This window comes from Klebsiella sp. V115_8, from assembly GCF_029967715.1.
Lineage (GTDB): Bacteria > Pseudomonadota > Gammaproteobacteria > Enterobacterales > Enterobacteriaceae > Klebsiella > Klebsiella quasipneumoniae.
In genome coordinates this window covers 1-115,343 of the sequence record NZ_JASCAR010000023.1, presented here as the reverse complement: position 1 = coordinate 115,343, position 115,343 = coordinate 1, and the positions used below count along the sequence as shown (strand labels likewise).

Here is a 115,343-nt window from a genome sequence, read left to right as displayed (position 1 = left end):
GGTTTGCGGCTATGGCGGCCTTATTAATGGTGGTTAGCCTGAGTGGGTGTTTTGATAAAGAGGGCGATCAGCGCAAAGCGTTTATCGACTTCCTGCAGAATACGGCGATGCGTAGCGGTGAACGACTGCCGACGCTGACCGCCGATCAGAAAAAACAGTTTGGGCCATTTGTCTCTGACTACGCGGTGATCTACGGCTACTCGCAGCAGGTGAGCCAGGCGATGGACGCTGGTCTGCGCCCGGTGGTGGATAGCGTCAATGCGATCCGCGTTCCGCAGGACTATATGACCCAGCGCGAGCCGCTGCGTCAGGCGAACGGCGCGCTGGGCGTGCTCAGCCAGCAGCTGCAGAATGCCAAAATGCAGGCTGATGCCGCGCATGGCGCTCTGAAGCAGGCTGACGATCTCAAGCCGGTCTTCGATCAGGTATACGCCAAGGTCGTCACCGCGCCAGCCGACGCGCTGCAGCCGCTGATCCCGGCCGCGCAGATCTTTACCCAGCAGCTGGTTCAGGTGGGGGATTTTGTCGCTCAGCAGGGGACCCAGGTGAGCTTTGTGGCCAACGGCATTCAGTTCCCGACCTCGCAGCAGGCCAGCCAGTATAATGCGCTGATTGGGCCGCTGGCGGCGCAGCATCAGGCGTTTAATCAGGCATGGACGGCGGCGGTGAACGCCACCCGCTAATGCCCCGTCTGGCTGACGTGAGCTGCGGCGAACGGGCTGGATGACGGACAGAATGCAAAAAGAACCCGGGGAGGGCGATGGCCGCCGCTACCCGGGTTTTTTTATGGCTTATTTTACCTGCGGATTGACGCAGTTTTTCTCGACCTTGCCGTTCAGGGCATCGATCAGGTTATCCACCGCGCAGGCCGCCATGTTGTAGCGCGTCTCATGGGTGGCGGAGCCGATATGCGGCAGCGCGACGACGTTCGGCAGGCTCAGCAGCGGCGAATCTTTAGCCAGCGGCTCGTGCTCGAAGACATCAAGGCCGGCAGCGTGAATCTCCCCCGCCTGCAGGGCGGCGATCAGCGCCTGCTCATCGACCACCGGGCCGCGCCCGGCGTTAATAAAGATGGCGGAAGATTTCATTTTGGCGAACTGCGCCTGACCGAACAGATGGTGGGTCTCTTCGCTCAGGGGCAGGATCAGGCAGACAAAATCGGCTTCCTGCAGCAGGGTATCGAGATCGCAATAGCGGGCGTTGAAGCGCTCTTCTGCCTGCGGATGCTGGCGGCGCGCGTTGTACAGGATCGGCATGCCGAACCCGAAGTGGGCGCGCTGCGCCAGCGCCATGCCGATGCGGCCCATGCCGACGATACCTAAGGTTTTATGGTGTACGTCGGTGCCGAACCAGTCTGGCCCAATGCTCTTCGTCCACTCGCCCGCTTTGACGCGCTCCGCCACTTCCACCACCCGGCGGGCGGTGCTCAGCACCAGCGCCATGATCGTGTCGGCGACGGTCTCGGTCAGCACGGTCGGGGTATGCATCAGCAGCACCCGGCGGGCGTTCAGCGCCTCGACGTCGAAGTTGTCATAGCCAACGGACACGGTGGAGGTCGCACGCAGCTTCGGCATCTTCTCCAGCAGCGCGGCGTCAACCTTTTCGCTGGAGCCCAGCAGGCCCTCAGCCTGGGCGAAGGCCTCAGCGTGCTGCGAAACGGTCTCCGGCCGCAGGTTTTTCACCTGAGTGACGGAAAAGTGCTCCTCCAGACGCTGTAGCAGGTCGTCGGGAAGCGTTTTATAGAGAATGACAGACGGCTTCATGCGAATCTCCGTAGTGTGAGTCGTTCAGGCGTGATGAGCGCCAAGTGGAAGGTTTTGATTATTAGCAGGCTTAACAATCAAAGTCAGCCATACTGAGGCGAAAAGCGCCACCCCCATAAAAATATAGGAAGCTGCGGGGCTGCCGGTGGCGCCGTTCAGGTAGCCGACAAACCACGAGCCGCAGAAGGAGCCCAGGGCGCCCATGCTGTTGATCAGCGCCATCGCGCCGCCGGCGACGTTGCGTGGCAGCATTTCCGGAATAATGGCGAAGAAGGGGCCGTAAGGCGCATACATTGCCGCACCAGCCACCACCAGCAGGGTGTAAGAGACCCAGAAGTGGTTGGCGCCGACCGCCCAGGAGCCGATGAAGGCCAGTCCGCCAATCAGCAGCAGCGGCCAGACGAACAGTTTACGGTTCTGCATTTTATCGGAGGCCCAGGAGACCACGATCATGGCGATAGTCGCCGCCAGGTACGGAACCGAAGAGAGCCAGCCCACTTCCACCATCCCCATATTTTCGCCGCCGCTGCGGATAATCGACGGCAGCCACAGTACAAAACCGTACACGCCGATGCTCCAGGCAAAGTACTGAGCGCAGAGCAGGATCACGTTGCGGGAGCGGAAGGCCTCGCCATAGTTACGCACCGCTTTGATGCCCTGCTGTTCACGATCCAGTTGTTCCTGCAGCGCGGCTTTTTCACTCTCCGCCAGCCAGGATACCTGCGACGGTTTATCTTTCACCAGCACCCACCAGCAGAAGGCCCAGATCACCGCCGGCACCCCTTCGATGATGAACATTTCCCGCCAGCCGAAGGCCTGAATCAGGTAGCCGGAGACCACCGACATCCACAGGACCGTCACCGGGTTGCCGAGGATCAGGAAGGTGTTGGCCCGCGAGCGCTCGGATTTGGTGAACCAGTTGCTGATATAGATCAGCATCGCCGGCATCACCGCCGCTTCGACGACGCCGAGGATAAAGCGAATGGCCGCCAGCGCCGGGATATTATGCACAATCCCGGTCAGGGAGGCGCAGCCGCCCCACAGGATCAGGCAGATAAAGATCAGTTTGCGAACGCTGCGGCGCTCCGCATAGATAGCGCCGGGGATCTGGAAGAAGAAGTAGCCGAGGAAGAACAGGGCCCCCAGCAGGGAGGAGATCCCTTTGGTGATGCCCAGGTCTTCGGTAATGCCTGCCGCGGAGGCGAAGCTGAAGTTGGCGCGGTCGAGGTACGCCAGGCTATACGTGATAAACACGATAGGCATGATGTACCACCAGCGTTTCGTTGCATTTGTTGAGCTATTCATAGGCTTGCCTCTGTCAATGAGGTGACATACGTCCGTCGAAACGGACGCTGCTGTGCCGCGCTGCAGGTAGGGTACAGGACGGCTGTTATGGTTGCGTATAAATGTTATTCGCCCAGCGCGTCGCGGGTGGGCAGCCCCTCGCTGTCGCCCTGGACCTGAATGGCCAGCGAACCGATTTTATTGCCGCGGTTCACCGCCTGAAGCAGGGTTTTGCCTTCCAGCAGGGCGCTAATCACCCCGACGGCAAAGCCGTCGCCGGCGCCGACGGTATCGACGACGTTTTCGACTTTGATGGCATCAACCGTTCCCTGTTCGCCGCTGGCGCTCTTGAACCAGGCGCCGTCGCAGCCGGTTTTAATGACCACCGCCTTGACGCCGCGCGAGAGATAGAAATCGGCGATCCCCTCCGGGGTCTGCTGGCCGGTGAGGATGACGCCCTCTTTTAAGCCTGGCAAAACCCAGTCAGCCTGGAAGGCGAGACGGTTGAGTTTCTCCACCATCTCGGCTTCGCTTTTCCACAGCACCGGCCGCAGATTGGGGTCGAAAGAGAGGGTTTTGCCCTCGGCTTTCATGACCTTCGCCGCATGCTCCAGCAGCGCATATGAACTTTCAGAGAGCGCGGCGGCCACGCCGCTCAGGTGCAGATGACGGGCGCTGGTGAAGTAGTCGGCGCGAAAATCGTCCGGCGACAGATGGCTGGCGGCAGAACCTTTGCGGAAATATTCCACAATGGGATCGGTTCCATTTTCGACTTTCGATTTCATCTGGAAACCGGTAGCGAAGCGGTTGTCGATGGCGACAGCGTGGCTATCGATCCCCTCTTTCGCCAGCGATTGCAGTACGAAGCGGCCAAAGCTGTCGTTGCCGACGCGGCTGACCCAGCCGACCTTCAGACCCAGGCGCGCCAGGCCGGTGGCGACGTTCAGCTCAGCGCCGGCGACACGTTTCATAAAATGCTCCACCTCGGCCAGATCGCCGGTTTCGGTGGCGACAAACATGGCCATAGCTTCGCCGATGGTGATGACATCTAAATTTTCCACGGCTTATTCCTCGCGTAACAGGTTGACGTAGCGGCGGGTCACGGCCGTCAGGTCATGGCCAGTCAGCGGAAACTCGATTCCACGCGGCGCGTCGGCGGGAAGATTATCGAGCAGGGCCAGCCAGCGGTCGGCGGCCTGATCCGGCGGCACAGCGCGGAATTTCTCCTGATGAGGCTCCGCCGCTTTTACATGAATATAGCTGACCGCCGGCGCAAGATGGCGGGCGGCCTCTTCCGGCGAATCGCCGACCCACAGCCAGTTGCCCATATCAAACGTTAAGGTGATCGGCAGCTGATGGACCCGACAGGCGGCTTTGAAGCGCTGCATCGGCGCCAGCTGGCCGCAGTCGGTCTGGTCATTCTCCACCACCAGCGCCATGCCGCTGTCGCTGAGGATATGGCGCAGTTCGTCGAGCTGCTGGTTGTGGCGGAAATGGCCAAGGGAGAGCTTCAGCCACAGGGCGTTAAGAGTCTGCGCTTCCGCGAGCAGCGTCGGGAGATGCGGGTTAAGCTCGCCGTTGTCGGCGAACAGCGCCTGGGGCGCGGAGTAGCAGGCCAGCAGGCCGTGGCGCTCAATGGTGGCCGCCACCGTCGGCAGGGCGTTGAGCTCTTCGGTGCTGAACAGCTCGCGGCGGATTTCGACGCCGTCCGCGCCGGCGTCGGCGATAAACGGCAGGACGGCGGCCTGGCCGCCTAAGGATTTAACATGGTCATTACCATACGCAGCGGTAACGACAATAATTTTTCTGGCCATCGCGCTCTTACTCCCGGCGTTTGTTGCTTAATCTCCTTATTACGCTAGATGGTATCGGTTCCATAAGAAAGGGCGAGATGTTTAATTTATGATCGGCATCACGAAGGATCGTTAACGGGAAGTTGATCCGCGGACGATAAGCTCGCCGGAGAAGACCCGCTCGCAGATGGGGTCGTTACTGCCAGCAATGCGCCGAATCACCTGTTCCACCGCCGCGTAGCCGATCTGCCACGTCGGCTGTTTGAGGGTGGTGATGCCGACGCCAGCCAGCTCCGCCCACTCCAGTTCGTCGAAGCCCAGCAGGCCGATATCGCTGCCCCAGATCAGGCCGACGCGCTTCAGGGCGCGGGCCACCTGCAGCGTCAGCGCGCCGTTGGCGGAGATCACCGCTTTGCGCATCCCGCGGTGGCGGGCGTGGAACTGGCGCAGGACGTTGTCCATCATCGCGCCGTCGTTGAGCTGCACTTCGGCGTTTTCGGCCACCACGCCGTGGTGGCGGGTGAGCGTGGCGCGGAAGGCGCTCAGGCGCTCGCGGCGGGTATTGACCGACCCCAGCGGTTCGCTAAGAAACAGGATGGCCTCAAAGCCTTTCTCCACCAGGTGTTCGGTGGCGGTGGTGGCGGCCTGGGCGTTATCAAGCCCGACCACATCGCAGGCGAAATCGGGGATTTTACGGTCAATCAGCACCATCGGCAGGGCCGACTGCTGCAGACGGTTCAGGCCATCCTCCCGCATGCCGACCGCGTTGACGACGATGCCTTCCACCTGGTAGCTGCGCAGCAGGTCGAGGTAGTGTAGCTCCTGATCCAGCTCGTTATTGGTGTTACACACCAGCAGAGTGAAGCCCTTTTCCCGGCAGGCTGCTTCAATGCCGCTCATGACGTTGACCGAATAGGGATTGGTGATATCGGCGATGATCAGGCCGATGAGGCGGGTTCGGCCGTGCTTGAGGCCGCGGGCCATCAGGCTGGGGCGGTAGTCGAGTTCGGCAATGGCTTGTTCAATACGTGATAACAGATCGTCGGAAAGCAGATGCTTCTCGCCGTTAAGATACCGTGAAATGCTGGTTTTGCCGGTCTTTGCGGCTTTCGCCACATCGCTAATGGTTGCACGCGCCGCTTTCGCCATGGTGGCTTCCTTTGCTGAAAATCTGCCAACACCTTAGCGCGAAAAATAGCGATATCAAGCATTTTGCCCGGCAGAGGCGCGGCCGGGCAACATGAGGATGCGCTTATTGCAGCGGGCTGAGAGTGATTTCCACGCGACGGTTCTGCGCCTTGCCTTCCGCCGTGCTGTTGCTGGCGATGGGGTTCGCCGGGCCCATGCCGGTGGTGCGAATGCGGTTGGCCGCCACGCCCTGGGTGATTAGCGCGCTGGCGACGCTGTCAGCACGCTGCTGCGACAGACGCATATTCAGGTCCTTACTGCCGGTGCTGTCGGTGTAGCCGACGACGTTAACGGCGGTTTTCTCATACTCTTTCAGCACCATGGCCACGCCGGTCAGGGTGTTGGCGCCGGCCGGTTTCAGGTTGGCGCTGTTGCTGTCGAAAGTGACGTTATTCGGCATGTTCAGCACGATGTTGTCACCATTTCGCGTCACGCTGACCCCGGTTCCCTGCATTTTGTCGCGCAGCTTCGCTTCCTGCACGTCCATGTAGTAGCCAATGCCGCCGCCCAGCGCCGCGCCTGCCGCTGCGCCAATCAGCGCGCCTTTGCCGCGGTCGTGTTTGGAGGAGGAAAGCGCGCCGACGCCAGCGCCCACTAAGGAGCCAATACCTGCGCCAATACCGGATTTGCCTGCTTCACGCTCACCGGTATAGGGGTTGGTGGTGCAGCCGGAAACGGCCAGGGTGCCGCTGACCAGAGCCGCAATCATAAGTACGCGTTTTTTCATTTAATGTCCTTAATCCTTTTTATTCTTTGCCACAGCGAACGTGACGGTTGATTATGACGCGCGAATACGTAGAAAATTCCCCGCATACCATCTCATTTTGTAAATAACATTGAACGGCGCCGATTCGCGCCGTCACCACACCTGCCTTCGCTGACCAGGAGCCGCCTTTGCCAACCTCATCTGCAACCAAAACCATTTTAACCGCCGCCCACTGGGGACCGATGCTGGTGGAAACGGACGGGGAAAACGTCCTCTCCTCCCGCGGCGCGCTGGCGACGCCGTTTGCCAATTCGCTGCAAACGGCGGTGCGCGACCAGGTGCACAGCAAAACCCGCGTGCGCTACCCGATGGTGCGCAAAGGCTTTCTCGCCTCTCCGGACAAGCCCCAGGGGATCCGCGGTCAGGATGAATTTGTGCGGGTGAGCTGGGAGCAGGCGCTGGATCTGATCGATGCCCAGCATCGTCGGATCCGCGAAAGCTATGGACCGGCCTCCATTTTTGCCGGCTCCTACGGCTGGCGTTCTAACGGCGTCCTGCATAAGGCGGCCACCCTGCTGCAGCGCTATATGAGCCTGGCGGGCGGCTACACCGGCCATCTCGGGGATTACTCCACCGGCGCGGCGCAGGCGATCATGCCTTACGTCGTGGGCGGCAATGAGGTGTATCAGCAGCAGACCAGCTGGCCGCTGGTGCTGGAGCACAGCGAGGTAGTGGTGCTGTGGAGCGCCAACCCGCTGAACACGCTGAAAATTGCCTGGAACGCCTCCGACGAGCAGGGTATCCCGTGGTTCGACCGGCTGCGCCAGAGCGGCAAGCGCTTGATCTGCATCGATCCGATGCGATCGGAAACGGTCGATTTCTTTGGCGATTCGATGGAGTGGATCGCGCCGCATATGGGCACCGACGTCGCGTTGATGCTGGGTATCGCCCATACGCTGGTGGAGAATGGCTGGCAGGACGACGAGTTTCTTGCCCGCTGCGCCAGCGGCTACGAGATTTTTGCCCGCTATCTGACCGGCGACAGCGACGGCGTGGCGAAAACCGCCGACTGGGCGGCGGCTATTTGCGGCGTCTCAGCTGATAAGATCCGCGAACTGGCGAAACTTTTCCACGAAAACACCACCATGCTGATGTCTGGCTGGGGCATGCAGCGCCAGCAGTATGGCGAGCAGAAACACTGGATGTTGGTCACCCTGGCCGCGATGCTGGGGCAGATTGGCACCCCGGGGGGCGGGTTTGGGCTTTCCTACCATTTCGCCAACGGCGGCAACCCGACCCGCCGCGCGGCGGTGCTGGGCTCGATGCAGGGGAGCGTGGCCGGAGGCGTGGACGCCGTGGAGAAGATCCCGGTCGCGCGGATTGTCGAGGCGCTGGAGCATCCGGGTGCGGAGTATCAGCACAACGGCATGGCGCGGCGCTTCCCCGATATTCGCTTTATCTGGTGGGCCGGCGGCGCCAACTTTACCCATCACCAGGATACCAATCGCCTGATTCAGGCCTGGCAGAAACCAGAGCTTATCGTCATCTCCGAATGCTTCTGGACCACCGCCGCGCGTCATGCCGATATCGTTCTGCCGGCGACCACCTCGTTTGAGCGCAACGATCTGACGATGACCGGGGACTACAGCAATCAGCATCTGGTGCCGATGAAGCAGGTGGTCGCCCCGCGGGGTGAAGCGCGCGATGATTTCGCGGTCTTTGCCGACCTCAGCGAACGTTGGGAGGCGGGCGGCCGCGAGCGCTTTACCGAAGGGAAGAGCGATCTGCAGTGGCTGGAGACCTTCTATCAGATGGCCGCCCGGCGCGGCGCCCAGCAGCAGGTGACGCTGCCGCCGTTTGCCGAATTCTGGCAGGCTAACCAGCTGATTGAGATGCCGGAGGCGCCGGAGAATGCCCGTTTCATCCGCTTCGCCGCCTTCCGCGACGATCCCCTGGCCAACCCGCTGAAAACGGCGAGCGGTAAAATTGAGATCCACTCGCCGACCATCGCCGCCTTTGGCTACGCCGACTGCCCGCCGCACCCGATGTGGCTGGAGCCCGACGAGTGGCATGGCAACGCCGAGGCGGGGCAGCTGCAGCTGCTGTCGGCCCATCCGGCACACCGTCTGCACAGTCAACTGAACTACTCCGCGCTGCGCGAACGCTATGCCGTCGCCGGACGCGAACCGTTGACTATTCATCCGCAGGATGCCCGGGCGCGGGGGATTGCCGATGGCGATCTGGTGCGGGTGTGGAACGCCCGCGGTCAGGTGCTGGCCGGCGCGGTGGTGACGGAGGGGATCCGCCCGGGGGTGATATGCCTGCATGAAGGGGCGTGGCCCGACCTGGATCCGGTGGCGGGCATCTGCAAAAACGGGGCGGTGAACGTCTTAACCAAAGATATCCCGACATCCCGGCTGGGCAACGGCTGTGCCGGGAACACCGCCCTGGCGTGGCTGGAGAAATATACCGGCCCGGCGCTGCCGCTTACAGCATTTGATCCGCCGGCCAGCGCATAATCCAGGTGGGGTGCTGAGTATCGTCCTGCCATGCGCAATCTTCAATGCGGAAGCCTTGCGCATGGTAGAAACTGACCGCTGATTCGTTTTTCTGATAAACCTCAAGGCTAAGCCAGGCGTAGTGCTGCTTGACTTCATCCAGCAGCGCCCGGCCAATGCCCTGGCGGATGGCGTCCGGCGCGACGAACAGCGCGCCGACGAAGCGGGACTCCAGCACGCTGACAAAGCCTTTTAGCTCTCCGTCGCGCTCCCAGACCCAGGTGCTGGCGGCGGGAAGATAGACGTCCCGTACCACCGCGACGCTGTCGCGCCAGTAGCTTTCGCTGATAAAGGGATGGGCATGGATCGTACTATCCAGCCACAGGGCCAGCAGCGGTGTATTATCTTTAGCGACCCACTTGCGGATCATCCTGACCTCCCGGGTGACAGAAGCAGCCGGTGACATGGTCGTTGACCAGCCCGCAGGCCTGCATAAAAGAGTAACAGATCGTCGAACCGACAAACTTAAAGCCGCGTTTTTTCAACGCTTTAGACAGCGCATCAGAGGCCGGCGTCGTGGTCGGGATCTCCGCCAGCGTCGCCGCGCGGGTGACCTGCGGCGCATTGTCGACGAAAGACCAGACAAAATCAGTGAACGACTCGCCATTTTCCTCCATCGCCAGATACGCCCGGGCGTTGCCGATAATGGCCTGGATTTTTCCCCGATGGCGGATAATCCCGGCATCCTGCAGCAGCCGCTCGACATCATCGTCCCCCATCGCCGCCACGCGCACCGGATCGAACTGGTGAAAAGCCTGGCGATAGTTCTGCCGTTTTTTTAACACCGTGATCCACGACAACCCGGCCTGCTGGCCTTCAAGGCAGATCATTTCAAACAGCCGCTGGGACGCTTTTTGCGCGACACCCCATTCGGTATCGTGATACTCGATATATAACGGATCCTGACTCACCCATCCGCAACGCTGCATAGCTATTTCTCCCTCTGCGCTAAAAAAGTGGACGCCCCGGCTTGACGACTGAAAGATAAAGATAATAGTTAATACAGGGAAATCGTATCCCCAAAAAAACACAGCAATAATGCCGATTCGGCTCTTTTCTGGAGTCGCATTAATGATAATAAAGAAATGCAATGGCCTCCGGGGGTTCTTGTTCCCGGTGTGCGTATCCGTCTGGGTATTGTGTGTCTCTGGAGCGAATGCCTGGCAACAGGAATATATCGCTATCGATACAAAAAGTAATACGTCGGAACGTTATACATGGGATAGCGATCACCAACCACGCTATGAAGATATCCTCGCCGAGCGGATGAAGTCGTCTGAAACGCCGGGCGGACTGACTTTAAACCAGGGGCTGGCGCCGCCGGACAGCAGCCGTGGGATGAGCGTCGGCTGGAATTATCTGCTGGCAAACGGCATGACCTCCGGGCCGGTGGCCAGCCTGCGCAGCGACTACAGCGCGCCGGCGACGAAAAGCGTTGGCGAGACGGGATATGTCAACACGCTCGGCTGGCGTATGGATTATCAGTCGCTGTGGGGTGTGCACCCCTGGGCTCAGGTGAGCTATAACCAGTCGCTCGCCAGCGATGCCTGGTCGCCGACCACTCGCGCCAGAGAGGGCGGCTGGAGTGATGTCACCCTGGGCGCCGATATGCCGCTGGGATCGCATGTGGCGGCATGGGCCACCCTGTCGCAGGCGGATAATGTCCCGTCGGGGGAAAATACGCTCTATCTGATGGGGGTCAGCGCCAACTTTTGAGCGGGGATTGTTACGCGTTTGAAACGATGCGGTTATTGTTAAATCTCAGTAATGGCGCATTTCTGTGAGATAGCGCACACTAACTTTTTTGCTGATATTCGCGGAATGAATGTCATGCAATGCCATTCATTCCGCCATTAATGCATTTCATTCCCTGCTGATGGCAGTTCATGCCTTTTTCCCCCACTGGATGAGGGGCCTTCGCTATTGTGGCGGCAGTTAATTTATCAGGACAACTGCTATGAACGCTGCAAACCGTCAATCGACCCGCTGGCTTACGCTTATCGGCACCATCATCACCCAATTCGCTCTCGGTTCGGTTTATACCTGGAGCCTGTTTAACAGTTCACTGTCTGACAAACTGGGCGAACCGGTCAGCCAGGTCGCCTTCTCCTTTGGCCTGCTGAGCCTCGGGCTGGCGCTCTCCTCGTCGGTCGCCGGCAAGCTGCAGGAGCGTTTCGGCGTGAAGCGCGTCACCATGGCCTCCGGGATCCTGCTCGGACTGGGCTTCTTCCTGACCGCGCACTCCAACAGCCTGATGATGCTGTGGCTGAGCGCGGGCGTGCTGGTGGGGCTGGCGGACGGCGCCGGTTATCTGCTGACCCTGTCGAACTGCGTGAAGTGGTTCCCGGAACGCAAAGGGCTGATTTCCGCCTTCTCCATCGGTTCCTATGGCCTCGGCAGCCTGGGGTTCAAATTCATTGATACTCATCTGCTGGCCACCGTCGGTCTGGAAAAAACCTTCGTCATCTGGGGCGCTATCGTGCTGGTGATGATCGTCTTTGGCGCGACCCTGATGAAAGATGCGCCAAATCATACGGCGACCACCGCGGCCAACGGCGTCGTGGAAAACGACTTTACTCTCGCCGAATCGATGCGTAAACCGCAGTACTGGATGCTGGCGGTGATGTTCCTGACGGCCTGCATGAGCGGTCTGTATGTGATTGGCGTGGCGAAAGATATCGCGCAGGGGATGGTCCATCTGGATGTCGCCACGGCGGCTAATGCGGTAACGGTTATCTCAATCGCTAACCTTAGCGGTCGCCTGGTGTTAGGTATCCTGTCCGATAAAATCTCCCGCATTCGCGTGATCACCCTCGGTCAGGTGGTGTCGCTGGTGGGGATGGCCGCGCTGCTGTTCGCTCCGCTGAATGCCATGACCTTTTTCGCCGCGATTGCCTGCGTCGCCTTTAACTTCGGCGGAACCATCACCGTCTTCCCGTCGCTGGTCAGTGAATTCTTCGGTCTGAACAACCTGGCGAAAAACTATGGCGTCATTTATCTGGGCTTTGGTATCGGCAGCATCTGCGGTTCCCTCATCGCTTCGCTGTTCGGGGGCTTCTACGTCACCTTCTGCGTGATCTTCGCTCTGCTGATTATTTCGCTGGCGCTTTCCACCACCATTCGTCAGCCGAAAGGCAGTGTCTATAGCGAGGCGCACGCCTGAAACCTGCAGCGTGAAACGTGCCCCTGATTAATACCCTAAGCAAATAGTGCCAATCCAGCCAAATGTTTTGTAAATGTTTGGCTGGATCACATTCCCTCCTGATACTTTTCCCGTTCCCTGTGGTCTACTTATCGCGCTTTGTAGAGGTTTCTGATAACCAACCCTAACGCACCCTATTAGCCTACTGACTCATGCCACAGCGTCAGGCGGTGTTTTATTCTTCTTTTTCCAGGTTTGCTTGCATGAAATATATTAGAACGATGACGCAGCAGAAGCTTAGTTTTTGGCTGGCGCTGTACATCGGCTGGTTTATGAACGTCGCCGTTTTTTTTCGGCGTTTCGATGGTTATGCTCAAGAGTTCACTTTCTGGAAAGGGCTTTCCGGTGTCGTTGAACTGGTGGCCACGGTCTTTGTCACCTTCTTCCTGCTACGTCTTCTGTCGCTGTTCGGCCGCCGTATCTGGCGCATTCTGGCGACGCTGATTGTTCTGTTTTCCGCCGCCGCCAGTTATTACATGACGTTCCTCAACGTGGTGATTGGCTACGGGATTATCGCCTCGGTGATGACCACCGATATCGACCTGTCGAAAGAGGTCATCGGCTGGCATCTGATCCTCTGGCTGGCGGCGGTGAGCGCGCCGCCGCTGCTGTTTATCTGGAGCAACCGTTGCCGTCATACGCTGCTGCGCCAACTGCGTACCCCGGGCCAGCGGGTTAAAAACGTGCTGATCGTGGTGCTGGCCGGCCTCATCGTCTGGGGCCCCATCCGCCTGCTTGAGCTGCGCCAACACGATGTAGAGCGCCATTCTGAAGTGGATATGCCGAGCTACGGCGGGGTGATCGCCAACTCCTACCTACCATCGAACTGGCTGTCGGCGCTGGGGCTGTACGCCTGGGCGCAGGTGGATGAATCCTCAGACAACAAATCGCTGATTAACCCGGCGAAGAAATTTACCTACGTCGCCCCGGAAGGGCTCGATGACACCTACGTGGTGTTTATCATTGGCGAAACCACCCGCTGGGATCATATGGGCATCCTCGGCTATAGCCGCAACACCACGCCAGAGCTGGCGAAAGAGAAGAATCTGGTCGCCTTCCGCGGCTACTCGTGCGATACCGCCACCAAGCTGTCGTTACGCTGCATGTTTGTGCGTCAGGGCGGGGCAGAGGATAATCCGCAGCGGACCCTCAAAGAGCAGAACGTCTTTGCGGTGCTGCATCAACTGGGCTTCAGCGGCAATCTGTACGCCATGCAGAGTGAGATGTGGTTCTACAGCAACACGATGGCCAACAATATCGCCTATCGCGAGCAGATTGGCGCCGAACCGCGTAACCGCGGCAAGAGCGTTGACGATATGCTGCTGGTGGATGAGATGAAGCGCGGTATGGCGCAGGGCAACGCCTCCGGTAAGCACCTGATCATCCTGCATACTAAAGGCTCGCACTTTAACTATACCCAACGCTATCCGCGCAGCTTCGCCCAGTGGAAGCCGGAGTGTGTCGGCGTCGACAACAAATGTTCTAAAGCGGAGCTGATTAACTCCTACGACAACAGCGTGACCTATGTCGATCACTTTATCGTCAGCGTCCTCGACCAGCTGCGGGATAAGAAAGCGATTGTGTTCTATGCCGCCGACCATGGCGAGTCGATTAACGAGCGCGAACATCTGCACGGTACGCCGCGCAAAATGGCGCCGCCGGAACAGTTCCGTGTGCCGATGATGGTCTGGATGTCGGATAAATATCTGGAGAATCCCGATCATGCCGCCGCGTTCGCCCATCTGCAGCAGCAGGCCGCGATGAAGGTGCCGCGACGCCACGTCGAGCTGTACGACACCATTATGGGCTGCCTCGGCTATACCTCGCCGGATGGCGGGATCAACGAGAACAACAACTGGTGCCGCGTGCCGGCTTCGAAGAAAGCGGCGAAGGAATAGCAATAGTGGCGAGATTCTCGCCGCTTGATTGATTTTTTGCTAATAAGGCATTGACGGGGGTGCATCCCAGCAGTAAGATGCGCCCCGCATTCGGTGATTGGCGCAGCCTGGTAGCGCACTTCGTTCGGGACGAAGGGGTCGGAGGTTCGAATCCTCTATCACCGACCAAATTCAAAAAGCCTGCTCAATGAGCAGGCTTTTTTGCATCTGTAGCCAGTGAGGATGAGAACCTCCGGGGGCAGGAGGTTCGACTCGAGCGGAGCGAGAGAACGTTGCGTCAGCAACGGCCCGCAGGGCGAGCCACAAAGTGGCGAGTCATCCTCTATCACCGACCAAATTCGAAAAGCCTGCTCAATGAGCAGGCTTTTTTGCATCTGCGGCCAGTGAGGATGAGAACCTCCGGGGGCAGGAGGTTCGACTTGTGTTCCGTAGGCCCGCGCAAGCGCAGCGCCGCCGGGCATCATCAGCGCGCTACTGGCCAAAACCCCATCAAAATCACAAAAAACGTCTTTATCCCCATTTCCAGCCAGCTGTTCGCTATTTTGTGACATCTTCCATTGCATTTTTTTATCGATGAACAGATCTTTTTTCGCGAAGCTTATGGCTAAATGCAGCATTTTCCGCTGTGCGTTTTAACGTTCACGCTATTAATCGCTCACATATTGGTCACATAGTAAGAAATTTTTCTCATTTGCTGGCATTGTTTCCCACTGGGTGTCGCACCTTAATAAGGTCTTTATTCTGCATATTCGCCTGTAGCATAAATTTCTCTGCTGAAAATAGCGTCTTGAAGTTTTTTTAATCTTTGCCTGCCGTTTCTCACGCTGGATGTAAAACCCGGCTGGCTGTATTGACGTTTCCCCATTCTGTTGACAGATTGTAGGGCATGAGGGGCATTTCATGGAGAATCCGTACTGCAACTCAGTCGTTTTTGCGAAAGGAATCCCCATCTCTCTCTACGCCTTCGGGCACCACCGACCGGACCGGGTATATTCTAAATAGTTCGCGCTGCGGGAAGGCGGCAAGTTTGCGAATCCCCAGGAACATAGATAACGATGTGACTGGGATAATCGAGCGCAGCCAACGCATCCGTGGTTCGAAATATGACGAATAAAAATAAATAAAGGTCTGGCGGATATATGCAAACAACATCACAGTTTTGGAGCAGAATAATGAGTATTTCCTTGAAGAAATCAGGGATGCTGAAGCTTGGTCTGAGCCTGGTCGCCATGACCGTCGCCGCCAGCGTGCAAGCGAAAACCCTGGTTTATTGTTCAGAAGGCTCGCCGGAAGGCTTTAACCCACAGCTCTTCACCTCTGGCACCACCTATGACGCCAGTTCCGTACCCATCTACAACCGCCTGGTCGAATTCAAAACCGGTACGACGGAAGTTATTCCGGGGCTGGCTGAGAAATGGGAAGTTAGTGCGGACGGTAAAACCTATACTTTCCACCTGCGTCAGGGCGTGAAGTGGCAGGATAATAAAGACTTTAAGCCAACCCGTGACCTGAACGCCGATGACGTGGTGTTCTCCTTCGATCGTCAGAAGAATACCAATAACCCGTACCATAAAGTTTCTGGCGGCAGCTATGAATACTTTGAAGGGATGGGGTTACCAGACCTGATTAGCGAAGTGAAGAAAGTGGACGATAAAACCGTCCAGTTCGTCCTGACCCGCCCGGAAGCGCCGTTCCTCGCTGACCTGGCCATGGACTTCGCTTCCATTCTCTCTAAAGAGTATGCCGACAACATGCTGAAAGCCGGCACGCCGGAAAAAGTAGACCTCAATCCTATCGGTACCGGTCCATTCCAGCTGCTGCAGTACCAGAAAGATTCCCGCATTCTGTATAAAGCCTTCCCGGGCTACTGGGGCACCAAGCCGAAGATCGATCGTCTGGTCTTCTCCATCACCCCGGATGCCTCCGTGCGCTACGCCAAGCTGCAGAAAAATGAGTGCCAGGTGATGCCGTATCCTAACCCGGCGGACATCGCGCGCATGAAGGAAGATAAAAACATTACCCTGCTGGAACAGCCGGGTCTGAACGTCGGTTATCTCTCCTTCAACACCGAGAAGAAACCGCTGGACGATGTGAAAGTTCGTCAGGCGCTGACCTACGCGGTTAACAAAGAAGCGATCATCAAAGCGGTTTACCAGGGCGCAGGCCAGGCGGCGAAGAACCTGATCCCGCCGACCATGTGGGGCTATAACGACGACGTCAAAGACTACACCTACGATCCGGAGAAGGCGAAGCAGCTGCTGAAAGAAGCGGGCCTGGAAAAAGGCTTCACTATCGACCTGTGGGCGATGCCGGTACAGCGTCCGTATAACCCGAACGCCCGCCGTATGGCGGAGATGATCCAGGCCGACTGGGCCAAGATTGGCGTCCAGGCCAAGATCGTCACCTACGAGTGGGGCGAGTATCTGAAACGCGCGAAAGCGGGCGAGCACCAGACCGTCATGATGGGCTGGACCGGCGACAACGGGGATCCGGATAACTTCTTCGCGACCCTGTTCAGCTGCGCCGCGGCGAAAGACGGCTCCAACTACTCGCGCTGGTGCTATAAGCCGTTTGAAGATCTGATTCAGCCGGCCCGCGCCACCGACGACCACAACAAGCGTATTGAACTGTACAAACAGGCTCAGGTAGTGATGCATGACCAGGCTCCGGCGCTGATCATCGCTCACTCCACCGTTTACGAGCCAGTGCGTAAAGAAGTCAAAGGCTATGTGGTGGATCCGCTGGGTAAACACCACTTCGATAACGTCTCTGTCGAATAATAAGCACGATGCCTGACCCCCTCTCCCCGTGTGGGAGAGGTGGGGGGCGTATTCCCGCTATTCCGGGGAATGCTTTTGTGAGCAATACAGACGCCCTGTCGCCAGGCGGGGCGTCACTAGAGAGAATCCGGGTTATGTTGCAGTTTATTCTCCGACGTCTGGGACTTGTCATCCCGACATTTATCGGTATCACCCTTCTCACCTTTGCCTTCGTCCATATGATCCCCGGCGATCCGGTGATGATTATGGCGGGCGAACGTGGTATTTCCCCCGAACGTCACGCGCAGCTGCTGGCCGAAATGGGCCTTGATAAGCCGCTGTGGCAGCAATATGCCCACTATATCTGGGGCGTGCTGCACGGTGATTTAGGCATCTCGCTGAAAAGCCGCATTCCCGTGTGGCAGGAGTTTGTCCCACGCTTTAAAGCCACCCTTGAGCTGGGCGTCTGCGCGATGATCTTCGCCGTCGCCGTCGGCATTCCGGTGGGCGTGCTGGCTGCGGTAAAACGCGGCTCCATCTTTGACCACACTGCGGTGGGCCTGGCGCTGACCGGCTACTCGATGCCTATCTTCTGGTGGGGCATGATGTTGATTATGCTGGTTTCGGTACAGCTGAACCTGACGCCGGTCTCCGGGCGCATCAGCGATACGGTGTTCCTTGACGATACCCTGCCGCTGACCGGCTTTATGCTGATCGACACCGCCATCTGGGGCGAGCAGGGCGACTTTATTGACGCCTTAATGCATATGATCCTGCCCGCCATCGTGCTGGGCACCATTCCGCTGGCGGTGATCGTGCGTATGACCCGGTCGTCGATGCTGGAAGTGCTCGGCGAAGACTACATCCGTACCGCGCGCGCCAAAGGCCTGACCCGGATGCGGGTGATTGTGATCCACGCGCTGCGTAACGCGATGCTGCCGGTGGTCACGGTGATTGGCCTGCAGGTGGGCACGCTGCTGGCGGGCGCCATCCTGACGGAAACCATTTTCTCATGGCCTGGTTTAGGCCGCTGGCTGATCGACGCGCTGCAGCGTCGCGATTATCCGGTGGTGCAGGGCGGGGTGCTGCTGGTGGCGACGATGATTATCCTCGTCAACCTGCTGGTCGACCTGCTGTACGGCGTGGTGAACCCGCGTATCCGGCATAAGAAGTAAGGGGCCATCATGTCACAAGTTACTGAAAATAAAGTTATCGCTGCGCCGGTGCCCATGACCCCGCTGCAGGAGTTCTGGCACTATTTCAAGCGCAATAAAGGGGCGGTGGTTGGTCTGGTGTACGTGGCGGTGATGATCATTATCGCCGTGTTCGCCAACTTCCTCGCCCCGTATAACCCGGCGGATCAGTTCCGTGATTCGCTGCTGGCGCCCCCGTTCTGGCAGGAGGGCGGCAGCCTGGCGCATCTGCTCGGCACTGACGACGTGGGCCGCGATATTCTGTCTCGCCTGATGTATGGCGCGCGCCTGTCGCTGCTGGTGGGCTGCCTGGTGGTGGTCCTGTCGCTGATCCTCGGCGTGGTGCTCGGCCTGGTGGCGGGCTATTTCGGCGGGGTGGTGGACTCGATCATCATGCGCGTCGTCGATATTATGCTGGCGCTGCCGAGTCTGCTGCTGGCGCTGGTGCTGGTGGCTATCTTCGGCCCCTCCATCGTCAACGCCTCGCTGGCGCTCACCTTCGTGGCGCTCCCGCACTATGTGCGTCTGACGCGCGCGGCGGTGCTGGTGGAGGTCAACCGCGACTACGTGACCGCCTCCCGCGTGGCGGGCGCCGGGGCGATGCGCCAGATGTTCGTCAATATTCTGCCTAACTGTCTCGCGCCGCTGATCGTTCAGGCGTCGCTGGGCTTCTCTAACGCCATTCTCGACATGGCCGCGCTGGGGTTCCTCGGCATGGGCGCGCAGCCGCCGACGCCGGAGTGGGGCACCATGCTCTCCGACGTATTGCAGTTCGCACAGAGCGCCTGGTGGGTGGTGACCTTCCCGGGCGTGGCGATCCTGCTGACGGTGCTGGCATTTAACCTGATGGGTGACGGTCTGCGTGACGCGCTCGATCCCAAACTGAAGCAGTAAGAGGTTCGAGATGGCGTTATTGAATGTAGATAAATTATCGGTGCATTTCGGCGATGAAAACGCGCCGTTCCGCGCCGTGGACCGCATCAGCTATAGCGTGAAGCAGGGCGAAGTGGTCGGCATCGTCGGGGAGTCTGGATCCGGTAAATCCGTCAGCTCGCTGGCGATTATGGGCCTGATTGATTACCCCGGCCGGGTGATGGCGGACAAACTGGAGTTTAACGGCCGCGATCTGCAGCGCATCTCTGAAAAAGAGCGGCGCCAGCTGGTGGGGGCGGAGGTGGCGATGATCTTCCAGGATCCGATGACCAGCCTCAATCCGTGCTATACCGTCGGCTACCAGATTATGGAAGCGATTAAAGTCCATCAGGGCGGCAATAAGCAAACCCGCCGCCAGCGGGCCATCGACCTGCTGAATCTGGTGGGCATTCCCGATCCGGCGTCGCGGCTGGACGTCTATCCGCACCAGCTTTCCGGCGGGATGAGCCAGCGCGTGATGATCGCGATGGCGATTGCCTGTCGGCCAAAACTGCTGATTGCCGATGAACCGACCACCGCGCTGGACGTGACCATTCAGGCGCAGATCATCGAGCTGCTGCTGGATCTGCAGCAGCAGGAGAATATGGCGCTGGTGCTGATCACCCACGACCTGGCGCTGGTGGCCGAGGCCGCGCATAAAATTATCGTTATGTATGCCGGTCAGGTGGTGGAGACTGGCGATGCGAAGGATATTTTCCGCGCGCCGCGCCATCCATACACCCAGGCGCTGCTGCGCGCGCTGCCGGAGTTCGCCCAGGATAAAGCGCGTCTGGCGTCGCTGCCGGGCGTGGTGCCGGGGAAATATGACCGTCCCAACGGCTGCCTGCTGAACCCGCGCTGCCCCTATGCTACGGATAAATGTCGTAGTGAAGAGCCGGCGCTCGCGGATCTCACTGGCGGCCGCCAGTCTAAATGTCACTACCCACTCGATGATGCCGGGAGGCCTGGATTATGAGTACGCAAAAGGCCGCCACGCCACAACCGCTGTTGCAGGCCATTGATCTGAAAAAACACTACCCGGTGAAGAAGGGGTTATTCGCCCCGGAACGGCTGGTGAAGGCGCTGGACGGCGTCTCCTTTACCCTTGAGCGCGGTAAAACGCTGGCGGTGGTGGGGGAGTCGGGCTGCGGTAAATCGACCCTCGGTCGTCTGCTGACGATGATTGAAATTCCCACCGGCGGCGAGCTCTATTATCAGGGGCAGGATCTGCTTAAGCACGACCCGCAGGCGCAGAAGCTGCGGCGGCAAAAAATCCAGATTGTGTTCCAGAACCCCTACGGTTCTCTGAACCCGCGTAAAAAAGTGGGGCAGATTCTGGAAGAGCCGCTGCTGATTAACAGCAGCCTGAGCAAAGAGCAGCGCCGCGAAAAAGCGCTGGCGATGATGGCGAAAGTGGGCCTGAAAACAGAGCATTACGATCGCTATCCGCATATGTTCTCCGGCGGTCAGCGCCAGCGTATCGCCATTGCCCGCGGGCTGATGCTCGATCCGGACGTGGTGATTGCCGATGAGCCGGTCTCCGCGCTGGACGTTTCGGTACGCGCTCAGGTGCTGAACCTGATGATGGATCTGCAGCAGGATTTAGGACTGTCCTACGTGTTTATCTCCCACGACCTGTCGGTCGTCGAGCATATCGCTGATGAAGTGATGGTGATGTATCTCGGCCGCTGCGTGGAGAAGGGCACCAAGGAGCAGATCTTTAACAATCCGCGTCATCCATACACCCAGGCGCTGTTGTCGGCGACGCCGCGTCTGAACCCGGACGACCGTCGCGAGCGGATTAAGCTGACCGGCGAGCTGCCGAGCCCGCTGAATCCGCCGCCGGGCTGCGCCTTCAACGCGCGCTGCCGCCGGCGCTTCGGCCCCTGCACCCAGCTTCAGCCGCAGCTGAAGGATTACGGCGGCCAGCTGGTGGCCTGCTTTGCCGTCGACCAGGATGAGAATCCGCAAAAGCCCCACGCCTGATGGCACGCTCCCGGTCCGATGACCGGGAGCTTCTCTCCCGCCGGAGATGAAATCCGACGATATCGCCTTTTATCGCAGTGAATGCCACGCTCTCGGAGCATTCTTCGTCGATTATCCGAAAAAATAAGACTTTCAGTCCATTTTTATAGAATTAAAGAGAAATTAAAATGGTTCAGGTTTATTCTTTCGCTTATCTGACGCTATGATTCTATCATCGCGAAATACCTTTATATAAAAACGAATGGGAAGCGCGGTGGTTGCGGGGCTTGAGGATGTACGCATACCTAAAAAATGGGGCTATTCTTCTCAAAGGGAAATGTTAGTGTAGCGATACTTCTGCCGTGGAATCACACCGAAAATCAAAATCTCAACTATTATAACCCTGTCAATCGTGTGTATTGGTACGTCTCCACCGGCGCTTTTTCTGCCATACCAGAGACGTCACGATATTTTAAATATACCCAGAAAATAACAACAAACTTAATATGAAATTTTTAAAATCATGAGGTTATCAATGAACCATTATGATGATCTGCAGCGCTTTCAGGAAAAAACGCGGACGCAAAACCTCAAATTTCAGGATCTTTCATCGCAAGCCGCCACGCGGGAGCATGGAGACTGGGCGATCCTCAATCAGCTGAATCCCGGCGCAGAGAAACCCTCTTCCCTGGCGCTGGGAGGCTCGGTCTCCGCGCCGTTGCCGCAGTCGGTGCCTGCGGATCTGTTCCGCCAGGTAGAGGCGGCCGTAGCAGCGGCGCCAGCCTCTGATCCTGTAGCGTCTGCCGCGCCGGCCGCGCCAGCGGCCCCGCAGCCGGTCGTGGAGACCGCCGCAGCCGCGCCGGAGCCGGTCAGGCAGGAGCCCGCGGTGGCCCCTGCGCCTCCCATCCCGGCGCCTGAACCGGCAATGGCTCCGCCGCCGAGAATGGCCCCCCGACCCGCGCCCGCCGCCGAGAACTATGCCCACCTGTTCGCGGCGAAAAGCGCAGAGCCGGTGACGAAAAATAAAGACCAGCCTTTGAAATCACTTCTGGAAAGGATCGCAACATGCCGTTGATTTGCGTCTGTTCACCGAAAGGTGGCGTAGGGAAAACGACCCTGGCGGCCAATTTAGCCTATGCGCTGGCGCGGACCGGCAGCAAAGTTCTGGCGCTGGATTTTGACGTCCAGAACGCCCTGCGTTTGCATTTTGGCGTGCCGCTGAACGATGAGCGCGGCTACGTGGCGAAGGCGCTGGAAATGCACGACTGGAGCCAGTGCGTGCTGAGCGCCGGCAGCAATATTTTCGTCCTGCCGTATGGCGAAGTGAGCGAAGCGCAGCGTCAGGCGTTTGATGAGCAACTGACTCACAACGACCATTTTCTCCAGCGCGGTCTCTCCGCGCTGCTGAATTATCCCGGGCTGATCACCATCGCCGATATGCCGCCAGGGCCTTCGCCGGCGCTAAAGGCGCTGACGGGTCTGGCGGACCTGCATCTGATCCCGCTGCTGGCGGATACCGCCTCGATGTCGACCCTGGCGCACGTGGAAAAACAGCGCCTGACCGGCGCGGCGCTGAATGACAAGCATGGGCACTATTTCGTCATTAACCAAAGCGATAGCCGTCGCCAGGTCAGCCGGGATGTCACCAGCCTGATGGAAGAAAAACTGGGCGAACGACTGCTTGGCATTGTCCATCGTGATGAAAGCGTGGTGGAGGCCAATGCGTCGCAGAAGTCGATTCTGGACTTTAACGCCTCCTCGGCAGCGGCCTTCGATATTGAAATTATTGCTAAAAAAATATCTTCGCTGTTGGGTATCCATATTGGCGATGGCACGGTGCACAGCCAGCCACGCATGTCAGGGCTTTAACTTATTGCAGGGCTGCTGAATGAAAAAATCTCTTTTTTGGTTGCTGGCGCTGGTGCTCTCTCCGGTCGCCGTGCTGGTAGTGATCACGCCGATGGACAGCCAGAAGCAGTACATCTTTGGTCTGCTGAGCATTGGTATTCTGTTTCTGATGGGTTTCAGCAAACGGCGCAGCATCTCGGTGATTATGGTCGTCGCTTCGCTGCTGATGTCCACCCGTTACATGTATTTTCGCCTCACGCAGACCCTGCACTTCAACTCAGCCATTGAAACCATTCTCGGCATGGGGCTCTTTCTGGCGGAAGTCTATATCTGGGTGATGCTGCTGCTTAACTATCTGCAGACGGTCTGGCCGCTGAAGCGCGGCATTGTTCCGCTGCCGGATGATATGAGCAAGTGGCCGACGGTCGATATCTATATTCCGAGCTATAACGAACCGCTGGAGGTGGTGCGTGACACCGTCCTCGCGGCACAATGTATTGATTATCCAAAAGATAAAATGAAAATCTATCTTCTGGATGACGGTAAGCGCAGCGAGTTTGCCGTGTTCGCCGCCGACGTCGGGGTGGGCTACATCACCCGCAACGACAACAAGCACGCCAAAGCGGGGAACCTCAACCACGCGCTGACCCTGACCCAGGGAGAGCTTATCTGCGTCTTCGACTGCGACCACGTCGCCACGCGCGTGTTTCTGCAGGCCACCGTCGGCGGCTTTCTGAAAGATCCGATGCTGGCGCTGGTGCAGACGCCGCACTACTTCTATTCCCCGGATCCTTTCGAGCGCAACCTCTCCGTCGGGCGCAATATCCCGAACGAAGGGATGCTGTTCTATGGCCCGATTCAGCAGGGTAATGATAACTGGAACGCCACCTTTTTCTGCGGCTCCTGCGCGGTGATCCGCCGCGAGGCGCTGGCGCAGATCGGCGGTTTCGCCGTCGAAACGGTCACCGAGGACGCCCATACGGCGCTCAAGTTCCAGCGCCTTGGGTGGAAATCGGCCTTTCTCGATATTCCGCTGGCGGCTGGCCTCGCCACCGAGCGCCTGGTGGTGCACGTTATCCAGCGTACCCGCTGGGCGCGCGGGATGACGCAGATTTTTCGCGTTGATAACCCGCTGTTTGGCCGCGGGCTGACCTTCCAGCAGCGCTTGTGCTATCTCAGCGCCATGCTCTACTACCAGTTCGCGCTACCGAGGGTGGTGTTTGTCACCGCCCCGCTGGCTTACCTGCTGTTTAACCTCAATATTATTTACTCATCAGCGAGCCTGATCGTCTCTTATGCGCTGCCGCACCTGTTTCTCGCCATCTACGTCGGTTCGCGAATGAACGGCCGCTATCGCTACAGCTTCTGGGGGGAAATCTACGATATTGTGCTGGCTTTCCACCTGGTGCTGCCGACCCTGGTGACGATGATTTTCCCCAAGCGCGGCAAATTCAACGTCACCGATAAGGGCGGCCTGCTGGACGTCGGCTACTTCGATTTCACCGTGGTGCGCCCGCATCTGGTGGTGGCCTGCCTGCTGGCGCTGGGGGTGATCGTCGGCATCGTCCGGGCGATTGGCCATGACTACTTTGGCTCGGACCCCAACGTTATCGCCCTCAACGTCGGATGGGGGATCTACAGTCTGATCTTCCTGTTGGCGGCGATTGCCGTAGCGCGCGAAACGCGGCAGGTGCGGAAAACCATTCGTATCGATGTCGATATTCCGGTGGTGATCCATTACGCCAGCGGCATCGTTTCCCGCAGCCATACCGAGGATCTGTCGATGGGCGGCTGCCGCGTGGTGGCGCCGGATACGCGCCATCTGGAGGATGATATCGAAGAGATTGAGCTGATCCTGCAGTCCGGGGCTATTTCGATCCCGGCGCAGCTGGTCACCTCTGACGAGCGCTTCCTGCGCCTCAAGTTTGATGAAGATATTCCGCTTTCGCGCCGCCGTGAACTGGTGCGCGTTGTGCTGGCCCGCGCGGATGCCTGGATTAATCCGCCGCGCCCGCAGGATAACCCGTTCCGCTCCTTCTTCACCATTTTACGCTGCGTGTTCGAACTGTTCTGGCTGACGTGGAAAACCCGTCGCAGCCAGCGCAATCGGGCAACAGTGGCGAAAACGGCGCAGGAGGATGGCACGTTATGAAGCGATTAACGACGCTGGCGCTGCTGGCAGGGATGCTCTCTGCGCCTGCGCTGCACAGTGAAGAACCGGGCGCCGCCGCCCCGCTGAGCTTCCCGCAGCTCAACGGCGCGGCGGACAGCGAGCCAGGCGACGAACCCCCGGCTGCCTCGCCGGAGGAGGGCGCCTCTCCGGCAGCCCCCGCCACCGACGGCGATGCGGCGGCGACGGCCCCTGCGCCGGAGATGCCGGACTTACCCCCGCCGGTGAGCGCTACGGCCGCGCCGGAGGTCATTCCTGTCGCCCCGGTCTGGGGAGGCGACCTGAATTTGGCGCAGATGGGGATGCCGGACGGCATTATCCTCAGCGGCGGTCAGCGGCAGGGGGGCGTCAGCTTTACCCTGCCTTCCGATCAGGTGGTGATCCATTCGCAGCTCAGCCTTGCCGTTCGCGTATCGCCGGAAATGGCGAGCCGCAACGCCACCCTACAGCTGATGCTCAACGGTCAACCGCTCGGCACCCTGCCGCTGGGCGCCGATGGCGAGGATGTCTCCCATTATCAGCTGGATATCCCGCCCGCGCTGATGGTCTCCAGCAATAACCTGAGCGTGAAGATCAACGATGGCGATACCCTGCAGTGCCAGCGTGACATTCATGATTCGTCGCGGGTCACGGTGCTGCCCACGTCGCATTTCAGCTGGGAAAGCCAGCAATTGAACATCAGCGACGATCTGAGCCACTTCCCGCGTCCCTTCTTCGACAGCATGCAGATGACGCCGGCGGACATCGCCGTTTCCTATGGAGCGAAGCCGTCGGCCGACGTCTTCAGCGCCGCGGCGCTGGTCTCCTCCTGGCTGGGTATCCAGGCGGACTATCGCGGCATCGCCTTCAGCGCGCTGCGCGACCGCCTGCCGGAACGCCACGGCATCGTGATTGGCCATCCGGGCGAGCAGGTGGGCGGTATGACGCTGCCGGAAACCGATAAGCCGCTGCTGCGCATCATCGCCAATCCCGCCAATCCGGCCTATAAGCTGCTGTTGATCGTCGGCAAAAACGATACCGCGCTGCGCATGGCTGCCTGGCGGTTAACCCGCGGCAACTTTGCGCCGCAAACCGCGACGCTGGATGTCGAGCCGCAGACCATCCCGGTTGGCAAAGCGTATGATGCCCCGCGCTGGATCCCCACCGATCGTCCGGTCAGGCTCAGCGAACTGCTGCGTAAGGATCAAAGCCCGACCGTCAGCGGCGTCTGGCATGAACCTTTACGTATCGCCTTCCGCGCCGCCCCGGACCTCTATCTGTGGGATGGCGAGACGATCCCGCTGCAGGTTGGCTACCGCTTCCCGTCGGAAAACTGGATCAATGAGGATAAGTCCCTGCTGAGCGTCACGCTCAATGGCACCTTCCTCAACAACCTGCCGATGAACAAGCAGGGGCCGCTGGAGAAAGTCTGGCGCCACCTCGGCGGCGATGCGCGCCAGGAGCGCTTTACCATCCCGCTGGCCCCCTACCTGATCTACGGCGATAACCAGCTGTCGATGTACTTCAATGTGGTGCCGAAGGACGATGTTCCGTGCCAGGTGCTGCTGAATAACAATATCAAGAGCCGCATCACTGACGACTCCTGGATTGATTTGAGCAAGACGCGACACTTCTCGCTGCTGCCAAACCTCTCCTATTTCGTCGGCGCCTCGTTCCCCTTCTCGCGGCTGGCGGACTATTCGCAAACGACGCTCCTGCTGCCGGCGGAACCGTCTGAGACCCAGGTGGCGACCCTGCTGAATCTGGCCGCGCGCTCCGGGAATGCGACCGGCACCGCGCTGGCGAATAACCGCGTCGTTCTCGGGATGCCCACCGGCGGCGGGGATTTGCAGTCGCTGCGCGAACGTGACGTGCTGGCGGTCACCGCTCTCGATCAGCAGGCCTTCAACCAGAGCCTGCTGGCCGATTCACCCTACCGCCCGGTGGATAATGTGCTGAGCGTCCGCGAGCCCGATCTGTGGCAAAAAGCGCAGCGCCGGCTCACCGGCGACTGGACCTCCGCCAGCCTCGACGCCGATCGCTACTTCTCGTCCAGCAGCGCCTGGCGCGGGTTTATCAGCTATCGTTCGCCGTGGAACCCCGCCCGCCTGGTGGTGGTGGCGATGGCCAGCAATGATGACCAGCTGGCGCGACTGAAAAACGATCTGGACTCGCCGCGCATCAACGCCGGGATCCGTGGCGATACCGCGGTGATCACCAGCGATAACGGGGTGCGCAGTTTCCAGGTGAGTACGCCGTTCCCCAGCGGTCAGATGCCGTGGTACATGATGGCGGTCTGGTATGCCAGCCAGCACTCCGGTTTCCTCGCCCTGCTGGGGCTGATTGCCACCTCGATAATGGGACTGGCGCTGACCGCGATGTTTAAACGTCACGCCCGTAAGCGTCTGGGTTCGGGGGATAACCAATGAAAAGAAAGATAACGATAACGATGAAAAGCTCCCGGCGGCTCACCACATTCTGCCTCACCGGCGCCCTGGCTCTCGGCGCCTCTGGCGGCGCGCTGGCGGCGGGTAACGACGCGGCGCTGCAGGCGCTGTTCGCCCAGGCCAACTATTGGCATGAGAAATCCCACGACGAGCTGGCGATGGAGTCCCTGCAGAAGGTGCTCTCGGTGGATGCCAACAACACCCAGGCGCTGTATCTGATGGCGCTCTGGTCGCAGCAGGGCGGCGATATGCAGGCGGCGGCGCAGTGGCGCGCGCGGCTGGCGAAAGCGGCGCCGGATAGCCCGGGCCTGCAGGATCTGGACAACGCCAAAAAGATGTCGCAGGTGCCGCAGGGCCAGCTCAGCCTGGCCCGCCAGCAGGCGCGCGGCGGCAATATCCCCGGGGCGCTGGCGACCTGGCGCAGCATGTTCAATGGCAATACGCCGCCTGCCGGGCTGGCGGCGGAATATTACCTGACCATGGCCAGCGACAAATCGCTTTATCCGCAGGCCATCAGCGAACTGCGGCAGTACGTGGCGCAGCATCCGCAGGAGAACGCCCCGCGGGTGGCGCTGGGCAAAGCGTTAACCTGGCGGGAAGAGACCCGTCGGGAAGGGATCGCCCTGCTCGAGCCGATGGCCAGCGGCAATAAAGAGGCGGACAGCGGCTTGCGTCAGGCCTTGCTCTGGCTGGGCCCGCAGGCCGGGGATGAGCAGTATTACGATACCTGGATGCAGCGGCATCCGCAGGATAGCGAAGTTCAGAATTACTTTCGTGAACGGCGCAGCGGTCAGGCCCGCGGCCAGGGCTACGCCAATCTCAACAGCGGCAATACCGCTGCCGCGAAACAGCAGTTTGAAGAGGTATTGCAGACCAACCCGCAGGATGCCGATGCGCTGGCGGGCATGGGCTATATCGCCCAGCGCAGCGGCGACTACCAGGCCGCGTCACAATATCTGAGCCGGGCGGCCGATCTCGGCGGCGACGCTTCGGCGACCCGCCGTCAGCAGGCGGCCGATGCCCTGTTCTACGGCCAGCTGGCGCAGGCCCAGCAGGCCTATAAGCAGGGCAATATCAGCCAGGCGCTGGCGCTCTCCGCGCCGCTGGCGCAGCAGAGCGGGGCGCGGGGCGCCTCGGCGAAGCTGTTTCGCGCCGATGTGCTGCGGCATAACAAAGATTTACCCCAGGCCGAGCAAACGCTGCGCTCACTGTTAAACGACGATCCGCAGAATGCGGCGGCGCGGGAAAACCTCTACTACGTGCTGCGCGAGCAGAATAAATCCGCCGAGGCGCAGGCGATGCTGCAGACGCTGCCGCAGAGTCTGCAGCAAAAACTGCAGCCGCGAGTGGTGGCCGGCGTCCCGGGCGACGCCCTGCGCCGCCAGGCCCAGGCGCAGGTCAGCAGCGGTAACCCAGCCGGCGCCATTGCCACCCTGCGCCAGGGCGTCGCCCGCTATCCGGACGATCCCTGGCTGCGTCTCGATCTGGCCCGACTGCTGCAAAAATCGGGTAACGCCAGCGAGGCCTCTTCGCTGATGTCGGCGGCCTATCGCCCCGGCGCCAGCAACAGCGCGCTGTATGCCGCCGCGCTGTTCGCCAGCGAAAACGGCGCCTGGCAGCAGGCGCAGACGCTGCTGTCGCGCATTCCCGGCGGCAGCCAGACCAGCGACATGCGCGATTTACGTCAGCGGGTGAACTACAACCTGCAGCTGGTGACGGCCGAAAACTACCTGGCGCAGGGCAATACCATCGCCGCCAGCAATACCCTGCGGGCGATGGCCTCTACGCCGCCGAAAGCCCCGGCGGACGCCGGCAAGCTGGCGCGGCTGCTGGCCGAGAGCGGCGACCTGACCACCGCGGTATCGCTGGTGCGCAACAATATCAGCGGCGGGGTGTCCGGCAACGCCGGCGATTACGCCGATCAGATCGCCGTCCTGAACCAGGCCGGGCTGACCGGCGAGGCGCAGAACCTGATCAGCAATCCGCAGCTGCAGGCCAGCAGTACGCCGACGCAGCTGGCGAGCATTCGCAATGGCTATGTGATCAACGAGGCCGATCGCCTGCGCGAGCAGGGCAATTACGCCGCGGCGTATGACAAGCTGATCCGCGCCATGCAAAGCGATCCGCAAAACACCGATCTGATGTTCGCCATGGCGCGGCTGTACCAGAGCGGCAAAATGAACAAAGAGGCCGGGGTGGTCTATGACTACCTGATGACGCGCGATACGCCGAACCAGGATGCGCGCGCCGGGGCCATCGACGTGGCGCTGTCGGCGGGGAACAACGATCGCGCTGAACAGCTGGCCGGCGGCTTGCGTCAGGATAACTCCCCGGATCGCCTGCTGCTGCTGGCGAGAGTGGCGGAGGCCCAGGGTCATCATCAGCAGGCGATGACCTACCTGCGCAGCGCCCGGGGCAAACTGCTGGGCATGCAAAGCACCAACAGCAGCGAAACGCCGACCGTCGGCGGGGTGCTGGCGGCGGATAACCCCTTTATCGGCGTGTCGCAAACGTCGGCGCCGACGCGGACGGCCTCCGCCTACGGCCAGTATATGCCGTGGCAGGTCGCCCAGTCGGCCGCCGCGCCCGGCTCCTCGCTGCCGGGGATCCAGCGCACCGACCTGCCGGTGGACACCGCCCAGACGCGGATGCTGCGTCAGGTGGACACCATGATGGAGTCGCTGCAGGAGAAAACCGGCAGCTGGCTGCAGGGGGGAATGGACGTGCGCGGACGCGACGGCGAATCGGGCACCAGCAAGCTGACGGAGCTCAGAACGCCGCTGACCTGGTCCTCCTCGCCGTTTGGCGACTCGCGCTTTGACTTTACCGTCACCCCGGTGTCGTTAAACGCCGGGACCGCCAGCGGCGACGCCTGGCGTCGCTACGGCGCCAACCCGCTGGCCAATGCGGTCTCCAATATGGTGAGTACCGCCACCAGCGAACAGGCGGCGATCGCCGCGATGACCGAGGCGGAGCGGACGGCCTATTTTGCCAGCAATCCGGGCGCGGAGGCGTTAAGCGGCCTCGGCACCCTGAACGCGGCGGATTTCAATCCGACCACCAGCAGCGGGATGGAAAACCTGGCCAAGCTCGGGAGCTATGATTCGGGGCAGGTGGCCAGCTATCTCTCCTCGTCCAGCCGCAAGCCGAACGTTGACCAGACCAGCGGCTCGACCGATTCGCAGAAGGCCAACGGCGTCGAACTGGCGCTGGCGCTAAGCGGCGACGATTACCGGGTCGATATCGGCAGCACGCCGCTGGGCCAGGATCTTAATACCGTTGTCGGCGGGGTGAAATGGTCGCCCAAGCTGACCAACTATCTGTCGCTGATCCTCACCGGCGAACGCCGCTCGCTGACCGACAGCCTGCTTTCTTATGTCGGTCTGAAGGATGCCTATTCCGGGAAAAACTGGGGGCAGGTGACGAAAAACGGCGGCACCCTGCAGCTGAGCTATGACGACGGCGATGCGGGCTTCTACGTTGGCGGCGGCGGATACAGCTATCTCGGACAGAACGTCGCCAGCAACACCAGCATCAATGCCAATGCCGGGGTCTATCTGCGGCCCTATCATGACGAATACCGCCAGCTGCAGGCCGGGTTGAGCATGAGCTATATGGATTACTCCAAAAACCTCAGCTACTTCACCTATGGCCAGGGGGGCTACTTTAGTCCGCAAAACTACGTCAGCGTGTCGCTACCGGTCAGTCTGACGGAGAAATATGATAACTGGACCATGAAGCTCGGCGGCTCGGTGGGCTACCAGTCTTACAGCCAGGATAAGAGCGCCTATTTCCCGACCAATTCGGAGTGGCAGCAAACCCTGGAGACGGCGGTAAGCAACGGGTTTGCCAAGGAAGCCTACTATTCCGCGACCTCGAAGAGCGGCATCGGCTATACCCTGCGCGCCGGGGCGGATTACAAGGTCAACAAACAGATGACGCTGGGGGGCCAGATTGGCTATGACACCTTCGGGGATTATAACGAAAGCACCGCCGGGCTCTATATTCGCTATATGTTAGGAGATCATTGATGATGACGGAGAACAATAACCCGGTGGTGATGACCTGGTTTCAGCAGCAGCAGACGCCTGCCGGATGGTTCGATCTGTTGATTATTATGGTCGAAGGTATGCTCAATAATGCCGGCGAGCTGGAGAGCCAGCCGTTCCTGCGTCAGATGGGCGCTTCGCTGGCGGAGACCCATCCGCTGCCGGCGTCGGAGACCGTGGGGGAGCTGGAGGCGAATATCAACCGGCTGCTGACCCATTTCCACTGGGGGGTGGTGACCATCGACGTCGGCGAGGACGGCCTGCGCCTGCGCCATCAGGCGTTGCCGGTCAGCCGCGACGACGCGGGGCGCGTGCGCTGGTGCAACGCGTTCTGTGCCATACTCGAGGGGTTATATTCTCGCTGGCTGCAGAGTCAGGGAGGCAGTGCTCACGTGATATTGCAGCGTGAGCGGGTGTTCTCCGTCTCTGACGTTCAGTTTCTTTACTACCATCCATAAAGAGTGAATTTATGCCCCTGCGTGCTTTAGTGGCGGTGATAGTGACAACGGCAGTGATGCTGGTGCCCCGGGCGTGGGCGGATACGGCATGGGAGCGCTATAAGGCCCGTTTTATGATGCCGGACGGTCGTATCATTGATACCGCCAATGGCAATGTGTCGCATACGGAAGGCCAGGGCTTCGCCATGCTCCTGGCGGTGGCGAATAACGATCGCCCGGCGTTCGACAAACTGTGGCAGTGGACGGACAGCACCCTGCGCGACAAGTCTAACGGGCTGTTTTACTGGCGCTATAACCCGGTGGCGCCGGACCCGATCGCCGATAAAAACAACGCCACCGATGGCGATACCCTGATCGCCTGGGCGCTGCTGCGCGCGCAAAAGCAGTGGCAGGACAAGCGCTACGCGACGGCCTCCGATGCCATCACCGCCTCCCTGCTGAAATATACGGTGGTGATTTTCGCCGGTCGCCAGGTGATGCTCCCGGGGGTGAAGGGGTTCAACCGCAACGACCACCTGAACCTTAACCCCTCCTATTTCATCTTTCCGGCCTGGCGCGCCTTTGCGGAGCGGACGCACCTGACCGCCTGGCGGACATTGCAGAGTGACGGGCAGGCGCTGCTGGGGCAGATGGGCTGGGGGAAATCGCACCTGCCCAGCGACTGGGTGGCGCTGCGGGCGGATGGCAAGATGCTGCCGGCCAAAGAGTGGCCGCCGCGGATGAGTTTCGATGCGATCCGTATCCCGCTGTATATCTCGTGGGTCGATCCGCATAGCGCCTTGCTCGCGCCGTGGAAAGCCTGGATGCAGAGTTACCCGCGTCTGCAAACCCCGGCGTGGATCAACGTTAGCACTAACGAGGTCGCCCCGTGGAATATGGCCGGCGGCCTGTTGGCGGTGCGTGATTTAACGCTTGGCGAACCGCAGGAAGCGCCGCAGATTGACGACAAGGATGATTATTACTCCGCCAGCCTCAAGCTGCTGGTCTGGCTGGCGAAACAGGATCAGCGCTAGCGCGGTGATGGCTTTGCAGGCCTCTCAGCCCGTATGCCTGCGGGCTGAGAGGGAAGAGCAGGAACGTCTCACGATGTCAGGCCGCCAGCATGGGCGGCCTTGTCGCTTATTGCGGATAAGGCACCCAGCTTCCGCCATTCAGCTGGACATACGGCTTGCCCTGATACTGGATAACGATGGCGTTGGCGTTTTCGGACACCGCCGCGCTCTGCGGCAGGTTGGCGACATACTGCTGCCAGTTGACGCTCTCTTCGCTGAACATTTTGCCGTCGAGGGCGCGCACCACCAGCTCCGACACCGCCAGGTAGCTGCTGGGCTGATCGATGATAATCGGCGCGCCTTCATGCGGCGCCTTCATGCCGAAGAATTTCACCGCCGTCGGGACGTTAGTGATCGACGGGCTCGGGATATCCCGCAGGCCAGACACCTGCATCTTATCGCCCTTCAGCGCGCCGCCGTGTTCCGGCACCACCACCACCATCACCTTCCGCCCCGATTTTTCCAGCTCGGTGAAGAAGTTATCCAGGTCGTCAAACAGCTTTTGCGCGCGCACTTTGTAGTCCGCGGTTTTGCTTTGTCCCGGGAAGTGGTTGCCGTCATGCAGCGGCAGGGTGTTATAGAAGGTGGCGCTCCGCGGATTGTTGCTGGCCTCTTCGGTCTTCAGCCAGCGGTTGAGGACCGCCAGATCCTCGTACACCGGCGAGCCGTCAAACGCCTGCAGGCTGACCGGCAGACCGCTCTGGTCCATCAGCGGGCTCTGCATGCCGCCCAGCGAACGCAGCTCTTTCAGGAAGTCGCCGAACAGGCCGTTGTGGCCGAGCATCAGCTGCTGGTTGAAGCCGAGTTTCGCCAGGTTTTCAAACAGGTAGCAATCGGCGCCGGACGGCTGATACAGGTTGGTATGCGACAGCTGGCCGCAGCTGGCGCGCAGCAGGCGCACCGCCGCCGGTCCGCTGTAGGAGGTCGCGGAGTTAAAGTTTTTGAAGACGATATCGAAATGCTTCCACAGCGGGTGGTCCATCAGCCCGGCGGCTTCAATATCCGACCAGGAGAGCGAGCAGATATTGATCACCAGCAGGTCAAACGGCTGCGCATCCGCCGGCAGCTGGTCCGGGAACGGCGTCTTGCGCTTCTGCTCGGCGGCATAGAAACCGTTCAGCCAGTTGGTGAGGTTGGCCGAGGTCGGCGGCTCGGTCTGCGGCGGAATATCGCTGCTGGCCGGGCTGGACGCGGCGCCAGCGGCGGCGTTGGTCCCGACGTTGGCCGGCGCGGTGGCGGCGGCGGTGGTGGGCTGACCGGCAGGCCAAATGGTAAAGGCCGGCAGCAACGGGCTGACCGCCTGCCAGACGACCATTGCGGAGACAAACACGGTAACGCGCAGCCACTGGCTGATAAACAGCCATAGCACCAGTAAAACAAAGAAGGCGCCGACCATGCTCCAGTTGATAAAGCGAACAATCAGATCCCAGATATAGCTGGCGCTAAAGCCGGCGATTTGCGAGCCCTGGCTAAGAAGCGTCTCCGGCCCGGGCAGCCAGGTATCATGCCAGAACAGCGCGAAGCCGAGAGGAATGGCGATCCAGTGGCGGATGCGGTGCAGCTTTTCACGCGGGATCGGCACCAGCAGAAAGGCGAGAAACACCAGGTTCAGCATCGGGTGGAAATTGAGATACCCGGCCCACAGCAGGGCAAACTTGACCAGAAAGTATAAGTTCCAGCCGCCAAGGCCGCGCCAGTACTGCCAGAGCGGAAGCGGTGCCGCGGTCGTTTTTTTATTTGTCATTTATTCGCTTTGCCTTGCTTAACCGTTGTTCCCCGGCGTAATACCCCTGCCGGTTTCACGTAACGGGGTTTAAAGAACATCAATCTTAACGTCGTGCGGATCCGGCGCTGATAGTGGCGCGTCAGGTAGCCCAGCGGAAAAAACAGCAGGGCGCAGAGCACCACCAGTTGCAGAATATCGGCGATAGACATCATCAGGCTTGCTCCTCACGGGTGGTTAACCGGTGTGGTTCGGGATAGCGTCGCCAGTGGCGTCCATCGTGGGTGGCGTTGATGGTTTCGTTTTTACCGACCGAGAGGGGCAGCGGCGTGTTCCAGCGCGCCGGCTCGACGCCGCGCATGATCACGATTTCCGAGAGGATCTGTTTGTCTTCAAACCACACCATACGGTTAGAAAAAATATCGCCGGTCGGCAGCGGGAAAATATGATTTAGCGCGGTGTCGAGGTCATTGATTCGGCAAAATGACAAGAACAGCACCAGCCGGTTATTGCCGATGGTCATAATGTCGCCCATCCGGTTGGGTTTGCATAACGTCAGCGCCTGCTCGACGCGCAGCCCCGGCGCCGGGCGCAGGGCCACCATCACGCCTTTGCTGTCGGCCGGCAGCAGGGTATTGGTCATCACGTTGTGCACCGCTTCGCAAAAGGCGTCCCATTTCTGATAGCCCCGCAGCTTTAACGGCTGGCTCCAGGTGAGCAGGGTGGCAAAATCTTCCGGGATACGCCGGGAGAACTTTTGGTTCTGTACGCTTTCAATCAGCGTCAGGCAGCGGGAAAGCGACGCGCTGTTGGGGATCACCAGGCTGGCGCCGCTGCTGAGCAGCAGCCGCTCATCGGTCGCGCGCAGGCTGGGGGTTTGTTCGCGGACAATAATTTTCAGCGCGGTGCCGCGCTGACGACGCAGGGTATGAATATAGCGCCCCAGCTGTTCAATTTGCGTATTCTGGGTAATGGAGAAGAGGATCGTCGCCGCCTGCGCAGTGCGCCCGGCGTTGAAGACCTCGTCATTGGTATCGAACAAGGTCCAGTATTCCGAGAGCGGCGGGGCGCCTTCGAGGACGCGCACATGGCTGAGGATCGCTTTTTCGTCGCTACGCGGCTGCACGCTGGTTTCAGCATCCTGCGCTAATCGCCAGCCGGCGTCGTCGTGTTGCACCATCAGCTGCTGCTGGGCGCTGATGCCTTTATCGCTTCCCCACCAGGCAATATCAAAAAGATGGCGGTCGCCCTGGTAGCGAATACTTGCCAGACCGGAAAGGGATCGGTACGCGCGTAATAACGGGGTGAGCTGCCGATCGATATCCTGGGCGGGATTGATCGCTAAGAACGTGCAGCGATGATATTGCGCCCAGCGACTGGTTTTTTCCACCCAGGCGCATAACTTTTCATTATTTATATTTTGCCAGGCATTTTCAGCGCATAGCAGAATAAACAAATAATTGCCAGGCTCGAGGGAGCAGACTAAATCACGATGTATTTCTTCCAGCGCCTCCGGGCGATTCGGCAGGGTAAACAGCGCGATATTATTCGGGCCATGAATGCTATCTAATGAAATGATATCATCAGGTTTATCACCCATGACCAGCGCGGCAACTTTGCTGTTTTTCGCCTGCGCGGCCAGCGTCTGATTAACCAGACTGACGGCATCGGCATAACGGTCAACGTTGAGCCACCATACCCCGCCGACCGGCATATGGCACACTTCATCCCATAATGATGAAATACCCAAAGTAAATACACTATCCACGGCATCCCTCGTGCGCCCTGATTCACACTGGATAAGTTTACTAGCGAAACTGACAGAGTAAACCTAACATTGAAATTAAAGGTCATCAGTTTTAGCATGTACACCTGCTTTTTAAGGAAGCGCTGTATACGTCCTCTGGTTTAATAATAAATTTCGAACGGACAGAGATATGCCAGCAAAAGATCCTGTCGTACCCACGGACGCCACGCTGGGGTACACCTTTCAAAATGATTTTTTGGCGCTAAGCCGGGCATTTTCCCTGCCGGATATTGATTATCATGATATTTCGAGGCGTGAACAGCTGAACGCAGCGCTGAAGCGCTGGCCGCTGCTGGCAGAGTTTGCAGAGAAAAAATAAGGAAGCCGGAGATGGCTATTCTGGGATTACAGGGCGTGCGCGGGGGAACTGGCGTCACGTCCATTACGGCTGCACTCGCCTGGGCGCTGCAATTGCTCGGTGAAAGCGTGCTGGCGATCGACGCCAGCCCGGATAATATGCTGCGCTTTTTTTTCAACACCGATATCCATCATCAGGACGGCTGGGCCCGGTCGCTGCTTGACGGCCGTGACTGGCGCGACGCGGGTCTGCGCTATACGCAACATATCGATCTGCTGCCGTTTGGCCAGCTCAGCGCGGGCGAAAGAGAAAACGTCGACCAGCTGCTGCCCACCCTGGGAGCGATGACGGAGGCGGTACAGCAGCTGCAGGGCCAGTACCGCTGGCTGCTGCTGGATCTGCCGGCGGGCTATTCGCCGTTGACCCGCGAGCTGCTGACGCTCTGCGACCGCTCGCTGGTGGTGGTCCATCCCGACGCCAACAGCCATATCCGTTTGCACCAGCAGCCCTTTCCGGCCAACAGCGATATTCTGATTAACGATCTGCGGGTCGGCAGCCAGCTGCAGGAAGATCTCTACCAGCTGTGGCTCGAGAGCCAGCCGCGGATCCTGCCGGTGACCATTCACCGCGACGAGGCGATGGCCGAGTGCCTGGCGGCGAAACAGCCCCTTGGGGAGTATCGCCAGGACTCTCTGGCGGCGGAAGAGGTGCTGACCCTGGCGAACTGGTGCCTGATCCACTATGCCGGCGGGAGGCCGGTATGATCCGCCTCAGCACGCTGCTGTTGGCCCCGCCGGTGGGGGAACGGCTGCGCGCGCGCTATGACGACTACCGGCAGCATGGCGCCTCCTGGCTGTCGGCGTCGCTTGGCTGCCTGTGGGCATCGCTGGTCTGGGCGCTCATGCCGCTGGAGACGCCGCGCTGGCAGGCGATTCTGGCGCACCATGACACCTATTTCCCCCATATTAATCCGCACCGGCCACGGCTCCTGGATCCGCTGCGCTATCTGTTGCAATCCCTGTGGCTGCTGGCGACCCGCGTGCCGGAGCCGGAGAAAAAGGTCAACTGGCGTTCGCTGGCGGCGCTGGAAGGGGTGCACGGTCGCTACGCGCAATGGATGGAGAAACTGCCTGAGCAGGTTAACGCCCGCACCCGCCATCTGGATAAACAGAAAGAGCTGGCGCACCTCAATCCTAAACTGCGCCGGGCAATCCTCGGAGTGGTGACCTGCTGCTCGCTGGTGCTGGCGCTGATGTGTATTACGCAGCCCTTTAACCCGCTGTCGCAATTTATCTTCCTGATGCTGCTGTGGGGCGTGGCGCTGCTGGTGCGGCGCATCCCCGGCCGCTTCTCGGCGCTGATGCTGATCGTGCTGTCGCTGACGGTCTCGTGCCGCTATATCTGGTGGCGCTACACCTCGACGCTGAACTGGAACGACCCGGTAAGCCTGGTGTGCGGGATTATTTTGCTGTTCGCCGAAACCTACGCCTGGGTGGTGCTGGTGCTGGGCTACTTCCAGGTGGTCTGGCCGTTGAACCGCCAACCGGTGCCGCTGCCGGAGGACATGGATCTGTGGCCGACGGTGGATATCTTCGTCCCCACCTACAACGAAGATCTCAACGTGGTGAAAAACACCATCTATGCCTCGCAGGGCATCGACTGGCCGAAGGACAAGCTCAACATCTGGATCCTCGACGACGGCGGACGGGAAGCGTTTCGCCAGTTTGCCAAAGATGTCGGGGTGCACTACATCGCCCGTACCAGCCATGAGCACGCCAAGGCCGGTAACATCAACAATGCGCTGAAATACGCCAAAGGGGAATTTGTCTCGATCTTTGACTGCGACCACGTGCCGACGCGCTCGTTTCTGCAGATGACCATGGGCTGGTTCCTGAAAGAGAAAGAGCTGGCGATGATGCAGACCCCGCACCATTTCTTCTCGCCAGACCCCTTTGAGCGCAACCTTGGCCGTTTTCGCAAAACGCCGAACGAAGGCACCCTGTTCTACGGCCTGGTGCAGGACGGGAACGATATGTGGGACGCCACCTTCTTCTGCGGCTCCTGCGCCGTGATCCGCCGCGGCCCGCTGGACGAGATTGGCGGCATTGCCGTCGAAACGGTGACCGAAGATGCCCACACCTCGCTGCGCCTGCACCGACGCGGCTACACCTCCGCCTATATGCGTATTCCGCAGGCGGCGGGGCTGGCGACGGAGAGTTTGTCGGCGCACATTGGCCAGCGCATCCGCTGGGCGCGCGGCATGGTGCAGATTTTCCGTCTCGATAACCCGCTGTTTGGCAAGGGGCTGAAGCTGGCGCAGCGCGTCTGCTACGCCAACGCCATGCTCCACTTCCTCTCCGGTATTCCGCGCCTCATCTTCCTCACGGCGCCGCTGGCCTTTTTGCTGCTCCATGCCTATATCATTTATGCGCCGGCGCTGATGATCGCGCTGTTCGTGCTGCCGCATATGATCCACGCCAGCCTGACCAACTCGAAGATTCAGGGCAAATACCGCCATTCGTTCTGGAGTGAAATCTACGAGACGGTGCTCGCCTGGTATATCGCGCCGCCCACCTTCGTGGCGTTGATTAACCCGCATAAAGGCAAATTCAACGTCACCGCGAAGGGTGGGCTGGTGGAAGAGGAGTATGTCGACTGGGTGATCTCCCGGCCCTATATCTACCTCGTGCTGCTCAACCTGGTCGGCGTCGCGGTGGGGATCTGGCGCTTTATGTACGGCCCGGAAAACGAAATTCTCACCGTCTGGGTGAGTATTGTCTGGGTGTTCTACAACCTGATTATTCTTGGCGGCGCGGTGGCGGTCTCGGTCGAAAGCAAGCAGGTCCGCCGGTCGCATCGTGTCGAAATGAGCATGCCGGCGGCCATCGCCCGCGATGACGGCCATCTGTTCTCCTGCACCGTTCACGACTATTCCGACGGCGGGCTGGGGATCAAAATTCACAGCGACGCGCAGGTGCTGGAGGGGCAGAACGCCAGGCTGCTGCTCAAACGGGGACAGCAGGAGTATGTCTTCCCGGTGCGGGTCGCGCGGGTAAACGGCAACGAAGTGGGATTGCAGCTGCTGCCGTTGACCAACCAGCAGCATATCGATTTTGTGCAGTGTACGTTTGCCCGCGCCGATACGTGGGCGCTTTGGCAGGATAGCTTCCCGGAAGATAAGCCGATGGAAAGCCTGCTGGATATCCTCAAGCTGGGATTCCGTGGTTACCGTCACCTGGCGGAGTTTTCGCCGCCGTCGGTGAAGGTCATTTTCCGCGCGCTTACCTCGCTGGTGGCATGGATAGTGTCGTTTGTACCCCGACGCCCTGAACGCGCCGCGCCGACGCTCTCCGCAGACCCGGCAATGGCTCAACAATGATGATAATGCGATGAAAAGAAAACTTTCCTGGATGTGTGCAGTAGCGGTGGGCATGTGCAGCTGGTATCCGCTGGCCTCTTACGCGGCGCCGGCCGCCGTGGTGAACCCGGCTCCTGGCGTTCAGCCGCAGGCGGCCACCCCGCCCGCGCCCGCGCCGGTGACGATTGGCGAGCCGACGGCGACCCTCGCCGAACCGACCGCACCGGCGGTGGTCGCCGAGAATATCCCGCAGCGGGAGGTGAAGCTGACCTTTGCCACCATCGCGCCGCCTCCGGGCAGCATTGTGCTGCGCGGCTCACGGCCTGACGCCTCGGTCGAATTCGGCATGCGCAGCGATGAGCTGGTCGCCAACGCGCTGCTCAATCTGGAATATACCCCGTCGCCCTCGCTGCTGCCCGTGCAGTCGCAGCTGAAAGTCTATCTCAACGATGAGCTGATGGGCGTTCTGCCCGTCACCAAAGAGCAACTGGGGAAAAAGATCCGCGCGCAGCTGCCGATTGACCCGCTGTATATCACCGACTTCAACCGCATACGGCTGGAGTTTGTCGGCCACTATCGCGATGTCTGCGAAAACCCGGCCAGCAGCACGCTATGGCTGGACGTCGGGCGCGAAAGCTATCTGGATCTCACCTACCAGTCGCTGAAGGTGCATAACGATCTGTCGCACTTCCCGGTGCCGTTCTACGATCCGCGCGACAACCGCCCGCTGACGCTGCCGATGATTTTCCCGGGTTCGCCGGCGGTGGCCCAGCAGCAGGCGGCGGCGATTATCGCCTCATGGTTCGGCAGCAAGGCCGGCTGGCGCGGCCAGCAGTTCCCGGTCTATTTCAACGAACTGCCGGATCGTAACGCCATCGTCTTCGCCACCAACGACAAGCGTCCGGATTTCCTGCGCGATCATCCGCCGGTCAACGCGCCGACCATCGAAATGATCGACAACCCGAACGATCCTTACGTCAAGCTGCTGGTGATTTTCGGCCGCGATGATAAAGACCTGCTGCTGGCGGCGAAGGGGATTGCCCAGGGCAATATTCTGTTCCGCGGCAGCAGCGTCACCGTGGATGGCATCAAAACCCTGCAGCCGCGGCAGCCATACGATGCGCCAAACTGGGTGCGCACCGACCGCTCGGTCACCTTTGCTGAGCTGAAAACCTATGAACAACAGCTGCAGTCCAGCGGGCTGGTGCCGGATGCCATCACCGTGGCGCTTAACCTGCCGCCGGATCTCTATCTGCTGCGGGCCAACGGCATCGATATGGATCTGAAATATCGCTACACCATGCCGCCGGTGAAGGACAGCTCGCGGATGGATATCAGCCTCAACGACCAGTTCCTGCAGTCGTTCAGCCTTAACAGCTCCCAGGACGTGAACAAACTGATCCTGCGCCTGCCGGTGCTGCAGGGGCTGCTGGACGGCAAATCGGAGGTCACCATCCCCGCGCTGCGTCTTGGGGCGGTGAACCAGCTGCGCTTTGACTTCCAGTACATGAACCCGATGCCCGGCGGCTCCATCGACAACTGTATTACCTTCCAGCCGGTGCAGAACCATGTGGTGATCGGCGACGATTCGACCATCGACTTCTCGAAGTATTATCACTTTATTGCGCTGCCGGACCTGCGCGTCTTCGCCAATGCGGGCTTCCCTTACAGCCGAATGGCTGACCTCGCCGACACCCTGGTGGTGGTGCCGAAGGCGCCGACCCAGGGCCAGGTGGCGACGCTGCTGCAGGCGCTGGGCGGCATCGGTTCGCAGACCGGCCTGGCGGCGATTAATCTGCAAATGACCGACGATGGCAACCAGATCAAGAATAAAGACGCGGATCTGCTGCTGATCGGCGCGATCCCCTCGTCTCTCAAGGACGATACCAAAATCAACCTGCTGGTCGAGGCGACCAAAAGCTGGGTGAAAATGCCGATGCGCCACTATGACCTGGCGAGCATTTATCCCGATGACGAGGCCCGCACGCCCAACACCCGCACCGACATCACCTCTTCCGGACCGATGGCGGCGGTGATTGGCTTCCAGTCGCCCTACAACGATCAGCGTAGCGTGGTGGCCCTGCTGGCCGACAGCCCGCGCGGTAATGAATTGTTGACCAACGCCCTCAACGACAGCGGTAAGCGGGCGGCGATGTTTGGCTCGGTGGCGGTGATCCGTGAATCCGGCGTCAACAGCCTGCGGGTGGGCGATGTTTACTATGTCGGCCATCTGCCCTGGTTCGAGCGCATCTGGTTCGCGCTCTCTAACCACCCGATACTGCTGGCGATCTTCGCCGCGGTCAGTATCGTGCTGCTGGCGTGGGTGCTGTGGCGCATGCTGCGCATTATCAGCCGCCGCCGCCTTAGCCTGGATGATGAATAAACGATGATGAAAGTACTTTGCGGCGCGGTGCTCTCCGCGCTGGTACTGGCGGCGGGCCAGGCGAGCGCCGCTTGCCAGTGGCCCGCCTGGGAGCAGTTTAAGAAAGCGTACGTCAGCCCCGAGGGGCGGGTGATCGACCCCAGCGATGCGCGCAAAATTTCCACTTCCGAAGGACAGAGCTATGGCCTGTTCTTTGCCCTGGCGGCCAACGATCGCGCGGGGTTCGACAAGCTGCTGACCTGGACGCAGAACAACCTGGCGGAGGGCGACCTGCGGCAGCATCTGCCGGGCTGGCTGTGGGGGAAAAAGGACGACGAACAGTGGACGCTGCTGGACAGCAATTCGGCATCCGACTCGGATCTGTGGATAGCCTGGGCGCTGCTGGAGGCGGGGCGCCTGTGGCAGCAGCCGCAGTACACCGAGACCGGGAAAGCGCTGCTGGCGCGGATTGTTGACGAAGAGACGGTGGCGGTGCCGGGCCTTGGCACGATGCTGCTGCCGGGAAAAGTCGGTTTTGCCGACGACAGCGGCTGGCGGTTTAACCCCAGCTATCTTCCGCCGCAGCTGGCCACCTATTTTGTGCGTTTTGGCGCGCCGTGGCCCACCCTGCGCGACACGAACCTGCGTCTGCTGCTGGAGACCGCGCCGAAAGGCTTTACCCCGGACTGGGTGCGCTATGAGAAAGGGAAAGGCTGGCAGCTGAAAACGGAGAAGCCGCTGATCGGCAGCTATGACGCGATTCGCGTCTACCTGTGGGTGGGCATGCTTCATGATGGCGATAAGCAAAAAGCGCGTCTGCTGGCCCGCTTTGCGCCGATGGCGGCGCAGACCACGGAACAGGGGGTACCGCCGGAGAAAGTGAATATCGCCACCGGTAAAACCAGCGGCCAGGGGCCGGTGGGCTTCTCCGCGGTGATGCTGCCGTTTTTACAGAACGACGAGGCCCGGTCGGTGCAACGACAGCGCGTCGCCGATAACTATCCCGGCGCGGATGCCTACTACAGCGCGGTCCTGACGCTGTTCGGTCAGGGTTGGGATCAACACCGTTTTCGTTTCACTGCGGGTGGCGAATTACAACCTGACTGGAACCAGGAATGCGCAAGCTCTCACTAAGTTTACTCACGCTGTCCCTCGGCGTCGCGCTGCTGCCGTTAGCGCAGGCGGCGACGACGCCCGCCCAGGAACATCTGCTGGAGCAGGTGCGCCTCGGCGAGGCCAGCAATCGTGAAGACCTGGTGCGCCAGTCGCTATACCGTCTGGAGCTGATCGACCCCAACAACCCGGACCTGATTGCCGCGCGGATGCGCTATCTGCTGCGCCAGGGGGATACCGCCGGGGCGCAAAAAGAGCTGGAGCGACTGACGAAGCTGGCGCCGGATTCCCCTGAGCTGAAGGCGTCGCGCAATGAGATGAAAAGCAACACCGGCGAGGGCCGTCAGGCGCTGCAGCAGGCGCGCCTGCTGGGCGTGGCCGGGAAGGTCGATGAAGCCATCGCCGCCTATGAAAAACTGTTCGGCGGCGTGCCGGATGATGTTGATGCCGCTATTGAATACTGGACGCTGGTGGCGCGCCTGCCGGCCCGTCATAGCGAAGGCGTCAGCCAGCTGAAAAAACTGAACGCCAGCGCGCCGGGCAACGTCAGCCTGCTGACGGCGCTGGCGAAGCAGATGTTTGCCGATAACAAACCGCAGGAAGGGTTCGCCTATCTGGCGGAAATGGCCCGCTCAGCCTCAGGACGCGGTATCGCTGCCGATATGTGGTTCAGCGAAGTGAAAAGCATGCCGGTGAGCAAAGCCAGCGTGCAGGCGTTGCAGCAATTCCTGCTGCAGTTTCCTACCGGCTCGGTGGCGGCGAACGCCCGCGTCCTGCTTGACCAGCAGCAGGCGCAGCTGCAGGATCCGACGTTCCGCGCCCGCTCGGAAGGGCTGGCGGCGGTCAAATCCGGAAATACCTCGCAGGCGGTGGCGGATCTGCAGAAAGCCGTTCAGGCCGACAGCCGCGACAGCGATGCGGTGGGCGCCCTCGGCCAGGCCTATTCCCAGCGCGGCGACCGCGCGCGGGCGGTGGCCCAGCTCAATAAAGCGATTGCCATGGATCCCGACAGCCCGAATCGTGGCAAATGGGACAGCCTGCTGCAAACCAACCGCTACTGGCTGCTGATCAAGCAGGGGGATAACGCCCTGAAGGCCGGTCAGCTTTCACAGGCGCAGAATTATTATGCCCAGGCGCAGCGGGTCGATCGGACCGACAGCTATGCCGTGCTGGGGCTGGGCGACGTCGCGGCGGCGCGCAAGGCGTCGGCGGCGGCGGAGCGCTATTATCAGCAGGCGTTGCGCCTGGATCGCGGGAATAATCTGGCGGTGCGCGGCCTGGCCAACCTCTATCGCGCTGAATCGCCTGAGAAAGCCAGCGCCTGGATCGCTGGTCTTCCTGCCGCCCAGCGGCGCAGCATCGATGATATCGAACGCAGCCTGAACAACGACCGGCTGGAGAAACAGGCGCAGGCTCTGGAGAGTCAGGGCAACTGGGCGCAGGCGGCAGAAGTTCAGCGTCGGCGCCTGGCGCTGGAGCCGGACAGCGTGTGGATCACCTATCGTCTGGCGCGGGATCTGGTCAGCGCCGGCGAGCGCCAGGAAGCCGATGCGCTGATGCGGGCGATGGTCAACCGCCAGCCGCAGGATGCTGAACGGATCTACGCCTCGGGGCTTTACCTGTCGGGGAACGACCAGGACGATCTGGCGCTGGCGCAAATCGCCGCCCTGCCGCGCAGCGCATGGACGGATAACATTCGTGAACTGGAGGCGCGTCTGCAAAGCGACCGGGTGCTGCGCCAGGCGAACCAGCTGCGGGAGAGCGGCGAGGAAGCGCAGGCGATCGCCCTCATCAAACAGCAGCCGGCCTCGGTGCGCTATGACCTGACGCTGGCCGACTGGGCCCAGCAGCGCGGGGACAACCAGACGGCGATTGCCGACTATCAGCGGGTGCTGCGTCAGGAAGCCGACAACGGCGATGCGCGCCTCGGCCTTGCGGAAGTCTATCTGGCCGAGGGCGATAAACAGGCCGCCCGGGCGCAGGTCATGCAGCTGAAAGGCGCAGAGGCCGAATCCATGAATATGCAGCGGCGGGTCGCCCTGGCGCGAGCCGGCCTTGGCGATACCGCTGACGCCCAACAGATTTTTAACCAGATTGTGCCGCAGGCGAAGGCGCAGCCGCCCTCGATGGAGAGCGCGCTGGTGCTGCGCGATGCCGCGCGTTTTGCCACCCGGAACGGGGAGCCGCAGCAGGCGCTGACCCACTACCGGGAGGCGATGGTGGCCTCCGGAATCACCCCCGCGCCGCCGCAGGATAACGATACCTTTACCCGGCTGACGCGCAACGACAGCCGGGATGACTGGCTGAAGCGCGGGATCCGCAGCGATGCCGCCGACCTTTATCGCCAGCAGGATCTGAACGTCACCTTGGAACACGACTTTTGGGGATCCAGCGGCACCGGCGGCTATTCCGACCTCAAGGCGCATACCACCATGCTGCAGGTGGATGCCCCGCTGGCGGATGGCCGGATGTTCTTCCGCACCGACCTGGTCAATATGGATGCCGGCAGCTTTTCCACCCACAGCGACGGGAGCTACTCGCCCAGCTGGGGCACCTGCGGGGAGATCGCCTGTACCAGCGGCAGTAAAAATCAGACCGACAGCGGGGCCAGCGTAGCGGTCGGCTGGAAGAATGACACCTGGAGCGGCGATATCGGCACCACGCCGATGGGCTTCAATGTCGTCGATGTGGTCGGCGGCCTGAGCTACAGCAGCGACGTCGGGCCGGTGGGATACACGGTCAATGTGCACCGGCGGCCCATCTCCAGCTCGCTGCTCTCCTTTGGCGGGCAGAAAGACAGCAACAGCCATACTGGCACCACCTGGGGCGGCGTTCGCGCCGACGGCGGCGGTGTGAGCCTCAGCTATGACCGGGGCGAAGCGCACGGTATCTGGTCCTCGCTGGGGGCCGACTCGCTGACCGGTAAAAACGTGGCGGATAACTGGCGCGTGCGCTGGATGACCGGCTACTACTATAAGGTGATTAACGAGAATAATCGTCGCGTCACCGTCGGCCTCAACAATATGATCTGGCACTACGACAAAGATCTCAGCGGTTACACCCTCGGCCAGGGCGGCTATTACAGCCCGCAGGAGTATCTCTCGTTCGCTGTGCCGGTGACCTGGCGTCAGCGCACGGAGAACTGGTCCTGGGAACTCGGCGGATCGGTCTCATGGTCCCATTCGCGTACCCAGACGCAAGCCCGCTATCCGCTGCTGAACCTGATCCCGTCCGACTACCGGCAGCGCGCCAGCGAACTGACGGAGGAGGGCGGCAGCAGCCAGGGATTCGGTTACACCGCCAGAGCGCTGGTGGAGCGGCGGGTGACCAGCAACTGGTTCGTTGGCGCCGCGGTCGATATTCAGCAGGCGAAGGACTACACCCCGAGCCATGCGCTGCTTTACGTGCGCTATTCGGCGGCCGGCTGGCAGGGGGATCTGGATATGCCGCCCCAGCCGCTGGTGCCTTACGCCGACTGGTAGCAGAATAGGCTGAATTACGTCACAGAGCACCACTCCACGGCGCGCTTCGCGTATACTCGTGAGGCGTTGCCCACCGTCGGCCGCCGGGGAGGTCTCTCCGGCGTCTGCGCCACCGCGCGGAGCTATCCCGTCACTTCATCCCTCGCGGGCGTGGGCGAAGGATTTAAGTATATAATCAGCCTGAAACGACCGGGATTGAAGGATTAATGCCGGGTATGCATTCAGTATCAGTGGAGAACACCGTTGCGCGTCAGCCGTTCACTTACAATCAAACAGATGGCGATGGTCGCGAGCGTGTCCATGGCCTTTGTATTGGTTTTTTGCACTATTTTGCTGTTTCACTTTGTGCAACAGAGTCGCTTTACCACGGCCACGCAGTTAGAAAGTATCGCGCGATCCGTTCGCGAACCGCTGTCTGCGGCTATTCTGAAAGCCGATATTCCGGAAGCGGAAGCCATTTTAAGCCGTATCCAGCCTGCTGGCATCGTCAGCCGGGCGGATGTCGTCTTGCCCAACCAGTTCCAGGCGCTGCGGATGCGGTTTATCCCTGAGCGGTCGGTGCCGGTGACCATCACCCGGCTGTTTGAGCTGCCGGTGCAGATTTCGCTGCCCATTTATTCGCTGGAGCGGCCGGCCAACCCGCAGCCGCTGGCCTATCTGGTGCTGCAGGCTGACTCCTATCGCATGTATAAATTCGTCATGAGCGCCCTTGCTACGTTAGTAACTGCTTACTTACTTCTGGTGCTAATGCTGACGGTGGCGCTCACCTGGTGCATCAACCGGCTGATGGTTCGCCCCCTGCGGCGTATCGCCCGCGAGCTGAACGATCTCTCCCAGCAGGAGCGTCTTGGCCATCAGCTGACCCTCCCGCGCCTGCACCATGACGACGAGATCGGCATGCTGGTGCGCAGCTATAACCGCAACCAGCAGAGCCTGGTGCGCCAGCATGATGAGCTGTCCATCCAGTCGACCCGCTTCCCTGTCTCCGAGCTGCCGAATAAAGCCTTTTTGCTGGCGATGCTGGAGCAGACGGTGGCCCGCCCGCAGAGCGCCGCGCTGATCGTCGTCGCCTGTGAAACCCTGCAGGACGCCGCCGGCGTGCTCAAGGAGAGCCAGCGCGAAATGCTGCTCCTGACGCTGGTGGAGAAGCTGCGCGCCGCGATCCCGCCGCAGATGGTGCTGGCCCAGGTAAGCGGCTATGACTTCGCCATTCTCGCCGATGGCCTCGCCGAATCCTGGCAGGCGGTGACGATAAGTAAGCAAGTGCTCACTATTATTAATGAACGTTTACCGCTGCATGGTCTGCAGCTGCGGCCCTACGCCAGCGTCGGGATCGCCATGTTCCACCCCGGTCTCAGCGCCGAACAGTTTTACCGGCGCGCGGTCTCGGCCGCGGTCACCGCAAGACGCAAAGGTAAAAATCAGATTGAGTTCTTCGATCCCGAGCAGATGGAAAAGGCTCAGCGCCGCCTGATGGAAGAGCACGAAATTATGACCGCCCTCGACAACCAGCAGTTCGCGATCTGGCTGCAGCCGCAGGTGGCCTGCGCCAGCGGCGAGCTCTGCGGCGCCGAGGTGCTGCTGCGCCAGCGGCAGGCGGATGGCAGCTGGTCCCTACCGCCGGCGCTGATTGAGCGCATTGAGTCCTGCGGGCTGATTATCCCGGTCGGCTACTGGGTGATGGAAGAGGCCTGCCGCCAGCTGGCCGCCTGGCAAAGCCAGGGCATTATGCTGCCGCTGTCGGTCAATGTTTCCCTGCTCCAGCTGCTGGAGCACGACCGTGGCGAGGAGATGCTGAAGCTGATCGCCCGCTACCGCATTGCGCCGGGCACCCTCATCCTTGAGGTGACGGAGAGCTGCCGGATGGACGATCCGCAGGATGTGATGGCGCGGTTGCGGCCTCTGCGCGAGGCCGGCGTGCGGATTGCGCTGGATGATTTTGGCATGGGTTATGCCGGGTTGCACCAGCTGCAGCAGATGAAGGCTCTGCCGGTGGATATTCTGAAAATTGATAAGGTATTCATCGATATGCTGCCGGAGGATGTCAGCATGGTGCCGGCGATAATCCAGCTCGCGCGCGGCCTGTCGCTGCGCATTGTGGCGGAAGGGGTGGAAACGGAAGACCAGTCTCGCTGGTTGCAAGCCGCCGGCGTCGAGGTGCTCCAGGGACACCTGTTCGGTTGCGCTTTACCGCAGGAGGCGTTCAGCGCCCGCTATTTATCCCCGGTCCGGGAAGATGCAAATTTGTAAATGTTTTGTTGACTTGTGCGAGTCAGCTCAAAGATTTTAACAATCGCGTTGCACTTTCGACGTTAGTTATTTCTGAAATGTTTCCAGGGTGTTATTTTTAAGCCACAGACGCCAAATATCCCTTCTTGCTCTGTGGTTATTCCCAAAGGACACCCTATGAAAACCTCTATCTTTAAAAGCCTCTATGTCCAGGTTCTGACGGCCATAGCGATCGGTATTCTGCTGGGCCATTTTTACCCGGAACTGGGCGCGCAAATGAAACCCTTCGGCGACGCCTTCGTTAAGCTGATTAAAATGGTGATTGCTCCGGTTATCTTCTGTACCGTCGTGACGGGGATCGCCGGAATGGAGAGCATGAAAGCCGTTGGCCGTACCGGGGCGGTGGCGTTGCTCTATTTCGAAGTGGTCAGCACCATCGCGCTGATTATCGGTCTGGTTATTGTCAACGTGGTGCAGCCGGGGGCCGGGATGAACGTCGACCCGTCGACGCTCGATGCGAAAGCGGTGGCGGTGTACGCTGAGCAGGCGAAAGACCAGGGGGTGGTGGCCTTTTTACTGGATGTGATCCCGGGCAGCGTCATTGGCGCCTTCGCCAGCGGCAACATCCTTCAGGTTCTGCTGTTCGCCGTTCTGTTTGGCTTTGCCCTGCATCGTCTGGGCAGCAAGGGCCAGCTGATTTTCAACGTCATTGAAAGTTTCTCGCAGGTCATCTTTGGCATCATCAATATGATCATGCGCCTGGCGCCGATCGGCGCCTTCGGGGCCATGGCCTTCACCATCGGTAAATATGGCGTCGGCACCCTGGTGCAGCTGGGCCAGCTGATCATCTGCTTCTATATCACCTGTATTCTGTTCGTGGTGGTGGTGCTGGGGTCAATCGCCAAAGCCACCGGCTTCAGCATCTTTAAATTTATCCGCTATATCCGCGAAGAGCTGCTGATCGTGCTGGGGACTTCCTCATCCGAATCGGCGCTGCCGCGCATGCTCGACAAGATGGAGAAGCTCGGCTGTCGTAAATCGGTGGTGGGCCTGGTGATCCCGACCGGCTATTCGTTCAACCTCGACGGCACCTCTATCTATTTGACGATGGCGGCGGTCTTTATCGCCCAGGCGACCAACAGCCATATGGATATTTTCCATCAAATCACCCTGCTGGTGGTGCTGCTGCTCTCCTCGAAAGGGGCGGCGGGAGTGACCGGCAGCGGCTTCATCGTGCTGGCGGCGACCATCTCGGCCGTCGGGCATTTACCGGTGGCTGGCCTGGCGCTGATCCTCGGTATTGACCGCTTTATGTCCGAAGCCCGTGCGCTGACTAACCTGGTGGGTAACGGCGTCGCCACGGTGGTGGTCGCGAAATGGGTTAAAGAACTCGATGCCAAACAGATGGATGATGTGCTGAATAACCGTGTTCCCGCGAACAAAACGCACGAATTATCCTCTTAAATCCTCCTCTTAGGCCCGTACTCCCTTGCTGGAGTACGGGCTCCTGCGCATAATTAGAGGTCATTTCCGCCCGGCGGGAATGACACGAAATGATTATTTTACGTTGTCATGCGACATTTTCGTCTCCGTGTGGTCTAACCGACGTATTTCACTCTCACTTTTTTCGGCAGCCCGTCAGTGGGATGCTGTTGTAACCAGGAATGTTCATCAGGGGTTCACATGCAGGGCACAACAATTAAACTCTTAACGGGCGGTTTGCTGATGGTAGCGGCGGCCGGTTATGTGCAGGCAGAAGCGCTCCAGCCTGATCCGGCCTGGCAACAAGGGACCTTAGCGAATGGGTTGTCGTGGCAGGTGCTGGCCACGCCGCAGCGTCCCAGCGACCGTATCGAAGTCCGTCTGTCCGTGAATATTGGCTCGCTGAGCGAAAGCACTCAGCAGAGCGGTTTCAGCCGTTTTATTCCCCGTCTGGCGTTGACGCAAAGCGGCAGCCTGCCGACGATGCAGGCGCGCTCGCTGTGGCAGCAGAGTATTGACCCGAAGCGTCCTCTGCCGCCGGCCATCGTCTCCTACGATTACACGATGTTTAATCTCAGCCTGCCGAATAACCGCAACGATCTGCTGAAAGAGGCGCTGAGCTGGCTGGCGGACGCCAGCGGTAAACTGACCATTACGCCTGAATCGATCAATCACGCGCTGCAGGGCAACGACATGGTGGCGACCTGGCCGCTGGATACCAAAGAGGGCTGGTGGCGCTATCGCCTCAAGGGCTCCACCATGCTGGGCCACGATCCCGCCGCGCCGCTGAAGCAGCCGATCGACGTGGCGCATCTGAAAGACTTTTATCAAAAATGGTACACCCCCGACGCCATGACGCTGATCGTGGTGGGTAACGTCGACAGCCGCAGCGTCGCTGAGCAAATCAGCAAAACCTTTGGCGATCTGAAGGGCAAGCGGGAAACGCCCGCGGCGGTGCCGACCTTATCGCCGCTGCCCACCGTGCCGGTCAGCATCATGACCAGCGCCGTGCGCCAGGACAAACTGTCCATCATGTGGGACGCCCCCTGGCAGCCGATCCGCGACTCCGCGGCGCTGCAGCGCTACTGGCGCGACGACCTCGCCCGCGAAGCGCTGTTCTGGCACGTGCAGCAGAGCCTGAGCAAAAATAACGTCAAGGATATTGGTCTTGGTTTTGACTGCCGGGTGCTCTATCAGCGCGCGCAGTGCGCCATCAATATCGAATCGCCGGGCGAGCGCCTGAATAACAACCTGAGCGTGGTCTCGCGCGAGCTGGCGAAAGTGCGCGACAACGGCCTGCCGCAGGAGGAGTTTGACGCGCTTATCGCTCAGAAAAGCCTCGAGCTGCAGAAGCTGTTTGCCACCTATGCGCGCACCGATACCGACATTCTGATGAGCCAGCGCATGCGCTCCCTGCAAAATCAGGTGGTGGATATCGCGCCGGAGCAGTACCAGAAGCTGCGTCAGGAGTTCCTCAACTCCCTGACGGTGGACATGCTGAACCAGTACCTGCGTCAGCAACTGTCTCAGGATATGGCGCTGGTGTTGCAGCAGCCGAAAGGCGAACCGGAATACAACATGAAGGAGCTGCAGGCCACGTGGGAAAAACTGATGGCGCCGAGTCCGGCGACCGCAGCGACCAGCGGCAGCGCCGATACGGTTGACGCCCACAGCGAGGCCAGCGACATCCCGTCGGGGCAGTAACCTGACGCCTCTCCGGCGCGCCAGCGGCGGCCGGAGAGCGCTTACAGGTGAGGATTATTGCGGCATTGCTTCCCGGGGGATGATCGCCCCGCGATATTGGATCACCGTACTGGCGGTCAGATGTCCGCGTCTGGCGGCGGATTCAGCATCGCCGCCGGTCAGGCGCACGGCCAGATAGCCGGCGCTGAAGGAGTCGCCGGCGGCAGTGGTATCCACCACTTTCTCTTTGGCCAGCTTGACGGCCGGCACTTCCTGCAGCGGTTGCCCGCTCACCGAGACCAGGCAGGCATCCGCTCCGCGCTTCACCACCACCTCTTCCACGCCGGCGGCGTGGGTGCGGGCGATCACCTCGGCGACCGGTTTTTCCCCCCACAGCGCGTCTTCATCATCGAGGGTCAGAAACGCGATATCGGTGCAGGCGAGCATCTCCTGATAGACCTGCTGCGTCTCCGCCTGGCTGGCCCACAGGCGCGGGCGATAGTTGTTGTCGAAGATCACCTTGCCGCCGTTGCCGCGGCACTCACGCAGCAGCGTGAACAGCCTGGCACGACTGGCCGGGCTGAGAATGGCGAGGCTGATGCCGCTCAGGTAGAGATAGTCGAACGTGGCCAGCTCTTCGCAAATCGCCGCCGCGCGATCGCTCTCCAGCCAGAATTTTGCCGCCGCCTCGTTGCGCCAGTAGTAGAAGGTGCGCTCGCCGGCGTCATCGGTTTCAATGTAATACAGCCCCGGCAGGCGGTCGGCCATCCGCTGGATCAGGCTGGTGTTGACGTTTTCCTGCTGCCAGCTGTCGAGCATCTGCTGGCTGAACGCATCGGTTCCCAGCGCGGTGACGTAGTGGACGCTCAGCGCGCTGGCATCCGTCTGCCGCGCGATATAGACCGAGGTGTTTAAGGTATCGCCGCCAAAGCCGCGGTTAACGGCCCCGTTCTTCTCTGACAGCTCAATCATGCATTCGCCAATGACGGCAATTTTTTTAGACATAGCCAGAACCTGCAATGGAATCGATATAAGCGCTAGTGTGCGCTGCGCTGTTTTGCTGGTCAATCATATTAAAACATCGTTCCATTATTTTTTTGACCTGACGCGCGTAATGTGACGAAAAGCGCATTTCCAGGAGAAACGCCGCTTTTTGACTATATTCAGGACTGACGTGATGCAAAAGGAGCGGAGTAGGGATGAGCAGAACCCGTAAAACGTTGGTTATCATCACAGGAACGATACTGTTGCTGATCGTTCTCTTCTTTATCGTGTTGGCCACCTTCGACTGGAACCGGCTGAAGCCGACGATTAATCAGAAAGTGTCTGCCGAGCTGAACCGCCCGTTCGCCATCCGCGGCGATCTCGGCGTGGTCTGGGAGCGGCAGCCGGAGGAGCGCGGCTGGCGCAGCTGGATCCCGTGGCCCCATGTGCACGCGGAAGATATCGTGCTGGGCAACCCGCCGGCCATTCCCCAGGTGACCATGATCCACCTGCCGCGGGTGGAGGCGACCCTCGCCCCGCTGGCGCTGCTGAGCAAAACGGTGTATCTGCCGTGGATCAAGCTGGAACAGCCCGACGTGCGGCTGATCCGCCTGGCGGAAGACAACAATAACTGGACCTTTCAGCTGGCTGGCGATCAGCGTGCCGCGGGGGACAGCGCCCCCTCCAGCTGGTCTTTCCGCCTCGATAACATTCTCTTCGATCGCGGGACTATCGCCATTGATGACAAGATCACCCGCAGCGATATCACCATTCTCGTCGATCCCCTCGGCAAACCGCTGCCGTTCAGCGAAGTCACTGGCACGAAGGATCGGCATAGTGCGGCGAAACCAGGCGACTACGTCTTTGGCCTGTCGCTGAAGGGCCGCTATAAGGACCAGCCGGTCACCGGCAACGGTAAAATCGGCGGCATGCTGGCTCTGCGCAGCGCAAGCACGCCTTTCCCGCTGCAGGGCGACTTCCGCTCCGGCAATACGCGGGTGGCGTTCAGCGGCACGGTCAGCGATCCGCTCAACGTCGGCGGCATTGACCTGCGGCTGAAATTCGCCGGCGATTCGCTGCGCGATCTCTACGACCTGACCGGCGTGCTGCTGCCGGAGACGCCGTCGTTCTCCACCGACGGCCGTCTGCGCGCCGACTTTAAGCAGAAAAACAGCATGCGCTTTGACTATCAGAATTTTAACGGCCGGATCGGCGATAGCGACATTCATGGTTCCCTGACCTATACCACTGGCAAACCGCGGCCGAAGCTCAGCGGCGACATGGAGTCGAAGCAGCTGCGGCTGGCGGATCTCGGGCCGTTAATCGGCGTCGACTCCGGCAAAGGGACGAAGAAAAGCGCTGCGCGCCAGGCGGGCGATCGGCCGCAGCCGGCGGGTAAAGTGCTGCCGGCGGACCGCTTTGAAACCGATAAATGGCAGGTGATGGATGCCGATGTGCGCTTTAAGGGCCGGAGAATTGAGCACGGCGGTACGCTGCCGATCAGCGATCTGGCGACCCACGTGATCCTGGAGGATGGCGACCTGCGCCTGCAGCCGGTGCGCTTTGGCCTGGCCAACGGGTCGATTGCCGGCAGCGTGCACCTGCAGGGCGATAAAAAGCCGCTGCAGGGTGAGGCCAATCTGCAGGCGCGGCGCCTGAAGCTGAAGGCGCTGATGCCGAACGTCGAGATGATGCAGAAAACCCTCGGCGAGATGAATGGCGACGTTCAGCTGCGCGGCAGCGGCAACTCGGTGGCGGCGCTGCTCGGCAACAGCAACGGCAACCTGAAGCTGCTGATGAACGACGGCCTGATCAGTCGCAACCTGATGGAAATTCTCGGCCTTAACGTCGGTAACTACCTGATCGGCCAGATTTTTGGTGATGAGGAGGTTCGGGTGAACTGCGCGGCGGCCAATATCGACGTGACCAACGGCGTCGCCCGGCCGCAGATTTTTGCCTTCGATACGGAAAACGCGCTGATCAATGTGACCGGGACCGCCAGCTTCGCCTCCGAGCAGCTGGACCTGACCATCGATCCGGAAAGCAAGGGCTTCCGGGTGATCACCCTGCGTTCCCCGCTGTATGTTCGCGGCACCTTTAAATCGCCGCAGGCGGGGGTGAAGGCCGGGCCGCTGATTGTCCGCGGCGCGGTAGCGGCGGCGCTGGCTACTCTGGTGACGCCGGCTGCCGCGCTGCTGGCGCTGATCTCCCCGGCGGAGGGCGATAGCAACCAGTGCCGGACCATATTGTCGCAGATGAAAAAGTAGGGGAGAGCCCTGACGCCAGCGGCGTCAGGGCGAAGGATCACAACGACTGGTGGCGGGTCTCGTGGGTCAGCAGCAGGGCGATCAGCGTCAGCGCCGCCATCGCCGCCAGATAGGTGCCGACCGCCGCGAGGCCATAGTTGCCCTGCAGCCAGGCGGCAATGTACGGCGCGACCGAGGCGCCGAGGATCGACGACACGTTATAGGAGAACGACGCCCCGGTGTAGCGCACTTCCGTCGGGAACAGCTCCGGCAGCAGCGCGCCCATCGGGCCAAAGGTCAGTCCCATCAGGCTTAAGCCCAGCAGCAGGAAGGCAAAGACCAGCAGCGGGTTACCGGAACCCAGCAGCGGTTTAAAGGCGAACAGGGCGAACAAAATAATCATCGTGGTGATGATAATCATGCTCTTACGACGACCAAAGGCGTCCGCCAGCAGGCCGGCGATCGGCACCATTACGCCAAAGCCAATCACCGCCATCATCAGCATCCACAGCACTTCGTTACGCGGCAGGCCCAGGCCATTCGGCGCCGCGCCGGTGCTGAAGGTCATCGAGTAGACGGTCATGATGTAGAACAGCGTATAGGTTGCCAGCATGATGAAGGTGCCCAGCACCGTCACGCGGACGTGTTTGGTCAACAGGGTACCCAGCGGGATTTTGACCTGTTTTTTCGCCGCCGCCACTTTGGCGAAGACCGGGGTCTCATGCAGCGAAACGCGAACATACAGACCGATGATCACCAGCACCGCGGAGAAGATAAACGGCACGCGCCAGCCCCACTCCATAAACTGCTGATCGGTTAACAGCCAGGAGAGCAGCAGGAAGGTGCCGTTGGCGAAGAAGAAGCCGATCGGCGCGCCCAGCTGCGGGAAGGAGCCATACAGGGCACGCTTGCGCGCCGGGGCGTTTTCCGTTGCCAGCAGCGCTGCGCCGCCCCACTCCCCTCCGAGGCCAAGTCCCTGACCGAAGCGCGCCAGCGCCAGCAGCATCGGCGCGACAATGCCAATGCTTTCATAGCCGGGCAGCAGGCCGATCACCACAGTGGAGATCCCCATGGTTAACAGCGAGGCCACCAGGGTGACCTTCCGGCCGACGCGATCGCCGAAGTGGCCAAACAGCGCGGAACCGATTGGCCGGGCGACGAAGGCGATGGCGAAGGTGGCCAGCGACTGCAGGGTGGCCGCGGCGGCATCGCCCTGCGGGAAGAAGATATGCGGGAAGACGATGACCGCGGCAGTGGCATAGATGTAGAAGTCGAAAAACTCAATGGCGGTGCCAATGAGCGAGGCGACAACGACTTTGTTGCGTGAGTTGACCGGGGCGGTTTCCTGCGTGTTTTCGAGTGTGGTGGCTGTGGCTTGCATAGATCTTTCTTATTTTTGCGCGAACGAAAAGCCATATAGCCACAGCCACCGGGACATTTCAATCTGTAACAAACGCGGAAAATGAGCAAAAAAGAGGCAAAAAGCGGATAATTTTTACGCCAGAAAAAATAGTTCTATGAAATGCTTCACACAATTAAAAAGATAGAGAATAAAACCAGTTTTTCGTTAAATAAAAGTTACGTCCTGGATTTATCTGCTGAAATCAAGCGCGAGGATGAATTTTGCCTCTTTTATTCATCCTCGCAATACCTCAGCGGTGGGTTTTGCCCGGCATCCGCCGGTCGTCTTTATACTCCGCGGTGGCGATCCACGCGGCGCAGAACAGCGTCAGGCGGGCAAAGAAATAGAAAAAGGCCATCAGCCCCAGCACCGATCCGAACGCCGCCCCGGAAGGGGATTTCACCAGCGCCGGCAGCGTCCAGGTCATGACGATTTTGATGATTTCAAAGCCAATCGCCGCGATAAGCGTGCCGCGAAACAGGGCTTTGCGCCGTGGACGGTGGCGCGGCAGCCGCCAGAAGATCCAGAAAAAGAGCAGATAGTTGGCAAAAATCGAGATGGCGAGACCGATCAGCCGCCAGGCGGGTTTCAGCCATTCAATATTGTCCAGATACAGCGCGGAGATAATCAACTGCTGGGCGGAACCGGCGACAGAGGTGATCGACAGCGTAATAATCAGCGCCACCAGCAGACCGATCAGCGAGATAAGATCGCGGAAGTATTTTATCCAGATTTTCTCCTCGTCCTGCGGCCGGCGCTCCCAGACGTCGCGCGACTGAGCGCGGATCGCTTCGCGCAGGTTGCCCATCCAGTTAATGCCGGAATAGAGCGCCACCAACAGGCCGACGAGGCCGACGGCGGTGCGCTGCTGCACCGCGGTGTTGATGGTGTTTTTCAGCGTCGCCGCCAGCGTCGGGTCGCTGACGTTTTGCAGAATTTTGTCGAAAATGTCCTGCAGCAGGGTCGGATGCCAGGCCAGCACGAAGCCGGCGGCGGCAAACGAGACCATCAGGATCGGGATCATCGACAGGAACGAGAAGTAGGTGATGGCCGCGCCGAACTGATTGCCCAGCCGGTCGTTGAAGCGCTCTGCGGCGCGTATCAGGTGGGCGACTACCGGGTTGCGCTGCACTTTGGCCGCCGTTCCGGTGACGGTCTTCAGCGCCTGGCTGGCTTTTTGCCCGACGGCCGTGTCATTGAGAGCGTCGAGGGGGCTTTTGTTTTTCTCCGGCTGCGTGTCCGGTTCCTGTGGGGGGCGTCGATCGTCGTTTTCCGGCGTCATACGTGATTTCTTCCTTTTTTACCGCGAGATTCAGCAAAAAGTATACCTTAAATGCCGTATCCTGCAGGAACGCATCTGCCCGTCCCCCGTTCACCCTCCGCGGGGATCAATCGACGTAATCTTTCATCAGCCCGCCCAGCCACTCCATAAACAGATGCACGCGGCGGGAGAGATTGCGCCGGTGCGGGTAGATAAGCGAGACCGGCAGCGGCTCAGCGCGGTACTGGGGCAGGATCTCAATCAGTTCGCCGGCGCGTAACGCCTCGCGCACGCCGGTGCGTGGCACCTGAATAATTCCCAGCCCGGCGATACAGGCCGCCTGATAGGTTTCCGTGCTGTTGACCGTCAATATGCCGCCGCTTTTTACCCAGCGCACGGCGCCGTCGATCACCACCTCGAAGCCGGAAGGACGGACCCCGAGGGTGCTGGCGTAGTGGATCAGGGCATGATCCGCCAGATCCTCCAGGGATTGCGGGTAGCCAAAACGGGTCAGGTAGTCCGGGCTGGCGCAGTTAATTTGCGTCAGCTTGCCCAGCGGGCGGGCGATAAGCCCGGAGTCTTTGAGCGCGCCGACGCGCACCACGCAGTCAAACCCCTCGCGGATCACGTCCACCAGCCGGTCGCTGCTGCTCAGCTCCAGTTCGATGCCCGGATACTGCTGCAAAAAAGCCGGCAGGTGCGGGATCACCAGCTTTTTGGCAAAACCGACCGGCATATCCACCCGCAGCCGGCCGCTGATGCTCGCCGGATCGTGCTGGAACATACCGTCCAGTTCGTCGAGGTTGCTCAGCAGATCCTTCGCCCGCTCGTAGTAGACCATCCCATCCTGGGTGAGCTGAACCCGGCGGGTGGTACGGTGCAGGAGGCGCACGCCAAGATGGCTTTCCAGGGCCTGAATCTGCCGCGAGACGCTGCCTTTCGGCAGCGCCAAGGTCTCGGCGGCGCGGGAGAAACTCTCCAGATCCGCTACGCGAATGAATAACTGCATTGCATGAATTTTATCCATGCCGATGGCCTATTGTTGTTGTGAATGAAACAGTAAAACGTAATGTAGCGTATTTATTGTTTCACTGGCAGTTAATAAGCTGGAACACAATCACAACGCAACCTGAAAGGGGTCTTCTGATGACACAACGTATCGCTTTAGTGACCGGCGGCAGCCGCGGTCTGGGTAAAAACGCCGCGTTGAAGCTGGCGGCGAAGGGAACCGACATTCTTCTGACCTATCACAGCAACCGCCAGGCGGCGCTCGAGGTGGTGGCGGAGATTGAGCAAAAAGGAGTGAAGGCGGCAGCATTGGCGCTGAACGTCGGCGATCCTTCAACATTCGACGCTTTCGCCAGCGAGGTGGCGCAGGTGCTGGCGCAGAAGTGGGGACGCACCACCTTTGATTATTTACTGAACAACGCCGGGATCGGCCTCAACGTCCCCTTCGCCGAGACCAGCGAAGCGCAGTTTGACGAGCTGATGAACATTCAGTTCAAAGGCCCGTTTTTCCTGACCCAGCGGCTGCTGCCCCTCCTGCAGGACGGGGGCCGCATCCTCAACGTTTCCAGCGGCCTGGCGCGCTTTGCCCTGCCGGGCTATGCGGCCTACGCCGCGATGAAGGGGGCGATGGAGGTTCTGACCCGCTATCAGGCGAAAGAGCTGGGCGGACGGGGGATATCGGTGAACATCATCGCGCCGGGGGCCATTGAGACCGACTTTGGCGGCGGGGTGGTGCGCGATAACGCCGAGGTGAATCGGCATATCGCCGCCCAGACCGCGCTGGGGCGCGTCGGGCTACCGGATGATATCGGCGACGCCATCGCCGCCCTGCTCAGCGATGAGCTGGCGTGGATGAACGCGCAGCGCGTGGAAGTCTCGGGAGGAATGTTCCTCTGAACCCCGCTGTCGTCAGACCGTGAGCGGCGGTGCGCTAGGGCGCATCGCCCTCCGCGCGCAGCCGACCGAACAGCCAGTCATTGTGCCAGCGCCCGTTGAGCCAGTAGTTCTCCCGCAGCTCCCCCTCCAGCCGGAAGCCGGCTTTGAGCAGTAACTGCTTGGACGCCTCGTTGCCGGCGGTGACGCTGGCGGTCAGGCGGCGGACGCCGCCGGTGGTGAAGGCGTAGTCGCACAGCGCGCGCAGCGATTCGTAGCCGTAGCCACGACCCTGCGCCGCCGGGGCGAAGAGAAAGCCGACCTCGGCAATGTCGCGCTGATGATGTTGGTAACCGGTGAGGCCGAGCGGGGTATGGGTCAGCCTGTCGCGCACCACCAGGCACAGCCAGTGTTCATCCCCGGGCGTCCACGGCGGCAGCCGCGAATCGAACGCCTCGCGGATGGCCGCCTGCGGCCTGGGGTCGGCCACGTAGAGCATGACCTGCGGATCCTGCTGCAGGGAAAGAAAAAACGACCAGTCGTCCAGCTGCAGCGGTGAGCAGCGCAGGCGCGGCGTCAGAAGTTCAGGCATAAGCGTCATTCCGGGCAGGGCGAATCTTCTGAACATAGCAGGAGAAGGCCGCCGGGAACAGCCCGACTAGGTTGGCTCGCCGTAGAGGCCAATCAGCCGGCGCACGACGCCGTTGGTCCAGCCGAAGCCATCCTGCAGGGGATACTCCCCGCCGCCGCCCTCATGCGGAACGCCGGTGGCGATGTGGTATTTCTCAATCAGCTTGTGGTGCTGCTTGTAGAAGTGGTTGACCGTCTGCAGCCAGCTCCAGGCGATCTCATCGCCCAGCGGATCCTGGCCGTAGCGTTTAAATCCCTGCACCGCCATCCACTGCAGCGGCGCCCAGCCGTTGGGTTTATCCCACTGCTCGCCGCTCTCGTATTCGGTGGCCATGATCCCGCCGGGGGTGAGCAGGCGGGCCCGCACCGCATCGGCAAGGCGTTCCGCCTGTTCGTGGGTCGCCAGGCCGACGTAAAGGGTGACAATGCTGGCGGCGGAAAACAGCGCCAGCTGTTCGCGGCGCCAGTCATAATCGCGAAAACAGCCGTTCTCATCGTCCCACAGATAGCGGTTAACCGCCGCCCGCCGATCCTGAGCCTTCTGGCGGAAGGCCGCTTCCGTCTCGCGATCGCCCTTCAGGCCGGAGAGGTTGGCGATGGTCGTCTCCAGCTTGAACAGGAAGGCGTTCAGGTCGATGGGGATAAACTGCGTGGTACGGATACTGGCCAGTCGCGTGATATCCCGCAGCCAGCGGCTGGAGTAGTCCCAGCCGGACGCGGCGCCCGCCCGCAGGTCGCGGTAGACTTCATTGGCCGGCCGTCCGGAGTGTCGGGCGGTCTCCACGTCCTCGCGCCACGATTCATCCCGCGGCGTGTCCCGGTCGTCCCAGTAGCGATTGAGCAGGGAGCCATCCGGCATGCGCACCACGTGCCGATACGCCTGATGCGGGATCAGCGACTCGGCGCCGTCCATCCAGAAGGCATGCTCCATCTTCAGATGATCCAGATAGCGCTTCGCGCCGCGCACGCCGTCCTCTTCAAAAAGTTCGACCATCAGAGCGAACACCGGGGGCTGCGAGCGGCTGAGGTAGTAGGTGCGGTTACCGTTCGGAATGTGACCGTAGGTTTCAATCAGCCAGGCGAAGTTATCGGCCATGCATTTCAGCAGATCTTCCCGGCCGCTCTCCGCCAGCCCCAGCATGGTGAAATAAGAGTCCCAGTAATAGGTTTCGCTAAAGCGACCGCCGGGCACGATATAGGCCTGCGGCAGCGCCAGCAGCGATGACCAGGGGATATGATCCTGAGGCTCGCGGGTCAACACCGGCCATAGCTTATCGATATGCTCTTTCAGCGTCAGGCTGGGGTCGGAGGTGTAGACGTCGGTATGGCTCTCCGGCAGCCAGAAATTATCCTCAACGAACTGCCGCAGGTCGAAATCGGGCTGGCGTTTGACCTTCCGGTAGTTCCGCAGGATGTCCAGCGGGTCGTGTTTCGGCGCGCAGTCGGGAAAAGTTTTGCTGTCGGCAAAAATGCGTGATTTCTGCACGTTGGTAAACAGCTCAAGATAGCGATCCGCCGGGGTGAGGGCATCGGAGGCCGGAAGCCCCTCGATCACCTCAGGCTCCGGTTCAGCGTCAATCATCTCATCCAGCTTTAATTCGTACGGATCGGCTTCGTAGCAGGGATCGATGTCGATCCTTAACTCGTCGTCTTCAACGTGGCGTAATTTCTGGCTGAACATAGCGATACGGACCTCCGGATAGCGTGAGTTCGCGGCCGGGCGTACCCGGCCTTGTCTTTTAAGCGTAGACAGTCGCTTCGGTGAGTGTGAAGTAAACTGTGCGTTAGATCACGCTTTTCCGCCTGCAGGGGACGCGGTGATTTCTAATTAACACCTTGATAAATAATAAATAAGTTCGCGATTAGGTGAAGATAAAATTCGGAGCATTCATTATGCAACAAAATTTTATCCCGGCGCGCTCACTCCCACGCCGCCTCCAGCATCTCCAGCAGCTGTTCGCTGCTCAGGCTGACCGGATTGGCCTTCATCGACGAGGAGGTGCTGGCGGCCAGCGCCGCCGGCTCCAGGGCGTCGCGCGCCACGCCGAGGTCGCGCAGGGTGCCGAGACCGGCGCGATGGCTCCATTCCCGCAGACTGTCCCAGACCCGATCCGCCGGGACCTCCAGCCCCTCGGCCAGCCAGCGGCGAACGTCGTTGAAGCGCTGGCGCAGGGCGGGGTCGTTTATCTGCGACTCATTCAGCGCCAGCCCAAACGGCAGCAGGCTGCCGCATAAGGCGCCGTGCGAGGCGCGGCTCAGGCCGCCCAGCGGGCCGGCGAGGCCGTGGATCACCCCCAGCCCGGCGTTCGCCAGCGCCACTCCGCCGCACAGGCTGACCCAGGCCATCTCGTCGCGGCTGGCCGGGCACTCTTTTTCCATCAGAACCTTCAGCGCGCGGATGCCGCGCGGGATCGCCTGCTGACAGAGGGCGTCGGTGAAAGGGGTGGCCCGGCTGCAGAGCCAGGGCTCGATCACCTGGGTCAGGGCGTCGAGGCCGGAGCTCAGGGTGATGCTGCGCGGCGCGTTGTCGGTTAGCGCCGGGTCGACAATGGCCAGGTCAGGCAGCATCCGGTCGTCGCGCAGGCTCACTTTCCGCTGCTGTTCCACGACGTTGAGCACCGCATTTTTAGTGACTTCCGCGCCTGTGCCCGCGGTGGTGGGGATCGCCACGAACGGCAGCGGGCTGGCTTCCAGCTGACGGCCCGTTCCCACGACTTCCAGATAGTCGATCAGCGGGCCGGTGGCGGGCGCCAGCGCCGCAATCGCCTTACCGGCGTCAATCACCGCGCCGCCGCCGAGGCTAACCACCGCCCTGATCCCTTTCTCGCGCGCCAGCTGGACGCCCTGCTCAATATCGATAAGCCAGGGTTCGCGGCTTATCGCCAGCGTCGTGACCGCCAGCTGCAACGCCTCCAGCTGATGGCGGAGAAACGCCGCCCGCTCCGGGCTGGCGCCATGCACCAGCAGAACAGGACCGCCCTGCTGCGCCAGCCAGGGGGCGGCGCTCTGGGCCTGACCGCGGCCAAAACGAATATTTGCAGGCATCAAAACGGTAAAAGGGGTCAACATGTCGGGTTCCTTTTCGGCAAACAGGCTGGAATCAACTATACACATTATCCAGCGCTCTGCCTTGTTGCTGGCTGGCAATAGAGTAGAGTGAATGAACTCTCTTTTATGGCTGAGGAATCGCTGACGATGCTAACAATTCTGGGCAAACGCTCTTCAATCAATGTACGGAAAGTGCTGTGGACCTGCGAGGAGATCGGGCTGGCGTACCAGCAGGAGGATTACGGCAGCGGGTTTAAGCCCCTGGACACCCCCGAATTTCAGCGCCTGAATCCTAACAGCCTGGTGCCGGTACTGCTGGACGATGACTTTGTGCTCTGGGAGTCGAACAGTATCTGCCGCTATCTGGCGCGAAAAGCGGAGCGCTGGGATCTGCTGCCCGCCGAGCCGCAGCCCGCCGCCGAGGTGGAGCACTGGATGGACTGGCAGGCGACCGAGTTCAATAATGCCTGGCGCCATGCTTTTATGGGGCTGGTGCGTAAAGATCCCCGCTTTCAGGATCCGGCGGCGATTAAAGAGAGCATTGCCGCCTGGACCCACTGCGTGCGCATTGTCGAAGCGCAGCTGCAGCGGACCGGGGCGTGGGTCGCCGGCGAGCGCTTCACCCTGGCTGATATTGTGCTGGGCCTGTCGGTGCATCGCTGGAAGATGACGCCCTTTGCCCATCCGGAAATGCCGGCCGTGGAGCGCTGGTATATGGCGCTCAATCAGCGCCCGGCGTTTATGCGCCATGGAAATAACGGCGTGGCGTAGCGAACGGGCCAGGGCCTTATCGATTTTTCAGCGTATTCGCTTTGCACTGGCGGGGTAATGCCGCTACGATCCCGCGTCTATTTTTTATCCCATCCCAAATAACGTGTGGCAGGCAGGTGCAGTTTGAAAAAACGGTTAGGCCTTGTGCTACTGGCATTACTGTTGATTTCAGGCTGTTCCGGCACGCTGTCGCAAATGAGCCCGCCCAGCAATGAAACCAGTCTGACAGGGCGCAACGGTCAGCGGCTTTCCGTCGATGATTATGTCAGGCATTACATGCGCGAGAAGCAGGTCAGCGGCATGGTGGTGGCAATTATTCATCATAACGGCCCGGCGGAGTTTCACTGCTTCGGCGTGACCGATGACCAACATCGCTACCCGATAACCCCGCATACGCTGTTTGCCCTCGGCTCGCTGAGCAAAGGGGTTACCGCCGAAGTGGTCACGATGCTGGTGAACGAGGGCCGTTTCCACTGGCGCGACACGCTGCATATCCTGCTGCCGCCGGGTACCGCGCTGAGTGAGGATGCCCGTAAGATAACCTTGCTGCAGCTGGTGACGCATACCTCAGGGCTGCCGCGGCAACCGATGAATATGCTGTCGCTTGAGCACCTGCTGGCCTATCTCAACGATGGCGAGAACTTCTACCATGAGCTCGATGCCGATGGCGTACTGAGTTATCTGCAGCATTTCCAGGCCCCGGCGGAACCGGCGCCGAGTTACTCCAACCTCGGCTACGCGATCCTCGGCTATCTTCTCCAGTACCAGACTGGCGAATCGATTGAGACGCTGGCCTCGCGGATGATCTTCCGCCCGCTGGCGATGGGGAACACCAGCTTCCTGCCGCAAACGCTGCGTGATTATCCGTGGCGGGCGCTGGGCCATGCTGGCGATCAGCCGAAGTTTAAACCCCGCGGCGCGCTGACGCCGGACTGGCAGTTCCGTCATAACATGGTCGGCGCGGCGAGTTTGTACAGCGACGCCGGGGATCTGATTCACTATGCCCGCGCCCACTTCGCGCCCACCGGTCAGGCGGCGCTGGATCAGGCGTTCCGCGACGTTAGCGTCGACTATTATCCGCGACGGATTGAAGCGGCGAATATCGCCTGGGTAACAGACACGTTCGGCGAGCAGCAATTAACCTATCAGGTGGGGTACATCGGCGGCTATTCGAGCTATATCGGTTTTGATAAAGCGAATCAGAATGCGGTGGTGGTGCTGCAAAACAGCTTTAACTGGAGCAACTATATCGGCCACCAGATCCTGCGTCACCTGGCGGCGCAATAAAAAAGCCCCGTCCGGAGACGGGGCTGCGCGCCTTAGCGCATGGTGACAAACTCTTCTGCCGCCGTTGGGTGAATGGCGACGGTGTTGTCGAAGTCTTTTTTGGTGGCGCCCATCTTCAACGCCACCGCAAAGCCCTGCAGCATCTCATCCATCCCGAAGCCGATGCCATGGATACCGACAATCTTCTCTTCCGGGCCGACGCACACCAGCTTCATGCGGCACGGCTGGCGGTGCGAGGTGACAGCGGTGTACATCGCGGTGAAGGAGGATTTGTAGACCTTCACGGCGTCGTCGCCATACTGCTCGCGCGCCTGCGGCTCGGTTAAGCCGACGGTGCCGATAGGCGGGTGGCTGAAGACCACGGTCGGAATGTTGTTGTAGTCCAGATGCTCTTCCGGTTTGTTGTTAAACAGGCGTTCGGAGAGACGACGGCCTGCGGCCACGGCCACCGGGGTCAGCTCAACGGCGCCGGTGTTATCGCCCACGGCGTAGATGCCCGGCACGCTGGTGTTCTGGAACTTATCGACGACGATGTAGCCTTTATCGTCAGTTTTCACGCCGGTAGCCGCCAGGTTGAAGTTATCGGTCGCCGGTTCGCGGCCAATCGCCCAGATCAGGCAGTCAACGGTCTGGCTGCGGCCATCTTCCAGCTCAAGGGTCAGGCTGCCGTCGGCATGCTTCACCACCGCTTTCGGGATGGCGTTGGTATGCAGCTGCGGACCTTCGGCGTTCATCACTTCCACCAGCGTTTCGACGATCAGCGGATCGAAGCTGCGCAGCGGCGCGTGCTTGCGCACGAACAGGTGGGTTTCAGCGCCGAGGCCGTTAATCACCCCCGCCAGCTCAACGGCGATGTAGCCCGCGCCGACCACCGCCACGCGCTTCGGCAGCGCCGGCAGTTCGAAGAAACCGTCGGAATCAATACCGTATTCCACGCCCGGAATGGTCGGGTGGCTCGGACGGCCGCCGGTGGCGATCAGGATATGATCGGCCGTAATGGTCTCGCCGTTCACTTCCACGGTGTGGGCATCGACAAAGCGCGCAAAGCCTTTAATCACGTCGACGTTGTTCTTACCCAGCACGTTGTCGTAGGAGGTATGAATGCGGTCGATATAGGCGCTGCGGCTGGCGACCAGCTTCTCCCAGTCGAAATGGTTGATGGTGGTATCGAAACCGTAGTCCGGGCCGTAAAGATGAATCGCTTCGCGGATCTGCGCCGCATGCCACATCACTTTTTTCGGCACGCAGCCGACGTTGACGCAGGTGCCGCCCAGCGCTTTGGCTTCAATCAGCGCGCACTTCTGGCCGTACATGGCCGCACGGTTAATCGAGGCGATACCGCCGCTACCGCCGCCGATGGCGAGGTAATCATAATGTTTGCTCATGCCCATATGTCCTTAATCGTTGATTGCCGCGATTGTAACGCGAGGCGTAAAAGGTTCCACCGATGGTTGCGATTACTCCGGCACGATCCAGCTGACGGTCGTGTGACCGGTACCGGCCGGCACCAGCTTGCTGTGCAGCCACGGCAGCACATTGTTCATCTGCTGCTCCAGCTTCCACGGCGGGTTGATGACGATCATCCCGGAGGCGGTCATGCCGCGCTGGTCGCTGTCAGGACGTACCGCCAGCTCAATCTGCAGAATCTTGCGAATGCCAGTGGCTTCTAAGTCTTTGATCATGCGTTTGATTTGCGCGCGCAGCACCACCGGGTACCACAGCGCGTAGGTGCCGGTGGCGAAGCGTTTGTAGCCTTCGTTAATTCCGGTCACCACCGCCTGATAGTCGGTTTTAATTTCGTACGGCGGGTCGATCAGAATCAGACCGCGGCGCGAGACCGGCGGCAGTTTGGCTTTCAGCTGCTGGTAGCCATCGGCTTTATCGACGCGCGCGCGGCTGTCTTTCTGAAACTCGGCGCGCAGCAGCGGGAAGTCGCTCGGGTGCAGCTCGGTCATCTGCAGGCTGTCCTGCTCGCGCAGCAGCTGGCGGGCGATCAGCGGAGAACCCGGGTAGTAGCGCAGCTGGCCGTTACGGTTGAAGTGTTCGACCACCGAAATATAGGGCTCAAGCTCTGCCGGCAGGTCGTCCTGCTGCCAGATGCGGGCGATGCCTTCGAGATACTCGCCGGTACGCTCGGCGTGCTCGCCGCTCAGCTGATAGCGGCCCGCGCCGGCGTGGGTGTCCAGGTAGAGAAACGGTTTTTCTTTCTCTTTCAGCGCTTCAATGATCAGGCTCTGAACGGTGTGTTTGAGGACGTCGGCGTGGTTGCCTGCGTGAAAGCTGTGGCGATAACTGAGCATGGATGCAGAGATTCCGGGAAATAAACAAGTTAACCGATAGTTTACCGCAGATCGGCCGAGATTACCGCTGCGCCGCCGCGCTGTTTCATTTCTGCCAAAAGCGTTGCAAAACATAACGCTGTCATAAAAGCGTCAAACGGCCGCGCTAGCGTCGGAGACAGGCAAGGTAATTGTTTGAATAAAAGGAAAAATAATGAAAAAGCAACTCTCGCTGCTGGCCGTCGCGCTGCTGCTGGCGCAACCGGTTCTGGCTAAAGACATCCCGCTGAACAAGGCGGCGGCCCTCGCCAATAGCGTGACGCCGGCTGCCTCCAGTCAGGCGTATGACGATCTTGAGCAACAGGCGCTGGCGCAGTTGCGCCACGCGCTGCAAGGGGATGCCGCGACGCTGACCCGCGATCGGTTGGCGCACACGAAACAAAACAAAACCCAGGCCGATACCGCCTGGCTGAAGGCCAGCGGCTACGACTTCCAGACCCGGGCAAACCAGCAGGCGGATATTGCGCTATTGTCGGCGTTCAGCAGTCTGCCGGAGACCGTCGTGAAGCAGAATCTGGCGACGGTGACCGCCATCAACCGCGACGCCGTGCAGACCACCCGCCGTCAGGCGCTGGCCGATGCGCAAGGGATTAGCTACCTCTATTTCCTCAGCGACGCGCTGGGGCCTCGTCTGGGCAACGCGTTTCTGACCGCCTATGACCAGGGCGCGCTGGGGAAAGCGGCGGCGCTGATCAAAGCCTCGGAAGTCAGCACCGGCGAGGCGAAAAAGCACTTCCACAATCCGCGGCCGTTCCTGGTCCAGGGCAACACCATTCACCTGGTGCCGGACGACGTGGTGGTGAAGGATAACCAGCCCTATACCGCCGACGGCGGCTCGTTCCCCAGCGGCCACACCAACACTGGCTATACCGATGCGCTGCTGCTGGCGGCGATGATCCCGGAGCGCTACGACGCGCTGGTGGCGCGCGGCGCCCGCTATGGCTACTCGCGCATTGTGCTGGGCGTCCACTATCCGCTGGACGTGATCGGCTCGCGGATGGTGGCCGAGCGCAACGTGGCCCATTATCTTAACGATCCGCGCTACCGGGTATTATTTAACGAAGCCCGCGATCAGCTGCGTGCCGCGCTGGCGAAAGCCTGCGGTACGTCGCTTGCCGAGTGCGCGAAGAGCAGCGTGAAAGACGATCCCTGGCGCGATCCGGCGATGCGTGATTTCACTCGTTTCACCATGACCTACGACCTGCCGCGGCAGAAGGGGCCGCAGCCGAGCCTGCAGGCGCCGGAGGGGGCGGAAGTGCTGCTGGAGGCTGCCCTGCCGCAGCTGTCAGCGGCCCAGCGTCGGGCGCTGATGGTCAACACCGCGCTGCCAGCGGGCTACCCGCTGTCCGGCGCCACCCCCGAACAGCAGTTCTGGCAGCGGCTGAATCTGTCGGCGGCCTGGGAGATGGCGCAAAAAAGGCATTAATGCGGTTTCCGGCACGCTGCGCCGCGTGTCGCGCTTTTCCGGCAACGGGCGGACTTATCGCAGCAATACCCAGGCTGACGCACCGCCCGTCATTGAAATTCCCCCAACTATCCCCCATTCTAGATCTCATGCATAAGCGCCGGACGCGCGCTTCACTCACCCTTTTCAACAGGACAGCGCATATGACCAATCCATTACTGACGCCTTTTTCCCTGCCGCCTTTTTCTGCGATCAAACCAGAGCACGTGGTCCCTGCGGTCACCAAAGCGCTGGAGGATTGCCGGGCCGCGGTGGAAAGCGCAGTGGCGCACGGCGCGCCGTATAGCTGGGAAAATCTTTGCCAGCCGCTGGCGGAAGTGGACGATGTGCTGGGACGCATCTTCTCGCCTGTCAGCCATCTCAATTCGGTAAAAAACAGCCCGGAACTGCGTGAGGCCTACGAACAGACGCTGCCGCTGCTCTCCGAGTACAGCACCTGGGTCGGCCAGCATGAAGGCCTGTATAAAGCTTACCGCGATCTGCGCGATGGCGATAACTACGCCACGCTGAATACCGCGCAGAAAAAAGCGGTGGATAACGCGCTGCGCGATTTCGAATTATCCGGTATTGGCCTGCCGCCGGAGGCGCAGAAACGCTACGGTGAAATCGCCGCGCGCCTCTCTGAGCTGGGCAACCAGTACAGCAACAACGTCCTTGACGCCACCATGGGCTGGAACAAGCTGGTGACCGACGTCGCCGATCTGGCCGGTATGCCGGAAAGCGCGCTGGCCGCCGCTCAGGCGCAGGCCCAGGCCAAAGAGCAGGAAGGGTATCTGCTGACCCTGGATATCCCGAGCTACCTGCCGGTGATGACCTACTGCGACAACCAGGCGCTGCGCGAAGAGATGTACCGCGCCTACTCCACGCGCGCCTCCGACCAGGGGCCAAACGCCGGTAAATGGGATAACAGCCCGGTGATGGCGGAGATCCTCGCCCTGCGCCACGAGCTGGCGCAGCTGCTGGGCTTTGACAGCTACGCCTTTAAATCCCTCGCCACCAAAATGGCGGAGGATCCGCAGCAGGTGCTCGACTTCCTCACCGACCTGGCAAAACGCGCCCGTCCGCAGGGCGAAAAAGAGCTGGCCCAGCTGCGCGCTTTCGCTAAAGCCGAGTTCGGCGTCGAAGAGCTGCAGCCGTGGGACATCGCTTACTACAGCGAAAAACAGAAACAGCATCTCTACAGCATCAGCGATGAGCAGCTGCGCCCCTATTTCCCGGAAAACAAAGCCGTTAACGGTCTGTTCGAAGTGGTGAAGCGCATTTACGGCATTACCGCCAAAGAGCGTACCGATGTCGACGTGTGGCATCCGGAAGTGCGCTTCTTCGAGCTGTATGACGAACACAACGAGCTGCGCGGCAGCTTCTATCTCGACCTGTATGCCCGCGAGCACAAGCGCGGCGGGGCGTGGATGGACGACTGCGTCGGCCAGATGCGTAAGCTGGATGGTTCCCTGCAGAAGCCGGTCGCCTACCTGACCTGTAACTTCAACCGTCCGGTCAACGGCAAACCGGCGCTGTTCACCCACGACGAAGTGATCACCCTGTTCCACGAGTTCGGCCACGGTCTGCACCACATGCTGACCCGCATCGATACCGCCGGGGTTTCCGGCATCAGCGGGGTGCCGTGGGACGCGGTCGAGCTGCCGAGCCAGTTTATGGAAAACTGGTGCTGGGAGCCGGAAGCGCTGGCCTTTATCTCCGGTCATTATGAAACCGGTGAACCGCTGCCGCAGGCGCTGCTGGAGAAAATGCTGGCGGCGAAAAACTACCAGGCGGCGATGTTTATTCTGCGCCAGCTGGAGTTCGGCCTGTTCGATTTCCGCCTGCACGCGGAGTACAAGCCGGAGCAGGGGGCGAAAATCCTTGAGACCCTCGCGGAGATTAAAAAGCAGGTCGCCGTGGTGCCGGGCCCAACCTGGGGCCGCTTCCCGCACGCCTTCAGCCATATCTTCGCCGGCGGTTACGCGGCGGGTTACTACAGCTACCTGTGGGCTGACGTGCTGGCGGCAGACGCCTTCTCACGCTTCGAAGAAGAGGGGATCTTCAACCGTGAAACCGGTCAGTCGTTCCTCGATAACATCCTGAGTCGCGGCGGTTCTGAAGAGCCGATGGTGCTGTTCAAACGCTTCCGCGGGCGCGAGCCGCAGCTGGATGCGATGCTGGAGCATTACGGGATCAAGGGTTAAGTCTGCGGTGAAGATCTGCTTAATTGATGAAACGGGCGCCGGAGACGGCGCCTTATCTGTTTTAGCCGCCCGCTGGGGGCTGGAGCAGGATGACGATAACCTGATGGCGCTGGTGCTGACCGCTGAGCATCTGGAGCTGCGTAAGCGCGATGAGCCTAAACTCGGCGGTATCTTCGTCGATTTCGTCGGCGGGGCGATGGCCCACCGGCGCAAGTTTGGCGGCGGCCGCGGTGAAGCGGTGGCCAAAGCGGTCGGTATTAAAGGCGATTATCTGCCGGATGTCGTCGATGCCACCGCCGGATTGGGGCGTGACGCCTTTGTGCTGGCGTCGGTCGGCTGTCGCGTGCGGATGCTGGAGCGTAATCCGGTGGTCGCCGCGCTGCTCGACGATGGCCTGGCCCGCGGCTATGCCGATGCGGAAATCGGCGGCTGGCTGCAGGAGCGGCTGCAGCTGATCCACGCCTCCAGCCTGACGGCGCTGACCGATATTACCCCGCGTCCGCAGGTGGTCTACCTCGACCCGATGTTCCCGCATAAGCAGAAAAGCGCGCTGGTGAAGAAAGAGATGCGCGTCTTTCAGTCGCTGGTGGGGCCCGATTTAGACGCCGATGGCCTGCTGGCCCCGGCGCGCCAGCTGGCGACCAAACGGGTGGTGGTGAAGCGCCCGGATTACGCGCCGCCGCTGGCGGAAGTCGCCACGCCGAACGCGGTGGTGACCAAAGGGCATCGGTTTGATATATACGCCGGCACGCCGGCGTAAATTTGCAATCTATCAGGCAACGCGCCGTCATGTTGCCGGGTGGCGGCTGCGCCTTACCCGGCCTACATAATCATTTATATATCAGATGGATAACATTCCCGCAGGTCCGGGCTGAGAAAGGCGTAAACCGACGATCATCTCTACCGCTCAGCTTCCCCCGGGGTATTAATCATCCGGTTCAGCCACGGCACCATCAGCGCCATCACCACCGTGACCCCCAGGGTCACCAGGCCAATTTTACTGAACACGCTGGTGTAAACGGGCAGCGTCTGCAGCGGGTCGGTGATATTTTCCGGCACCGCGGTGAAGGTCGCCACATAGCCGCCGAGCAGGAACGCGGCGGCCTGGGTCAGGAACCACATCCCCAGAATAAAGCCCATCAGATGCTGCGGCACCAGCGCGGCGACCATCGCCAGCCCCAGGGCGCTGATCAGCAACTCGCCCAGGCTCTGGAACAGATAAACCAGCACAATAAACCACGGCGAGGTTAATCCCTGGGCGTCGGCGAACCACATCCCGGCGGCCGCGGCGGTAAGGAAGCCCAGCGCGCAGAGGAACATCCCGAGGGTAAATTTCACCGGCATGGTCAGGTCTTTACCCTTGTGGCCGAGATGGGTGTAGATCGCCGCCAGCACCGGGCTGGCCACCACCACCCAGAAGGGGTTCAGGGCCTGGAAACTGACCGGGTTGATGGTAAAACCCAGGATCTGATGATGGACGTTATTGATGGCGAAGAAGTTCAGCGAGGTCGGCATCTGGGCGTAGAGAATGTAAAACAGCACCGCCTCGATCATCAGGATAAAGGCGACGAACATTTTGTTGCGCCCGGTTTTATCAAGGCGAAACGCCTCGCGGAAAAAGAACGCAATAACCACGACCGACAGGACAATCAGCACCAGGTTGGCGATCATCACGTTATGCATCAGCCAGGCGCAGAGAAAAATCATCACCACCGTACCGGCCAGCACCAGCGCCAGATTGCGCAGGCTGAGGGGGCGATGATCGGGCTCGGAACCAATCTCTTTCACCATCCCGCGGCAGGCGAGGTAGACCAGCAGCGCGATAATCAGCCCCGCGCCGCACAGGTTATAGGTCACCGCGTAGCCAAACTTTTCCGCGATCACCGGCGCCAGCGACAGCGACAGCAGCGAACCGATGTTTATCGACATATAAAACAGGGTAAACGCCCCGTCGAGACGGGCATCCTTCGGCGGATAGCATTTTGACAGCAGGCTCGCCGGGTTGGCTTTAAACAAACCGTTGCCGACGGCGATGGTGCCGAGGGCGATAAAGATCAGCTGCGGTTTCAGCAGCGACATCCCGGTCATAAAGTAGCCGATGGCCAGCACAATCGCGCCGAGCACCAGCGTGCGTTTGGTCCCCAGCAGATGGTCGCCCACGTAGCCGCCGATGGAGATCAGCCCGTAAACCAGCGCCGCGAAGGCGCCGAAGGTGATAAAGGCCTGTTCCTGAGAGAAGCCCAACTGTTTAACAAAGAAGACCGCCAGGATCCCCTGAACGCCGTAATAGCCAAAACGTTCCCAGAGCTCCACAAAGAAGATCATAAAGAACGGACGAGGTTGCTGCAGCAAGCCCGTAGGTGCAGTTGTATTCATATTCCTTCGCCTTGTATTACTTTCCCAAAAAGTATGAACGCGTATGCCAGAACGCGCCGAAAATGTCTGATAACTCGCCATGCTGCGGTTATTGGCTTATTGAATAGATTATTATATAGATGTTTTAGTGAATAACTGGTTGATCACACTAATTGAATGGCTTTTTTATGGAGTTAAGCTCTATTGTCTGGCGAGGCGGAAGCGAAAATAAAAACGCCCGCAGCGGCGGGCGTCTGGCATGACACAACGGGACGGTTATTCGTCTTCTTCGTCGCGTAGCGGGACAATCAGCATGTCGACATGGACGGTGTTGATCAGCTGACGGGCAGAGGACATCAGCTTGCTCCAGAAGTCCTGATGGTGGCCGCAGACCACCAGGTCCATATCATATTTTTTAATCGCATCGACCAGCACCTGGCCCAGGTCGCCGCTGCCGCTCAGGGTCTCGGTGATCGGGTAGCCGGCGTTGGTCGAGAGCTCGGTCAGCGCGTGATGGGTCTCTTCGGAGATGCGTTTTTGCATGTCGCCGAGGTTCACGTCAATCAGCCCGGTGTAGAGGTCGGAGTAATTCACATCCACGTGGATCAGGGAGACTTTCGCGTTATACGGGCGGGCCATAGAAACGGCTTTTTCAACCAGTACTTTACTCTCCGGGGACAGGTCTACTGCAATCAGAATATGTTTGTAAGCCATAGTGTTACTCCTTCCATAAGTTTGTCGATGACCATTGGACCTGACAGCTGGTGCTGCCGTTTCGCCCGCGTCCTGCGTGCTACATTCGCGGGAGGGTAGCCTTTAAGGACTTCATTGTAGAAGATATTTCTTACCTTATAGCGCCCCCCGCACTCCGTCAATGCACTGGGTTCACCTAAAAGTTAAACAAATTTATCCGTCTTACGTATTGATAACGAATAACCTTGTGGTAAAAAAATTAATGGATCTCCTACACTATTTAATGAGCCGGTCGGAAAAATAAATGTGATCGGAATCGCACTCTTTACGGTATTGTCGTCGGTTATTTGGGGAGCGGTAGCCGCGGAGGGTTTCTCCGTGGGCGGGTCGCCGGGGAGGAGGTATGATCAGCACTATTGCGCTGTTTTGGGCCCTGTGTGTCGTTTGTGTGGTGAATATGGCACGCTACTTCTCATCGTTGCGTGCATTATTGGTTGTGCTACGTGGTTGCGATCCCTTGCTCTATCAGTACGTCGATGGCGGCGGCTTTTTTACCTCGCACGGGCAGCCCAGCAAACAGATGCGCCTGGTGTGGTATATCTATGCCCAGCGCTACCGTGACCATCATGACGATGAATTTATTCGTCGCTGCGAACGTGTTCGTCGCCAGTTTATTCTGACCAGCGCCCTGTGCGGCCTGGTGGTGGTGAGCCTGATTGCGTTGATGATTTGGCACTGACGGCATCTTCGGGATAAAAAAACGGGCCAGCAAGCTGGCCCGTTTTGAACGAATAACGCTTAAATCAGCTTCAGGGAGAGCCAGTAAAGGACGCCTGAAAGGATAATCGCTGCCGGCAGGGTCAGCACCCAGGCCATCAGAATGCTCGTCACCGTCTTTTTCTGCAGACCACCGCCATCCACCAGCATCGTCCCCGCTACCGAGGAGGAGAGTACGTGGGTGGTGGAGACCGGCATCCCGGTGTAGCTCGCCAGACCGATAGACACCGCCGCAGTCATCTGCGCCGACATCCCCTGGGCGTAGGTCATGCCCTTCTTACCAATCTTCTCACCGATAGTGGTCGCCACGCGGCGCCAGCCGATCATGGTGCCAATACCCAGCGCCAGCGCGACCGCCATTATAATCCAGATTGGCGCGTACTCGATGGTGCTCAGCATATCGGTTTTCAGTTTCTTCAGCAGACGCTGGTCGTCAGCGCTCACGTCCGGCAGTTTCGCCACTTTGTCGGTGGTGTCGGAGATGCAGAGCATGATGCGACGCAGCTGGCCGCGCTGTTCCGGTTTTAGCGACTCGTAGTTCTCAACGCCGGTCAGCATGGTCTTCACGCGGTCAAGGGCGTTGATGGTGTTCGCCGGATGACAATGAAACTCGCCGTTGGCCGCGGTATTGGTGTCCGGAGAGGGAACCAGCTGGTCAACGCCGGTGGCTTTCTTCAGCAGGTCAGGGCGCTGCTGGAAGAAGGTTTCCACGTTGTTGACCGCATCGCGGGTACGGGTGATTTCGTAACCGGAGGCGTTCATATTCACCACGAAGCCCGCCGGGGCGACGCCAATCAGGACCAGCATCACCAGACCAATACCTTTCTGTCCATCGTTAGCGCCGTGAGAGAACGACACGCCGATAGCGGACAGGATCAGGGCGATACGGGTCCAGAACGGCGGCTTTTTCTTGCCGTCTTTCTTTTCACGCTCCGCTGGGGTCAGGTGGATACGCGCCCGTTTCTTGGTGCCGCTCCAGTAGCGACGCAGCAGGAAAATCAGGCCGCCCGCGATCACCAGGCCGACGATAGGCGAGATAATCAGCGATCCAAAAATGCCGATGACTTTCGGGATATTCAGCGCGTCAACGACCGACGTACCGGTCATTAAGGCATTGGTGAGACCGATCCCGATGATAGCGCCGATCAGCGTATGGGAACTGGATGCCGGCAGGCCGAAGTACCAGGTGCCGAGGTTCCAGATGATCGCCGCCAGCAGCATAGAGAACACCATGGCGAGGCCATGTGCGGAACCCATGTTAAGCAGCAGATCGGTCGGCAGCATATGCACGATGGCATAGGCTACGCTGAGACCCCCCAGCAGAACGCCGAAGAAGTTGAAGAGCGCCGCCATCGCCACAGCGAGCTGTGAGCGCATAGCGCGAGTGTAGATAACCGTAGCCACCGCGTTTGCGGTATCATGGAAACCGTTAATCGCTTCGTAAAACAGTACAAAAGCTAAAGCAAGCAATAATAATAGTCCGGTATGTAAATCCAGACCGGCAAATAAATGTAGCATAGGACGTTACGCCATTTTGAGGACATGAACGCGGCGCATTATCAGTGACTTTAGCGGCGCGGGCAAAGTGAAATATAGACTTTTTTTGATTTTCTTCCTGTTTAGGTTTTACCCTGTTGGGAGTAATCCTATATCTTTCAATGATGTATCTAATGCGGGATTTTTCCCGCTGGTGTGACCAGAGTGAAATATTTACAAAACCCGACAATTGGGGAACGAGGAATGCGCTGTGGAAAGGTTTGATGCCATTGTCGTTGGCGCCGGAGCGGCGGGAATGTTTTGCGCAGCGCAGGCGGGGCAGCTCGGCTGTCGCGTTCTGCTGCTCGACAACGGCAAAAAGCCGGGGCGAAAAATTCTGATGTCCGGCGGCGGTCGCTGCAACTTTACCAATATGTATGTTGAGCCGGCGGCCTATTTGAGCCAAAACCCGCATTTTTGCAAATCTGCCCTGGCGCGCTACACCCAGTGGGACTTTATCGAGCTGGTCGGCAAATATGGCATCGCCTGGCATGAGAAAACCCTCGGTCAGCTGTTTTGCGATGATTCGGCGGAACAGATCGTCAATCTGTTGCTGGCGGAATGCGAAAAGGGCGGCGTGCAGATCCGCCTGCGCAGCGAAATCCTCTGCGTCGAGCGCGACGAGCAAGGTTACCGGCTCCAGGTGAACGGCGAAACGCTGGCGACCAAAAAGCTGGTGATCGCCTCCGGCGGCTTGTCGATGCCGGGCCTTGGCGCCTCGCCGTTCGGCTATAAAATCGCCGAACAGTTCGGCCTGAAGGTGCTGCCGACCCGTGCGGGTCTGGTGCCGTTTACCCTGCACAAGCCGCTGCTTGAGCAGCTGCAGGTTCTCTCCGGCGTCTCGGTGCCGTCGACCATCACCGCCGAGAACGGCACCCTGTTCCGCGAAAATCTGTTGTTCACCCATCGCGGCCTTTCCGGACCGGCGGTGCTGCAAATTTCCAGCTACTGGCAGCCCGGCGAGTTCGTCACCGTGAATCTGCTGCCGGACTGCAATCTTGAAGACTTCCTTAACGAGCAGCGCGGCGCGCATCCCAACCAGAGCCTGAAAAACACCCTCGCGATGCAGTTGCCGAAGCGGCTGGTGGAGTGCCTGCAGCAGCTGGGGCAAATTCCTGATGTCACGCTGAAGCAGCTGAACGTTCGCGACCAGCAGGCGCTGGTGGAGACGCTGACCGCCTGGCGCGTGCAGCCGAACGGCACCGAAGGCTACCGGACGGCGGAGGTGACCCTCGGCGGCGTGGACACCAATGAGCTCTCGTCGCGTACTATGGAGGCGCGCAAGTCGCCGGGCCTCTACTTTATCGGCGAAGTGATGGACGTCACCGGCTGGCTCGGCGGGTATAACTTCCAGTGGGCGTGGTCAAGCGCCTGGGCCTGCGCGCAGGCGCTGGTGGACGCTTAAACTAAGGGCCCGGGCATTCGGCGCCCGGGCGTGTAGGTTAGTTCAACCCAAGAAAATACTGGGCGATTTTGAAATAGATGATCAGTCCGGTGCCATCGATCAGCGTGGCGATAAACGGCGCGGAAACCACCGCCGGATCGATGCCGATCCGTTTAAGCACCATCGGGATGACCGACGAGACAATCGCGCTCCACAGGGTAATGCATACCAGCGTCAGGCTGACGATCAGCGTGATTTCCATGCCGATGCCCATCATCCAGGCGCGCAGGCAGCCCGCCAGCCCCAGCGTTAAGGCAATCAGAAATGAGGTCGATACCTCTTTGCGGATCACCCGCCCCATATCGCGCAGCCGTACTTCTCCCAGCGCCATCGAGCGCACCAGCGTCGAGGTGATCTGCGTTCCGCTGTTGCCGCCGGTACCGATGAGCAACGGAATAAAGAAGGCCAGCGCGATGGCCGATTCCAGCGCCTCTTCAAAATGCTGCAGCACGCTGCTGGTGTAGGCTTCGGCCACGAACAGCAGCAGCAGCCACACCGAGCGTTTCTTCCACAGCGTCCAGGGGCTGATGTCCAGATACGGTTTTTCCAGCGGCAGCGTCGCCCCCTGCAGCTGGGCGTCCTCGGTGACGTCATCCTCCAGCAGATGGGCGATCTCCTTTTCCATCAGGCAGCCGACCAGCTCGCCTTTATCGACGACGGGAACCAGGTCGAGGCCGCGCTCGTTGAGCTCGGCAATCACCTGCGGGCGTTCATCGTCAGGTTTGACGCGGAACAGGCAGCTGTCCATCAGGTAGCGGATAGACTGCCCGACATCCCCTTCCTGCAGTAGCTTTTTGACCGACAGGCTGCCGCGCAGCTTCTTGCCGGCGACCACAAACACCTGGCCGGGAATATCATCGCTGGTGAGCTGTGAGATAAAGTGCTCCCGCGCTTCATGGACGCTGAGATGTTCCTGCAGCGTAATAAAGTCGGTACGCATGTACTGGGCGATGGCATCGCCGTCGAAGCCAGAGGTCGCCTGATGGGCGGCGCAGAGTTGAATGGAAGACATGATTAAAATCCCTATAAAAAATCACTCATAGGGGCGAACAAGACAGGGTTAGCGCAGGCAGATCCCTACGTCCTGGTTTTAGCACTGCATAACGTATCTGAACGGTCATGACCGCCAGAAGTTACCTTGGCAACACCTTGATTCGATGGAAGCCTGTATTTCCCTGAGTGGTCTCTCTCGATACCAACAGGGCGGTAACTTGTATTTATGCAGGAGCCTCGCCATAACGAGATCGTTAAATGAGGCGCCATTATTGGCGAAGAGGGATAATTCACAAAGCGTATAGTTTAGGTGGTTTATCAACTGTTGATAAACCACCCAGGCATTTTCAAATAGTTAATCATCCGCTAAACACTGCAAATGCCCATGGCGCACACCGCGCTGGGCAATCACGTCGTCGGCAAAATGCTGCACCTCGGCCATGTCTCCTTTCAGCACCGCAATCTCCAGGCAGTCGTCATGGCTGATATGCACATGCAGCGTGGCGACGGAGAGATCGTGATGATGATGCTGGGTGGCCACCAGCCGGCTCGCCAGTTCGCGTTTTTCATGCTCGTAGACATATGACAGGACGGCATAACCGCGCCGCGGCTCCGACGGCGCGGGATCCTGGTTGAGGGCGTCGCGCAGAATATCGCGTACCGCCTCCGAACGGTTGTGGTAGCCGCGGCGGGCGCTGAGCGCATCGAGAGCGGCCAGCAGGTCATCATCAAGGGTCAGGGTTACGCGCTGCATGGCATGGCCTCGTTGAGCAGAGTGGCAGGAAAAGGTGGCAGCACCGCCTGCTGGAGCGCCTGTCCGGCAGGGGAGCGCAGGCGCAGCGGTAGACTGACCGTTGCGGTTTCGACGATGCGTCCGTGCTCCATCACCAGCACCCGCTGGCAAAAGCGCTCCACCAGCCGCAGGTCGTGGGTAATGAACAGGCAGGCGGTGCCAAACCGGGCCTGCAGGCGCTTCAGCAGGGCGATAATCTCCACCTGCAGCAGCAGATCGAGATTCGAGACCGCTTCATCCAGGATCAACAGCTGCGGCCGCACCGCCAGGGCGCGAGCCAGGCAGACGCGCTGCAGCTGTCCGCCGCTGAGCTGCGCCGGGCGTTTATCGAGCAGCGTCGTGGAAAGGTCGACCGCGTGCAGCATCTCTTCCACCCGCCGTGCGCGCTCCTCGCGCGACAAGCGGAACAGATGGCGCAGCGGCTCGCTGACGATCTCGCGCACCGTTTTGCGCGGATTCACCGCGCTGAAGGCGTCCTGAAACACCAGCTGAATATCACGGCGGAAGGCGCCGATGGCCTCACCCTTCAGGGCGGTCAGCGGTGTGCCGCGCCAGACAATATCGCCGTGCTGCGGCGTTTCCAGGCCCACCAGCATCCGCGCCAGGGTGCTCTTGCCGCAGCCGCTGCGCCCGAGCAGGGCCACCGTTTCGCCGGGGGCGATGGCGAGTTGGATCTCGTGCAGGACCCTGCCGTGGCGGGGGTAATCGTGGCTCACCCCGTTGACGCTGAGTAAATTCATGCTGTTTTCTCCAGTCCGTACAGCGCCAGATGCGCCGCCAGCAGGCGCTGGCTCAGCGGGTGCTGTGGGGCGCTGAACAGCGTGTTTACATCGCACTGTTCAACGAGGCGACCGTTCTCCATGACCGTCACGTCATCCGCCAGCCGCGCCACAACGCCCATGTCATGCGTCACCAGCAGCAGCCCCAGACCGCGGCTGGCGACGATATCCGCCAGCAGATCGAGGATCCGCGCCTGGGCGATGGCATCGAGGTCGGTGGTCGGCTCGTCGGCGATGATAAAGGGCGCGCGGCTGAGCAGGGCGAGGGCGATCATCATCCGCTGCAGCATGCCGCCGCTCATCTCGAAGGGATAGCGGCTGAGCAGCGAGCGCGGATTATCCAGACCCACCTCTTCCATCACCGCCAGCAGGGCGGCGTCATTCGCTTCGCGTCCCGCCGCCCGGCAAGTTTCCCGGGCGTGGGCGGCCATGGTATGCAGCGGATTAAAGGCGCTGCGTGGGTTCTGCATGATGGTAGCGATAGTCGCGCCGCGCAGCTGTTCGCCGTGCACCGGCATGCCGTCAAGCAACACCCGGCCGGCGGTCTGGCTGACGCCGGGCGGCAGCAGGCCCAGCGCGGCGGCGCAGGTAAGCGATTTCCCGCTGCCGCTGCTGCCGAGCAGCGCCAGCACCTTGCCGCGGCGCAGGGTAAGAGAGACGTCGCTGACCAGCGGGCGGTCGGCGGCAAGGGCGATCTGTTGCAGTTGGATCTTTTGCGGCATCAGTGGCTATGCTCCGCGATCAGGTGAGGATCGAGGCGATCGCGCAGCGCGTCGCCCAGCAGGTTAAAGGCCATCACGCTGATGAACAGCGCCAGCCCCGGCCAGACCATCTGCAGCGGCTGGGTCCAGATATACTGCCGGGCGTCGTTGATCATCACCCCCCATTCCGCCGTCGGCGCGCTGACGCCGAGGCCAAGGAACGACATACCGGCCACGTGAAGCATCATATGGCCGATATCCAGTGAGGCGAGCACCAGCAGCGAGGGGATCACCGCCCCTGCCAGATGGTCGCTGAACAGCCGCCACTGGCTGGCGCCGCTCAGGCGGGCGGCGAGGATAAATTCGCGCTGGCGCAGGGAGACCACCAGATTACGCACCATTCTGGCGTACCAGGCCCAGTGCGATAGCGCAATGGCGAGGATCACGTTGGTCAGCCCGGTGCCGAGCACCCCCACCATAAAGAACGACAGGATCGAGGTTGGAAAGGTCATAAACAGTTCGGCGAGGCGCATCAGGCCGCGGTCGGCGCGGCCGCCCAGCAGCCCGGCGCTGCCGCCAACCGCCAGACCGATCAGCAGCACCAGCAGCAGGCAGGCCATTACCGCCCCCAGCGAGACGCGGGTAGCGGCCAGCAGGCGCGAGAAAATATCCCGTCCTAGATGATCGGTCCCCAGCCAGTGCGCTGCCCCTGGCGGCAGCAGTCGCTGCTGCAGGTTAATCGCCGCCGGATCCCAAGGTAGCCACCAGCCGCTGCCGATGGCGATGACCGCCAGCAGCGCAATAACCAGCATGGCCAGTTTCACCGGCCAGCGGAAGTTTCGCAGCCATCTCATACGCTCACCTCCTCATGGCGGCGCAGGCGCGGGTCGAGCGCCGCGTTGAGCACATCCACCGCCAGGTTAGCCAGCACGAACACCGTGACCATCATCAGCGTAAAGCACTGAATCACCGGGTAATCGCGATTGAAGATCGCGGAAACCGCGTAGCGGCCGACCCCCGGCCAGGCAAAGATATTTTCGATAATCATGGTGCCGCCGATCAGCTCGCCAATGTGCATGCCCATGGCGGTCACCACCGGCAGGGTGGCGTTGCGCAGGATATGCCGCCGCTCCACCTGGCGCGCGCTCAAGCCGCGCAGCCGCGCCCACACCACGTGACGCTGACTGGAGACCTCCAGCATGCTGGCGCGCAGCAGGCGGGCGTTGATCGCCAGCGACATAAAGGCGATGGAGACGGCGGGCAATATCAGGTGCTGCCAGTCGCCGTACCCCATCGCCGGAAGCCACTGCAGATGCACGGAAAAAAGCATCACCAGCAGAAAGGCCAGCCAGAAGTTCGGCATCGACACGCCGAGGAAGGCAATCAGCCGCACAGCAAAGTCAGGCAGGCGATCGCGATGGCGCGCCGCCCAGATCCCCAGCGGCAGCGAGGTGACGAGGATCAGCGCCAGCGCCGCGCCGGTGAGCAGCAGAGTGGCCGGCAGGAAGTGCAGCAGGTCATCCAGCACCGGTCGCCGGGTGGCATAGGAGAGGCCAAAGTCCAGGTGCAGCGCCCGCCACAGCCAGTGCAGATACTGCATCGCCAGCGGCTGGTTGAGCCCCAGCAGTTCGCGGGTCGAGGCGACCATCTCTTCAGTGGGCGGCAGGTTCGACAGGCGTAAATAATCCAGCGCCGGGTCGCCGGTGCCGAGCCGCAGCAGCAGAAAGATGATGGCGGAGGCGGCGAGCAGCAGCGGGATCAGCAGCAGCAGGCGGCGTAAAATATAGCGTAGCATTATGGCGTTACCGGTTTAATCTGGTCGAAAGGGATCTCGGTGCTCACCGGCGCGAACGGGATCTCCCCGACCTCCTGGCGCGCAACCGACATCAGCGAGACATAGCTGATGGGCAGGTACACCGCGTCCTGGTGCAGGCGGCTCAGCACATCGTGGTACAGCCGTTTCCGCTGCGCCTCGTCGCTGGTGGTCAGCACCTCGCTAATCTCTTTATCAATCAGCCCTTTGTCGGGCAGGCCGCGCTGGGCCTGATAATCGGCATGGGAGGGCACGCGCATCGAGCTTAAAAAGGCATGCGGATCGTAGGGGGCGCCCCAGGTGCGATTGAAGATCATGCCGAACCGCCCTTCGCGCTGGCGCGCATAGATGCTGCTCTCCTCCTCGCCCACCAGGGTGACGCGGACGCCGACCTCCCGCAGATTGGCCTGAATAATTTCGGCCATCGATTTAGCCAGCGCGTCGGTGCCGATAAACGCCAGCTCAATCGCCAGCGGTTGCCCGGCCTTTTGTCGCCAGGGCTGGCCTTCCGGTTGCTGCCAGCCGGCCTGCGCCAGCAGGGCGCGGGCTTTTGCCGGGTCGTAACGGCGCGGCGTCAGATCCTGCGGGGCGTAGGGGACCGAGGGCGCAAACAGGGTGTCGGCAACCTGCTGGGTGCCGTAGAGCACGCTATCAACGAGGGTCTGCTTGTCGACGGCGTAGTTGAGCGCCTCGCGAACCGCCTGCTCGCGGGTCGGGCCCTGGCTGGCGTTCAGCGCCAGCATCACCGTCTCCGCCGGGGCGGAGAGACGAGCCGCGTAGCCGGGGTGATGACGAAAGCGTTCGAAGGTATCCAGCGGCAGCAGCCCCTCGTCGCCGTAGAGCATGTCGATTTCTCCGGTTTCGAACGCCACCGCGCGGCTGGTGGCGTCGGGGATCACTTTGATGGTGATTTGCTGTAGCGCGGGTTTATTACCCCAGTAGCGTTCGTTGCGTACCAGCACGTCGCGCTGATTGAGCTGCGAACTCGCCAGTCGCCACGGCCCGGTGCCGATCGGGGCTTTGATGCCGTTGGCGGTGCCGCCATCGATAAACTGCGAGGGGGCGATAAAGCGGAACGGGCGGGGTAGGGCCAGCTCTTGGAGTAAGGGGGCGTAGGCGCTTTTCAGGGTGAGCTGCAGCTCGCTGGCGCTGAGCGCCCGCACGTCGGTTATCTGATTGGCGAGCTCAAGCCAGGCGTGGCGTTGGCGGTTGGCGAGCACCGCCTGGAAATTAGCCGCCGCGGCCTGGGCGTTAAAGGGTTCGCCGTTGGAGAAGGTCACATCCTCGCGCAGGGTAAACCACCAGGTTTTACCATCGGCGGAGTGGCGCCAGCGGGTCGCCAGCCAGGGCTGCACGCTGCCGTCAGCCTGATACTTCACCAGCGGTTCATAGACCATGCTTTGGGCAAACATCTGGTTGGGCGTATAGAGATGCGGATTCAGCGGGCCGACGTTCACCGGCCAGGCGGTAGTAAGCGAGTGCTGCGCGGCCTGAGCCAGCAGAGGGGCGCAGGCGACCAGCGCCAGCAGAGTGAGGCGGAAAATAGACAAGACGGCGTTCTCAGCGACAGGAAAGTATGACGATTTTAGTGATTCATCATACTTTCGGAGTAACCTGGATCAATATTGCGCCAGAAAGTATAAGTAATCCGTATGATTATGCGCAGGGGCAGGCGCCGCCTTACCCCTCAGGGCGCCCGGAACAACCCCAGCAGCGTGGCCACCTGTTCGTCGATCGGCGCCAGATCCCGCTTGACGATCAGATGCAGCGGCGTCGCGCGGCGCGCGCCGTGGCTGAGGGGCAGCCGCTTCAGCACGCCCTGATCGAGATGGGAACGAATGCGCTCTTCCGGCAGCCAGCCGAAGCCGACCTGATACATCACTGCATCAATGGCCGCGTCAATGGTGGAGAAGGTCCAGGCGTCACGCGTCGCCTGGCCATCGCCGGTCTGGTCGGCAATGCGCACCAGCGGCCATGGCGCCAGCGCGCTATCCTCCAGCGGACCGTCGAGGGCGGCGAGAGGATGGTCGCGGTGGGCGACGGCGATAAAATCAATATTCATCAGCCACTCTCCGCGGCCGGTAATATCCTGGCGGCGGGTCAGAACCATGACATCGGCTTCCGTTCGCGCCGCGCCCTCGTCATCAATATTTTCCAGCACTTCGGTGAGTCTGACCTGAGTCTGCGAATAACGCTGCTGAAACTGGCGCAAAATGGCGAACAGCCGCTGGCGCGGGAAAATGCTGTCGACCACCAGGTCCAGACGGGTGCGCGCCCCGTTGCGCAGAGTGGCAGCATGCGTCTCAACGTAGGCGAAGGCCTGCAGCAACGGTTTGACCTGATTCAGCAGCAGTTCGCCGGCCGGGGTCAGCACCGCCCGCCGACCGGACGGCGCCAGCAGCGCCACCCCTAAGCGCTCCTGCAGCAGCGCGAGGTTATAGCTCACCGAAGACTGACTGCGGTTGGTCTCCTCCGCCGCTCTGGCAAAGCTCCCGAGTTCCACTACCTTTTCCAGTAATGCCCACTGCTCCAGGGTTGTCTTGTGCATAATCAATCTAAAATTTGGATGTATTTAATCCAAACATAGCGTTATTCATTCAATTTTTAAAGACGTATGCTGTCCTCAACAACACAGAGGAGAATAAATGATGAGCACTTTCGACAAACATGACCTCAGCGGCTTTATCGGTAAACATCTGGTCTACACCTACGACAACGGCTGGAACTACGAAATTTACGTCAAAAACGGCCACACCCTCGACTACCGTATTCACAGCGGCATCGTCGGCAATCGCTGGGTGAAAGATCAGGAAGCGTACATCGTGCGGGTGGGGGAAAGTATCTACAAAATCTCCTGGACCGAACCGACCGGTACCGACGTGAGCCTGATCGTCAACCTGGGCGATAAACTGTTCCACGGCACCATCTTCTTCCCGCGCTGGATCATGAATAACCCGGAAAAAACCGTCTGCTTCCAGAACGATCACATTCCGCTGATGAATTCTTACCGCGATGCCGGCCCGGCCTACCCGACAGAAGTGATTGACGAGTTCGCCACCATCACCTTCATTCGCGACTGTGGCGCAGATAATGATGAGGTAATTAATTGCCCGGCGAGTGAATTGCCTGCGGATTTTCCTGCAAATTTGTAATTAAGCAGAAATAACTTTGTGATCTGCGCTAACTTTTTGTCATCAAGCGTGACAAAGACAGCGTCATTAATTGTTATCTGGTTTAACCCCCGTTTACTTTCCGCGATAGCGTTCCTGTTTGCTTTTCCAGACAGGAACGTTTTTTTGTCAAAATTCTGCCATAAATAAAACCTATCATTCTGTTTATTAATGATTTATTTGGCTATGCTGAGAAAAGATTAATTTCTTAATATTATCCTAAGCAAGGTCAACTACATTAATAGTGGTCGAAATACCCTGAAATGGAATGCCGCGCTGAACTCACTTCATTTTAATTTCGTTTAAGTCCACAGGCGCAGGATATTTTATTCTAACGACCCTGATTTGTGCGTGGGTCATCTACAGAACAGGATGATGATGAGCGATTTTTTGCCTTTTTCGCGCCCGTCGATGGGCGACGCAGAGCTGGCAGCGCTGCGTGAAGTTTTAGCGTCGGGCTGGATCACCACCGGGCCGAAGAATCAGGCACTTGAAGCGGCATTCTGCCAGTTGACCGGCAACCGCCACGCGATTGCCGTCAGTTCAGCGACCGGCGGGATGCACGTGACCCTGATGGCGCTGGGTATTGGCCCCGGCGATGAAGTCATTACGCCGTCCCAGACCTGGGTCTCCACCCTCAATATGATCTGCCTGCTGGGCGCCACGCCGGTGATGATCGATGTCGATAACGACAATCTGATGATCACCCCTGAGGCGGTGGCAGCGGCGATCACCTCGCGGACCAAAGCGATTATTCCTGTGCACTACGCGGGGGCGCCAGCCGATATCGACGCCATTCGCGCGGTGGGCGAGCGCCATGGCATTCCGGTGATCGAAGACGCCGCCCATGCGGCGGGGACCCACTATAAAGGCCGCCACGTAGGCTGGCAGGGGACCGCGATTTTCTCGTTCCACGCGATCAAAAATATGACCTGCGCTGAAGGCGGGCTGGTTGTCACCGACGACGACGAGCTGGCCTCCCGCATCCGTAGCCTGAAATTCCATGGCCTCGGCGTGGACGCCTATGACCGCCAGACCCACGGCCGCGCGCCGCAGGCGGAGGTGATCGCTCCGGGCTTTAAATACAACCTTGCCGACATCAACGCCGCGCTGGCGCTGGTCCAGCTGGAAAAACTGCCTCACGCCAACCAGCGCCGGGCGGAAATTGCCCAGCGCTATCTGCGCGAACTGGCGGACACGCCGTTTACGCCCCTGAGCGTCCCGGCCTGGGATCACCAGCACGCCTGGCATCTGTTTATCATCCGCGTCGATGAGGCTGCGTGCGACATCAGCCGCGACGCGTTGATGGAAAAGCTGAAGGCGATGGGTATCGGCACCGGTCTGCACTTCCGTGCGGCCCATACGCAAAAATATTACCGCGAGCGCTTCCCTGAGGTTTCCCTGCCGAATACCGAATGGAACAGCGCCCGCATCTGTTCTCTCCCGTTGTTCCCGGACATGACCGATGACGATGTCACTCGCGTCATTTCCGCACTGCGCCAGCTGTCAGGACGTTGATATGCTTACTTACCCTCCCGTGAAGAAGGTCTCGGTGGTTATCCCGGTTTATAACGAACAGGATAGCCTGCCGGAGCTGCTTCGTCGTACGGAAACCGCCTGCGCCACGCTGGGGCGGCAATATGAAATTCTGCTGATCGACGATGGCAGCAGCGACGATTCCGCGCGCATGCTCACCGAAGCCGCCGAGGCGGAAGGCAGTCACGTCGTCGCCGTGCTATTAAACCGTAACTACGGCCAGCACTCGGCGATCATGGCCGGCTTCAGCCATGTGACGGGCGATCTGATTATTACCCTTGATGCCGACCTGCAAAACCCGCCGGAAGAGATCCCCCGGCTGGTGGCGAAGGCGGATGAAGGTTACGACGTGGTGGGCACCGTCCGTCAGAACCGTCAGGACAGCATCTTCCGCAAAACCGCCTCGAAGATGATCAACCGCCTGATCCAGCGCACCACCGGCAAAGCGATGGGCGACTACGGCTGCATGCTGCGCGCCTACCGTCGCCACATTATCGACGCGATGCTCAACTGCCACGAGCGCAGCACCTTTATCCCGATTCTGGCGAATACCTTCGCCCGTCGCGCGGTGGAGATCCCGGTGATGCACGCCGAGCGTGAATTCGGCGACTCCAAATACAGCTTTATGCGCCTGATCAACCTGATGTACGACCTGGTGACCTGTCTGACCACCACGCCGCTGCGTCTGCTCAGCATTTTCGGCAGCGTGATAGCCCTGCTGGGCTTCGCCTTCGGCCTGCTGCTGGTGGTGCTGCGTCTGGCCTTCGGCCCGCAGTGGGCGGCGGAAGGGGTGTTTATGCTCTTCGCCGTGCTGTTTATGTTCATCGGCGCCCAGTTTATCGGTATGGGCCTGCTCGGGGAGTATATCGGACGCATCTATAACGACGTGCGCGCGCGTCCCCGCTACTTTATTCAACGTGTTGTTCGCCAGCCGGAAACGGCATCTAAAGAGGAAGATCGTTCATGAAAGCCGTAGTCTTCGCTTATCACGATATGGGCTGCACCGGTATCCAGGCTCTGCTGGACGCCGGGTATGATATCGCTGCTATTTTCACCCACCCGGATAACCCTGGCGAAAACCATTTCTTTGGCTCCGTGGCGCGCCTTGCTGCCGAGCAGGGCATTCCGGTGTGGGCGCCGGAAGACGTGAACCATCCGCTGTGGATTGAGCGTATCCGCGAGATGAAGCCGGACGTGCTGTTCTCCTTCTACTACCGCAATCTGCTGGGCGATGAGATCCTCCGTCTCGCGCCGAAAGGGGCGTTTAACCTGCACGGTTCGCTGCTGCCGAAATATCGCGGCCGCGCGCCGCTGAACTGGGTGCTGGTCAATGGCGAAAGCGAAACCGGCGTCACCCTGCACCGGATGGTGAACCGCGCTGACGCGGGGGATATCGTCGCCCAGCAGGCCGTGGCGATTGGCCCGGATGACGCCGCCCTGACGCTGCACCGCAAGCTGTGCGCCGCCGCCACCGGGCTGCTGGGCCAGGCGCTGCCGGCGATCCTCGCCGGAACCACCGATGAACGTCCGCAGGATCACAGCCAGGCGACCTATGTGGGGCGTCGTACCCCGGAAGATGGCCGCCTCGACTGGGAGCAGTCGGCGCAGACCCTGCACAATCTGGTGCGCGCCGTCTCCGATCCGTGGCCGGGCGCCTTCGGCTACGCCGGCGCGAACAAGTTTATCGTCTGGAAATCCCGCGTCCGTCATGATCTGCCGGCAGCTAAGCCGGGTACCGTTATCTCCGTTGCGCCGCTGATCGTGGCGTGCCAGGAGGGGGCGCTGGAGATTGTCACCGGTCAGACCGAACGCGGGGTGTACATGCAGGGCGCCCAGCTGGCGCAGGGGCTGGGCCTGGTGTCCGGGGCGGTGATCAGCAGCAAACCGGTGGTGGCGGTTAAGCGTCGCACCCGGGTGCTGATCCTCGGCGTCAATGGCTTTATCGGTAACCATCTGACCGAACGCCTGCTGCAGGACGACAACTATGAGATTTACGGCCTGGATATCGGCTCCGACGCCATCAGCCGTTTCCTCGACTGCCCGCGTTTCCACTTTGTGGAAGGCGATATCAGCATTCACTCCGAGTGGATCGAATATCACATTAAGAAATGCGACGTGGTGCTGCCGCTGGTGGCCATCGCCACCCCTATCGAGTACACCCGCAACCCGCTGCGCGTCTTCGAGCTGGATTTCGAAGAGAACCTGAAGATCATCCGCGACTGCGTGAAATACAATAAGCGCATCATCTTCCCGTCGACCTCGGAAGTGTACGGCATGTGCACTGATAAAAACTTCGACGAAGACACTTCCAATCTGGTGGTCGGGCCGATCAACAAACAGCGCTGGATCTACTCGGTCTCCAAGCAGCTGCTGGACCGCGTGATCTGGGCCTACGGCGATAAGAATGGCCTGAAGTTCACTCTGTTCCGTCCGTTCAACTGGATGGGGCCGCGTCTGGATAACCTCAACGCCGCGCGTATCGGCAGCTCCCGCGCCATCACCCAGCTGATCCTCAACCTGGTGGAAGGCTCGCCGATCAAGCTCATCGAAGGCGGTAAGCAGAAGCGCTGCTTCACCGACATCAGCGATGGTATCGAAGCGCTGTTCCGCATCATCGAGAACAAAGACGGCCGCTGCGACGGGCAGATCATCAACATCGGTAACCCGGATAACGAAGCAAGCATCAAAGAGCTGGCGGAGATGCTGCTGGCCTGCTTCGAACGCCATCCGCTGCGCGATCGCTTCCCACCGTTTGCCGGCTTCCGCGAAGTGGAAAGCAGCGACTACTACGGCAAGGGCTATCAGGACGTTGAGCATCGCAAACCGAGCATCCGCAACGCCAAACGCTGCCTGAACTGGGAGCCGAAGGTGGAGATGGAAGAGACCGTTGAGCATACGCTGGACTTCTTCCTGCGCACGGTTGAACTGGTGGACGCTAAAAATCCATGAAACAGGTCGGCTTACGCATAGATGTCGATACCTTTCGCGGCACGCGGGACGGCGTTCCGCGGCTGCTGGACCTGCTGGGTCAGCACGGGATCCGGGCAAGCTTCTTCTTCAGCGTCGGGCCGGACAATATGGGGCGCCACCTGTGGCGCCTGGTAAAACCGAAGTTTCTGTGGAAGATGCTGCGCTCCAGAGCGGCCTCGCTGTACGGCTGGGATATTCTGCTGGCCGGCACCGCGTGGCCGGGACGCCGCATCGGCGCGGGGAACGAGGCGGTGATCCGCGCTGCCGCCGAGTCTCATGAAGTGGGCCTGCACGCCTGGGACCACTACAGCTGGCAGGCGTGGAGCGGCGTCTGGCCGCAGGAACGGCTGACGCTGGAGGTTGAGCGCGGCCTGCTGGAGCTCGAACGCATCATCGGCCGGCCGGTCACCTGCTCGGCTGTCGCCGGCTGGCGCGCCGATCAGCGAGTGGTGAAAGCCAAAGAATCCTTCGATTTCCTCTACAACAGTGACTGTCGCGGCACGCGGCCGTTTCTGCCCCAGCTCGGCAGCGGTGTCTCCGGTACGGTGCAGATCCCGGTCACGCTGCCGACCTGGGACGAGGCGGTGGGCACGGCGGTGGATATCGCCGGCTTTAACCGCTATCTCCTCGACTGCATCCATCGCGACCCAGGCGTGCCGGTCTATACCATTCACGCCGAAGTGGAAGGCATTGCCTACGCGGATCAGTTCAATGAACTGCTGACCGTGGCGGCGGAAGAAGAAATTCAGTTTTGCCCACTGAGCCAGCTGTTGCCCGCTGACTTTAGCGAGCTGCCGTCTGGCAAAGTGGTTCGGGGTGAACTGGCTGGCCGGGAAGGCTGGCTCGGACGTGAACAATTACTGACTTCGGGTGTTTGATGAAAAGCATTCGCTATGGCGTCTCTCTGATTGCGCTGTTTGCGCTGTATTACCTGCTGCCGCTTAATTTCCGTTTGCTCTGGCAACCCGATGAAACCCGCTACGCGGAGATCAGCCGTGAAATGCTGGCCACCGGCGACTGGGTGGTGCCGCATTTTCTCGGATTGCGCTATTTCGAAAAGCCGATTGCCGGTTACTGGATCAACAGTATCGGTCAATGGCTGTTTGGCCATAATAACTTCGGCGTACGCTTTGGGTCGGTCTTCGCCATCACCATGACCGCCGTGCTGGTTGCCTGGCTGGCGTGGCGCGTCTTTCGCGACAAAAAGGTAGCTGTCCTGTCGCCGGTGATTTTTCTCACCGCGATGCTGGTGTATGCGATTGGCACCTATGCGGTGCTGGACCCGATGATCACCCTGTGGCTGGCGCTGGCGATGTGCAGTTTCTGGGGCGCGACGCAGGCGCAGAGCCGCAGCGGCAAAATACTGGGTTACGCGCTGCTGGGCGTCGCCTGCGGTATGGGGGTGATGACCAAAGGCTTCCTTGCGCTGGCGGTGCCGGTAGTGGGCGTTCTGCCGTGGGTGATCGCCCGTCGACGCTGGCGTGAAGTGCTGACCTACGGTTGGCTGGCGGTGGTCGTCTGTACGCTGGTGGTGCTGCCCTGGGGGCTGGCTATTGCCCAGCGCGAGCCGGACTTCTGGCGCTACTTCTTCTGGGTCGAGCATATTCAGCGTTTCGCCGAAAAAGACGCCCAGCACAAAGCGCCGTTCTGGTACTACATCCCGTTCCTGATCGCCGGCAGCCTGCCGTGGCTGGCCCTGCTGCCGGGGGCGCTGAAGCGCGGTTGGCTTGAGCGCGATGAGGCCCGCGGCGCGCTGTATCTGTTAGGCTGGGTGGCGATGCCGCTCCTGTTCTTCAGCATCGCCAAAGGCAAACTGCCGACCTATATCCTGCCGTGCTTTGCGCCGCTGTCGATCCTGATGGCGCGCTACGCGCTGGAGGCGGCGAATACCGGCGCGAAAGCGTTACGGGTCAACGGGATGATCAACCTGGGCGTCGGCCTGCTGGGGCTGATCGCCGTGCTGGTGGTCTCGCCCTGGGGCGTGATGCATAAGCCGGTGTGGACCAAGATTGAGCTGTATAAATGTCTGCTGGCGGCGATCGCCTTCGCCGTCTGGGCGCTGATGGGCTGGCTGGCGATGAAAGACGCTGGCCGCCGCTGGAGCCTGGCGGCGCTTTGCCCGCTCGGCCTGGCGCTGCTGGTGGGCTTCGCCATCCCGGACCGGGTTATCGACAGCAAACAGCCGCAGTTCCTCGTGGATATCGTCAGCGAATCCCTGCAGCCCAGCCGCTACGTCCTGACCAACAACGTCGGGATCGCCGGCGGCCTGGCCTGGGAGCTGAAGCGAAGCGATATTATTATGTTCGACAAACAGGGTGAGCTGAAGTACGGTCTCGACTGGCCGGACGCTCAGGGAAGCTTTGTCAGCCAGGCCGGGTTTGCCGACTGGCTGGCCGCGCATCGTCAGCAGGGGCCGGTCTCGCTGGTGCTGTTGATGGATAAAGGAGAGAGTATGCTCGACTTACCGTTACCGAAACCCGATAACGCTTACGAGCTGGGGCGGGTCGTTTTCCTTCAGTATCTGCCGCAATGAGCGTCTGGATCTGTCTGGTGTTCGCCAGCCTGCTGAGCTGCGCCGGACAGCTGTGCCAGAAACAGGCGACCCGCCCGTCCCGTCGCGGACGGCGGAGTCGTCATATACTCTTCTGGCTGGGGATGGCGCTGTTATGCCTCGGCTGCGGCATGCTGCTGTGGCTGAGCGTCCTGCAGTCAATTCCGGTGAGCATCGCCTATCCGATGCTGAGTCTGAACTTCGTCTGGGTCACCCTCGCGGGCTGGGGCATCTGGCATGAGCCGGTCGCTCCCCGCCACTGGTTTGGCGTCGGGTTGATCGTCGTGGGCATTGTCATTCTGGGGACCAGCGTCTGATGGGCTTTCTCTGGGCATTATTCAGCGTCGGCCTCGTCAGCGGCGCGCAGCTGCTGCTGCGCAGCGCCATGGTGGTGTTGCCGCCGCTGACCGATATTCTGGCGTTTCTCCAGCATCTGCTGCATCTCCAGCCCGGCACCTTCGGCCTGTTTTTCGGCCTGCTGGGCTACCTGCTGTCGATGGTCTGCTGGTACTTTGCCCTCCACCGTCTGCCGCTGTCGAAAGCGTATGCGCTGCTGAGCCTGAGCTATATCCTCGTTTGGGCCGCCGCCATCTGGCTGCCCGGCTGGCACGAGCCGTTCCACTGGCAATCGCTGCTGGGCGTGGCGATTATCGTCGCCGGCGTATTGACCATCTTCTGGCCGGTGAAACGCCGCTAGCCGGGGAGCCGGCTTTTGGGGCGCCCCGGGCCGAGCAGGATCGCCAGCTTGCTGCCCCCGACGGTGGTCTCCATCCAGATTTTACAGACGCTGGTTAACGGCACCGAGAGCAGCATTCCCACCGGCCCCAGCAGCCAGCCCCAGACCAGCAGCGACAGGAACACCACCAGGGTCGACATCCCCAGCCGGTGGCCCATCATGCGCGGCTCCACCATGTTGCCCAACACCATATGCACCACCAGAAACAGCGCCCCGACCAGCAGGCACTCATAGATGCCGCTGAACAGCAGCGCCTGCAGCATGGGCGGGATGGCGGAGATGGCGGATCCGATATTCGGCACATAGTTCAACAGGAACGCCAGCACCCCCCACATCAGCGCGAACTGCACCCCCATCGCCAGCAGCCCCAGCCAGACAATCAGGCCGGTCCACAGGCTGATCAGCGTTTTCAGCGCCAGATAGTGGGTGACGCCTTTCAGCGCCCGGTGCAGCCCGGCGATATGCAGGCGAGGGTTATTGAGGGCAAAACGCAGTTTGTAGGGCAGGTGGCGAACCTCAAACAGCATAAAGATCACCGTCATCACCAGCAGCACAATGCTGGCCATCGCCCCGGAAAGCTGGGTCATCAGCGTCGTGGCCCAGGTCATCAGCCGTTCTGAATCCATACGTCGCAGCATGCGCTCCGGATTGATATGCAGGTTGAGAAAGGGGAGATACTCCTGGAGCTGGACGATCTTACGCGTCAGGGCGCGGTTGAAATCGGGCAGCATGGCGACAAAGTCATTGAGCGACGCCGCCAGCACGCCAAGCAGCGCGGTCAGCATGACCAGCATTGCCGTTACCACCAGCGTAATGGCGAACGGGCGCCGCACCCCGCGGCGAATGAACCAGGTGACCAGCGGGTTGAGGACGATAGCGAAAAACAGCGCCAGCAGGAGCTGCACCAGAATATCGGCGGCGGCGTGGATCCCGGCGAGGATAATCACCAGCGCCGCCAGCTTAAGTAAAATATGGAGCCCGGCTTTATCAGCCTGCGGAGGGGACATAGGTATTCCTTTTGTGAGTCGCGCCTGATAAGTGTAGCGGTTCGCTGGCTGCCAATATTCCGAAAGGCGAGCGGCTTTTCCGCCATCATCTTTTGATCGCTTAAACCACGCCGCTGAAATGTTGAATGCGCGCGTCCGTCAGCGTGAACGGCGTCGGCGTACAGACCGCAATACTTAACCCATCGTGCAGAATCTGGCTGAGCGACAGCGGGCCGTGACAGGCGCTGTCAACGGAGGCCATCTGCCAGGCGCTGCCGCCGCGCTGTTTCACCAGCGCCTCTTTGCGCGTCCAGATACGCCAGAAGACCGTGAGCTGCTGCGCCGGCGAAGCCTGCGCCAGTTCCTGGTGCTCGCTTTCGCTGAACAGGGCGTTAGCCAGGCGGCGCCAGCCTTCGCGCGGGCGAATCACTTCGATGTCGCAACCCACCTCGCCTTTATCGCTGAGCAGCAGGGCAATATCGTCGCCGCTGTGGCTAAGGTTAAACCACAGCCCGCGCGCGACGGGGAAGGCAGGCTTGCCCTGTTCGCCAAGCTGAATATCCGTCAGCGGGGCAGCCGCCTGCGCCAGCAGCGCGCGGCCGGCAAGCCAGCTGGCTCGTCGCGGTCCGTTCGGCGCCTGCGCCATCAACGCAGGCGGTAACGGCAGGGCGCTAAGGGCGGAGATCTTACCCAGAAAAAGCTGATACATTTCAAGGCCAGCGTCGAATAATGATTGAGGTGTTAATGCCGCCGAAGGCGAAGTTGTTGCTCTGCAGGAATTCACACTCCAGTTTGCGCTTTTCCCCCATGATGTAATCCAGTTCGCCACAGTTGGCGTCCGGCTTATGGAGATTCAGCGTTGGCGCAAACCAGCCTTCGCGCATCATCTGCAGGCTCATCCACGCTTCTAACGCCCCGCAAGCGCCAAGCGTATGGCCGAAATAGCTTTTCAGCGAAGAGATCGGCACGCTGTCGCCGTAAACGGCCGCCGTTGCCTGGCTTTCCGCGATATCGCCGCGATCGGTGGCGGTGCCGTGGGCCGAAATATAGCCGATGTCACGGGGGCTTAAGCCCGCCATGTTTAGCGATTGTTCCATGCAGATCTGCATGGTTTCGCGCTGCGGCTGGGTAATATGGGCCGCATCGCAGTTAGTGGCGAACCCGACGATTTCACCGTAGATGGTTGCGCCGCGCGCTTTGGCATGCTCGAGATCTTCAAGGATCAGCGTGCCGGCGCCTTCGCCAATCACCAGACCATCTCGCTGTTCATCGAACGGAGAGGGGGTGAGGGCCGGTTCGTCATTGCGTTGGCTGGTGGCGAAGAGGGTATCGAATACCGCGGCTTCCGAAGGACAGAGCTCCTCGGCCCCGCCGGCCACCATCACCGTTTGGTAACCATGGCGAATGGCTTCCCAGGCGTAGCCAATCGCCTGGCTGCCGGAGGTGCAGGCGCTGGAGGTGGGGATCACGCGCCCCCGCAGACCGAAGAATAATCCGGTATTCACCGCGGTAGTATGCGGCATCATCTGCACATAGGTAGTGCCGGTGATATTGTTGGTATGTTTCTCCGTCAACATGGTGGCGAACTCGCTCACCGGACCGGTACTACCGGTTGACGAGCCGTAAGCGATGCCGGTTTGGCCGTTGGTCAGCACGGTGTCGCCGATAAGCCCGGCCTGCTCCAGCGCGAGCTCAGTGGCGCGGGTGGAGAGTCGCGATACCCGCCCCATCGCGCGGATACGCTTGCGGGTATAATGCTCCGGCAGGGTGAAATCGTCGATTGGCGCCCCCAGCAGCGTATGCAGTCCATCATACGCCAGCCATTCCGGCATCTTACGCACCGCATTTTTATATTCCCGCAGCCTGGTGGCGACATCCTGCCAGTTTTCGCCAAACGCGGTCACCCCGCCCATCCCTGTAATGACCACCCGGCGTATCATAGCATCCCCCCGTTGATGGAAATGACCTGGCGGGTGACGTAGCCCGCGATATCCGACATTAAATAGCTGGCAAGCCCGGCCACCTCGTCGGCCTGACCCATGCGTTTCATCGGGATCATGGTCATCGCCTCTTTCAGCGCGTGCTCTTCCATGTCAATCATCCCGGTGTCGATAAGACCCGGCGCAATACAGTTAACGGTGATTTTGCGTTTTGCCAGTTCTATCGCCAGCGCTTTGGTGGCGCCGATAATGCCCGCCTTGGCGGCGCTGTAGTTGACCTGGCCGCGGTTGCCCATGACGCCGGAAACCGAGGAGAGGGTGATGATACGTCCGCCCTGGCGCGCGCTAATCATCGGCATGATGCAGGGATGAATGACGTTATAAAAACTGTCGAGGTTGGTGTGGATCACGGCGTCCCAGTCGTCATCGCCAAGCGCCGGGAAGGCGCCGTCGCGGGCGATGCCGGCGTTGCTGACAATGCCATACCACGCGCCATGGTCGGCCATATCCTGCTCCAGTACCTCGCGGCATTGCTGACGATCGGCGACGTCAAAACTCAGCAGCCGGCCGTCGCCGCCAGCGGCGGTTATCGCCTCCAGCGTCTGTTGCGCCCCCGCGCGGTCGCGATGATAGTGGACGCCCACCACAAAACCGTCCGCTGCCAGCTGGCAGGCGATAGCGCGACCGATGCCTTTGCTGGCGCCGGTAACCAAAACTGAACGACTCATTCTGACGCTCCTTGTTGAAATAAAGTGCTAAGTTCTTCTGTTGTGGGCTGGAAGGTGTTGACCCGCCCGCTGGCCAGGACGTCATCGTCCGCCATAATGGTGCCTTCGAAGCTGCCGAAACGTTCATCCTGCATCAAGAGCTTCACGCTGATGGACAGCGTCTTTCCGCCCGGCAGGCTCCCGGCCGCGCAAACCAGTTCGCGCGCGCCCAGCACCATGCCTAAAGCGAGCGATGTTTGTCCTTGCTGCTGGCGGTGCCAGCCGGACCAGACGCCGACGGTCTGCGCCATTAATTCAAGGGCGAACCAGCCGGGAAGATCGCCGTTGGTATCGAGAAATGGCTCCAGAACGCTGCCGGGTGAGACCGCGACGCGGCAGGTGGCGGTGTCGGCAGTCACCGCCTCGACCTCTTCCAGCAGCAGCATCGGCGCGTCGTGCGGCAGGTAACTGCCGGGTGATAAAAAGTGGCTCATGACATTCTCCCGAGCAGGATGCTGGTGTTATTGCCGCCAAAGGCAAAAGAGTTCGACAGGATAACTGGCCGCGACAGCGGCTGCGGATGTTCAATGAGCCCGCACGGCGGTAGCGTGTCATCCTGCGGAGACTGACTGAAATCCTGTGCCGGTAACAACAGATTGCGCTGCAGGATCAGCATGCCGATGGCGGCCTCGGTGATCCCCGCCGCACCCAGCGTATGTCCGGTCAGATGTTTGGTGGAACTACAGGGCACCCTTTCGCCAAACAGCGCGTTGATCACCCGGGCTTCTATCTGGTCGTTAAGCCGCGTAGCGGTGCCGTGCAGGTTAATGTAACCCACCTGCTCCGGCATGATGCCCGCGTCGTCCAGCGCCTGCTGAATGGCGCGCATCGCCCCTTCTCCTTGGGGATGCGGGGCGGAAATATGCCAGGCGTCGCTGGATTCGCCGATACCCAGCAGCGCGATGGGCTGCGGCTCGCGGGTCAGCAGCATCAGCGCCGCCCCTTCGCCGATGGTGATCCCGCTGCGGTCGCGGCTAAACGGCTGGCACTGCGTCGTGGAGAGCGACTCCAGGCTGTGAAAGCCGTTGATGGGCATCCGGCTAAGGGTATCCGCGCCGCCGACGATCGCCACATCCGCCAGCCCCGCCTCAATGAGCCGCCGTCCGCTGATTATCGCCCGCGCGCTGGAGGAGCAGGCGGTTGACAGGGTATATGCCGGACCATCCAGCGCCAGCCAGCGGCTGAGAAAACGCGACGGGTCGCCCAGCTCCTGCTGTGGATAGCGCCAGGCCTCGCTCGCCTTGCCGTTAAGCGTCAAATTAACGTGTACGTCGCCTTCATCCAGCCCTGACGTACTGGTGCCCAACACCACGGCGACCCGAGCCCGGCCATAGCGGGCGATGGCGCGATCCACCTGCGGCTGGATCTGCGCCAGCGCCGCCAGCAGCAGCTGATTATTGCGCGAACGATGGTCGCGAAAGGTATCGGGAATGGCGGGTAGTTCGCCGTCCACCCCCGCGAAAATCGCCTGCGGATGCCCCTGTAACCACCCTTCACGCGGGCGCATGCCGGGCGCAATGCCGCGGGCCAGATTGGCGGCGATTTCATCATTATCGCGTCCCAGGGCGTTAATCATGCCGACAGCAGAAATGAAGATCATCTCAGTCACCCAGGTATTGAATGGTGATGTGGTATTTAAAGACGTGCTGCTCGATGCTAATCGGCACGCGCTTGCCTTTGCGGTTGATATAGGTGATGTCGGTGACCAGTTTTCCGCGCGCGTTACGCAGTTCGCGTTTGTCGCCGCGGTCGGTTAGCGTCCAGCCTTTCGGCAGCTGCGGCAGCCATGCGCTAAGCGGCCAGTGGCTGAGCATCACATCGGCCAGCACCTGGCTGGCGGGCGGCAGTTGCGGGATCACCATCGACTGTTCCGCGCGCAGCCCTTGTTGATCATAGGTCACCAGGAACAGGCGGATACCGACGGACGACAGGCCCGCCAGCGTGAGCTTTTTATCATCGGCATTGAGCAGCACCAGCAGCGACTGGGTTTGGCCGTTGAAGCGGCCGGTCAATAACTGCTGGGAACTGATGGCCGGCGAGATGCCCGGCGGCGGCAACGTGACGCGCGTACCCGGCTCCAGCCACGCCTGCGGACGGCCTTGCGGCTCCGGCGGCGAATGACTGCAGCCGGCCAGCAATAAGGCGGCGAAGAGCGCGAAGGCTCGCCAGAATGATGGTCTTCTCATCGTCTTTTTTTCTCTTTTTTGCTCGGCATCGCCAGCGGCGACAGCAGGAAAGCGGTGAAAATACCGCTGACCAGGACAGTGCCAAAGCTGCTGATGGCCTGGGTGGCGCTAAACACCAGCATGCCAAGCGTTAATAAGGTGGTCATCATCGCCAGGGTAACCGCCAGCAGCGATGTCAGCGGCGTGCCGCGCGGGTTGCTGAAAAACAGGGTGTAGTTGATGCCAATCCCAAGTACCAGCACCAGCGCCAGTAAGGAGAACAGGTTAACGGCGTGGCCGGTGAGCGCCAACGCCCCCAGGCCGCATCCCAGCGACAATACCGACGGCACCAGGCTTATTAAGCCCTTGCGCCAGCCAAGGCGGATAGCGGCGCCGCAGGCAATCACCGCCAGCGCAACGCCGAGCAGCCCGGTTAAAATATGACGGTAGAGCGCGAAAAGCTGGTCGAAATCGCTTTTACGATCGACCCACGCCACGCCAGTCTGGGTTGTGCTGAGCGCCTTCAGCGCCGGGCTATCTTTCACCCCGCTCACTGGCACCAGTACGCCGCTTTCGCCATCCGGCAGCGTCAGCCATAGCAGCCGCCAGCCTTCGCTGGCCGGACTGGCAAGCCAGTCGCCGACTGTCACCGGCATCGGCCGCAGGTCGGGGTGAACAGCGGTGAGTCCGGCGTTATTCAGCGCCTGGCCGACGGCCGGCGCCGCCTGCTTCAGCAGGGCCAGATCCTGCTGCTGGCGGGCCAGTGAATTGAGCGGAATGGCGCGATACCCGCCAAGCATACCGTCGGTTTGCGCTTTAGCCAGTGCGGGCATAAAGGCTTCAAGCCGCTGCAGCGTTTGTTGCGCCGTGTCGCCGTAAACCACGAACCACTTTTGATCGACGCTTTGGCCAGTGAGCGCGGTGATGGCATGCTCCTGGGAGAGGATATTCTGCGGTAGCGCCTGCAGCTGTGAGATATCGTCATCCACCCGCAGGAGAGCGAGCCCCGTCAGGGAGAAAATGGCCAGAACCACCGGCAGACCGATGGCGAGTTTTTTGTTACGCCGCCATGCCGCGAGCCAGCGCGACATCAGCACCATCGCTGGAACGGGACGCACCGGGAGCCCATGGCACAGCCATGGCTGCCAGAAAATCACCGTCAGGCATGAGGCGCTTAGCCCCACGGCCGCAAATAGCGCCATCTGGCGAATGGCCGGGAAGGGGGCCAGCATCATGATTAAATAAGCCGCCACGGTGGTAAGCAGCGCCAGCAGCAGCGCTTTCCGTACTTTAACAAGGCTTTGCCACGGTGAAGTCGCTGCGCCATGGACCATCCGTTCGGTCAGGTAATAGAGCGTGTAATCTGCGGAAATGCCAATAATGCTCATGCTCATCACCAGGGTCATCAGATGCAGCTCGCCAAACAGCAGCAGCGTGGCAACGGTGCCGGCCAGTGCGCCGATAGCGATAGAGATCGCGCATAACAGCAGCGGACGCAGCGAGCGGAACACGGCCACGATCAACAGGATGACGCCGAACAGGGTGGCCGCGCCGAGAGTGGAGATATCGCGCTTCGCCTGCTGGCTGGCGTAATCACTGTAAAATACGGTGCCGCGCGACAGCAGCTGCGCCTGCGGGTGGCGCGCTTTTAATTCCTTTTCAAGCTGCGCGAGGGTGGTCACCAGGCGGTGCGTCTGTCGCATATCGAACGACGAACCCGCCAGCTCGCCGTGCAGCAGATACCAGACATTGCCTTGCGCGTCTTTGCTGGTCAGCCACCCGTCCTGCAGCTGCATCCGCTGGCCGCTATTCGCCATTGCCAGCTGTGAGCCGCGCATCAGCATCAGCGGGTCGTTTTGTAACTCTTTACCGCTGACCCCGGAAAACGCCGAATAGAGCTGCGAAAGGATCCACTGGGCCTGCGCTTCGCCGCCCTCCTGCAGACGCGCGCGGGTGGCGGGGTCGATTAACGCATTGCGATGTTGCCAGAAAAACGTTCCCCAGGCCTGCTGACTGGCGGCATCCATTGAGCCTTTGACCTCGGCCAGCGCATCTGAGGTTTGCAGCAACCGCAGCCAGTCGCGAGCCACCTGCGGGTCGGCCTGTTTACCGGGACTGACCAGCCAGACCAGCTGGCGATCCAGACGCTGCATAAAGCCGTCGTTCAGCGCCGGGGGGATCGCGCCGAGCGTCTGTTTGGGCAGCATCGCCAGCACGCTGCTGTTGAGCCGGGCCTGCGGCAACAGCGCCAGCAGCGCGCCCGCCAGTATCAGGCAGACGACGCCCCAGATCAGCGCAGGACGTTTACTGGGCGGCAAAGCGTTGGCGTTCGTCATCGGTCAGTTGCGCTGGCGTCAGTTGATGTTGGGAAAGGGCGATATCGGTGCGATCGCCTTGTTTATCATTGAGTTGAATATGCTCCAGGTAGGTTTTTCCGGCGAGATCGATGCTGGCGAAAATCTTATCCAGCGGCGTGGTGACAGGCGTCAGGCGCAGCGTCCATTGCCCGTCGCCTTTATCGGCGAATTCCACGCGGAAGTTCTCCTCCAGCACGTTACGATCGGCCTGGAACAGCGCGCGCAGCAGATGGTTGAACTGGAACATCTGCGGGTTGTTTTCGGCGGTGACGGTCTGCGGCGGCTGGCCGTTAATCGCCTGCACCATCCGTTTGTCATCCAGCAGCAGTTGCATCGGGAACGGTGAGGTTTGATCCCACAGCAAGCCCTGGTCGCGGGCGATCAACATCCGCCCCTGGGATCGCAGCGGCTGCGGAAGATCCTTTATGGTGCGGGTTTGATCGAAGTGGGCGCGCACCACCGGCTGTTCGCTAAATTGTTTTTGCAGGTCATCGAGCGTCAGGGCGCTAACCAACGGACTGATGAACAGTCCCACCAACAGCAGCAATCTCATGGCGTGACCCCCATGCGTTCAAACAGAACTTGCGGGCTGACAAAACACATCTCGCCGCTTTTTTCGTCCACCGCGACCTGGATGGTGTAGCCGGTGGTGGTGCGTTTGCCGCTCTCGGCGGCAAAAATTTCATAGCCAATGCGCAGGCGGTTTTCGAACTCTTCCAGACGCGCGCGGACGCGAATACGCTGCTCGAAGGTGATAACGTCCCGGTACTTCACGCGGGTATCCACCACCGGCCACAGATAGCCGGAGACTTTCATCTGCCGGTAGCCGTAGTTGAACTGGTTAAGCAGCGCCTCGCGGGCAATTTCGAAGTAGCGGAAATAGTTGCCATGCCAGACGACGCCCATCATATCGACGTCGTGAAAGGGAATGGTTAGCTCTACTTCAGCAGTAAAACGGGGATCGTTAAGCACCCTTTACTCCTTATCTTTGGGCTCCGGCAAACGCCAGAAATCGAAAAAGTTAAACCAGTCGAGCGGCGACTGCAGCGCGTAATATTCCAGCCGTTCGGCGTAGCGATCGATGATATGTTGCAGTGCCTGCTGGCGATTGGCGCGCGGCAGCGGCAGCGGGTCAGCGAACGGCTCACAGTAAATGCGCAGCTTGCCCTGCTGACGCAGAGCGAACATCAAATTGACCGGGCAGCGCAAAATAGCCGCGAGGATAAAGGGCCCCTGCGGGAAGGGGGCCGGTTGCCCCATAAAACGACTCCAGCAGACGCGCCACTCGCCGCCGCGCTGCGGATTGACCGCAATACGATCGCCGACAATAGCGATCCATTCTCCGCGATCCAGTTTTTCCTGCAGCAGCATGGCGGTCTCCGGGCCGATATCGGTGACCGGCAGCAGGTTGAGCCCCGCCTGCGGGGCCATCTCCGCCATAATCTGCTTAAAGCGTTGGGCATTGTCGCTGAACACCAGCGCGTTGATGGTCTTGCTGCCCTGCAGCTGCGCCAGCGCACGGCAGGCTTCAACATCGCCGAGATGTGAGGCCAGCAGTAGTTTGCCGCGCGGATCGTCGATATTGAGCGTCTCTTCGGCACCTGCGGCAAACACCACATCGCGACCAAACTGCAGTTCGCCGCGCCAGCTGGCGATTTTATCCAGCATCGCGTTGCCAAAGCGCAGGAAGTGACGATAGCTACTGAGTTCGCCCGGCTCCGGCAGCTGACGAGCGGCTAACTGGTCGCGCACGCGGGTAAGCCAGTTTTGTGAAGCGCGGCGCGCGGTGCTGGCCGTTAGCCAGTAGACGCCGACCACCGGGTAGAGCAGCAGCGAAAACGCGTGTCGTCCCAACAGCCGCCACACCAACAGCATCAGGCGCATGCCCCATAAGCCTTTGACCTCCTTCTGACGCGCCCAGTGCGGCGAAGCGCGGCGAAACAGCAGCGAGGGGATCCGCGGCAACATGCCGAGGAACAGTCGGGTATGCATCAGCGAGATGCGGCAGTTATCTCTGAGGGCATCGAAATGCGACAAACCGTCCGGCGGATAGGTCACGCGGGTCGGGACAAAGTAGCTGGTGTTCCCCTGCCAGTAGAGGCGCACCATCACTTCGGTATCAAAATCCATACGCTTGCCGAGGGGCACGCGCTTAGCCAGCTGCAGCGTCGGCGCCAGCGGATAGACGCGAAAGCCGCACATGCTGTCTTTTAGCTGCAGCGATAGCGTTTCAATCCATACCCAGACGTGGGTGATCCAGCGTCCGTACAGGCGCGAGCGCGGGATTGAGTCGTCGTAAACCGGCTGGCCGGAGATCAGCGCCTCGGGATGCTTCTGCGCCAGCGCCAGCAGCTGCGGAATATCTTCGATGGCGTGCTGTCCATCGGCATCGACCTGCACCGCGTGGCTGAACCCGGCTTGCGCTGCGGCCTGTAATCCGCAGATGACCGCGGCGCCTTTTCCGGCGTTCTGCGGTAAGCGGATCAACGTCAGATCCGGGTTTTCCAGCGCCAGTCGCTCCAGCTCCAGCTGTGTGCGACTGTCGCTGCCGTCGTCCACCACGATACAGGGAAGATCAAACGGCTGCAGGCGCGCCAGCACCCGCGACATCATCGCGCCGTGGTTATAGCACGGGATCACCACGCAGGGGGAAAAGGTTAGCGACATAAGCGAATCTTCCCGCTGCTGGCGGTATGTCGTGTTTCGCCATCGTGGCGCTGATAGCTGAAGGTGATGAGCTGACGCGCCTCCTGCCAGCTAAGAGTGAGCGTCACGATCGCCCCCGGCAGGAGCGGCGACTGGAATTTCACATTGTGAATATCGTGAAAGCGCCAGCCGGGCGCCAGCAAGGTGGTGGCGTAATGCATCGCCCAGTCAATCTGCGCGACGCCTGGCAACAAGGGCTGAACGGCAAAGTGGCCGCGAAACCAGAATAACGCCGGATCCACCGATAAAATGATTTCAACCCGATCGGCTTGTGGCTGACGGCGCTCAATTTCATGGGGCTGCATGAAATAACTCCTGTAACTGCGCGTAGACACGCTTGTTCATACTATTGACGGGGATCTCGTCGATAACCCGCCAGTAGCGGGGAATGGCGACCGGTTCCAGCAGAGGGCGCAGTGCTTTTCGCCAATGAGTCTCCTGGCTTTTTCCCCAGCGCTGGCGGGCATGGTTATCCAGCACCAGCAATACGCCAATACTCTGACGGCTGCCGCGGGTGATGGGTAACACGGCGGCATCAATGATGCCTTCAAGTTCCAGCAGGCGCTGCTCCACTTCGCTCAGCGATATGCGCTTCTCTTCAATTTTGACCACGCGATCCCGACGGCCTGCCAAATGGAAGTGGCCACTCTCGCGAAAATGCAAAATATCCTCGAGCAGCTGGCCGCGGTTATCGGTAATAAGCGGAGAAAAAAGGCGGAACGCATCGCCTTCTGGCTGAAAGCGGATGCCGGGAAACGGTTGCCATGGCGCCTCATCCTGCACGCGCTGGCGGCAGGCGATGACGCCGCTTTCCGTACTGCCGTAAATTTCATCCGGCCAGGTATTGCACCAGCGGGCGGTTTGCACGGCATCCTGCCAAAGCAGCTTGCCGCCTGCGGACACGATCATTTCGATCGGCGGAGGGGTAAGCCGGTGGTCGAGACGTTTAAGGAAGGCCGGACTACTAATAAACAGATAGCGATGCTTCCGGCTTAACGCCGTTAACTGCTCGGTGTACTCCAGCATGTCCGTGTGAAGCGGTAAACCCAACGCCATTGGCAAGAACAGTCGAAACGTCAGGCCATACAGATGCTGCGGCGCTACGGATGCCACCACCCGACAGCCTGCCAGACGCCCGGCATAGCAGGCGGATAACAGCGCCGCCTCGCGGTCGAGCGATCCGATCGGTTTGCAAATTCGCTTCGGTTGACCGGTGGAACCGGAGGTGAATAACTCAATGCAAGCCTCTTTGCCTGGCGCGGGAAAATGCATCTGGCCGCTCGTTACCGTCATCGTGGACTCGACAATCACCAGCGCGCCATCCCATGCCAGCGCTTTATCGCTGAGAATGCCGTCAAACAGCGTCTTCTGCTCATTTAACAGCGAAATACGGCCGTGGCCGGGAAGGACCGGCGTTTTGCCGGCATGCAGGGTTGCCAGCAGAGCGACGATAAACAAGTAGCTATTTTCAATGCACAACGCCCAGCGCATGGCTGGCTGCTGACGCAAGTGCGTGAGCAGGTGGGCGACATCATGGCGCAGATGTGCAAGCGTCCAGAGGTGCGTGTCATGCCAGGCGATCGGCGTTTCCGGCGAACGCGCGGCGCTGAGCCACTGGTCCAACGGGAGAGGCTGCTTCATGGTTTATCTCGTTTTATTACCCGCTGGCGCACCAGCCACTCGCCGGCCATGAGCGTGCCCATCAGCAGATAGGAAATCATGCCGTTCCACGCCGTCCACAGGGACAGATCGCCATACAGCGCGGTAAAAAGCGCAATGCCACCGTTAATGATGAAAAAGGCGCACCAGATTTGGGTGACGCGCCGGGTATAGCGTACAGCCCGCTCCGGAAGATCCGGTTCACGCAGTCGCGCCAGACGCTCGATTATCGGCATCGTGGACCATAGCGAACCGCCAAACACCGCCAGCATCACGCTGTTCACCACCACCGGGTAAAATAGCAGTAACTGATGGGTTTTCAGCAGGTAGCTGGCAATACACAGCGTCATGCCGGCCACCGCCACAATCTGAGTGACCACGCTCAGCGCTCCCGCCCGTCGCCGGGTCTGACGAAAGCGTAAAAACAACATCAGCGCCATGAGCGGTAACAACCCTTGCAGGCTGTTATGCGCGAGGCCGAACCAGATTATAAACGGCCAGGCCAGCAGCAATATGCCCGTCAGCAATGGCACAACTGGCAGTGAGCGAATGCCCGACACGGTGAATTATTCTTCTTTGAACAGGCGTTCTACCGCATCGACCACATCCTGCACGGTGCGGACAGTTTTGAACTCTTCTGGCTTTATTTTCTTGCCAATTTTCTTTTGCAGATGGACGATCATGTCGATGGCGTCGATACTGTCCAGTTCGAGATCTTCGTACAGGCGGGCCTCAGGCGTAATATCCTGCGGATCGATTTCAAACACGTTCACCAGCAGCGCGGAGATTTCTTCGTAAATGGCTTGTTGTTCATTCATAACCACTCTCCTCAGGCGCGCTGTGCTTGAATAAATGCCGCGAGCGTGGCGACAGAGTAGAAATGCTGACGCATCTCTTCACTTTCAGCCGACAGCACCACGCCGTACTGATTTTTCACCGCCAGACCCAGCTCCAGCGCATCAATTGAGTCCAGGCCCAGACCATCGCCAAAAAGCGCGGCGTCGGTGTCGATATCATCAGCGGACAGCTCGTCCAGGTTCAATGTACTGATGATCAGATTTTTAATTTCAAGATAGAGCGCTTGCATCATTCATTCCTGTTTCAGGGAGAGTGCCTGTTTCTAATTTAAGCAAAATATGACGGTTCAACTGTCTTGCGGCCAGCGCCGGTTCTTGTTTATTGGCATCATAAAACTGATGTATTGGCAGCCGTTCTCCAACCTCGACGGTAAACCGCGGCTTAGTTGGCGGCGCGTCGTACCATTTGCTTTGTTTACCCAGCATATGCTCGGTACAGCGGATGACGACAATGCGTAAATCGCTGCCACAGCGTACCGCGATATTAGCCGCCCCCCGCTGTAGCTGCATTTTTTTCCCCGGCACGGTGCGCGTGCCTTCAGGGAAAATCAAAATCGTATCGCCTTGCTGTAAACGCTGCCGGCTTGCCGGCAGCAGGGCATCGGCCTGATCGTTAATCAGATAATCGGCGGCGCGGATCACGCCGCTGACGAATGGATTTTTCAGCAGCGCGCTTTTTACCATGCAGTCGGTCTCCGGCATCACCGAGGCCAGCATTACGTAGTCAATAAGGCTGGGGTGATTGGCGACCACCAGGCAACCGCGCTCCGCGCGCAAAATATCGCGGCCATCGATACGGTAATCGAGAACGCCGACGCTTTTCACCACGCTGAGGAATACGCGAAAGCTAACGGAAATGCTGCGCCGCGCGATACGGCGTCGGCGGGTTTTATTACGTACCAAAACCAGCAGCAGATTAAACCAGATGAGCGAGAGCAGCAGGCCGCCAATGCCAAACAGTGCGAAGCAGAAACCGGTCATCGCTGCGCGCCAGAGCCGATTAAGCCGGTGGAAAAACGGCTTCATGCGCGGCTCCATTGCCATTGCACGCGATCGCCGGGAAGCGTGAACGTGCGGGCATTCTGCAAATAGTACTGCAAGAACAGTAAACTTTGCGGTAATGGACTTTCAGCAACGGCTGCATGAGGCTGGGCGTGGCATTGCCACTGGCGACCGGGCTCAATCACCCAGGCTGCCGCATAGGGCCAGGTGGTGATACCTGGCGGCAACTGAGCGTGGTAAAACTCAGGGAGAAAACCGTCGAAATCAACCATCAACACGCGCTGATAACCCGCCTGTAGCAGGCCCATCACTTCGTATAATCCCTGCTGAAACGTATCGCGTCCGGCAGAAAGGGATGACGACATAATCGCTTTTTTTGCAGCAATCGTCAGATTACCCACGGCGGAATTATGCACCGATAAGGCGAAATCGGTCGGCGAGATCGCTTGCTCCATAGCCAGCGCATGGAGGATCCGATAGTTGCGCTCCAGTTCGCCGTGACGGCTGGTATAAAGAACGGCATCGATTTCATGGCGACGGAGCATAGCCAGACCGCATTCCACAGCCAGCTTACTTCCCGAGCTGAGTCGGCGTGCGGTCATCATCGGCAATTCGCTGAGTTTGGGTGGCGCCGCGGCGGGATCGATGGCGTGCAAATGCTGTGACCACCGTTGCCATTGCTCGGGGCCACTGACGCCAGGCGCGAAGGCCTGCCAATCAACAATGTTAAATGAAAATGTCATCCACTCGCATCCGCGATCAATCAATTATTCTTGTGGCATATCAACAAGGTATGCCCAACGCCTAAATTATCGTGACGCTGTTCTACTTCGAACCCCGCCATTTCAAGATAGCGGTAAAATTTCTCTACGCTGTAGAAACGGCTGTTGCCGTTGGCCATACAGGTAAAATAAAGTGAAGACGCATTCAGACTAAATGATGCTGCTTCAAATTTCTGCGCATCCCAGAACAATTCCAGAATGTACAGGCGGGCGCCAGGTTTCATGACCTGTGCCACGTTACTGAGTATGGTGATGATTTGTTCTGGCGAGAAACAGTCCAGGAACTGACTCATCCACCAGATATCCGCTTCTCCGGGTAGGGGGGCGTCACTCAGCATATCCACAGCATGAAAATCGATGCGATGGGCAAGGCCAGCATTTTCTATATTTTCCCGTGCCAGTGCAATTTGTTGCGGTAAATCTAATAACGTGACCGCGATATTTTCATCGTACTGGCAACAGCGTAGCGCCCATTTCCCGGTATTACCGCCTACATCGTACAGCCTTGCGGGCTGGCTGGCGAATACATAGGGCAGCGCTGCAGTGAAGGCGCCATCGGAATAGTAATGGTCGAAGGCAAACCAGCTTTTGCGCGCCGCGGGTGGTAGCTGTGACAAGGCAGGGTAAATCGTTGGCCACTCACCAAAAACTTTTAATCCTGACGGCTTTCCCTCCTGGAGCGCATTTTCCAGAAAGAATAATCCTTGATAACAAACGTCTTGAGTAAAATCCATATTTACTCGCGTCATCGGATCATGAAGTAAGAAATGTCCTATTTTAGAGAGGTGGTAGCGTTCCTCTTTATAGGTCAGGATACGACCGCTTAATCCCATATCGAGCAAAACGCTAACGGCATATTCTTTTCCGTCGAAAATTTCACTGATGGCTGCAAACGTTGCACCGCGTTTACCTTGTTGGTCCAGATAACCCAGAATACCTGAGTTGCGTAGACATAATGCGGTTTGAAAGAGCATGGGGGCAAAAGCAATACGCTGCGCTTCAGTAATGGCATCAAGTGCGCTGAGAGAATCCTTTTGGTACACGTTCGGTACAACCTTATTACAAATAATCGGCGAAACGGGTCAGTAGTGACCCGTATGTATATTTATTGTTGCAGAGCGGTGTTTGCTGCCAGCGTAACCTGAATATCTTTATCGAGGTTGTGTACCCAGCGGTTATAGTTTCTATGAATTTTTCCGTTGGCGGCCATGAGATTAATGCTACTCACATAGACAATAGAATAACTTGTTGCGGAGTAGTTAATTTTAATATCCGCGACATGGTCGCGATTTTGCAATTTACCTTTTATGACGCCAGGGCCCGCGTCAGACATAATCCATTGGCGCTGAGCACCTGCTTTGATAATGGCATCCTTGACCTGCGCTTCCGTATGGCCGGCGCTCACTATCGCATTGACCTGTTCAATAGGGGCTGTCCGTGCGCAACCGGCGAGCGCACCGACAACCGTAGCGGCAATCATCCAGTGAATAATTTTTTTCATGAATACTCCATGTCAATATATTGGCTACTGGCATTAACTTATGCCATGTAAAAAACTTTTATATAGGCTGATATGCTGTGGTTGTTCTGTCAGGCAATATGTTCATCTGTATTAAAACAGGCCGGAGAGGGAAATATGATGTTATTGAAATATTAACATCATGATAAACAATGAGGCGCTATCAGAGCCGTGAGGAAGTATAAGTAATTTAACCCTGCTCAGGCAATAGCGATAATTATTAATATGTATTTATCCTTCCATTAAGGAAAGTCGAATAATCGTCGCGGCAATTTATGCTGATGAGCGCGGCGATGGCGCCGCTGAGGTTATTGCCATTGGAAGGCTGCTTTTCAACAGAAGTCGTGGTAATAGTGGCTCTGTATAGTACAAATCTGGTGGAACCTGATGCCCGAACCCGTCGCCGAACCGGCGCTCAATGGACTGCGCCTCAATCTGCGGATTGTCTCCGTGGTTATTTTTAACTTTGCCAGCTACCTCACCATCGGCTTGCCGCTGGCGGTACTTCCTGGCTATGTGCATGATGTAATGGGCTTTAGCGCTTTCTGGGCCGGCCTGGTGATTAGTCTGCAATATTTCGCCACGCTGCTCAGCCGCCCGCACGCCGGGCGCTACGCTGACCTGCTGGGGCCCAAAAAGATTGTCGTCTTCGGCCTCTGCGGCTGCTTTTTAAGCGGGCTGAGCTATCTGCTGGCCGCCTGGAGCAGCGGCTGGCCGCTGGTTAGCCTGCTGCTGCTATGCCTCGGACGAGTCATTCTCGGCATCGGCCAGAGCTTTGCCGGCACCGGCTCGACGCTGTGGGGCGTCGGCGTTGTTGGGTCGCTGCATATCGGGCGGGTGATCTCATGGAACGGCATTGTGACCTACGGGGCGATGGCGATGGGCGCCCCGCTCGGCGTGCTGTGCTATTCGCAAATTGGCCTCAGCGGCCTGGCCGGGGTCATTATGGCGGTTGCGCTGGTGGCTATCCTCTGCGCGCTGCCCCGCGCAGCGGTGAAGGCGGCGAAAGGCAAAGCAATGTCGTTTCGCGCGGTGCTCGGGCGGGTGTGGCCCTACGGCATGGCGCTGGCCCTGGCCTCCGCTGGTTTCGGGGTTATCGCCACCTTTATCACGCTGTTTTATGACGCCAAAGGCTGGGACGGGGCGGCCTTCGCCCTGACGCTGTTCAGCTGCGCGTTCGTTGGCGCGCGGCTGCTGTTTCCCAACGCCATTAACCGCCTCGGCGGGCTGAACGTGGCGATGCTCTGCTTTAGCGTGGAGATCATCGGCCTGCTGCTGGTCGGCTTTGCCGATACGCCGCTGCTGGCGAAAATCGGCACCTTTCTTACCGGGGCCGGGTTCTCACTGGTCTTTCCGGCGCTGGGCGTGGTGGCGGTGAAAGCGGTGCCGCAGCATAACCAGGGGTCGGCGCTGGCCACCTATACCGTGTTTATGGATTTGTCGTTAGGCGTCACCGGGCCGCTGGCCGGCTTGCTGATGGCGTGGACCGGGATCCCGGTGATATATCTGGCGGCGGCAGGTCTGGTGATGGCGGCGCTGCTGCTGGGCTGGCGGTTAAAAAAACGGCCCCCGGTCAGCGAACCGGAGGCCGTCGCACCAGGCCAGTAATTACTGGATGGTGAGGGTGCTGATGATGCTTTCCGCTTCGGTCTGCGCCTGCTGCTGGTTGTCCGCCGGCAGGGTGACCTGCAGGGTCAGCAGTTTGTCATCCACTTTGCCGAGGAGCACGGAAGACCAGGCGGTCTGCCCCTTGGCGGAGATGATGCTGTCCAGCTGCTGCAGGGTGTGACCTTTGATCTCCAGCGATTTATTGCTTACCACCTGCAGCTGCGGGTCGCGGCTACGCTGCTGATCTTCCAGGCGTTTCGCCAGCACCGCCAGGTCTTCATTGGTGCTGTCGCCGACGATGACGATGACTGCTTTCTGGCCGGTGGCGTCAGAATAGACGTGCATGTTGTTCGCCTGAGTACCCAGTTTGCCGCTCTGGTCGGCCATGCCCGCAGGCAGGGTGAAGCTCAGTTTGCCATCCAGCAGGCTGATCGCCTGGCCGCTGGTGTTGCTCTCCGCTGCTGCCCCAACGGTTGGCGCTTTTGAATCGCTGTTATCGCAGGCGGCAAGCCCCATCACCAGCAGGCCAATACCGACATATTTAACCAAATTGCGCATTGACATCTTCCTTTCGATAAACGGCCACTAATGGCTCATCCGGCTATCTTAACACATCAGCCCGCGAGTACCTTTAACTCGGCTGCAATGCCGACAAATCAGATTTATCCGCCAGCCTTTTCAACAGCATATTTAACAGTACGCCGTACATCGGCAGGAAGAAAATGATGCTGATAAGCACTTTAAAGCTGTAGTCGACGAGGGCGATTTCCCCCCAGTGGGCGGCCATAAACGGATCCGGGCTGCGCCAGAAGGCGATGAAGAAGAACGCCACGGTATCGCTGATGTTGCCGAACAGCGTCGAGGCGGTGGGGGCCAGCCACCAGCGGCGGCTCTGCCGCAGGCGGTTGAAGACGTGGACGTCGAGGATCTGCCCCAGCGCATAGGCCATAAAGCTGGCGATGGCGATACGCGCGACGAAGAGATTAAAGGTGCCCAGCGCCGCGAAACCCTGCCACTCGCCCATGTAAAACAGGGCGGAGATGGCGTAGGAGATGACCAGCGCCGGGACCATCACCGCAAAAATAATGCGTCGCGCCAGCGGTGCGCCAAAAATTCGCACCGTCAGATCGGTGGCGAGGAAGATAAACGGAAAACTGAACGCCCCCCAGGTGGTATGGAAACCAAAGATGGAGATCGGTAGCTGAACCAGATAGTTGCTGGAGGTGATCACCAGCAGATGAAATAGCGAAAGCCAGACGAGCGCTTTTTTGCGCTGTACGGTAGTAAATGGATTCATATTGTGACCTTTTTATGCCCGTCATGCTTCAGGTAAATGAGCAATCGGCAGCGGAACGTTGGGGTGAGGGAACCCAATAAAAAACGGCTGCATGATACTGCGTTGCCGGCGTAATGCAATGGTTGTTTTTCGCGCAAACGTTAACCTGGCTTGCGTACTGGCGAACTGGGGGTAAACTAGGGCCGTTTTGTTGATGTGAGACTAAAATGAGCGAACTTTTCTCCACTCCAGACCACACTCTGGATGCCCTGGGACTGCGCTGCCCGGAGCCGGTCATGATGGTGCGTAAAACCGTGCGGACAATGCCCGTCGGCGAGACGCTGCTGATTATTGCTGACGATCCGGCCACCACCCGCGATATCCCGGGATTCTGCCGCTTTATGGAGCATGAGCTGGTGGCCCAGCAAACCGAAGCTCTGCCGTACCGCTACCTGATCCGCAAAAGCCACTGAGTCTCTCCCGGATGGCTGCGCGTAGCGCCTTATCCGGGCTACCCGACGGTCCGGAATCGTAGCCCTGCTAAGCGCAGCGCGAGCAGGGAATATCCCGGATGGCGGCGCGTAGCGCCTTATCCGGGCTACCCGACGGTC

97 protein-coding genes, 1 tRNA gene, 1 other RNA gene, 2 pseudogenes and 1 riboswitch (1 of these 102 running past the window's edge) are annotated in these 115,343 nt (G+C 60.1%); of the genes and pseudogenes, 48 read left to right on the top strand and 53 right to left on the bottom strand.

Translation table 11 applies throughout. From position 1 onward, the window contains the following. Positions 1–683: the 3' portion of a DUF3053 domain-containing protein gene (locus QLG03_RS08110; protein WP_002921929.1), read on the top strand. 28 nt of this gene lie to the left of the window's left edge; the window shows 683 of its 711 coding nt (coding positions 29–711); the start codon falls outside the window, past its left edge; its stop codon occupies positions 681–683. Positions 684–791: 108 nt separating this feature from the next. Here QLG03_RS08110 and ghrB read toward each other — a convergent pair whose 3' ends face one another. From ghrB to QLG03_RS08080, 6 genes are all read right to left on the bottom strand, one after another. Then, positions 792–1,763, bottom strand: a complete 972-nt coding sequence (gene ghrB / locus QLG03_RS08105; RefSeq protein ID WP_023291320.1) for a glyoxylate/hydroxypyruvate reductase GhrB — start codon at positions 1,761–1,763, stop codon at positions 792–794. A gap of 24 nt (positions 1,764–1,787) precedes the next feature. Further along, on the bottom strand, positions 1,788–3,068 hold the full coding sequence (locus tag QLG03_RS08100; RefSeq protein WP_004205006.1) for an MFS transporter: 1,281 nt from the start codon (positions 3,066–3,068) through the stop codon (positions 1,788–1,790). Positions 3,069–3,172: 104 nt separating this feature from the next. Continuing rightward, a complete protein-coding gene (locus tag QLG03_RS08095; RefSeq protein WP_008806889.1) occupies positions 3,173–4,108 on the bottom strand; it encodes a sugar kinase in 936 nt (311 codons plus the stop codon). A gap of 3 nt (positions 4,109–4,111) precedes the next feature. Continuing rightward, positions 4,112–4,861, bottom strand: coding sequence for a sugar phosphate isomerase/epimerase (locus tag QLG03_RS08090; protein WP_255989284.1), 750 nt, complete (start codon positions 4,859–4,861; stop codon positions 4,112–4,114). A gap of 111 nt (positions 4,862–4,972) precedes the next feature. Beyond that, positions 4,973–5,989 carry a LacI family DNA-binding transcriptional regulator gene (locus QLG03_RS08085; RefSeq protein ID WP_023291318.1) on the bottom strand — a complete coding sequence of 339 codons (1,017 nt, stop codon included), beginning with the start codon at positions 5,987–5,989 and terminating at the stop codon, positions 4,973–4,975. Positions 5,990–6,092: 103 nt separating this feature from the next. Further along, positions 6,093–6,755 (bottom strand): OmpA family lipoprotein, encoded by a 663-nt coding sequence (locus tag QLG03_RS08080; protein ID WP_023291317.1) that lies wholly within the window; start codon positions 6,753–6,755, stop codon positions 6,093–6,095. A 167-nt stretch (positions 6,756–6,922) separates the two neighbouring features. On the opposite strand from QLG03_RS08080, the gene QLG03_RS08075 reads away from it, so the two are divergent. After that, positions 6,923–9,253 carry a molybdopterin guanine dinucleotide-containing S/N-oxide reductase gene (locus tag QLG03_RS08075; RefSeq protein ID WP_255989281.1) on the top strand — a complete coding sequence of 777 codons (2,331 nt, stop codon included), beginning with the start codon at positions 6,923–6,925 and terminating at the stop codon, positions 9,251–9,253. Here QLG03_RS08075 and QLG03_RS08070 read toward each other — a convergent pair. Both QLG03_RS08070 and tag read right to left on the bottom strand, forming a co-directional pair. Then, positions 9,222–9,662, bottom strand: a complete 441-nt coding sequence (locus QLG03_RS08070; protein ID WP_032454332.1) for an N-acetyltransferase — start codon at positions 9,660–9,662, stop codon at positions 9,222–9,224. The genes QLG03_RS08075 and QLG03_RS08070 overlap by 32 nt on opposite strands. Then, positions 9,640–10,221 (bottom strand): DNA-3-methyladenine glycosylase I, encoded by a 582-nt coding sequence (gene tag / locus QLG03_RS08065; RefSeq protein ID WP_044525019.1) that lies wholly within the window; start codon positions 10,219–10,221, stop codon positions 9,640–9,642. Before tag ends, QLG03_RS08070 begins: the two co-directional genes overlap by 23 nt. A gap of 142 nt (positions 10,222–10,363) precedes the next feature. Between tag and QLG03_RS08060 the strand changes: the two genes are divergently transcribed. From QLG03_RS08060 to QLG03_RS07975, 18 genes and pseudogenes are all read left to right on the top strand, one after another. Continuing rightward, positions 10,364–11,008, top strand: coding sequence for an autotransporter outer membrane beta-barrel domain-containing protein (locus QLG03_RS08060; protein WP_255989278.1), 645 nt, complete (start codon positions 10,364–10,366; stop codon positions 11,006–11,008). 241 nt (positions 11,009–11,249) lie between these two features. Beyond that, positions 11,250–12,455 (top strand): MFS transporter, encoded by a 1,206-nt coding sequence (locus QLG03_RS08055; protein ID WP_023291312.1) that lies wholly within the window; start codon positions 11,250–11,252, stop codon positions 12,453–12,455. 242 nt (positions 12,456–12,697) lie between these two features. Continuing rightward, on the top strand, positions 12,698–14,392 hold the full coding sequence (eptB, locus tag QLG03_RS08050) for a kdo(2)-lipid A phosphoethanolamine 7''-transferase (protein WP_023291311.1): 1,695 nt from the start codon (positions 12,698–12,700) through the stop codon (positions 14,390–14,392). 91 nt (positions 14,393–14,483) lie between these two features. Continuing rightward, positions 14,484–14,560: transfer RNA gene (locus QLG03_RS08045), tRNA-Pro, on the top strand. A gap of 34 nt (positions 14,561–14,594) precedes the next feature. Beyond that, positions 14,595–14,727, top strand: a non-coding RNA gene (locus QLG03_RS08040) — RtT sRNA. An 837-nt stretch (positions 14,728–15,564) separates the two neighbouring features. After that, positions 15,565–17,172 (top strand): dipeptide ABC transporter periplasmic-binding protein DppA, encoded by a 1,608-nt coding sequence (dppA, locus tag QLG03_RS08035; RefSeq protein ID WP_032454329.1) that lies wholly within the window; start codon positions 15,565–15,567, stop codon positions 17,170–17,172. A gap of 134 nt (positions 17,173–17,306) precedes the next feature. Next, positions 17,307–18,326 (top strand): dipeptide ABC transporter permease DppB, encoded by a 1,020-nt coding sequence (gene dppB, locus QLG03_RS08030; RefSeq protein WP_002921786.1) that lies wholly within the window; start codon positions 17,307–17,309, stop codon positions 18,324–18,326. A 9-nt stretch (positions 18,327–18,335) separates the two neighbouring features. After that, the gene (gene dppC / locus QLG03_RS08025; protein ID WP_032454328.1) at positions 18,336–19,238 is read left to right on the top strand and encodes a dipeptide ABC transporter permease DppC; all 903 of its coding nucleotides are present in this window, start codon (positions 18,336–18,338) and stop codon (positions 19,236–19,238) included. A 10-nt stretch (positions 19,239–19,248) separates the two neighbouring features. Then, positions 19,249–20,232: a dipeptide ABC transporter ATP-binding protein gene (dppD, locus tag QLG03_RS08020; RefSeq protein WP_023291308.1), complete on the top strand. Its 984-nt coding sequence runs from the start codon at positions 19,249–19,251 to the stop codon at positions 20,230–20,232. After that, positions 20,229–21,242 (top strand): dipeptide ABC transporter ATP-binding subunit DppF, encoded by a 1,014-nt coding sequence (gene dppF / locus QLG03_RS08015; RefSeq protein WP_023291307.1) that lies wholly within the window; start codon positions 20,229–20,231, stop codon positions 21,240–21,242. The genes dppD and dppF overlap by 4 nt, the downstream gene beginning before the upstream one ends. Positions 21,243–21,260: 18 nt before the next feature. Continuing rightward, positions 21,261–21,440: pseudogene (locus tag QLG03_RS08010) on the top strand (hypothetical protein). Between the two features lie 316 nt (positions 21,441–21,756). Next, the gene (locus QLG03_RS08005; RefSeq protein WP_080820601.1) at positions 21,757–22,296 is read left to right on the top strand and encodes a cellulose biosynthesis protein BcsO; all 540 of its coding nucleotides are present in this window, start codon (positions 21,757–21,759) and stop codon (positions 22,294–22,296) included. 1 nt (position 22,297) lies between these two features. Continuing rightward, positions 22,298–23,090 (top strand): annotated as a pseudogene (locus QLG03_RS08000) (cellulose synthase operon protein YhjQ/BcsQ). A 19-nt stretch (positions 23,091–23,109) separates the two neighbouring features. After that, complete coding sequence (gene bcsA, locus QLG03_RS07995; protein ID WP_050442668.1) at positions 23,110–25,221, top strand: UDP-forming cellulose synthase catalytic subunit; 2,112 nt, start codon at positions 23,110–23,112, stop codon at positions 25,219–25,221. Continuing rightward, positions 25,218–27,647 (top strand): cellulose biosynthesis cyclic di-GMP-binding regulatory protein BcsB, encoded by a 2,430-nt coding sequence (gene bcsB, locus QLG03_RS07990; RefSeq protein ID WP_180266417.1) that lies wholly within the window; start codon positions 25,218–25,220, stop codon positions 27,645–27,647. The genes bcsA (QLG03_RS07995) and bcsB (QLG03_RS07990) overlap by 4 nt, the downstream gene beginning before the upstream one ends. Then, positions 27,644–31,696, top strand: a complete 4,053-nt coding sequence (locus QLG03_RS07985; protein ID WP_072422194.1) for a cellulose biosynthesis protein BcsC — start codon at positions 27,644–27,646, stop codon at positions 31,694–31,696. Before bcsB (QLG03_RS07990) ends, QLG03_RS07985 begins: the two co-directional genes overlap by 4 nt. Then, positions 31,696–32,172 (top strand): cellulose biosynthesis protein BcsD, encoded by a 477-nt coding sequence (gene bcsD, locus QLG03_RS07980; RefSeq protein WP_004204979.1) that lies wholly within the window; start codon positions 31,696–31,698, stop codon positions 32,170–32,172. The genes QLG03_RS07985 and bcsD overlap by 1 nt, the downstream gene beginning before the upstream one ends. A gap of 11 nt (positions 32,173–32,183) precedes the next feature. After that, complete coding sequence (locus QLG03_RS07975; RefSeq protein WP_186977362.1) at positions 32,184–33,185, top strand: glycosyl hydrolase family 8; 1,002 nt, start codon at positions 32,184–32,186, stop codon at positions 33,183–33,185. Positions 33,186–33,291: 106 nt separating this feature from the next. On the opposite strand, the gene bcsG is transcribed toward QLG03_RS07975, so the two are convergent. Genes bcsG through bcsE form a run of 3 tightly spaced genes read right to left on the bottom strand, consistent with a single transcriptional unit; the run spans position 33,292 to position 36,715 of the window. Further along, a complete protein-coding gene (bcsG, locus tag QLG03_RS07970; protein ID WP_255989271.1) occupies positions 33,292–34,968 on the bottom strand; it encodes a cellulose biosynthesis protein BcsG in 1,677 nt (558 codons plus the stop codon). Beyond that, the gene (gene bcsF, locus QLG03_RS07965; RefSeq protein WP_004204976.1) at positions 34,965–35,162 is read right to left on the bottom strand and encodes a cellulose biosynthesis protein BcsF; all 198 of its coding nucleotides are present in this window, start codon (positions 35,160–35,162) and stop codon (positions 34,965–34,967) included. Before bcsF ends, bcsG begins: the two co-directional genes overlap by 4 nt. Further along, positions 35,162–36,715 (bottom strand): cellulose biosynthesis protein BcsE, encoded by a 1,554-nt coding sequence (bcsE, locus tag QLG03_RS07960; RefSeq protein WP_023291298.1) that lies wholly within the window; start codon positions 36,713–36,715, stop codon positions 35,162–35,164. The genes bcsF and bcsE overlap by 1 nt, the downstream gene beginning before the upstream one ends. Positions 36,716–36,884: 169 nt before the next feature. Between bcsE and bcsR the strand changes: the two genes are divergently transcribed. From bcsR to QLG03_RS07915, 9 genes are all read left to right on the top strand, one after another. Beyond that, on the top strand, positions 36,885–37,073 hold the full coding sequence (gene bcsR, locus QLG03_RS07955; protein ID WP_023291297.1) for a cellulose biosynthesis protein BcsR: 189 nt from the start codon (positions 36,885–36,887) through the stop codon (positions 37,071–37,073). 11 nt (positions 37,074–37,084) lie between these two features. Continuing rightward, positions 37,085–37,816, top strand: coding sequence for a cellulose biosynthesis protein BcsQ (gene bcsQ / locus QLG03_RS07950; protein WP_023291296.1), 732 nt, complete (start codon positions 37,085–37,087; stop codon positions 37,814–37,816). Beyond that, positions 37,813–40,431, top strand: coding sequence for a UDP-forming cellulose synthase catalytic subunit (gene bcsA / locus QLG03_RS07945; protein ID WP_023291295.1), 2,619 nt, complete (start codon positions 37,813–37,815; stop codon positions 40,429–40,431). Before bcsQ ends, bcsA (QLG03_RS07945) begins: the two co-directional genes overlap by 4 nt. Before the next feature lie 10 nt (positions 40,432–40,441). Beyond that, positions 40,442–42,793: a cellulose biosynthesis cyclic di-GMP-binding regulatory protein BcsB gene (gene bcsB, locus QLG03_RS07940; RefSeq protein WP_072421084.1), complete on the top strand. Its 2,352-nt coding sequence runs from the start codon at positions 40,442–40,444 to the stop codon at positions 42,791–42,793. Between the two features lie 3 nt (positions 42,794–42,796). Continuing rightward, positions 42,797–43,906, top strand: a complete 1,110-nt coding sequence (gene bcsZ, locus QLG03_RS07935) for a cellulose synthase complex periplasmic endoglucanase BcsZ (protein WP_023291293.1) — start codon at positions 42,797–42,799, stop codon at positions 43,904–43,906. Then, complete coding sequence (gene bcsC, locus QLG03_RS07930; protein WP_255989267.1) at positions 43,888–47,367, top strand: cellulose synthase complex outer membrane protein BcsC; 3,480 nt, start codon at positions 43,888–43,890, stop codon at positions 47,365–47,367. The genes bcsZ and bcsC overlap by 19 nt, the downstream gene beginning before the upstream one ends. 243 nt (positions 47,368–47,610) lie before the next feature. Further along, positions 47,611–49,617: a biofilm formation regulator HmsP gene (gene hmsP / locus QLG03_RS07925; protein WP_064154933.1), complete on the top strand. Its 2,007-nt coding sequence runs from the start codon at positions 47,611–47,613 to the stop codon at positions 49,615–49,617. Positions 49,618–49,773: 156 nt separating this feature from the next. Continuing rightward, positions 49,774–51,060, top strand: coding sequence for a dicarboxylate/amino acid:cation symporter (locus QLG03_RS07920; protein ID WP_023291290.1), 1,287 nt, complete (start codon positions 49,774–49,776; stop codon positions 51,058–51,060). A gap of 219 nt (positions 51,061–51,279) precedes the next feature. Beyond that, positions 51,280–52,782, top strand: a complete 1,503-nt coding sequence (locus QLG03_RS07915) for a pitrilysin family protein (RefSeq protein ID WP_023291289.1) — start codon at positions 51,280–51,282, stop codon at positions 52,780–52,782. Positions 52,783–52,836: 54 nt separating this feature from the next. Here the strand turns inward: QLG03_RS07915 and QLG03_RS07910 are convergent, their stop codons facing one another. Further along, positions 52,837–53,766: a sugar kinase gene (locus QLG03_RS07910; RefSeq protein WP_048335523.1), complete on the bottom strand. Its 930-nt coding sequence runs from the start codon at positions 53,764–53,766 to the stop codon at positions 52,837–52,839. Positions 53,767–53,960: 194 nt separating this feature from the next. Between QLG03_RS07910 and QLG03_RS07905 the strand changes: the two genes are divergently transcribed. Beyond that, on the top strand, positions 53,961–56,012 hold the full coding sequence (locus tag QLG03_RS07905) for an AsmA family protein (RefSeq protein ID WP_064158038.1): 2,052 nt from the start codon (positions 53,961–53,963) through the stop codon (positions 56,010–56,012). Positions 56,013–56,049: 37 nt separating this feature from the next. Here QLG03_RS07905 and QLG03_RS07900 read toward each other — a convergent pair whose 3' ends face one another. The 3 genes from QLG03_RS07900 to QLG03_RS07890 all read right to left on the bottom strand — a co-directional run bounded on the left by QLG03_RS07900 (position 56,050) and on the right by QLG03_RS07890 (position 59,681). After that, positions 56,050–57,372, bottom strand: a complete 1,323-nt coding sequence (locus QLG03_RS07900) for an MFS transporter (protein ID WP_017900001.1) — start codon at positions 57,370–57,372, stop codon at positions 56,050–56,052. A 271-nt stretch (positions 57,373–57,643) separates the two neighbouring features. Further along, positions 57,644–58,675, bottom strand: a complete 1,032-nt coding sequence (gene yhjD / locus QLG03_RS07895) for an inner membrane protein YhjD (protein ID WP_023291286.1) — start codon at positions 58,673–58,675, stop codon at positions 57,644–57,646. 106 nt (positions 58,676–58,781) lie between these two features. Further along, positions 58,782–59,681, bottom strand: a complete 900-nt coding sequence (locus QLG03_RS07890; protein WP_023291285.1) for a LysR family transcriptional regulator — start codon at positions 59,679–59,681, stop codon at positions 58,782–58,784. A 119-nt stretch (positions 59,682–59,800) separates the two neighbouring features. Between QLG03_RS07890 and QLG03_RS07885 the strand changes: the two genes are divergently transcribed. Further along, entirely contained in the window at positions 59,801–60,559 is a 759-nt protein-coding gene (locus tag QLG03_RS07885) for an SDR family oxidoreductase (RefSeq protein WP_023291284.1), read from the top strand. Between the two features lie 34 nt (positions 60,560–60,593). On the opposite strand, the gene QLG03_RS07880 is transcribed toward QLG03_RS07885, so the two are convergent. The 3 genes from QLG03_RS07880 to QLG03_RS07870 form a co-directional block, all read right to left on the bottom strand. Then, on the bottom strand, positions 60,594–61,127 hold the full coding sequence (locus QLG03_RS07880) for a GNAT family protein (protein WP_023291283.1): 534 nt from the start codon (positions 61,125–61,127) through the stop codon (positions 60,594–60,596). A 66-nt stretch (positions 61,128–61,193) separates the two neighbouring features. Beyond that, on the bottom strand, positions 61,194–62,846 hold the full coding sequence (locus QLG03_RS07875; RefSeq protein ID WP_023291282.1) for an alpha,alpha-trehalase: 1,653 nt from the start codon (positions 62,844–62,846) through the stop codon (positions 61,194–61,196). A gap of 239 nt (positions 62,847–63,085) precedes the next feature. After that, on the bottom strand, positions 63,086–64,234 hold the full coding sequence (locus QLG03_RS07870) for an iron-containing alcohol dehydrogenase (protein WP_255989261.1): 1,149 nt from the start codon (positions 64,232–64,234) through the stop codon (positions 63,086–63,088). Between the two features lie 126 nt (positions 64,235–64,360). Between QLG03_RS07870 and QLG03_RS07865 the strand changes: the two genes are divergently transcribed. Then, positions 64,361–64,984, top strand: a complete 624-nt coding sequence (locus tag QLG03_RS07865; protein ID WP_048298718.1) for a glutathione S-transferase — start codon at positions 64,361–64,363, stop codon at positions 64,982–64,984. 195 nt (positions 64,985–65,179) lie between these two features. After that, positions 65,180–66,271, top strand: a complete 1,092-nt coding sequence (locus QLG03_RS07860) for a serine hydrolase domain-containing protein (protein ID WP_255989353.1) — start codon at positions 65,180–65,182, stop codon at positions 66,269–66,271. 32 nt (positions 66,272–66,303) lie between these two features. On the opposite strand, the gene gorA is transcribed toward QLG03_RS07860, so the two are convergent. Both gorA and QLG03_RS07850 read right to left on the bottom strand, forming a co-directional pair. Then, complete coding sequence (gorA, locus tag QLG03_RS07855) at positions 66,304–67,656, bottom strand: glutathione-disulfide reductase (protein ID WP_032454297.1); 1,353 nt, start codon at positions 67,654–67,656, stop codon at positions 66,304–66,306. A 72-nt stretch (positions 67,657–67,728) separates the two neighbouring features. After that, positions 67,729–68,571 (bottom strand): 23S rRNA (adenine(2030)-N(6))-methyltransferase RlmJ, encoded by an 843-nt coding sequence (locus QLG03_RS07850; protein WP_004204945.1) that lies wholly within the window; start codon positions 68,569–68,571, stop codon positions 67,729–67,731. A gap of 193 nt (positions 68,572–68,764) precedes the next feature. Here QLG03_RS07850 and QLG03_RS07845 point away from each other — a divergent pair, with 193 nt between their 5' ends. The 3 genes from QLG03_RS07845 (at position 68,765) to rsmJ (ending at position 73,021) form a co-directional block, all read left to right on the top strand. After that, entirely contained in the window at positions 68,765–70,036 is a 1,272-nt protein-coding gene (locus tag QLG03_RS07845; protein ID WP_023291277.1) for a phosphatase PAP2 family protein, read from the top strand. Positions 70,037–70,218: 182 nt separating this feature from the next. Continuing rightward, positions 70,219–72,261, top strand: a complete 2,043-nt coding sequence (gene prlC / locus QLG03_RS07840) for an oligopeptidase A (protein ID WP_023291276.1) — start codon at positions 70,219–70,221, stop codon at positions 72,259–72,261. Positions 72,262–72,268: 7 nt separating this feature from the next. Further along, positions 72,269–73,021 carry a 16S rRNA (guanine(1516)-N(2))-methyltransferase RsmJ gene (rsmJ, locus tag QLG03_RS07835; RefSeq protein WP_032429010.1) on the top strand — a complete coding sequence of 251 codons (753 nt, stop codon included), beginning with the start codon at positions 72,269–72,271 and terminating at the stop codon, positions 73,019–73,021. A 140-nt stretch (positions 73,022–73,161) separates the two neighbouring features. On the opposite strand, the gene dtpB is transcribed toward rsmJ, so the two are convergent. Both dtpB and uspA read right to left on the bottom strand, forming a co-directional pair. After that, a complete protein-coding gene (gene dtpB, locus QLG03_RS07830; RefSeq protein WP_032454295.1) occupies positions 73,162–74,637 on the bottom strand; it encodes a dipeptide/tripeptide permease DtpB in 1,476 nt (491 codons plus the stop codon). A 255-nt stretch (positions 74,638–74,892) separates the two neighbouring features. Then, positions 74,893–75,330 (bottom strand): universal stress protein UspA, encoded by a 438-nt coding sequence (gene uspA / locus QLG03_RS07825; protein ID WP_004145166.1) that lies wholly within the window; start codon positions 75,328–75,330, stop codon positions 74,893–74,895. 382 nt (positions 75,331–75,712) lie between these two features. On the opposite strand from uspA, the gene uspB reads away from it, so the two are divergent. Beyond that, entirely contained in the window at positions 75,713–76,048 is a 336-nt protein-coding gene (gene uspB / locus QLG03_RS07820; RefSeq protein ID WP_002921203.1) for a universal stress protein UspB, read from the top strand. 59 nt (positions 76,049–76,107) lie between these two features. On the opposite strand, the gene pitA is transcribed toward uspB, so the two are convergent. Continuing rightward, positions 76,108–77,604: an inorganic phosphate transporter PitA gene (gene pitA / locus QLG03_RS07815; protein WP_004204940.1), complete on the bottom strand. Its 1,497-nt coding sequence runs from the start codon at positions 77,602–77,604 to the stop codon at positions 76,108–76,110. A gap of 229 nt (positions 77,605–77,833) precedes the next feature. Between pitA and QLG03_RS07810 the strand changes: the two genes are divergently transcribed. Beyond that, positions 77,834–79,027 carry an NAD(P)/FAD-dependent oxidoreductase gene (locus tag QLG03_RS07810; protein WP_255989256.1) on the top strand — a complete coding sequence of 398 codons (1,194 nt, stop codon included), beginning with the start codon at positions 77,834–77,836 and terminating at the stop codon, positions 79,025–79,027. A 37-nt stretch (positions 79,028–79,064) separates the two neighbouring features. Here the strand turns inward: QLG03_RS07810 and QLG03_RS07805 are convergent, their stop codons facing one another. The 8 genes from QLG03_RS07805 to QLG03_RS07770 all read right to left on the bottom strand — a co-directional run bounded on the left by QLG03_RS07805 (position 79,065) and on the right by QLG03_RS07770 (position 86,693). Then, on the bottom strand, positions 79,065–80,078 hold the full coding sequence (locus QLG03_RS07805) for a magnesium transporter (RefSeq protein ID WP_023291272.1): 1,014 nt from the start codon (positions 80,076–80,078) through the stop codon (positions 79,065–79,067). Between the two features lie 56 nt (positions 80,079–80,134). After that, positions 80,135–80,316: riboswitch (M-box (ykoK) riboswitch) on the bottom strand. Between the two features lie 98 nt (positions 80,317–80,414). Continuing rightward, positions 80,415–80,813, bottom strand: coding sequence for a nickel-responsive transcriptional regulator NikR (gene nikR / locus QLG03_RS07800; RefSeq protein ID WP_023291271.1), 399 nt, complete (start codon positions 80,811–80,813; stop codon positions 80,415–80,417). Beyond that, complete coding sequence (nikE, locus tag QLG03_RS07795; RefSeq protein WP_255989254.1) at positions 80,801–81,592, bottom strand: nickel import ATP-binding protein NikE; 792 nt, start codon at positions 81,590–81,592, stop codon at positions 80,801–80,803. Before nikE ends, nikR begins: the two co-directional genes overlap by 13 nt. Further along, complete coding sequence (nikD, locus tag QLG03_RS07790) at positions 81,589–82,353, bottom strand: nickel import ATP-binding protein NikD (protein ID WP_023291269.1); 765 nt, start codon at positions 82,351–82,353, stop codon at positions 81,589–81,591. The genes nikE and nikD overlap by 4 nt, the downstream gene beginning before the upstream one ends. Continuing rightward, complete coding sequence (gene nikC / locus QLG03_RS07785) at positions 82,353–83,186, bottom strand: nickel ABC transporter permease subunit NikC (protein ID WP_023291268.1); 834 nt, start codon at positions 83,184–83,186, stop codon at positions 82,353–82,355. The genes nikD and nikC overlap by 1 nt, the downstream gene beginning before the upstream one ends. Continuing rightward, positions 83,183–84,127, bottom strand: coding sequence for a nickel ABC transporter permease subunit NikB (gene nikB, locus QLG03_RS07780; RefSeq protein WP_023291267.1), 945 nt, complete (start codon positions 84,125–84,127; stop codon positions 83,183–83,185). The genes nikC and nikB overlap by 4 nt, the downstream gene beginning before the upstream one ends. Then, on the bottom strand, positions 84,127–85,695 hold the full coding sequence (gene nikA / locus QLG03_RS07775) for a nickel ABC transporter substrate-binding protein (protein WP_048335502.1): 1,569 nt from the start codon (positions 85,693–85,695) through the stop codon (positions 84,127–84,129). Before nikA ends, nikB begins: the two co-directional genes overlap by 1 nt. Positions 85,696–85,832: 137 nt before the next feature. Beyond that, positions 85,833–86,693: a LysR family transcriptional regulator gene (locus QLG03_RS07770; protein ID WP_255989250.1), complete on the bottom strand. Its 861-nt coding sequence runs from the start codon at positions 86,691–86,693 to the stop codon at positions 85,833–85,835. A 97-nt stretch (positions 86,694–86,790) separates the two neighbouring features. Between QLG03_RS07770 and QLG03_RS07765 the strand changes: the two genes are divergently transcribed. From QLG03_RS07765 to arnF, 8 genes are all read left to right on the top strand, one after another. Beyond that, positions 86,791–87,297 (top strand): phenolic acid decarboxylase, encoded by a 507-nt coding sequence (locus tag QLG03_RS07765; protein ID WP_012540376.1) that lies wholly within the window; start codon positions 86,791–86,793, stop codon positions 87,295–87,297. Between the two features lie 396 nt (positions 87,298–87,693). Beyond that, positions 87,694–88,833, top strand: a complete 1,140-nt coding sequence (arnB, locus tag QLG03_RS07760) for a UDP-4-amino-4-deoxy-L-arabinose aminotransferase (protein ID WP_255989248.1) — start codon at positions 87,694–87,696, stop codon at positions 88,831–88,833. 1 nt (position 88,834) lies between these two features. Then, positions 88,835–89,818 carry an undecaprenyl-phosphate 4-deoxy-4-formamido-L-arabinose transferase gene (gene arnC / locus QLG03_RS07755; protein WP_023291263.1) on the top strand — a complete coding sequence of 328 codons (984 nt, stop codon included), beginning with the start codon at positions 88,835–88,837 and terminating at the stop codon, positions 89,816–89,818. Then, entirely contained in the window at positions 89,815–91,800 is a 1,986-nt protein-coding gene (gene arnA, locus QLG03_RS07750; RefSeq protein ID WP_023291262.1) for a bifunctional UDP-4-amino-4-deoxy-L-arabinose formyltransferase/UDP-glucuronic acid oxidase ArnA, read from the top strand. The genes arnC and arnA overlap by 4 nt, the downstream gene beginning before the upstream one ends. Next, entirely contained in the window at positions 91,797–92,699 is a 903-nt protein-coding gene (gene arnD / locus QLG03_RS07745) for a 4-deoxy-4-formamido-L-arabinose-phosphoundecaprenol deformylase (RefSeq protein WP_255989245.1), read from the top strand. Before arnA ends, arnD begins: the two co-directional genes overlap by 4 nt. Beyond that, the gene (gene arnT / locus QLG03_RS07740) at positions 92,699–94,354 is read left to right on the top strand and encodes a lipid IV(A) 4-amino-4-deoxy-L-arabinosyltransferase (protein ID WP_110238015.1); all 1,656 of its coding nucleotides are present in this window, start codon (positions 92,699–92,701) and stop codon (positions 94,352–94,354) included. The genes arnD and arnT overlap by 1 nt, the downstream gene beginning before the upstream one ends. Next, positions 94,351–94,689: a 4-amino-4-deoxy-L-arabinose-phosphoundecaprenol flippase subunit ArnE gene (gene arnE / locus QLG03_RS07735; protein ID WP_023291259.1), complete on the top strand. Its 339-nt coding sequence runs from the start codon at positions 94,351–94,353 to the stop codon at positions 94,687–94,689. Before arnT ends, arnE begins: the two co-directional genes overlap by 4 nt. Next, the gene (gene arnF, locus QLG03_RS07730) at positions 94,689–95,069 is read left to right on the top strand and encodes a 4-amino-4-deoxy-L-arabinose-phosphoundecaprenol flippase subunit ArnF (RefSeq protein ID WP_032454284.1); all 381 of its coding nucleotides are present in this window, start codon (positions 94,689–94,691) and stop codon (positions 95,067–95,069) included. Before arnE ends, arnF begins: the two co-directional genes overlap by 1 nt. Here the strand turns inward: arnF and QLG03_RS07725 are convergent. The 20 genes from QLG03_RS07725 to QLG03_RS07630 form a co-directional block, all read right to left on the bottom strand. Next, positions 95,066–96,115, bottom strand: coding sequence for an AI-2E family transporter (locus QLG03_RS07725; RefSeq protein ID WP_004202085.1), 1,050 nt, complete (start codon positions 96,113–96,115; stop codon positions 95,066–95,068). The genes arnF and QLG03_RS07725 overlap by 4 nt on opposite strands. 100 nt (positions 96,116–96,215) lie before the next feature. Then, complete coding sequence (gene acpT / locus QLG03_RS07720; protein WP_255989242.1) at positions 96,216–96,803, bottom strand: 4'-phosphopantetheinyl transferase AcpT; 588 nt, start codon at positions 96,801–96,803, stop codon at positions 96,216–96,218. A gap of 1 nt (position 96,804) precedes the next feature. Beyond that, the gene (locus tag QLG03_RS07715; RefSeq protein WP_023291256.1) at positions 96,805–98,034 is read right to left on the bottom strand and encodes a beta-ketoacyl-ACP synthase; all 1,230 of its coding nucleotides are present in this window, start codon (positions 98,032–98,034) and stop codon (positions 96,805–96,807) included. After that, positions 98,031–98,762: a 3-ketoacyl-ACP reductase FabG2 gene (locus QLG03_RS07710; RefSeq protein ID WP_023291255.1), complete on the bottom strand. Its 732-nt coding sequence runs from the start codon at positions 98,760–98,762 to the stop codon at positions 98,031–98,033. The genes QLG03_RS07715 and QLG03_RS07710 overlap by 4 nt, the downstream gene beginning before the upstream one ends. Beyond that, on the bottom strand, positions 98,759–99,235 hold the full coding sequence (locus QLG03_RS07705) for a hypothetical protein (RefSeq protein ID WP_023291254.1): 477 nt from the start codon (positions 99,233–99,235) through the stop codon (positions 98,759–98,761). Before QLG03_RS07705 ends, QLG03_RS07710 begins: the two co-directional genes overlap by 4 nt. Beyond that, positions 99,232–100,401 carry a beta-ketoacyl-[acyl-carrier-protein] synthase family protein gene (locus tag QLG03_RS07700; protein ID WP_087827781.1) on the bottom strand — a complete coding sequence of 390 codons (1,170 nt, stop codon included), beginning with the start codon at positions 100,399–100,401 and terminating at the stop codon, positions 99,232–99,234. The genes QLG03_RS07705 and QLG03_RS07700 overlap by 4 nt, the downstream gene beginning before the upstream one ends. A 1-nt stretch (position 100,402) precedes the next feature. Then, on the bottom strand, positions 100,403–100,987 hold the full coding sequence (locus QLG03_RS07695) for a DUF3261 domain-containing protein (RefSeq protein ID WP_023291252.1): 585 nt from the start codon (positions 100,985–100,987) through the stop codon (positions 100,403–100,405). Continuing rightward, positions 100,984–103,302 (bottom strand): MMPL family transporter, encoded by a 2,319-nt coding sequence (locus QLG03_RS07690; protein WP_255989238.1) that lies wholly within the window; start codon positions 103,300–103,302, stop codon positions 100,984–100,986. The genes QLG03_RS07695 and QLG03_RS07690 overlap by 4 nt, the downstream gene beginning before the upstream one ends. Beyond that, on the bottom strand, positions 103,271–103,876 hold the full coding sequence (locus QLG03_RS07685; protein WP_048298519.1) for an outer membrane lipoprotein carrier protein LolA: 606 nt from the start codon (positions 103,874–103,876) through the stop codon (positions 103,271–103,273). The genes QLG03_RS07690 and QLG03_RS07685 overlap by 32 nt, the downstream gene beginning before the upstream one ends. Continuing rightward, positions 103,873–104,295: a thioesterase family protein gene (locus QLG03_RS07680; protein ID WP_182962408.1), complete on the bottom strand. Its 423-nt coding sequence runs from the start codon at positions 104,293–104,295 to the stop codon at positions 103,873–103,875. Before QLG03_RS07680 ends, QLG03_RS07685 begins: the two co-directional genes overlap by 4 nt. 3 nt (positions 104,296–104,298) lie before the next feature. After that, positions 104,299–105,990 carry a glycosyltransferase gene (locus tag QLG03_RS07675; RefSeq protein WP_060589765.1) on the bottom strand — a complete coding sequence of 564 codons (1,692 nt, stop codon included), beginning with the start codon at positions 105,988–105,990 and terminating at the stop codon, positions 104,299–104,301. Next, positions 105,981–106,334 carry a beta-hydroxyacyl-ACP dehydratase gene (locus tag QLG03_RS07670; protein ID WP_023291247.1) on the bottom strand — a complete coding sequence of 118 codons (354 nt, stop codon included), beginning with the start codon at positions 106,332–106,334 and terminating at the stop codon, positions 105,981–105,983. The genes QLG03_RS07675 and QLG03_RS07670 overlap by 10 nt, the downstream gene beginning before the upstream one ends. Then, positions 106,321–107,670 (bottom strand): AMP-binding protein, encoded by a 1,350-nt coding sequence (locus QLG03_RS07665; RefSeq protein ID WP_282473615.1) that lies wholly within the window; start codon positions 107,668–107,670, stop codon positions 106,321–106,323. Before QLG03_RS07665 ends, QLG03_RS07670 begins: the two co-directional genes overlap by 14 nt. Then, the gene (locus QLG03_RS07660; protein ID WP_023291245.1) at positions 107,667–108,248 is read right to left on the bottom strand and encodes a hypothetical protein; all 582 of its coding nucleotides are present in this window, start codon (positions 108,246–108,248) and stop codon (positions 107,667–107,669) included. The genes QLG03_RS07665 and QLG03_RS07660 overlap by 4 nt, the downstream gene beginning before the upstream one ends. Before the next feature lie 6 nt (positions 108,249–108,254). Next, the gene (locus QLG03_RS07655) at positions 108,255–108,506 is read right to left on the bottom strand and encodes an acyl carrier protein (RefSeq protein ID WP_023291244.1); all 252 of its coding nucleotides are present in this window, start codon (positions 108,504–108,506) and stop codon (positions 108,255–108,257) included. 11 nt (positions 108,507–108,517) lie between these two features. Continuing rightward, positions 108,518–108,775, bottom strand: coding sequence for a phosphopantetheine-binding protein (locus tag QLG03_RS07650; protein ID WP_023291243.1), 258 nt, complete (start codon positions 108,773–108,775; stop codon positions 108,518–108,520). Next, positions 108,756–109,589 carry a lysophospholipid acyltransferase family protein gene (locus tag QLG03_RS07645; protein ID WP_171879206.1) on the bottom strand — a complete coding sequence of 278 codons (834 nt, stop codon included), beginning with the start codon at positions 109,587–109,589 and terminating at the stop codon, positions 108,756–108,758. The genes QLG03_RS07650 and QLG03_RS07645 overlap by 20 nt, the downstream gene beginning before the upstream one ends. Then, positions 109,568–110,290: a beta-ketoacyl synthase chain length factor gene (locus QLG03_RS07640; RefSeq protein ID WP_023291241.1), complete on the bottom strand. Its 723-nt coding sequence runs from the start codon at positions 110,288–110,290 to the stop codon at positions 109,568–109,570. The genes QLG03_RS07645 and QLG03_RS07640 overlap by 22 nt, the downstream gene beginning before the upstream one ends. 20 nt (positions 110,291–110,310) lie before the next feature. After that, entirely contained in the window at positions 110,311–111,372 is a 1,062-nt protein-coding gene (locus tag QLG03_RS07635; RefSeq protein WP_032454260.1) for a class I SAM-dependent methyltransferase, read from the bottom strand. A gap of 62 nt (positions 111,373–111,434) precedes the next feature. Then, entirely contained in the window at positions 111,435–111,830 is a 396-nt protein-coding gene (locus tag QLG03_RS07630) for a hypothetical protein (protein WP_023291239.1), read from the bottom strand. Positions 111,831–112,235: 405 nt separating this feature from the next. Between QLG03_RS07630 and QLG03_RS07625 the strand changes: the two genes are divergently transcribed. Beyond that, positions 112,236–113,456, top strand: a complete 1,221-nt coding sequence (locus QLG03_RS07625) for an MFS transporter (RefSeq protein WP_023291238.1) — start codon at positions 112,236–112,238, stop codon at positions 113,454–113,456. On the opposite strand, the gene QLG03_RS07620 is transcribed toward QLG03_RS07625, so the two are convergent. Together QLG03_RS07620 and QLG03_RS07615 are read right to left on the bottom strand one after the other, a co-directional pair. Further along, on the bottom strand, positions 113,457–114,014 hold the full coding sequence (locus tag QLG03_RS07620) for a DcrB family lipoprotein (RefSeq protein WP_023291237.1): 558 nt from the start codon (positions 114,012–114,014) through the stop codon (positions 113,457–113,459). 73 nt (positions 114,015–114,087) lie between these two features. Further along, the gene (locus tag QLG03_RS07615; protein ID WP_023291236.1) at positions 114,088–114,753 is read right to left on the bottom strand and encodes a 7-cyano-7-deazaguanine/7-aminomethyl-7-deazaguanine transporter; all 666 of its coding nucleotides are present in this window, start codon (positions 114,751–114,753) and stop codon (positions 114,088–114,090) included. Positions 114,754–114,959: 206 nt separating this feature from the next. Between QLG03_RS07615 and tusA the strand changes: the two genes are divergently transcribed. Then, positions 114,960–115,205, top strand: coding sequence for a sulfurtransferase TusA (gene tusA / locus QLG03_RS07610; protein WP_044524980.1), 246 nt, complete (start codon positions 114,960–114,962; stop codon positions 115,203–115,205). Positions 115,206–115,343: the final 138 nt, after the last annotated feature.

Bases quoted from the DNA above. Each gene is read 5' to 3' on its own strand.
- QLG03_RS07875 (WP_023291282.1), bottom strand. From the start codon at position 62,846: ATGTTCAGCCAGAAATTACGCCACGTTGAAGACGACGAGTTAAGGATC.
- bcsZ (WP_023291293.1), top strand. From the start codon at position 42,797: ATGATGAAAGTACTTTGCGGCGCGGTGCTCTCCGCGCTGGTACTGGCG.
- dppC (WP_032454328.1), top strand. From the start codon at position 18,336: ATGTCACAAGTTACTGAAAATAAAGTTATCGCTGCGCCGGTGCCCATG.
- QLG03_RS07910 (WP_048335523.1), bottom strand. From the start codon at position 53,766: ATGTCTAAAAAAATTGCCGTCATTGGCGAATGCATGATTGAGCTGTCA.
- QLG03_RS07850 (WP_004204945.1), bottom strand. From the start codon at position 68,571: ATGCTCAGTTATCGCCACAGCTTTCACGCAGGCAACCACGCCGACGTC.
- QLG03_RS08060 (WP_255989278.1), top strand. From the start codon at position 10,364: ATGATAATAAAGAAATGCAATGGCCTCCGGGGGTTCTTGTTCCCGGTG.
- QLG03_RS08100 (WP_004205006.1), bottom strand. From the start codon at position 3,068: ATGAATAGCTCAACAAATGCAACGAAACGCTGGTGGTACATCATGCCT.
- QLG03_RS07630 (WP_023291239.1), bottom strand. From the start codon at position 111,830: ATGAAAAAAATTATTCACTGGATGATTGCCGCTACGGTTGTCGGTGCG.
- nikC (WP_023291268.1), bottom strand. From the start codon at position 83,186: ATGAGATGGCTGCGAAACTTCCGCTGGCCGGTGAAACTGGCCATGCTG.
- QLG03_RS07715 (WP_023291256.1), bottom strand. From the start codon at position 98,034: ATGATACGCCGGGTGGTCATTACAGGGATGGGCGGGGTGACCGCGTTT.
- uspA (WP_004145166.1), bottom strand. From the start codon at position 75,330: ATGGCTTACAAACATATTCTGATTGCAGTAGACCTGTCCCCGGAGAGT.
- QLG03_RS07700 (WP_087827781.1), bottom strand. From the start codon at position 100,401: ATGATCTTCATTTCTGCTGTCGGCATGATTAACGCCCTGGGACGCGAT.
- QLG03_RS08085 (WP_023291318.1), bottom strand. From the start codon at position 5,989: ATGGCGAAAGCGGCGCGTGCAACCATTAGCGATGTGGCGAAAGCCGCA.
- nikE (WP_255989254.1), bottom strand. From the start codon at position 81,592: ATGAATTTACTCAGCGTCAACGGGGTGAGCCACGATTACCCCCGCCAC.
- bcsB (WP_072421084.1), top strand. From the start codon at position 40,442: ATGAAAAGAAAACTTTCCTGGATGTGTGCAGTAGCGGTGGGCATGTGC.
- ghrB (WP_023291320.1), bottom strand. From the start codon at position 1,763: ATGAAGCCGTCTGTCATTCTCTATAAAACGCTTCCCGACGACCTGCTA.
- QLG03_RS07870 (WP_255989261.1), bottom strand. From the start codon at position 64,234: ATGTTGACCCCTTTTACCGTTTTGATGCCTGCAAATATTCGTTTTGGC.
- QLG03_RS07685 (WP_048298519.1), bottom strand. From the start codon at position 103,876: ATGAGATTGCTGCTGTTGGTGGGACTGTTCATCAGTCCGTTGGTTAGC.
- QLG03_RS07670 (WP_023291247.1), bottom strand. From the start codon at position 106,334: ATGCAGCCCCATGAAATTGAGCGCCGTCAGCCACAAGCCGATCGGGTT.
- dtpB (WP_032454295.1), bottom strand. From the start codon at position 74,637: ATGAATACAACTGCACCTACGGGCTTGCTGCAGCAACCTCGTCCGTTC.
- arnC (WP_023291263.1), top strand. From the start codon at position 88,835: ATGCTTACTTACCCTCCCGTGAAGAAGGTCTCGGTGGTTATCCCGGTT.
- bcsG (WP_255989271.1), bottom strand. From the start codon at position 34,968: ATGACAAATAAAAAAACGACCGCGGCACCGCTTCCGCTCTGGCAGTAC.
- QLG03_RS07890 (WP_023291285.1), bottom strand. From the start codon at position 59,681: ATGGATAAAATTCATGCAATGCAGTTATTCATTCGCGTAGCGGATCTG.
- bcsA (WP_050442668.1), top strand. From the start codon at position 23,110: ATGAAAAAATCTCTTTTTTGGTTGCTGGCGCTGGTGCTCTCTCCGGTC.
- tusA (WP_044524980.1), top strand. From the start codon at position 114,960: ATGAGCGAACTTTTCTCCACTCCAGACCACACTCTGGATGCCCTGGGA.
- bcsD (WP_004204979.1), top strand. From the start codon at position 31,696: ATGATGACGGAGAACAATAACCCGGTGGTGATGACCTGGTTTCAGCAG.
- QLG03_RS07645 (WP_171879206.1), bottom strand. From the start codon at position 109,589: ATGGCAATGGAGCCGCGCATGAAGCCGTTTTTCCACCGGCTTAATCGG.
- pitA (WP_004204940.1), bottom strand. From the start codon at position 77,604: ATGCTACATTTATTTGCCGGTCTGGATTTACATACCGGACTATTATTA.
- nikR (WP_023291271.1), bottom strand. From the start codon at position 80,813: ATGCAGCGCGTAACCCTGACCCTTGATGATGACCTGCTGGCCGCTCTC.
- QLG03_RS07860 (WP_255989353.1), top strand. From the start codon at position 65,180: ATGAGCCCGCCCAGCAATGAAACCAGTCTGACAGGGCGCAACGGTCAG.
- QLG03_RS07665 (WP_282473615.1), bottom strand. From the start codon at position 107,670: ATGAAGCAGCCTCTCCCGTTGGACCAGTGGCTCAGCGCCGCGCGTTCG.
- bcsB (WP_180266417.1), top strand. From the start codon at position 25,218: ATGAAGCGATTAACGACGCTGGCGCTGCTGGCAGGGATGCTCTCTGCG.
- QLG03_RS07690 (WP_255989238.1), bottom strand. From the start codon at position 103,302: ATGACGAACGCCAACGCTTTGCCGCCCAGTAAACGTCCTGCGCTGATC.
- bcsC (WP_255989267.1), top strand. From the start codon at position 43,888: ATGCGCAAGCTCTCACTAAGTTTACTCACGCTGTCCCTCGGCGTCGCG.
- QLG03_RS08005 (WP_080820601.1), top strand. From the start codon at position 21,757: ATGAACCATTATGATGATCTGCAGCGCTTTCAGGAAAAAACGCGGACG.
- QLG03_RS07885 (WP_023291284.1), top strand. From the start codon at position 59,801: ATGACACAACGTATCGCTTTAGTGACCGGCGGCAGCCGCGGTCTGGGT.
- bcsF (WP_004204976.1), bottom strand. From the start codon at position 35,162: ATGATGTCTATCGCCGATATTCTGCAACTGGTGGTGCTCTGCGCCCTG.
- arnE (WP_023291259.1), top strand. From the start codon at position 94,351: ATGAGCGTCTGGATCTGTCTGGTGTTCGCCAGCCTGCTGAGCTGCGCC.
- QLG03_RS07880 (WP_023291283.1), bottom strand. From the start codon at position 61,127: ATGCCTGAACTTCTGACGCCGCGCCTGCGCTGCTCACCGCTGCAGCTG.
- QLG03_RS07770 (WP_255989250.1), bottom strand. From the start codon at position 86,693: ATGCACAAGACAACCCTGGAGCAGTGGGCATTACTGGAAAAGGTAGTG.
- arnB (WP_255989248.1), top strand. From the start codon at position 87,694: ATGAGCGATTTTTTGCCTTTTTCGCGCCCGTCGATGGGCGACGCAGAG.
- bcsQ (WP_023291296.1), top strand. From the start codon at position 37,085: ATGGCTATTCTGGGATTACAGGGCGTGCGCGGGGGAACTGGCGTCACG.
- QLG03_RS07865 (WP_048298718.1), top strand. From the start codon at position 64,361: ATGCTAACAATTCTGGGCAAACGCTCTTCAATCAATGTACGGAAAGTG.
- bcsA (WP_023291295.1), top strand. From the start codon at position 37,813: ATGATCCGCCTCAGCACGCTGCTGTTGGCCCCGCCGGTGGGGGAACGG.
- QLG03_RS07845 (WP_023291277.1), top strand. From the start codon at position 68,765: ATGAAAAAGCAACTCTCGCTGCTGGCCGTCGCGCTGCTGCTGGCGCAA.
- QLG03_RS07710 (WP_023291255.1), bottom strand. From the start codon at position 98,762: ATGAGTCGTTCAGTTTTGGTTACCGGCGCCAGCAAAGGCATCGGTCGC.
- nikB (WP_023291267.1), bottom strand. From the start codon at position 84,127: ATGCTACGCTATATTTTACGCCGCCTGCTGCTGCTGATCCCGCTGCTG.
- QLG03_RS07615 (WP_023291236.1), bottom strand. From the start codon at position 114,753: ATGAATCCATTTACTACCGTACAGCGCAAAAAAGCGCTCGTCTGGCTT.
- bcsR (WP_023291297.1), top strand. From the start codon at position 36,885: ATGCCAGCAAAAGATCCTGTCGTACCCACGGACGCCACGCTGGGGTAC.
- arnD (WP_255989245.1), top strand. From the start codon at position 91,797: ATGAAACAGGTCGGCTTACGCATAGATGTCGATACCTTTCGCGGCACG.
- QLG03_RS07675 (WP_060589765.1), bottom strand. From the start codon at position 105,990: ATGTCGCTAACCTTTTCCCCCTGCGTGGTGATCCCGTGCTATAACCAC.
- dppB (WP_002921786.1), top strand. From the start codon at position 17,307: ATGTTGCAGTTTATTCTCCGACGTCTGGGACTTGTCATCCCGACATTT.
- QLG03_RS07725 (WP_004202085.1), bottom strand. From the start codon at position 96,115: ATGTCCCCTCCGCAGGCTGATAAAGCCGGGCTCCATATTTTACTTAAG.
- QLG03_RS07975 (WP_186977362.1), top strand. From the start codon at position 32,184: ATGCCCCTGCGTGCTTTAGTGGCGGTGATAGTGACAACGGCAGTGATG.
- QLG03_RS07765 (WP_012540376.1), top strand. From the start codon at position 86,791: ATGATGAGCACTTTCGACAAACATGACCTCAGCGGCTTTATCGGTAAA.
- QLG03_RS08070 (WP_032454332.1), bottom strand. From the start codon at position 9,662: ATGATCCGCAAGTGGGTCGCTAAAGATAATACACCGCTGCTGGCCCTG.
- QLG03_RS07905 (WP_064158038.1), top strand. From the start codon at position 53,961: ATGAGCAGAACCCGTAAAACGTTGGTTATCATCACAGGAACGATACTG.
- QLG03_RS07695 (WP_023291252.1), bottom strand. From the start codon at position 100,987: ATGAGAAGACCATCATTCTGGCGAGCCTTCGCGCTCTTCGCCGCCTTA.
- QLG03_RS08055 (WP_023291312.1), top strand. From the start codon at position 11,250: ATGAACGCTGCAAACCGTCAATCGACCCGCTGGCTTACGCTTATCGGC.
- tag (WP_044525019.1), bottom strand. From the start codon at position 10,221: ATGCAGCGTTGCGGATGGGTGAGTCAGGATCCGTTATATATCGAGTAT.
- QLG03_RS07920 (WP_023291290.1), top strand. From the start codon at position 49,774: ATGAAAACCTCTATCTTTAAAAGCCTCTATGTCCAGGTTCTGACGGCC.
- QLG03_RS07805 (WP_023291272.1), bottom strand. From the start codon at position 80,078: ATGTCTTCCATTCAACTCTGCGCCGCCCATCAGGCGACCTCTGGCTTC.
- QLG03_RS07655 (WP_023291244.1), bottom strand. From the start codon at position 108,506: ATGAATGAACAACAAGCCATTTACGAAGAAATCTCCGCGCTGCTGGTG.
- eptB (WP_023291311.1), top strand. From the start codon at position 12,698: ATGAAATATATTAGAACGATGACGCAGCAGAAGCTTAGTTTTTGGCTG.
- QLG03_RS07640 (WP_023291241.1), bottom strand. From the start codon at position 110,290: ATGACATTTTCATTTAACATTGTTGATTGGCAGGCCTTCGCGCCTGGC.
- QLG03_RS08080 (WP_023291317.1), bottom strand. From the start codon at position 6,755: ATGAAAAAACGCGTACTTATGATTGCGGCTCTGGTCAGCGGCACCCTG.
- QLG03_RS07625 (WP_023291238.1), top strand. From the start codon at position 112,236: ATGCCCGAACCCGTCGCCGAACCGGCGCTCAATGGACTGCGCCTCAAT.
- QLG03_RS07620 (WP_023291237.1), bottom strand. From the start codon at position 114,014: ATGCGCAATTTGGTTAAATATGTCGGTATTGGCCTGCTGGTGATGGGG.
- nikD (WP_023291269.1), bottom strand. From the start codon at position 82,353: ATGCCGCAAAAGATCCAACTGCAACAGATCGCCCTTGCCGCCGACCGC.
- arnT (WP_110238015.1), top strand. From the start codon at position 92,699: ATGAAAAGCATTCGCTATGGCGTCTCTCTGATTGCGCTGTTTGCGCTG.
- dppF (WP_023291307.1), top strand. From the start codon at position 20,229: ATGAGTACGCAAAAGGCCGCCACGCCACAACCGCTGTTGCAGGCCATT.
- QLG03_RS07900 (WP_017900001.1), bottom strand. From the start codon at position 57,372: ATGCAAGCCACAGCCACCACACTCGAAAACACGCAGGAAACCGCCCCG.
- QLG03_RS07650 (WP_023291243.1), bottom strand. From the start codon at position 108,775: ATGCAAGCGCTCTATCTTGAAATTAAAAATCTGATCATCAGTACATTG.
- acpT (WP_255989242.1), bottom strand. From the start codon at position 96,803: ATGTATCAGCTTTTTCTGGGTAAGATCTCCGCCCTTAGCGCCCTGCCG.
- yhjD (WP_023291286.1), bottom strand. From the start codon at position 58,675: ATGACGCCGGAAAACGACGATCGACGCCCCCCACAGGAACCGGACACG.
- QLG03_RS08090 (WP_255989284.1), bottom strand. From the start codon at position 4,861: ATGGCCAGAAAAATTATTGTCGTTACCGCTGCGTATGGTAATGACCAT.
- arnF (WP_032454284.1), top strand. From the start codon at position 94,689: ATGGGCTTTCTCTGGGCATTATTCAGCGTCGGCCTCGTCAGCGGCGCG.
- dppD (WP_023291308.1), top strand. From the start codon at position 19,249: ATGGCGTTATTGAATGTAGATAAATTATCGGTGCATTTCGGCGATGAA.
- QLG03_RS07915 (WP_023291289.1), top strand. From the start codon at position 51,280: ATGCAGGGCACAACAATTAAACTCTTAACGGGCGGTTTGCTGATGGTA.
- dppA (WP_032454329.1), top strand. From the start codon at position 15,565: ATGAGTATTTCCTTGAAGAAATCAGGGATGCTGAAGCTTGGTCTGAGC.
- QLG03_RS07985 (WP_072422194.1), top strand. From the start codon at position 27,644: ATGAAAAGAAAGATAACGATAACGATGAAAAGCTCCCGGCGGCTCACC.
- arnA (WP_023291262.1), top strand. From the start codon at position 89,815: ATGAAAGCCGTAGTCTTCGCTTATCACGATATGGGCTGCACCGGTATC.
- uspB (WP_002921203.1), top strand. From the start codon at position 75,713: ATGATCAGCACTATTGCGCTGTTTTGGGCCCTGTGTGTCGTTTGTGTG.
- gorA (WP_032454297.1), bottom strand. From the start codon at position 67,656: ATGAGCAAACATTATGATTACCTCGCCATCGGCGGCGGTAGCGGCGGT.
- QLG03_RS07705 (WP_023291254.1), bottom strand. From the start codon at position 99,235: ATGAGCCACTTTTTATCACCCGGCAGTTACCTGCCGCACGACGCGCCG.
- prlC (WP_023291276.1), top strand. From the start codon at position 70,219: ATGACCAATCCATTACTGACGCCTTTTTCCCTGCCGCCTTTTTCTGCG.